Source organism: Flavobacterium sp. S87F.05.LMB.W.Kidney.N, assembly GCF_004366435.1.
Classification (GTDB): domain Bacteria; phylum Bacteroidota; class Bacteroidia; order Flavobacteriales; family Flavobacteriaceae; genus Flavobacterium.
The window spans coordinates 230,685-333,217 of the sequence record NZ_SODX01000001.1 but is presented as its reverse complement, the minus strand read 5'-3'; the positions used below and the strand labels follow the sequence as shown (position 1 = coordinate 333,217).

Annotated in this window: 97 protein-coding genes and 1 tRNA gene (1 of these 98 only partly in view); 58 read left to right on the top strand and 40 right to left on the bottom strand. The window is 33.6% G+C overall.

The annotated features are described in order from the left end of the window. Positions 1 to 2,453, top strand: a 2,453-nt coding sequence (locus EDB96_RS01485; protein WP_134138888.1) for a tail fiber domain-containing protein, incomplete at its 5' end; no start/stop codon positions are given. Between the two features lie 510 nt (positions 2,454 to 2,963). Here the strand turns inward: EDB96_RS01485 and EDB96_RS01480 are convergent. Beyond that, the gene (locus EDB96_RS01480) at positions 2,964 to 3,575 is read right to left on the bottom strand and encodes a 50S ribosomal protein L25/general stress protein Ctc (protein ID WP_057115570.1); all 612 of its coding nucleotides are present in this window, start codon (positions 3,573 to 3,575) and stop codon (positions 2,964 to 2,966) included. A 107-nt stretch (positions 3,576 to 3,682) separates the two neighbouring features. Continuing rightward, the gene (locus EDB96_RS01475) at positions 3,683 to 4,624 is read right to left on the bottom strand and encodes a ribose-phosphate pyrophosphokinase (protein WP_057115983.1); all 942 of its coding nucleotides are present in this window, start codon (positions 4,622 to 4,624) and stop codon (positions 3,683 to 3,685) included. Positions 4,625 to 4,912: 288 nt separating this feature from the next. Here EDB96_RS01475 and EDB96_RS01470 point away from each other — a divergent pair. Then, a tRNA-Leu gene (locus tag EDB96_RS01470) sits at positions 4,913 to 4,992 on the top strand. Positions 4,993 to 5,140: 148 nt separating this feature from the next. On the opposite strand, the gene EDB96_RS01465 is transcribed toward EDB96_RS01470, so the two are convergent. The 6 genes from EDB96_RS01465 to EDB96_RS01440 all read right to left on the bottom strand — a co-directional run bounded on the left by EDB96_RS01465 (position 5,141) and on the right by EDB96_RS01440 (position 13,067). Continuing rightward, complete coding sequence (locus tag EDB96_RS01465) at positions 5,141 to 5,602, bottom strand: OsmC family protein (RefSeq protein WP_134138887.1); 462 nt, start codon at positions 5,600 to 5,602, stop codon at positions 5,141 to 5,143. Positions 5,603 to 5,822: 220 nt separating this feature from the next. Next, positions 5,823 to 7,007 (bottom strand): aldose epimerase family protein, encoded by a 1,185-nt coding sequence (locus tag EDB96_RS01460; RefSeq protein ID WP_134138885.1) that lies wholly within the window; start codon positions 7,005 to 7,007, stop codon positions 5,823 to 5,825. A 280-nt stretch (positions 7,008 to 7,287) separates the two neighbouring features. Next, the gene (araA, locus tag EDB96_RS01455; protein WP_134138884.1) at positions 7,288 to 8,796 is read right to left on the bottom strand and encodes an L-arabinose isomerase; all 1,509 of its coding nucleotides are present in this window, start codon (positions 8,794 to 8,796) and stop codon (positions 7,288 to 7,290) included. A gap of 118 nt (positions 8,797 to 8,914) precedes the next feature. Further along, entirely contained in the window at positions 8,915 to 9,616 is a 702-nt protein-coding gene (locus EDB96_RS01450; protein WP_057115566.1) for an L-ribulose-5-phosphate 4-epimerase, read from the bottom strand. Next, positions 9,600 to 11,291 (bottom strand): ribulokinase, encoded by a 1,692-nt coding sequence (locus tag EDB96_RS01445; RefSeq protein ID WP_134138883.1) that lies wholly within the window; start codon positions 11,289 to 11,291, stop codon positions 9,600 to 9,602. Before EDB96_RS01445 ends, EDB96_RS01450 begins: the two co-directional genes overlap by 17 nt. A 231-nt stretch (positions 11,292 to 11,522) precedes the next feature. Continuing rightward, positions 11,523 to 13,067, bottom strand: a complete 1,545-nt coding sequence (locus EDB96_RS01440; RefSeq protein ID WP_134138882.1) for an alpha-N-arabinofuranosidase — start codon at positions 13,065 to 13,067, stop codon at positions 11,523 to 11,525. Between the two features lie 550 nt (positions 13,068 to 13,617). On the opposite strand from EDB96_RS01440, the gene EDB96_RS01435 reads away from it, so the two are divergent. Then, positions 13,618 to 14,307, top strand: coding sequence for an NUDIX hydrolase (locus EDB96_RS01435; RefSeq protein WP_057115563.1), 690 nt, complete (start codon positions 13,618 to 13,620; stop codon positions 14,305 to 14,307). 11 nt (positions 14,308 to 14,318) lie between these two features. Here the strand turns inward: EDB96_RS01435 and EDB96_RS01430 are convergent, their stop codons facing one another. After that, positions 14,319 to 15,317, bottom strand: coding sequence for a GntR family transcriptional regulator (locus EDB96_RS01430; RefSeq protein WP_134138880.1), 999 nt, complete (start codon positions 15,315 to 15,317; stop codon positions 14,319 to 14,321). Positions 15,318 to 15,418: 101 nt separating this feature from the next. Here EDB96_RS01430 and EDB96_RS01425 point away from each other — a divergent pair, with 101 nt between their 5' ends. The 5 genes from EDB96_RS01425 (at position 15,419) to EDB96_RS01405 (ending at position 21,671) form a co-directional block, all read left to right on the top strand. Beyond that, positions 15,419 to 16,471 carry an aldose epimerase family protein gene (locus EDB96_RS01425; RefSeq protein ID WP_134138879.1) on the top strand — a complete coding sequence of 351 codons (1,053 nt, stop codon included), beginning with the start codon at positions 15,419 to 15,421 and terminating at the stop codon, positions 16,469 to 16,471. A gap of 35 nt (positions 16,472 to 16,506) precedes the next feature. Further along, positions 16,507 to 17,667, top strand: a complete 1,161-nt coding sequence (galK, locus tag EDB96_RS01420) for a galactokinase (RefSeq protein WP_134138878.1) — start codon at positions 16,507 to 16,509, stop codon at positions 17,665 to 17,667. Positions 17,668 to 17,684: 17 nt separating this feature from the next. Next, positions 17,685 to 18,743 (top strand): UDP-glucose--hexose-1-phosphate uridylyltransferase, encoded by a 1,059-nt coding sequence (locus EDB96_RS01415; protein ID WP_134138877.1) that lies wholly within the window; start codon positions 17,685 to 17,687, stop codon positions 18,741 to 18,743. Positions 18,744 to 18,997: 254 nt separating this feature from the next. Next, positions 18,998 to 20,683 (top strand): sodium/sugar symporter, encoded by a 1,686-nt coding sequence (locus EDB96_RS01410; protein ID WP_057115558.1) that lies wholly within the window; start codon positions 18,998 to 19,000, stop codon positions 20,681 to 20,683. 208 nt (positions 20,684 to 20,891) lie between these two features. Then, complete coding sequence (locus EDB96_RS01405) at positions 20,892 to 21,671, top strand: SDR family oxidoreductase (protein ID WP_134138875.1); 780 nt, start codon at positions 20,892 to 20,894, stop codon at positions 21,669 to 21,671. A 149-nt stretch (positions 21,672 to 21,820) separates the two neighbouring features. Here EDB96_RS01405 and EDB96_RS01400 read toward each other — a convergent pair whose 3' ends face one another. Beyond that, a complete protein-coding gene (locus EDB96_RS01400) occupies positions 21,821 to 22,711 on the bottom strand; it encodes an AraC family transcriptional regulator (protein ID WP_134138874.1) in 891 nt (296 codons plus the stop codon). Between the two features lie 173 nt (positions 22,712 to 22,884). On the opposite strand from EDB96_RS01400, the gene EDB96_RS01395 reads away from it, so the two are divergent. The 5 genes from EDB96_RS01395 (at position 22,885) to EDB96_RS01375 (ending at position 27,775) form a co-directional block, all read left to right on the top strand. Then, positions 22,885 to 24,537, top strand: a complete 1,653-nt coding sequence (locus EDB96_RS01395) for a UxaA family hydrolase (RefSeq protein ID WP_134138872.1) — start codon at positions 22,885 to 22,887, stop codon at positions 24,535 to 24,537. 37 nt (positions 24,538 to 24,574) lie between these two features. Then, on the top strand, positions 24,575 to 25,339 hold the full coding sequence (locus tag EDB96_RS01390; RefSeq protein ID WP_134138871.1) for an SDR family NAD(P)-dependent oxidoreductase: 765 nt from the start codon (positions 24,575 to 24,577) through the stop codon (positions 25,337 to 25,339). A 98-nt stretch (positions 25,340 to 25,437) separates the two neighbouring features. Beyond that, positions 25,438 to 26,298, top strand: a complete 861-nt coding sequence (locus EDB96_RS01385) for a fumarylacetoacetate hydrolase family protein (RefSeq protein ID WP_134138869.1) — start codon at positions 25,438 to 25,440, stop codon at positions 26,296 to 26,298. Positions 26,299 to 26,302: 4 nt separating this feature from the next. Continuing rightward, positions 26,303 to 26,638, top strand: coding sequence for an L-rhamnose mutarotase (locus EDB96_RS01380; protein ID WP_134138868.1), 336 nt, complete (start codon positions 26,303 to 26,305; stop codon positions 26,636 to 26,638). Positions 26,639 to 27,169: 531 nt separating this feature from the next. Then, positions 27,170 to 27,775 carry a hypothetical protein gene (locus EDB96_RS01375; RefSeq protein WP_134138867.1) on the top strand — a complete coding sequence of 202 codons (606 nt, stop codon included), beginning with the start codon at positions 27,170 to 27,172 and terminating at the stop codon, positions 27,773 to 27,775. Between the two features lie 227 nt (positions 27,776 to 28,002). On the opposite strand, the gene EDB96_RS01370 is transcribed toward EDB96_RS01375, so the two are convergent. Then, the gene (locus tag EDB96_RS01370) at positions 28,003 to 29,253 is read right to left on the bottom strand and encodes an NAD(P)/FAD-dependent oxidoreductase (RefSeq protein WP_134138865.1); all 1,251 of its coding nucleotides are present in this window, start codon (positions 29,251 to 29,253) and stop codon (positions 28,003 to 28,005) included. 101 nt (positions 29,254 to 29,354) lie between these two features. Between EDB96_RS01370 and hutH the strand changes: the two genes are divergently transcribed. The 35 genes from hutH to dusB all read left to right on the top strand — a co-directional run bounded on the left by hutH (position 29,355) and on the right by dusB (position 63,619). Next, positions 29,355 to 30,875, top strand: a complete 1,521-nt coding sequence (gene hutH / locus EDB96_RS01365) for a histidine ammonia-lyase (protein ID WP_134138864.1) — start codon at positions 29,355 to 29,357, stop codon at positions 30,873 to 30,875. A gap of 38 nt (positions 30,876 to 30,913) precedes the next feature. Next, positions 30,914 to 32,143 carry a WG repeat-containing protein gene (locus tag EDB96_RS01360; protein ID WP_134138862.1) on the top strand — a complete coding sequence of 410 codons (1,230 nt, stop codon included), beginning with the start codon at positions 30,914 to 30,916 and terminating at the stop codon, positions 32,141 to 32,143. A 9-nt stretch (positions 32,144 to 32,152) separates the two neighbouring features. After that, positions 32,153 to 32,884: a 3-oxoacyl-ACP reductase FabG gene (fabG, locus tag EDB96_RS01355; protein ID WP_057115547.1), complete on the top strand. Its 732-nt coding sequence runs from the start codon at positions 32,153 to 32,155 to the stop codon at positions 32,882 to 32,884. Between the two features lie 83 nt (positions 32,885 to 32,967). Beyond that, on the top strand, positions 32,968 to 34,203 hold the full coding sequence (locus tag EDB96_RS01350; RefSeq protein WP_057115546.1) for a beta-ketoacyl-[acyl-carrier-protein] synthase family protein: 1,236 nt from the start codon (positions 32,968 to 32,970) through the stop codon (positions 34,201 to 34,203). Continuing rightward, positions 34,196 to 34,450 carry an acyl carrier protein gene (locus tag EDB96_RS01345; protein WP_057115545.1) on the top strand — a complete coding sequence of 85 codons (255 nt, stop codon included), beginning with the start codon at positions 34,196 to 34,198 and terminating at the stop codon, positions 34,448 to 34,450. Before EDB96_RS01350 ends, EDB96_RS01345 begins: the two co-directional genes overlap by 8 nt. Next, positions 34,450 to 35,334: a lipid A biosynthesis acyltransferase gene (locus tag EDB96_RS01340; protein WP_134138861.1), complete on the top strand. Its 885-nt coding sequence runs from the start codon at positions 34,450 to 34,452 to the stop codon at positions 35,332 to 35,334. Before EDB96_RS01345 ends, EDB96_RS01340 begins: the two co-directional genes overlap by 1 nt. Positions 35,335 to 35,559: 225 nt before the next feature. Then, a complete protein-coding gene (locus tag EDB96_RS01335; protein WP_134138859.1) occupies positions 35,560 to 36,462 on the top strand; it encodes a dialkylrecorsinol condensing enzyme DarA in 903 nt (300 codons plus the stop codon). A 17-nt stretch (positions 36,463 to 36,479) separates the two neighbouring features. Further along, positions 36,480 to 37,613 carry a beta-ketoacyl-ACP synthase III gene (locus EDB96_RS01330; RefSeq protein WP_134138858.1) on the top strand — a complete coding sequence of 378 codons (1,134 nt, stop codon included), beginning with the start codon at positions 36,480 to 36,482 and terminating at the stop codon, positions 37,611 to 37,613. Beyond that, positions 37,614 to 38,045, top strand: coding sequence for a hypothetical protein (locus EDB96_RS01325; protein WP_134138857.1), 432 nt, complete (start codon positions 37,614 to 37,616; stop codon positions 38,043 to 38,045). It begins immediately after the preceding gene. A gap of 4 nt (positions 38,046 to 38,049) precedes the next feature. Next, a complete protein-coding gene (locus EDB96_RS01320) occupies positions 38,050 to 38,520 on the top strand; it encodes an ABC transporter permease (RefSeq protein WP_166669258.1) in 471 nt (156 codons plus the stop codon). A 295-nt stretch (positions 38,521 to 38,815) separates the two neighbouring features. Continuing rightward, positions 38,816 to 39,220 carry a hypothetical protein gene (locus tag EDB96_RS01315; protein ID WP_113677047.1) on the top strand — a complete coding sequence of 135 codons (405 nt, stop codon included), beginning with the start codon at positions 38,816 to 38,818 and terminating at the stop codon, positions 39,218 to 39,220. Next, positions 39,220 to 40,218, top strand: a complete 999-nt coding sequence (locus EDB96_RS01310) for a BtrH N-terminal domain-containing protein (RefSeq protein WP_134138855.1) — start codon at positions 39,220 to 39,222, stop codon at positions 40,216 to 40,218. Before EDB96_RS01315 ends, EDB96_RS01310 begins: the two co-directional genes overlap by 1 nt. A 6-nt stretch (positions 40,219 to 40,224) precedes the next feature. Beyond that, positions 40,225 to 40,977 carry an ABC transporter ATP-binding protein gene (locus EDB96_RS01305; protein WP_134138854.1) on the top strand — a complete coding sequence of 251 codons (753 nt, stop codon included), beginning with the start codon at positions 40,225 to 40,227 and terminating at the stop codon, positions 40,975 to 40,977. Then, positions 40,967 to 42,250: an ABC transporter permease gene (locus EDB96_RS01300; protein ID WP_166669257.1), complete on the top strand. Its 1,284-nt coding sequence runs from the start codon at positions 40,967 to 40,969 to the stop codon at positions 42,248 to 42,250. The genes EDB96_RS01305 and EDB96_RS01300 overlap by 11 nt, the downstream gene beginning before the upstream one ends. Next, positions 42,225 to 42,674 carry an acyl-CoA thioesterase gene (locus EDB96_RS01295; RefSeq protein WP_057115534.1) on the top strand — a complete coding sequence of 150 codons (450 nt, stop codon included), beginning with the start codon at positions 42,225 to 42,227 and terminating at the stop codon, positions 42,672 to 42,674. The genes EDB96_RS01300 and EDB96_RS01295 overlap by 26 nt, the downstream gene beginning before the upstream one ends. 298 nt (positions 42,675 to 42,972) lie before the next feature. Beyond that, the gene (locus EDB96_RS01290; protein ID WP_134138853.1) at positions 42,973 to 44,112 is read left to right on the top strand and encodes a beta-ketoacyl synthase N-terminal-like domain-containing protein; all 1,140 of its coding nucleotides are present in this window, start codon (positions 42,973 to 42,975) and stop codon (positions 44,110 to 44,112) included. A gap of 1 nt (position 44,113) precedes the next feature. Next, positions 44,114 to 44,725: a hypothetical protein gene (locus EDB96_RS01285; RefSeq protein WP_134138851.1), complete on the top strand. Its 612-nt coding sequence runs from the start codon at positions 44,114 to 44,116 to the stop codon at positions 44,723 to 44,725. A gap of 18 nt (positions 44,726 to 44,743) precedes the next feature. Next, positions 44,744 to 45,361, top strand: coding sequence for a 3-oxoacyl-ACP synthase (locus EDB96_RS01280; RefSeq protein ID WP_134138848.1), 618 nt, complete (start codon positions 44,744 to 44,746; stop codon positions 45,359 to 45,361). Between the two features lie 2 nt (positions 45,362 to 45,363). Then, complete coding sequence (locus EDB96_RS01275) at positions 45,364 to 45,621, top strand: phosphopantetheine-binding protein (protein ID WP_012023174.1); 258 nt, start codon at positions 45,364 to 45,366, stop codon at positions 45,619 to 45,621. 129 nt (positions 45,622 to 45,750) lie between these two features. Next, on the top strand, positions 45,751 to 46,947 hold the full coding sequence (locus EDB96_RS01270; RefSeq protein WP_134138847.1) for a beta-ketoacyl-[acyl-carrier-protein] synthase family protein: 1,197 nt from the start codon (positions 45,751 to 45,753) through the stop codon (positions 46,945 to 46,947). After that, positions 46,947 to 48,008, top strand: coding sequence for a beta-ketoacyl synthase N-terminal-like domain-containing protein (locus EDB96_RS01265; protein WP_134138846.1), 1,062 nt, complete (start codon positions 46,947 to 46,949; stop codon positions 48,006 to 48,008). The genes EDB96_RS01270 and EDB96_RS01265 overlap by 1 nt, the downstream gene beginning before the upstream one ends. 68 nt (positions 48,009 to 48,076) lie before the next feature. Continuing rightward, positions 48,077 to 48,781, top strand: a complete 705-nt coding sequence (locus EDB96_RS01260; RefSeq protein WP_243839295.1) for a polysaccharide deacetylase family protein — start codon at positions 48,077 to 48,079, stop codon at positions 48,779 to 48,781. Positions 48,782 to 48,826: 45 nt separating this feature from the next. Beyond that, a complete protein-coding gene (locus EDB96_RS01255) occupies positions 48,827 to 49,498 on the top strand; it encodes a hypothetical protein (RefSeq protein WP_134138844.1) in 672 nt (223 codons plus the stop codon). Between the two features lie 198 nt (positions 49,499 to 49,696). Next, positions 49,697 to 50,323, top strand: coding sequence for an outer membrane lipoprotein carrier protein LolA (locus tag EDB96_RS01250; RefSeq protein ID WP_134138842.1), 627 nt, complete (start codon positions 49,697 to 49,699; stop codon positions 50,321 to 50,323). Beyond that, on the top strand, positions 50,289 to 50,924 hold the full coding sequence (locus tag EDB96_RS01245; RefSeq protein ID WP_134138841.1) for a hypothetical protein: 636 nt from the start codon (positions 50,289 to 50,291) through the stop codon (positions 50,922 to 50,924). Before EDB96_RS01250 ends, EDB96_RS01245 begins: the two co-directional genes overlap by 35 nt. Before the next feature lie 37 nt (positions 50,925 to 50,961). Continuing rightward, positions 50,962 to 51,564, top strand: coding sequence for a porin family protein (locus tag EDB96_RS01240; RefSeq protein ID WP_057115525.1), 603 nt, complete (start codon positions 50,962 to 50,964; stop codon positions 51,562 to 51,564). 5 nt (positions 51,565 to 51,569) lie between these two features. Further along, complete coding sequence (locus tag EDB96_RS01235; protein ID WP_057115524.1) at positions 51,570 to 52,178, top strand: porin family protein; 609 nt, start codon at positions 51,570 to 51,572, stop codon at positions 52,176 to 52,178. A 5-nt stretch (positions 52,179 to 52,183) separates the two neighbouring features. Beyond that, on the top strand, positions 52,184 to 52,555 hold the full coding sequence (locus EDB96_RS01230) for a 3-hydroxyacyl-ACP dehydratase (RefSeq protein ID WP_134138840.1): 372 nt from the start codon (positions 52,184 to 52,186) through the stop codon (positions 52,553 to 52,555). Between the two features lie 2 nt (positions 52,556 to 52,557). Next, positions 52,558 to 53,043, top strand: a complete 486-nt coding sequence (locus EDB96_RS01225; RefSeq protein WP_057115522.1) for a hypothetical protein — start codon at positions 52,558 to 52,560, stop codon at positions 53,041 to 53,043. A 15-nt stretch (positions 53,044 to 53,058) separates the two neighbouring features. After that, on the top strand, positions 53,059 to 54,228 hold the full coding sequence (locus EDB96_RS01220) for a DUF2062 domain-containing protein (protein ID WP_134138839.1): 1,170 nt from the start codon (positions 53,059 to 53,061) through the stop codon (positions 54,226 to 54,228). A 95-nt stretch (positions 54,229 to 54,323) separates the two neighbouring features. Beyond that, entirely contained in the window at positions 54,324 to 58,007 is a 3,684-nt protein-coding gene (locus EDB96_RS01215; protein ID WP_134138837.1) for a 1-acyl-sn-glycerol-3-phosphate acyltransferase, read from the top strand. Next, the gene (locus tag EDB96_RS01210; protein WP_134138836.1) at positions 58,004 to 59,521 is read left to right on the top strand and encodes a phytoene desaturase family protein; all 1,518 of its coding nucleotides are present in this window, start codon (positions 58,004 to 58,006) and stop codon (positions 59,519 to 59,521) included. The genes EDB96_RS01215 and EDB96_RS01210 overlap by 4 nt, the downstream gene beginning before the upstream one ends. 7 nt (positions 59,522 to 59,528) lie before the next feature. Continuing rightward, complete coding sequence (locus EDB96_RS01205; RefSeq protein WP_134138835.1) at positions 59,529 to 61,193, top strand: C45 family autoproteolytic acyltransferase/hydolase; 1,665 nt, start codon at positions 59,529 to 59,531, stop codon at positions 61,191 to 61,193. Continuing rightward, the gene (locus EDB96_RS01200; RefSeq protein WP_134138833.1) at positions 61,190 to 62,476 is read left to right on the top strand and encodes a phenylacetate--CoA ligase family protein; all 1,287 of its coding nucleotides are present in this window, start codon (positions 61,190 to 61,192) and stop codon (positions 62,474 to 62,476) included. Before EDB96_RS01205 ends, EDB96_RS01200 begins: the two co-directional genes overlap by 4 nt. A 150-nt stretch (positions 62,477 to 62,626) precedes the next feature. Then, the gene (gene dusB / locus EDB96_RS01195; protein WP_134138832.1) at positions 62,627 to 63,619 is read left to right on the top strand and encodes a tRNA dihydrouridine synthase DusB; all 993 of its coding nucleotides are present in this window, start codon (positions 62,627 to 62,629) and stop codon (positions 63,617 to 63,619) included. Positions 63,620 to 63,702: 83 nt separating this feature from the next. Here the strand turns inward: dusB and EDB96_RS01190 are convergent, their stop codons facing one another. The 22 genes from EDB96_RS01190 to EDB96_RS01085 form a co-directional block, all read right to left on the bottom strand. After that, complete coding sequence (locus EDB96_RS01190; protein WP_134138831.1) at positions 63,703 to 65,130, bottom strand: MATE family efflux transporter; 1,428 nt, start codon at positions 65,128 to 65,130, stop codon at positions 63,703 to 63,705. 172 nt (positions 65,131 to 65,302) lie between these two features. Next, positions 65,303 to 66,502 (bottom strand): ABC transporter permease, encoded by a 1,200-nt coding sequence (locus EDB96_RS01185; RefSeq protein WP_134138829.1) that lies wholly within the window; start codon positions 66,500 to 66,502, stop codon positions 65,303 to 65,305. A 1-nt stretch (position 66,503) separates the two neighbouring features. Beyond that, positions 66,504 to 66,896: a 30S ribosome-binding factor RbfA gene (gene rbfA, locus EDB96_RS01180; RefSeq protein WP_134138828.1), complete on the bottom strand. Its 393-nt coding sequence runs from the start codon at positions 66,894 to 66,896 to the stop codon at positions 66,504 to 66,506. Positions 66,897 to 67,034: 138 nt separating this feature from the next. Then, positions 67,035 to 68,315 (bottom strand): murein hydrolase activator EnvC family protein, encoded by a 1,281-nt coding sequence (locus EDB96_RS01175; protein WP_134138827.1) that lies wholly within the window; start codon positions 68,313 to 68,315, stop codon positions 67,035 to 67,037. A gap of 24 nt (positions 68,316 to 68,339) precedes the next feature. After that, the gene (locus tag EDB96_RS01170; RefSeq protein ID WP_134138825.1) at positions 68,340 to 69,119 is read right to left on the bottom strand and encodes a DUF4292 domain-containing protein; all 780 of its coding nucleotides are present in this window, start codon (positions 69,117 to 69,119) and stop codon (positions 68,340 to 68,342) included. A gap of 12 nt (positions 69,120 to 69,131) precedes the next feature. Further along, positions 69,132 to 70,484 (bottom strand): tetratricopeptide repeat protein, encoded by a 1,353-nt coding sequence (locus EDB96_RS01165; RefSeq protein WP_134138824.1) that lies wholly within the window; start codon positions 70,482 to 70,484, stop codon positions 69,132 to 69,134. Between the two features lie 43 nt (positions 70,485 to 70,527). Further along, on the bottom strand, positions 70,528 to 71,544 hold the full coding sequence (locus tag EDB96_RS01160) for a sugar phosphate nucleotidyltransferase (RefSeq protein WP_134138823.1): 1,017 nt from the start codon (positions 71,542 to 71,544) through the stop codon (positions 70,528 to 70,530). An 84-nt stretch (positions 71,545 to 71,628) separates the two neighbouring features. After that, on the bottom strand, positions 71,629 to 72,063 hold the full coding sequence (dut, locus tag EDB96_RS01155) for a dUTP diphosphatase (RefSeq protein WP_057115509.1): 435 nt from the start codon (positions 72,061 to 72,063) through the stop codon (positions 71,629 to 71,631). 28 nt (positions 72,064 to 72,091) lie between these two features. Further along, positions 72,092 to 73,552, bottom strand: a complete 1,461-nt coding sequence (locus EDB96_RS01150; RefSeq protein WP_057115508.1) for a lipopolysaccharide biosynthesis protein — start codon at positions 73,550 to 73,552, stop codon at positions 72,092 to 72,094. A 95-nt stretch (positions 73,553 to 73,647) separates the two neighbouring features. Continuing rightward, complete coding sequence (locus EDB96_RS01145; RefSeq protein WP_057115507.1) at positions 73,648 to 74,094, bottom strand: GNAT family N-acetyltransferase; 447 nt, start codon at positions 74,092 to 74,094, stop codon at positions 73,648 to 73,650. Between the two features lie 568 nt (positions 74,095 to 74,662). Then, on the bottom strand, positions 74,663 to 75,526 hold the full coding sequence (gene atpG, locus EDB96_RS01140) for an ATP synthase F1 subunit gamma (RefSeq protein ID WP_134138822.1): 864 nt from the start codon (positions 75,524 to 75,526) through the stop codon (positions 74,663 to 74,665). A 79-nt stretch (positions 75,527 to 75,605) separates the two neighbouring features. Then, complete coding sequence (gene atpA, locus EDB96_RS01135) at positions 75,606 to 77,183, bottom strand: F0F1 ATP synthase subunit alpha (RefSeq protein WP_057115505.1); 1,578 nt, start codon at positions 77,181 to 77,183, stop codon at positions 75,606 to 75,608. A 38-nt stretch (positions 77,184 to 77,221) separates the two neighbouring features. Next, on the bottom strand, positions 77,222 to 77,755 hold the full coding sequence (gene atpH, locus EDB96_RS01130; RefSeq protein ID WP_057115504.1) for an ATP synthase F1 subunit delta: 534 nt from the start codon (positions 77,753 to 77,755) through the stop codon (positions 77,222 to 77,224). A gap of 4 nt (positions 77,756 to 77,759) precedes the next feature. Beyond that, complete coding sequence (locus EDB96_RS01125) at positions 77,760 to 78,260, bottom strand: F0F1 ATP synthase subunit B (protein WP_057115503.1); 501 nt, start codon at positions 78,258 to 78,260, stop codon at positions 77,760 to 77,762. An 88-nt stretch (positions 78,261 to 78,348) separates the two neighbouring features. Beyond that, complete coding sequence (gene atpE / locus EDB96_RS01120; RefSeq protein WP_008465835.1) at positions 78,349 to 78,546, bottom strand: ATP synthase F0 subunit C; 198 nt, start codon at positions 78,544 to 78,546, stop codon at positions 78,349 to 78,351. Between the two features lie 33 nt (positions 78,547 to 78,579). After that, positions 78,580 to 79,755, bottom strand: a complete 1,176-nt coding sequence (gene atpB, locus EDB96_RS01115) for a F0F1 ATP synthase subunit A (RefSeq protein ID WP_057115502.1) — start codon at positions 79,753 to 79,755, stop codon at positions 78,580 to 78,582. Positions 79,756 to 79,873: 118 nt separating this feature from the next. Next, positions 79,874 to 80,266 (bottom strand): hypothetical protein, encoded by a 393-nt coding sequence (locus EDB96_RS01110; RefSeq protein WP_134138820.1) that lies wholly within the window; start codon positions 80,264 to 80,266, stop codon positions 79,874 to 79,876. 57 nt (positions 80,267 to 80,323) lie between these two features. After that, the gene (locus EDB96_RS01105; protein WP_057115500.1) at positions 80,324 to 80,551 is read right to left on the bottom strand and encodes an AtpZ/AtpI family protein; all 228 of its coding nucleotides are present in this window, start codon (positions 80,549 to 80,551) and stop codon (positions 80,324 to 80,326) included. Next, positions 80,532 to 80,927 (bottom strand): polymer-forming cytoskeletal protein, encoded by a 396-nt coding sequence (locus EDB96_RS01100; protein ID WP_057115499.1) that lies wholly within the window; start codon positions 80,925 to 80,927, stop codon positions 80,532 to 80,534. Before EDB96_RS01100 ends, EDB96_RS01105 begins: the two co-directional genes overlap by 20 nt. 2 nt (positions 80,928 to 80,929) lie before the next feature. Next, positions 80,930 to 83,542, bottom strand: coding sequence for a tetratricopeptide repeat protein (locus tag EDB96_RS01095; RefSeq protein ID WP_134138819.1), 2,613 nt, complete (start codon positions 83,540 to 83,542; stop codon positions 80,930 to 80,932). Positions 83,543 to 83,630: 88 nt separating this feature from the next. Next, complete coding sequence (locus EDB96_RS01090) at positions 83,631 to 84,326, bottom strand: ABC transporter ATP-binding protein (protein ID WP_057115497.1); 696 nt, start codon at positions 84,324 to 84,326, stop codon at positions 83,631 to 83,633. Positions 84,327 to 84,429: 103 nt separating this feature from the next. Continuing rightward, entirely contained in the window at positions 84,430 to 85,890 is a 1,461-nt protein-coding gene (locus tag EDB96_RS01085) for a DUF5687 family protein (RefSeq protein WP_134138818.1), read from the bottom strand. Positions 85,891 to 86,018: 128 nt separating this feature from the next. Between EDB96_RS01085 and EDB96_RS01080 the strand changes: the two genes are divergently transcribed. After that, positions 86,019 to 87,071, top strand: a complete 1,053-nt coding sequence (locus EDB96_RS01080; RefSeq protein ID WP_057115495.1) for a 2Fe-2S iron-sulfur cluster-binding protein — start codon at positions 86,019 to 86,021, stop codon at positions 87,069 to 87,071. A 264-nt stretch (positions 87,072 to 87,335) separates the two neighbouring features. Continuing rightward, complete coding sequence (locus EDB96_RS01075) at positions 87,336 to 87,749, top strand: hypothetical protein (protein ID WP_057115494.1); 414 nt, start codon at positions 87,336 to 87,338, stop codon at positions 87,747 to 87,749. On the opposite strand, the gene EDB96_RS01070 is transcribed toward EDB96_RS01075, so the two are convergent. Both EDB96_RS01070 and EDB96_RS01065 read right to left on the bottom strand, forming a co-directional pair. Further along, the gene (locus EDB96_RS01070; protein WP_134138817.1) at positions 87,738 to 88,745 is read right to left on the bottom strand and encodes a glycosyltransferase family 9 protein; all 1,008 of its coding nucleotides are present in this window, start codon (positions 88,743 to 88,745) and stop codon (positions 87,738 to 87,740) included. The genes EDB96_RS01075 and EDB96_RS01070 overlap by 12 nt on opposite strands. Before the next feature lie 40 nt (positions 88,746 to 88,785). Continuing rightward, on the bottom strand, positions 88,786 to 89,391 hold the full coding sequence (locus EDB96_RS01065) for a DUF4254 domain-containing protein (RefSeq protein ID WP_057115492.1): 606 nt from the start codon (positions 89,389 to 89,391) through the stop codon (positions 88,786 to 88,788). Between the two features lie 110 nt (positions 89,392 to 89,501). On the opposite strand from EDB96_RS01065, the gene upp reads away from it, so the two are divergent. Continuing rightward, a complete protein-coding gene (gene upp / locus EDB96_RS01060) occupies positions 89,502 to 90,155 on the top strand; it encodes a uracil phosphoribosyltransferase (RefSeq protein ID WP_057115491.1) in 654 nt (217 codons plus the stop codon). On the opposite strand, the gene EDB96_RS01055 is transcribed toward upp, so the two are convergent. Then, positions 90,150 to 91,079 carry a DUF6427 family protein gene (locus tag EDB96_RS01055; RefSeq protein WP_134138815.1) on the bottom strand — a complete coding sequence of 310 codons (930 nt, stop codon included), beginning with the start codon at positions 91,077 to 91,079 and terminating at the stop codon, positions 90,150 to 90,152. The genes upp and EDB96_RS01055 overlap by 6 nt on opposite strands. Positions 91,080 to 91,220: 141 nt before the next feature. Here EDB96_RS01055 and EDB96_RS01050 point away from each other — a divergent pair, with 141 nt between their 5' ends. Then, the gene (locus EDB96_RS01050) at positions 91,221 to 91,451 is read left to right on the top strand and encodes a DUF6341 family protein (protein ID WP_029271378.1); all 231 of its coding nucleotides are present in this window, start codon (positions 91,221 to 91,223) and stop codon (positions 91,449 to 91,451) included. Positions 91,452 to 91,495: 44 nt separating this feature from the next. Here EDB96_RS01050 and purD read toward each other — a convergent pair whose 3' ends face one another. After that, complete coding sequence (gene purD, locus EDB96_RS01045) at positions 91,496 to 92,770, bottom strand: phosphoribosylamine--glycine ligase (protein WP_134138814.1); 1,275 nt, start codon at positions 92,768 to 92,770, stop codon at positions 91,496 to 91,498. A 133-nt stretch (positions 92,771 to 92,903) separates the two neighbouring features. On the opposite strand from purD, the gene EDB96_RS01040 reads away from it, so the two are divergent. The 4 genes from EDB96_RS01040 (at position 92,904) to EDB96_RS01025 (ending at position 97,290) form a co-directional block, all read left to right on the top strand. Beyond that, positions 92,904 to 94,214 (top strand): phenylacetate--CoA ligase family protein, encoded by a 1,311-nt coding sequence (locus EDB96_RS01040; RefSeq protein ID WP_134139642.1) that lies wholly within the window; start codon positions 92,904 to 92,906, stop codon positions 94,212 to 94,214. 41 nt (positions 94,215 to 94,255) lie between these two features. Continuing rightward, complete coding sequence (locus tag EDB96_RS01035) at positions 94,256 to 94,798, top strand: ORF6N domain-containing protein (RefSeq protein ID WP_134138813.1); 543 nt, start codon at positions 94,256 to 94,258, stop codon at positions 94,796 to 94,798. A gap of 216 nt (positions 94,799 to 95,014) precedes the next feature. Next, positions 95,015 to 96,103, top strand: a complete 1,089-nt coding sequence (wecB, locus tag EDB96_RS01030; protein WP_134138812.1) for a non-hydrolyzing UDP-N-acetylglucosamine 2-epimerase — start codon at positions 95,015 to 95,017, stop codon at positions 96,101 to 96,103. Further along, the gene (locus EDB96_RS01025; protein WP_134138811.1) at positions 96,103 to 97,290 is read left to right on the top strand and encodes a glycosyltransferase family 4 protein; all 1,188 of its coding nucleotides are present in this window, start codon (positions 96,103 to 96,105) and stop codon (positions 97,288 to 97,290) included. Before wecB ends, EDB96_RS01025 begins: the two co-directional genes overlap by 1 nt. Positions 97,291 to 97,343: 53 nt before the next feature. On the opposite strand, the gene EDB96_RS01020 is transcribed toward EDB96_RS01025, so the two are convergent. Genes EDB96_RS01020 through EDB96_RS01010 form a run of 3 tightly spaced genes read right to left on the bottom strand, consistent with a single transcriptional unit; the run spans position 97,344 to position 100,571 of the window. After that, a complete protein-coding gene (locus EDB96_RS01020) occupies positions 97,344 to 98,327 on the bottom strand; it encodes a UDP-glucuronic acid decarboxylase family protein (protein ID WP_057115485.1) in 984 nt (327 codons plus the stop codon). 51 nt (positions 98,328 to 98,378) lie between these two features. Continuing rightward, positions 98,379 to 99,515 (bottom strand): glycosyltransferase, encoded by a 1,137-nt coding sequence (locus EDB96_RS01015; protein ID WP_057115484.1) that lies wholly within the window; start codon positions 99,513 to 99,515, stop codon positions 98,379 to 98,381. Positions 99,516 to 99,521: 6 nt separating this feature from the next. Beyond that, the gene (locus EDB96_RS01010) at positions 99,522 to 100,571 is read right to left on the bottom strand and encodes a glycosyltransferase family 2 protein (protein ID WP_128414928.1); all 1,050 of its coding nucleotides are present in this window, start codon (positions 100,569 to 100,571) and stop codon (positions 99,522 to 99,524) included. A 90-nt stretch (positions 100,572 to 100,661) separates the two neighbouring features. On the opposite strand from EDB96_RS01010, the gene EDB96_RS01005 reads away from it, so the two are divergent. Together EDB96_RS01005 and EDB96_RS01000 are read left to right on the top strand one after the other, a co-directional pair. Continuing rightward, positions 100,662 to 101,912 (top strand): oligosaccharide flippase family protein, encoded by a 1,251-nt coding sequence (locus EDB96_RS01005; RefSeq protein ID WP_262712400.1) that lies wholly within the window; start codon positions 100,662 to 100,664, stop codon positions 101,910 to 101,912. Continuing rightward, a protein-coding gene (locus EDB96_RS01000) for an O-antigen ligase family protein (protein ID WP_134138808.1) crosses the window boundary here: on the top strand, positions 101,902 to 102,533 show its 5' portion. The gene runs 586 nt beyond the window's last position; the window shows 632 of its 1,218 coding nt (coding positions 1–632); its start codon is at positions 101,902 to 101,904; the stop codon falls past the right edge of the window. The genes EDB96_RS01005 and EDB96_RS01000 overlap by 11 nt, the downstream gene beginning before the upstream one ends.

Sequence of the window (102,533 nt, the reverse complement as noted above, 5' to 3'; positions counted from 1 at the left end):
GTGCAACTGGTGCGACTGGAGCAACGGGTGCAACTGGAGCAGATGGAGCAACGGGTGCGACTGGAGCTACGGGTGCGACTGGAGCAACGGGTGCAACTGGAGCAGATGGAGCGACTGGAGCGACTGGAGCGACTGGAGCAACGGGTGCAACTGGAGCAGATGGAGCGACTGGTGCAACTGGTGCAACTGGTGCAACTGGTGCGACTGGAGCAACGGGAGCAACTGGAGCAGATGGAGCAACTGGTGCGACTGGTGCAACTGGAGCAGATGGAGCAGATGGAGCAACTGGTGCAACTGGTGCGACGGGAGCGACTGGTGCAACTGGAGCAACTGGAGCGACTGGTGCGACGGGAGCGACTGGTGCAACTGGAGCAACTGGAGCGACTGGTGCGACTGGTGCAACTGGAGCAGATGGAGCGACTGGTGCAACTGGAGCAGATGGAGCAACTGGTGCAACTGGTGCGACGGGAGCGACTGGTGCAACTGGAGCAGATGGAGCGACTGGTGCGACGGGAGCGACTGGTGCAACTGGAGCAACTGGAGCGACTGGTGCAACTGGTGCAACGGGAGCGACTGGTGCAACTGGTGCAACGGGAGCGACTGGTGCAACTGGTGCAACGGGAGCGACTGGTGCAACTGGTGCGAGTGGAGCAACTGGAGCGACTGGTGCAACTGGTGCAACTGGATCAACTGGAGCAACTGGTGCAATGGGTGCGACTGGTGCAACTGGAGCGACTGGTGCGACTGGAGCAACTGGAGCGACTGGTGCGACTGGAGCGACTGGAGCAACTGGAGCGACTGGTGCGACTGGAGCAACTGGAGCGACTGGTGCGACTGGAGCAACTGGAGCGACTGGAGCGACTGGAGCAACTGGAGCGACTGGTGCGACTGGAGCAACTGGAGCGACTGGAGCGACTGGAGCAACTGGAGCGACTGGTGCGACTGGTGCGACTGGTGCGACTGGAGCAACTGGAGCAACTGGAGCGACTGGTGCAACTGGTGCAACGGGAGCGACTGGTGCAACTGGTGCAACTGGATCAACTGGAGCAACTGGTGCAATGGGTGCGACTGGTGCAACTGGAGCGACTGGTGCGACTGGAGCAACTGGAGCGACTGGTGCGACTGGAGCGACTGGAGCAACTGGAGCGACTGGTGCGACTGGAGCAACTGGAGCAACGGGTGCGACTGGAGCAACTGGGGCTACGGGTGCGACTGGAGCAACTGGGGCTACGGGTGCGACTGGAGCAACGGGTGCGACTGGAGCGACTGGGGCAACTGGGGCTACGGGTGCGACTGGGGCTACGGGAGCGACTGGGCCATCAGTTCCACAAACAATAACTAAAGGAAATTTGTTAGCAGGAAGCTCTGTAGTTACAGTAACAGGAAGCGGTAAAGTATTAGACGCAGATATTACAGTTGATGTTGTAAAGAAAGATCTTACTACTACAACACCTACAGTTCTTAAAATTACAAATGGCGTAGGTGCAACACTTACTAATGCGGAAATCAATATGATACCTGGTGCTTTCAATACAACTTTAAATACTGATAAAACAGGGAATATTGTTTGGGCACCTATTCAAAATTGGTTATTAGATGGCAACAGCAATGGCGCTATTAAAACACTTGGTACAAATGACAACATTGATTTACCTTTTGTAACTAATAATACTGAAAGAATGAGAATAGCAGGAGGTAGTGGCTATATTGGTATAGGCACGCCTTCACCAGTTGCAGGTATACATATGGTACAAGATGCTCCTGATATTAGCAATAGAAGTATTTTTAGAATATCAACTTATACATCATCTCCAACATCATATTCACCTACTATAATTTTTGACAGACAGCGTGGTTCTGCCGCATCTCCTGCTCCTTTAATAACTGGAGACGCCTTAGGATCAATAAGTATGAGAGGAAATACGAGCAGTAGCGTATTAACTGTTTTATCAACAATTGCAAGTTATTATAAAGGTTCTACAGCAACACCTAAATTGAGTGATTTAAAATTTGGAACATCGGATGTAGCCGATCAAATGACAATAGATGAAAACGGGAATGTTTATCCTAGAATGGGTGGTACACAAAATTTAGGTACAGCTACAAATAGATGGGCAGCTGTTTTCGCAGTTAACGGTACAATTCAAACGTCAGATATTCGTTTGAAGAAAAATATTACACCTCTTAAATATGGCTTAGCTGATATTCTGAAAATTGATCCTATTTCATACAACTGGAAAGAAGACAATACCGGAAAAGTAAAAATTGGAGTATCTGCACAGCAAGTTCAAACTATTTTACCTGAAGTTGTAAATGTCGCTGATGACGCTAATAAAACACTTGGAGTTAACTATGCTGAAATGGTTCCAGTTTTAATTAATGCTATAAAAGAGCAACAAACTCAAATCGAAGAGTTAAAAGCTTTGGTAAAACAATTAGCTGATAAAAAATAACAAAGATTAGATTCTTAAATAAGAATAAAACTAAAAATCCGATTACGTAATGTAATCGGATTTTTTTATACTTTGTTTCCTTATATTTTTAAATGGTAATTAAACCGTACTATATCTTATTGACAGTCTTATTATGTTGCTTTTCTTGGTAACAAACTTTTCATATTAAATCTTAACGATTCAATATCTGATAAAAACGATCAGTTCTTACTAGCCCTGACAGAAGCGACATCCTTTTTCTGGCTTCTTTAGCAAGGAAAAGATATAGCGGATGGCAGGTTTGTTAGATCTTAAAATAAATAAAAGTTTCTGCTTCTAAGAAATAATTAGATTGCTAGTGGAATATGGGAACTAGATAATTGCTTTTAAAGCCTTCGACTCCGCTCAGCCTGACATCAATAAACAAACGCAAACAGACAAACTTAGCCCCTCAGAACCTAAGCCTCTCAGAACCTCAAAAAAAAAGCACCAACCTTTCGATTGATGCTTTTTGTATTGATTTGAAAAAAATTATTTTTTCTTTCCTTTTGCAGGAGCTTTTGCAGCTTTTGCAGCTTCTTGAGCAGCTTTCATAGCAGCACGAGAGATTCTTACTTGAGCAACAACTGTGTTGTCTGGGTGCATAATTTTGTATTCTGGAGCACCAACTTTAGTAACGTATAATTTGTTACCCATTTCAAGTGGAGTGATGTCAGCTTCAACAAAATCAGGAAGATTTTTAGGTAAAGCTTTAACTTTTAATTTACGAGTGTTTAAACGTAAAACACCACCCGCAAGAACACCTTTAGATGTACCAACGATTTTTACAGGAACTTCCATTGTGATTTCTTTATCATCAAATAATTGGAAGAAGTCAATGTGTAAAATTCTGTCAGATACTGGGTGAACTTGGATATCTTGCAAAATTGCATTGAATGATTTTCCTTTTCCAAGCTCAATCACAACTGTGTGTGCATTTGGAGTGTAAACCAAGTTTTTAAACGCTGCAGCGTCTGCTGAGAAGTGTACTGCTTGATTTCCTCCGTATAACACGCAAGGAACCGCTCCAGCATTACGTAAGGCTTTAGTTGACACTTTGCCCACGCTTTCTCTTTCTGATCCTTTAATTGTAATCGATTTCATTGTAAAAAAATATAGTTATTAAATAAATATTCTATTTTGCTGTAAGCTTTAGGCTTTTTCAGAATGTGTAACAATGCTTACAGCCTAAGGCTTAAAGCTTACTGCTTTTACATAATGAATTTTCCACTAATGGAATTATTGTGGTGAACCATTTGCATAACCTCAGCAAATAAAGGCGCGCAGCTTACCACTTTTATTTTGTTAGATTCTTTCTTTAACGGAATAGAATCTGTTACGATTAACTCGGTTAATTTCGAGTTTTCGATTTTCTCATACGCACCGCCAGATAAAATAGCGTGTGTACAAATTGCTCTTACACTTAGTGCTCCTTTTTCGATCATCAGGTCGGCAGCTTTTGCTAAAGTACCACCTGTATCGATCATATCATCTACTAAGATTACGTTACGTCCTTTTACTTCACCAATCAGCTCCATAGTGTCGATAACGTTGGCTGCTTTTCTTTGTTTATAACAGATTACTACATCTGATTCTAAAAACTTAGAGTAAGCATATGCTCTTTTTGAACCTCCCATATCTGGAGATGCAATTGTTAGATTTTCTAATTTTAAACTTTCTACGTATGGTAAAAAGATTGTAGATGCAAATAAATGATCTACTGGTTTTTCAAAGAATCCTTGAATTTGGTCTGCGTGCAGATCCATTGTCATGATTCTTGTTGCTCCTGCAGCTGTTAGTAAGTTTGCTACTAATTTAGCTCCAATTGGAACCCTTGGTTTGTCTTTTCTATCCTGTCTTGCCCAACCAAAATAAGGCATTACAGCTGTAATATGTCTTGCAGATGCGCGTTTTGCGGCATCAATCATTAACAACAATTCCATCAGATTATCTGCACTTGGAAAAGTTGAACATACGATGAATACTCGTAAACCTCTGATTGATTCTTCGTAAGATGGCTGAAATTCTCCATCACTATACGTTGACATCGTTACTTTTCCTAACGGAATTCCGTACTCTTTTGCAATTTTTTCTGCAAGATAAACACTTTGTGAACAAGCAAAAATTTTAGCTTCTGGTTCTAGGTGCGACATTATAATTTGTTGTTTTTGCTCCGCTGCGCTTGTATTATTTGGCCTTCCCATTTTTAGTAAAGCAAAATGCATATAAATGCCTCGGGTGTAGTTAGTTGTGTGTGCTTCGTTTTAACGAGCTGCAAATTTAGAAAATTTATTGGACACTGAAAGGAAAAATTTAAGTATTTTTAGTAGTTGATTTAATTTTATTTTTTACATTTGCACCGTGTTAAAGGAATGACGCCATTTATGACTTCATTCTATTGCGTTAAATAAGTCATTTATGATTTATTTTTCGTCTGCTAAGCCCGGATGGCGGAATTGGTAGACGCGCTGGTCTCAAACACCTGTGGGAAACCGTGCCGGTTCGACTCCGGCTCCGGGTACAAAAACCTCTTCTTAACGGAAGAGGTTTTTTTGATTTTATGCTATACCTGATTTAACCGCAAAGAGCGCAAGGAAAAATGCGTAAAGGTTCGCAAAGATTTAATAAAACTTTGCGAACCTTTGCGTAAAACCCAGCGTTCTTTGCGTTTAAGCTACTTCACAACTCGCCTCATGCAGAACAGGAAAGTTGCAGGAATTAGCAATAAAGCACAATTGATTTGCTTTTTTATGAAGTTCTAATGCCAACTCTATTTTGTCTGAATTAGCAATAATAATTTTTGGTTTTAATTTTACCTCAACAAAACGCCCGCTTCCATCGGGATTTACTTCGAGTGCTGCTTCGGCATTATCTGAATATTCGAGAACTTCTATTCCGTTCTGAGAACAGACATATAAATACGACATCATATGGCACGAGACCAAACTGCTCAATAATAAATCTTCAGGATTGTATAATTCTGGATCGCCTTTGAATGCTTTCGCTGCCGAGACATTTAAAATGGGCTTTCCTTCAATTTTTATTTGATGGTTTTTAGTAGATCTTGAAACTGGTTCTTGTTGATTTTTGTTTGAAGTCCAATTTAGTGCTGCTTTGAATAAATGTTTCATTTTACTTTTGTTTTCACTTGCTAAGTTAAGATTTATAAGTTGTAATTATTTAATCTCACAAAGTCGCAGAGTCGCAGAGTTTGACACAATATTGTCAGAAATGACAAAAATTCGTGCTAATCCATGTAATTCGTGGCGAAACTTTCAATCATAAAAAAACCTCGAAAGCATAACTTTCGAGGTTTTCTAGAGAATTGAACTAATTAACAAATTCTAAAAATTATTTTTTTACTGAAAACTTAAAAGTTGTTTTCGTTTTATAATTTTCTCCCGGGTTTAAAACCGTTGTTGGGAAATTTTTCTGGTTTGGAGAATCTGGATAATGTTCTGTTTCTAGACATAATCCAGTTCTGTGTGCAAAAGTTCCTCCGTTTGGCATTGGTAAAGTTCCGTCAAGGAAATTCCCTGAGTAAAACTGAATTCCAGGTTCGTCTGTTGTCATTTCCAAAACCCTTCCGCTGGCAGCGTGATACACTTTTGCGATTATTGTTTTTCCTTTTTCAGGATTGTTCAACACCCAGCAGTGATCGTAACCTTTACCTCTTTCTAATTGTTCGTTTTTCGCTTCAATGTCTTTTCCAATTAATTTTGGTTTTCTGAAATCGAAAGGCGTATTGGCAACATCTTCTAATTTTCCTGTCGGAATTAAAGTTGCATCTACCGGAACTAATTTATCTGCATTCAAAGTCAATTCATGATCTAAGATTGTTTTGGTAAAATCTCCAGATAAATTAAAGTAAGAATGCTGAGTCAGATTCACAACTGTTTTCTTATCAGTCGTTGCTTCGTAAAGAACATCTAACTGATTATCATTTGTCAATGTATACGTTACAAAAACTTTTAGATTTCCAGGATAACCTTCTTCCATATCTTTGCTTAAGTAGGATAATTTCAAAGAAGCTGTGTTTCCTGATTTCACCTCATCGGCTTTCCAAACCACATTAAAATATCCTTGCGGTCCACCGTGCAAAGCATTTGGTGCGTTATTGATTGCTAATGAATATTCTTTTTCATCTAAAGTAAATTTCCCTTTAGCAATTCGGTTTCCATATCTTCCGATTAAAGCTCCAAAAAACGGATTTTCTTTTTCATATTGTGCTAAAGAATTAAATCCAATTACAACATTTTCAGAAACGCCGTCTTTATTAGGCACTTTTAAATCTGTAATTCTACCGCCAAAAGTGATGATGTCTACTTCCATCCCATTTTGGTTTTTCAATTTATAACTATCTACTTTTTCTCCTTTAGCAGTTGTACCATAAGAAGATTTTTCAATCGTAACTGTAGCTTTTTCATCAGAAGAAACTGTTGTAGTATCCATTTTTTTATCGCTTTTACATTGAACTGAAACTGCAGCCAGACTTAACAGGCTTAAACCGAAAACGCAACGTTTTAATACATTCATATTTGATAATTTTGTGGTTATTGTGAAATGTTAGATGTTAAAGATAATCCGTTAGACGTAATAAAAAATGCTATATTTTGACGCGGATTAGACAGATTCGTTTCACGAAGACGCGGATTTACACCGATTTTTTAATATTTAAAATCCGTTTTGATCCGCGATTTTGCATTTGCAAATCCGTTTTATCAGCGTTTTATTTTCACAAAGTGATTTATTACCCAGCAAGCTAAAAGTAACAAAAACTTAGAACCTTAGCAACTTAGTATCTTAGTATCTCAGACTACAATCCATGTTGAAACAAATGATAGTATGCCTCGTTTGCATTGATTTTATCTTTAAACTCTCTTACCGTTGTTTTTTCATCAATTACCAATAATTCGATTCCGGCAATGTCTGCAAAATCTTCCATATATTCTGTTGTTAATGACTGGCTGTAAACTGTATGATGCGCCCCGCCTGCTAAAATCCAAGCTGTTGCTGCAATGTCAAGGTTTGGTTTACAATCCCATAAAACTCTTGCAACTGGTAATTTTGGTAATTCTGCCATTGGTTTAATTGCTTCTACTTCATTTACAATTAAACGGAAACGAGTTCCCATGTCTACAAGCGAAACGTTGATTGCATCTCCAGCAGGCGAATTAAATACCAAACGAGCTGGATCTTCTTTGCCACCAATTCCTAACGGATGTACTTCGCAAGAAGGTTTCCCGTCAGCAATAGATGGGCAGATTTCCAACATGTGAGAACCTAATACATACGATTTTTGCGGAGTGAAGTGGTACGTATAATCTTCCATAAAAGAAGTTCCGCCTTCTAAACCAATATTCATTACTTTTAAAGCTCTTACCATTGCAGCTGTTTTCCAGTCGCCTTCGCCACCAAAACCATAACCATCGGCCATCAATCTTTGTGTTGCGATTCCTGGTAATTGTTTCCAGGCTCCAAGGTTTTCAAATGTATCTGTAAAAGCGCCGAAACCTCCTTCTTCAAGGAAAGCTCTTAATCCTAATTCGATTTTTGCAGCTTCAACTAGTGAACTTCTTTGCGCACCTCCTTCTTTTAAAGAATCGGTTAAAGTGTATGATTGTTCGTAAACGGCTAATAAATCATTTAGTTCTTTTTCTGTTACTTTCTCGATATGTTTGGTAACATCTGAAGAATCGTATCCGTTTACCGAAACTCCGAAACGAATTTGAGCTTCTACTTTATCGCCTTCCGTAACGGCAACTTCACGCATATTGTCTCCAATACGGGCTACTTTTAGGTTTTGAAGTTCGTCCCATCCAAGAACCACTCTTGACCAGATTCCTAATTTTTTCTGAACTCTTTCGTCTTCCCAATGTCCTACAACAACTTTACGTTTTTTGCGCATTCTTGACATGATGAAACCAAATTCACGATCTCCGTGAGCAGATTGGTTCAAGTTCATAAAATCCATGTCGATAGATCCCCACGGAATTTCAGCATTGTATTGTGTATGCAAATGACATAATGGTTTTTTCAAAATACTCAAACCGCCAATCCACATTTTTGCTGGAGAGAAAGTGTGCATCCAAGCAATAATTCCGATACAGTTTTTAGCTGAATTTGCCGCTAAACATACATCTAATATTTGAGATGGAGATTTTACTACATCTTTGTACACCACTTTTACAGGAATTGAAGACGAAGCGTCTAATCCTTTTGCAATAATCTGAGAATGTTCTGCTACTTTTCTAAGTGTTTCTTCACCGTATAATTCTTGGCTTCCTACTACAAACCATACTTCTTTTTGAGAAATGTCTATCATTTTTTTATTTTGTTTCAGGTTTTCTTTGTTTCAAGTTTGAAATCGCAGAAAATCTATGTTCTATATTCTATGTTCTTTTTTCTAAATCTAAAATCTGAATTCAAAAATCTAAAATCATTTACTGTCCGTAATACGAATCTTTTCCATGTTTGCGGTTGTAATGTTTCTTTATTAATGAATCTTTTAATCTTGGTGCGTTTGGATTTATTTGTAAAGTTAAGTACGCCATTTCGGCAACTACTTCCAGAACTTTACTGTTGTAAACGGCTTTTGCAGCATTTTTTCCCCAGGCAAACGGACCGTGATTTCCAATTAAAACCATTTCTACTTCTTCGTAAGAAAGATTTTTTTCTTTGAAGCAATCCAAAATCTGAATTCCGGTATTATGCTCGTAGTTTCCTTCAATTAAGTGATCTGCCATTGGCGGTGCGCACGGAATATCGGCTGTTAAATGATCGGCATGAGTGGTTCCGAAAATCGGAATATCTTGCTGCGATTGTGCCCAGGCAACTGAATAAGTTGCGTGTGTATGTGCAACGCCTCCAATATTTGGCCAGTTTTTATATAAGTACGCATGCGTTTTGGTGTCTGATGACGGACGCATTGTTCCTTCAATAATGTTATTATCAAAATCTACAATTACAATATCTTCCGGTTTTAAATCTTCGTAAGGAACGCCGCTTGGTTTAATGGCAAAAACACCATTTTCTCTGTCGACAGCGCTTACGTTTCCGAATGTGTAGACCACCAAATTCAATGCATTTAACTGCATATTGGCTTCATAACATTCCTGTTTTAAATCTTTATAAAGAGAACTCATTTTGAGAAATTTTAATGTTTGGATCTGCAAAAGCGCTTAATTGTTCATACGCTAAAAGCAGTTTATGATACGCTTCTACTTTATCTGTTTGAGGGAAATATTCTCCGTCAAAATCACTTCCTATTTTCTGACTTGCTTCGATTACATTTGGATAAATTCCTGCTGCTACCGCTGCGTAGATTGCCGCTCCTAAAGCTGGTGTCTGATCTGAAGCTGCAATTTTAATTGGCTTGTTTAAAACATTGGCCAAAGTCTGCATGATAAAAGGAGATTTTCTTGCAACTCCTCCGATTCCAATTACGCTGTCAATTTTTACTCCTTCTTCTTCAAAACGGTCTACAATTTTCTTCGCTCCGAAACAGATTGCGTTTACCAAAGCTTTAAAAATATGAGGTGCTTTTGTTCCTAAAGAAAGGTTCGAAATGGCGCTTTTTAATTCTTGGTTTGCATCTGGAGTTCTTCTTCCGTTAATCCAATCTAAAGCAATTGGAAGACTTTCTGAAACTGGAATTTTCTCTGCTTCTTTCGTTAATTCAACAATTAATTTATCGCTGAATTCATCTCTTAATTGTTCTTTTTGAGTATCATTTAAAAGAGACGAAGAACCTAATAAATGTTCTGTCGGCCACATTAATAATTCTTTGTACCAAGCCAATAAATCTCCAAAAGCAGATTGTCCTGCTTCTAGACCAATAAAGCCTGGAATTACAGAACCATCAACTTGTCCGCAAATTCCGCGAACGGTTTTTGTTCCCACTTCATCATAAGAACCAACCAGAATATCGCAGGTTGAAGTTCCCATAACACGAACCAAAGTATTCTCTTCGATTTTAGCTCCAACTGCACCAGAATGCGCGTCGAAAGTTCCAACAGCCACAACTGTTTCTGTTGAAAGCCCTAAACGTTCTGCCCATTCTTTGCTTAAATTTCCGGCAACTAAATCTGATGTATAGGTTTCATCATATAAATTACCGCGAAGCTGTGCTAAATACGGATGTAATTTTTCTAAAAATTCAACTGGCGGTAATCCGTTCCAGTCTGCATGCCACATTGCTTTGTGTCCTGCGGCGCAACGGCTTCTTTTAAATGTTTTTAAATCTTTATCTTCAATCAATAAATACGTCATTAAATCGCAATGCTCCATCCAAGTGTGTGCTGCATTACGAACCGCTTCGTCTTGTCTTGCAATGTGAAGAATTTTTGCCCAAAACCATTCTGATGAATAAATTCCTCCAACGTATTTGGTTACATCTTCTCCGCCCCAGCTTACTGCCAGTTCGTTAATTTCGTTTGCTTCATTTATAGAAGTATGATCTTTCCATAAAACCATCATCGCATTTGGGTTTTCTTCAAAACCTTTTGTTAATGCTAGTGGAGTTCCATCTTTTGTAACTGGAACAGGAGAAGATCCCGTTGTATCGATACAGATTCCGCGAACCAATGACGGATCAACTTTGCTTTCTTTTACAACATTTTGAATTGTAATTTCTAATCCTTCGATATGATCCAAAGGATGCTGGCGAAATTGATTGATGGAAGCATCACAATATTGCTTGTTTTTCCATCTTTTGTAATGAGAAACATTCGATGCCAGCTCCTGTCCATTCTCAGTGTCAATTAGCACCGCGCGAACAGAATCTGTTCCGTAGTCCAATCCTATTACATAATTTTTCATTCTCATTTTATTTTTAAAATATTGACAAATATAGAGATAAATACTTTATAAGTGTACAAAAAACACTTAATTGAAATTGCATAATTAATTTTTGCTATAAATGCATTAAAACAGCATTTTAGCCTTTAATCAAAAAATAAATGTTAACAATACATTTATAATATTGTGATTATTTCACTTCTAAAATAAAAACCTTCACTTTTAAGAAGATATTTTTACATTTATTAAAGATTATTTTCCTTCTAAAACTAATACTGAGAAAGGCGGAATTGTGATTTCAAGCTTTCCTTTTTTATTCTCAAAACCTTTAAAAGCAACTGGAATAATTTTATTCGGATTTTCGAAAGAATTATAATCCTGTAGTTTTGAAGCTGTAATTATAGTCCCTGTAAAATTTTTAACGCCAAGATCTTTTACATCAATTTCGATTTTATTCTTATTTACAGCATCAATATTTACCAGTGAAATATGAACTAATCCTTTTTGATCTTTTGAAACAGATGCAGATACAGCCGGAATTGATTCTCCATTAAAATTATAAGATGGCGATTTAAAATTTATCGGAAGTAATTTCGCGTCTTGATGAACGCTATACATTTTCATTACATGATAGGTTGGCGTTGTAATCATCTTGGCTTTGTCGGTTAAGATTACAGCTTGAAGCACATTAACGCATTGTGCCAAGTTGGCCATGCGAACTCTATCTGCATGATTATTGAAAATATTTAAAGTTGCTCCCGCCAAAACAGCATCTCGCATTGTATTCTGCTGATATAAAAACCCTGGATTTGTCCCTTTTTGAACTTCATACCAGCCTCCCCATTCATCGACTATCATCGCCACTTTTTTCTCTGGATCGTATTTGTCCATTATGGCAGCATGTTTGGTTACTAATTCTTCCATTTTTAAGGCAGACTGCATGGTCTGGAAATATTCTTTCTCTGTAAAATCAACATCTGCCCCTTTTTTACCCCAGTCAATTACTGCGTAATGATGAACACCGACTCCGCCCAGCATATTCAGCGGAATGTTTTTCATCAAAACCTCTGTCCAATTGTAGTCAGAACTATTAGATCCCGAAGCAATTCTTGTAATGCCTCCAGTATTGTTCCAATCTGATATAAACGTGGCAAACTTGCGATATTCATTAGCATAATAATCTGCAGTCATATTACCGCCACAACCCCAGGCCTCATTTCCAATTCCCCAGTATTTTACTTTCCAAGGTTCTGCTCTTCCGTTTTTCTTTCGAAGATCACTCATTGGACTTTTTCCTCCAAAATTGGTATACTGAACCCAGTCTGCTAATTCCTGAACTGTGCCGCTTCCGACATTTCCAGATAAATACGGTTCTGCTCCCAATAATTCACACATATTTAAAAAATCATGTGTTCCAAAACTATTGTCTTCTGTTACGCCCCCCCACCATTGATTTACAATTGTCGGACGCTGTTCTTTTGGACCAATCCCATCTTTCCAATGGTAGGTATCTGCAAAACAGCCGCCGGGCCATCTTAAATTTGGAATTTTCAAATCTTTTAATGCCTTGATAATATCATTTCGAACTCCGTTTGTATTGGGAATTTTTGAAGTATCTCCCACAAAAAATCCGCCATAGATACAGCGTCCTAAGTGCTCAGCAAAATGACCATAAATGTTTCTATTTATAATCGGTGCTGCTGCATCATTTTTAACTGAAATAATAACCGATTCTTTTTGAGCTGTAATTGTTTGAATAAAAAATATAGCAAACAAGATTAGTAGTGGTTTTTTCATAATCTGTTGTTGGTTTTGGTTTTCAGAAAATTGCGTGGCTGCAGAATTTCTAAAGATGTTGGTTTTTTAGTTTTATAAGTGTTCGTTTAACATTTGTAAATTTAAACAAAAATAAGTCTCATAAAAAAATAAAATTATCAGAACAACTGGTTGCAAAAAACATATTTCATAATTTTGCCTTGGAAACAAGCATTCTTAAAGGGATTGAACCAAAATATCTTTAAACAAATAAAAAGTTAAGAATCTGAAAAATTGACAAAAAAAAGCAAAAACCATTTGTTTTATAACAACAATCTCAATTTTTGAATTGTGAATATGAAATAATAATCCTAGTGTATATCTCTTTTAAAAATGTTTCTACCTTTGACTCGTTATTTTGATTTGAAATTGAGAAGATTAATAAGTAAAAAACAGCTTTACCTTAGCAATTAATATCGAATATACATAAATATTCTTATTCGCTGCTATTTAACATAAGTGTAAAATCAACATTAATAAATTATGAAAGGTTTTAAGAAGTTTATATATTTACGGTCCAAATTAATTACATATGCTAAATAGTTATAGTTCTGCCGATAAAGTTTTACTGGCGGTTGACTGCATCATTTTCGGATTCGATCATGAGGGTCTGAAAATACTTTTAATCAAGAGAGATTTCGAACCCGAGAAAGGAAAATGGTCTTTGATTGGAGGGTTTTTAAAACGTGACGAAGTTTTAGATGCAGCAGCTATCCGAATACTAAATACCTATACTGGTCTTAACGATATTTATATGGAGCAGTTGTATGCTTACAGCGAAATCGATCGTGACCCCGTAGAAAGAACTATTTCGGTTTCTTATTTTGCTTTGATTAATATTGAAAATCACAACGCAGAATTAATTAAAAATTATCACGCGGAATGGTTTCCAATTAATGATGCACCAAACTTAATTTTTGACCATAATGAAATGGTACAAAATGCCATTAAGAGACTTCGTTACAAAACTTCTGTAAAGCCAATTGGTTTTGAATTACTTCCTGAGAAATTTACCATGCGCCAGCTTTTAGAATTGTATGAAGCGATTTTGAGCAAAGAACTGGACAAAAGAAACTTCATCAGTAAAATTAATTCTTTAGAAATCTTAAATAAATTAGACGAAAAAGATATGCAGTCTTCTCGAAAAGGTTCTTATTTATACACCTTTAATAAAGAGAAATACGAAGAAAAATTACTCAACGATTTTGTTCTAAATTTATAATTGACACGTCGCTATAAAGAATTCCTTACTATAAGAGCAGATTTATTTTCGATCTGCTCTTTTGTTCCTTTCAAAACCATATCGGCCAGAATTTTTCCCATCAATTCAAAATTGGTTGAAATGGTTGTAATTCCGTTGGCAGCAATTTTCTTTAAAGCGGTTTCATTATAAGATATAATTCCAAAATCTTCGCCTAATTTTAGTTTTCGATTTATGGCATTTTCTATAACCAAAAGCAGATCGCGGTCATGAGGAATAATATATAAATCTCCTAAAGCAATAGATTGATTGCTGAAATCCGAAATAATTTCGTAATCATAATTGTATTCCTGACAGAAAGATTCAAAACCAAGTTTCATTCCCGGCGGCTCTCTAAAACCTGAAAAAATCAAAATCAGTTTTTTATATTTTTCCAATCTTTTTTTGGCTTTCAGTAATCCTTCAAAAATATCTTTTTGATGATTTTGATAAATAGCTGGAAACATTTTTAACTCTGGATTAGTCTGATCCAAAATAATTACATCGGTTACTGGTAGGGTTTTTATAGAATCGACGATATCGTTTAAGTTCGTCGGCATGATTATATATTTTGTGTAATTTCCGTTGCTGTCATTTATCAGTTTTTTGAAAACTTGAACATTAAAATGATGAAAGAAAATATCAACCTGAACATTTTTACCAATATTTTTTAGGAACGAATTATAAATATCTTCTTTAAAAATATTAAGCTCGTCAAAAAGAAGAAAAACCTTCTGAGTAATAGTGATTTCAACACTTTTTACATAATAACCTTTTCCTGGAATAGCGTAAATAATTCCTCTTTTTTTCAATTCGTCATACGCCAGAAGCACTGTGTCGCGCGATAAAGAAAAGCCTAAACAGACTTTATTGACCGATGGAAGACGATCTCCTTTTTTTAAATTGCCCTCTTCAATCGCTTTTTCTATTGAAAGAATAATCTGCTTATATTTTGGAAGCCCAATATTATTTTGAATTGAAATGATGTTCACAATAAAGTCATTTTGACTATTAATACTAAAAACTGGTAGGTACTGGTATGCAAAGATAGAGAATGTTTCTATTTTTGGATTTCATTTTTGGTAAAAATAATATGGAAATAAAACACATATCGCATTTAAAGGAGACTCATAATTGCAAATTGTTTGGTTTAATGCCCAATAAAGAAGAAATTTATTCTTTTGAATTGTGTAACAAAAACGGAATGAAAGTTCAGGTCATCAATTATGGTGCAACAGTAACTTCCATCCAAATTCCTTTGAATGAAAAATCGATAGATGTTGTTTTAGGATTTGATAATCTAGAAGCTTACTTAGAATCTTATAATTTACCAAGCGCTCCTTATTTTGGAACTACTGTTGGCCGTTATGCCGGTCGTATTCATAATGGAGCTTTTAGCATAGATGATAAAAAATTTCAGCTTGACGGAAATAATAATGGCAATACGCTTCACGGAGGCAATATGGGATTTGGGAGAAAAGTCTGGAGCGTAACTAATGCTTCAACCGGCGAAAATCCTTCTATTACTTTTGGTCTTTTGAGTGAGCATTTAGATGAAAATTTTCCTGGTGAAATGACCGTTTATTTGACCTATACTTTAAATGAAGAAAACGAACTGCAATTAGAATACAAAGCTGTTTCTACAGAAGATACCGTTATCAATTTGACACATCATAGTTATTTTAACCTTGACGGACATGATGGAAATGTTTTAGAGCAACAAATGTTTATCAAATCGGATAAAATGTTGGAGACCAATCCAGATAATATCCCGACTGGAAATTATACCGATTTAACCAATCATGATTTTGATTTTAGAAATACTAAAAACTGCCCGTTTCCAATTGACAATTCTTTTGTGGTGAATTCTAAAACAGAAATCGTAGCACAGCTAATCAGCTTAAAAAACAAACTGAGAATGAATGTCTACACCGATCAGCCTAGTGTACATATATATGTAGGAGGAAATTGTTTTGGAAAATTAAAAGGAAAAGAAAATGTCGATTACAATGCGCAAAGCGGTATTTGTTTTGAAACTCAAAATTTTCCAGACGCACCTAATCATAGTCATTTCCCAAATGCTGTTTTGAAAAAAGGCGAAGAGTATACTCAAAAAACGCTTTACAAATTTGAAAATTTAAACTAACCAAATTCCAAAACCACCATTACACTCACTTTATAATGAATGATATTTTAATACAAAACACTGTTGCTTTTTTTGAGAAATCTTTTGGATCTTCTCCTCAAAAAAAGGTACTTTCTCCAGGAAGAATTAATATTATTGGAGAACATATTGATTACAATGATGGTTATGTTTTACCAGCTGCAATTGACAAAGTAATTTGCTTTGCTTTTGAAAAAAACAATACTAAAACTTCTAAGGTAATTGCAATCGATTTAAATGAAGAATTTGAAATTGACCTGACTGAAGAAGTAAAATTGAGTGATGTGGTTTGGACTAATTACATTCGAGGTGTAATTAAACAATTGCAGGATAACGGATTTTCTTTTGAAGGTTTCAATTGTGTTTTCAGCAGTAATATTCCGGTTGGCTCTGGACTATCTTCTTCTGCGGCTTTAGAATGCGGAATGATTTTCGGAATCAAATCGCTTTTCGATTTAAAAATTGAGAAAGTTGACATTTCATTATTAGGACAAAAAGCAGAACACTGGGTGGGTATTAACTGCGGTATTATGGATCAGTTTTCAAGTGTTCATGGTCTTGAAAATAAAGTGATAAAATTGGACTGCAACACTTTAGATTTCGAATATCACAATGCCGATTTTAAAGATTATTCATTGATTTTATTAGATTCTAATGTGAAACATTCGCTTTTTACATCAGAATACAATACCAGAAGAATCGAATGCGAAGAAGGTTTATCAATCATAAAAAGTCATTTTCCAGAAGTAAAAAGTTTTAGAGATGCTTCAGAAGCACAGGTTTTGAGTCTTAAGGATAAAATGACTGAAAAAGTTTTCAGCCGAGTTCATTTTGTGGTTAAAGAAATTAATCGTGTCATAAAAGCGTGCGAAGCTTTAGACAAGGGAAACATCGAACATCTGGGAGAATTACTTTTTGAAACTCATTATGGTTTATCACAGGAATATGAGGTAAGCTGCGAAGAGTTAGATTTCCTTGTAGATACTGCAAAAAATGACGAATCTATCATAGGTTCTAGACTTATGGGAGGCGGTTTTGGAGGTTGTACAATTAATTTAGTTAAAAAAGGTCAAGAAAATGAGGTAAAACATAAGTTTTCAAATCTTTATTTAGATAAATTTGGAATTGAATTAAAATTCTATGATGTAAAAATCTCAAACGGAACAACACTACTTTAATACCACAACACACTACAATGAAAAATTTTGACATTAACGAAGATCCTCACAGACGCTTCAATCCTCTAATCAACGAATGGGTCTTAGTTTCACCTCATCGTGCAAAACGCCCTTGGCAGGGACAAAATGAAACTATTTCTACGGAAGAACTTCCAAAATACGATCCCACTTGTTATTTATGTCCGGGAAATGTTCGTGCCAATGGAGAAACTAATCCAGTATACGAAAACAGTTTTGTTTTTGAAAATGATTTTGCTGCGATGAAGCAAGAGGAAATTATTTTTGAAGACGATATTAAACATACTTTCTTTAAAGTAAAACCAGAACAAGGAATTTCGAGAGTGGTTTGCTTTTCGCCAAGACACGATTTGACTCTCCCAGAAATGGAAATTGCAGATATTGAAAATATTATTAAAACCTGGCAGAAAGAATATACTGATTTAGGAAACATCAAGTACATTAACCACGTCCAGATTTTTGAAAATAAGGGAAGTGTAATGGGCTGCAGCAACCCGCATCCGCATGGGCAAATCTGGGCACAGTCTTCTTTACCAACTCAGGTTGAAAAAACGCATAACAGTTTAAAATCATATTACGATAAAAATAGAAAAACATTACTGGAAGATTACGTGCAGGCCGAATTGAAAACTGGGGAGCGTATTGTAATTGAGAACGATCACTTTGTAGCGTTAGTGCCTTTTTGGGCTATTTGGCCATACGAAACTATGATTGTGAGCAAAAGAGCTGCCAACAAAATCACCGATTTTTCTGCTGAAGAAAGCAACGCTTTTGCTAAAATTTTAAAACAATTAACAACGAAGTACGACAATTTATTTAATACTTCTTTCCCTTATTCTTCAGGAATTCATCAATCGCCAACAGATGGATTTGATCATCCGGAATGGCATTTTCACATGCATTTTTATCCGCCGTTGTTAAGATCGGCAACGGTAAAGAAATTTATGGTAGGATATGAAATGTTAGGCGAATCGCAGCGTGATATTACACCAGAAAAAAGTGCTGAAATTTTAAGAAAGCTTTCAGATGTGCATTATAAAAGTCTGGTAAAAGCCTAATGGTTTGCTGGTGCAATAAAGCTAAATACTAAAAATTTAACACAATTTCGATTGAATAAATGTAAAAAACACATTTACCAGTAGCTGATTTCTAAATTTTTATTTTACATTTGGCTTCCGCTTTTATTTTCGTAAAAAAATAACAGAAATAAAACACATCTTGCATTTTTAACAAGATTACACAACATAAAAAACAATTTAAAACCAAACAAACAAATTTAACCCTATAATAATTATTTAAAATACTACTAACAATGAACCAAAACCTCGCTTTCGCAGATTATGCGGTTTTTATTATCTATTTTATCGTAGTCTCGGTCTACGGTTATACCGTTTATCGCAAACGTAAACAAGACGAACAAGATGCTAAAGCTTACTTTTTGGCTGAAGGAAATTTAACTTGGTGGGCAATTGGAGCTTCTTTAATTGCTTCTAACATTTCTGCAGAACAATTCATCGGAATGAGCGGTGAAGGTTTCTTTTTAGGAATCGCTGTTGCTGCTTACGAATGGCTTGCTGCCGTTGCACTTATTATTGTAGCTGTGTGGTTTATTCCTGTATATCTTAAAAACAAGATTTACACAATGCCACAATTCTTAAAAACACGTTACAACGAATCTACTGCTTTGATTATGGCAGTTTTCTGGTTGTTTTTGTACGTTTTTGTAAACTTAACTTCTATTCTTTATTTGGGAGCTGTTGCTATTAACGGTCTTGCTGGTGGAGAATATCTTCATGCTATTATGATCGGTTTGGCTGTATTTGCTTTATTTATTTCTCTTGGAGGAATGAAAGTTGTGGCTTATACAGACGTTATTCAGGTTGCTGTATTAATTATTGGAGGTTTGGTAACTTCTTATATTGCATTAGTAACTGTTGGAGAAAAGCTAGGAATAAGCAGTAGTGCAATCGAAGGATTCAAAGTATTAATGACTGAGGCGCCTGAGCATTTCAAAATGATTATTCCAAAACCAACTGCAGCTTCTTCTCAATTAGAAATTGACAAATATTTGACTTTCCCAGGTTTGATGTCTTACCTTGCTGGTATCTGGATTATCAACTTAAACTATTGGGGTTGTAACCAATACATTACGCAAAGAGCACTTGGAGCAGATTTACAAACAGCTCGTACAGGAATCTTATTTGCTGGTATGTTAAAATTATTAATGCCGCTTATCGTAATGCTTCCTGGTATTGCTGCTTACGTTTTATACACAAACGGACATTTACCTCAATTAGTTGGAGGAAAAGACGGAGCTTATTCTGCTGTATTAACTTTCCTTCCAACAGGATTAAAAGGTCTTTCTGTTGCGGCTTTAACGGCTGCGATCGTAGCTTCTTTGGCTGGAAAAGTAAACAGTATTTCTACAATTTATACATTAGATATTCATAAAAAATATATTCAAAAAGAAGCTGGAGAAAAACAACAGGTAAACATTGGTAGAATTGCCGTTTTTGCTGCAATGCTTTTAGCCGTTCTATTTACTTGGAATGACGTTTTAGGAATCGGTGGTGTCGGCGGATTTACATACATCCAAAAGTACACTGGATTCATCAGCCCTGGAGTTTTTGCTATGTTCTTCCTTGGTATGTTCTGGAAAAGAACTACTGGTGCAGCAGCAATCGTGGGTGTAATTTTAGGATTCGCATTGTCAGTTTTATTCAACGAATACGCTCCTGCATTATTTGGAAACGATACACTTTTATACACAGCTTATCCTAACGGAAAAGGAGCTTTCGAAATTCCGTTCCACATTTGTATGGGATTATCATTCTTCTTTACTATGTTAGTGATGATCTTGATGAGTTTCGCTGGTCCAAAAGTAAACCCTAAAGCATTCGAAACAGAACCAGGAATGTTTAAAGTTAAACCGCAGACAACAGTCTTAATCGTAATTACATTATTGATTATTGTGGCGCTTTATGTTAAGTTCTGGTAATAAATTATCAGTTCTATTCTCTCTATTTTTACAGCTGTTGTTTGTCATGAACAACAGCTGTAAATTTTTAAAAAAAGTTCTAACACATAGAAATAAAAGCCACGAATTACAATAATTTCCACGAATTAATTTTCTAAATAAAAAATTCTAGTTAATTCGTGTAATTCGTGGCAAAAAAAATCGCAATAAATTATAATACATAAAAATCATGCAGTTATCATTAACCCAAAAAATCATTATCGTTACTGGAGGCGCAAAAGGAATTGGTTTAGGAATCGTTAAAGTTCTAGCCGAAGAAAATGCAATTCCGTTTATCGTTGGACGTAACGAAAATGATAACATCAAAGCCGTAGAAGAATTAAAAGCCACTGGAAAAGAAGCGCATCAAGTTGCTGCCGATCTTACCAAACCTGAAGACTGTAAAAAAGCCGTTGAAGCCGTAATCGCAAAATTCGGCAGAATTGACGGACTTGTAAATAACGCCGGCGTTAATGACGGTGTAGGATTAGAGAACGGAAATTATGAAGATTTCGCTGCTTCGCTTCATAAAAATTTAGTGCATTATTATCTAATGGCACAGCATGCGCTTCCATATTTGAAAGAATCAAAAGGAGCAATTGTAAACATTGGTTCTAAAACTGCCGAAACAGGACAAGGCGGAACCTCAGCTTACGCTGCTTCAAACGGAGGACGAAATGCTTTAACGAGAGAATGGGCAGTTGAATTATTAAAATACAGTATTCGTGTAAACGCTGTAATTGTAGCCGAATGTTACACACCGCTTTACGAAACGTGGATTAATACTTTTGAAAATAAAGAAGAAAAACTAGCCGCAATTACAAAAAATATTCCGCTAGAAAACAGAATGACAACAGCAGAAGAAATTGCTAATATGGTGGTTTTCTTATTGTCTGAAAAATCAAGTCATACTACTGGACAGATTATTTATGTTGATGGAGGTTATACCCATTTAGATCGATCTATTTAAAATATTTTTTTTGCCACGAATTACACGAATTAACTACAATTTTTTATTTAGAAAATTAATTCGTGGAAATTGGTGTAATTCGTGGCTATATTTTTTATTTCACGCAGATCTAGCAGATTGGGCAGATTGGGCAGATTTAAAAAATCCCTTTAATCTTTATAATCTGTGGCAAAACTCATCTTCGCATTATTTTTAAAATCAGATGGCGTTATTCCTTTAACTTTTTTGAAAAGTTTATTAAAATTTGAAGCCGTTTTATAACCGCATTCGTATGCAATCTCAGACATACTTTTATCCGTTTCAAGCAGTAATTTACAGGCATTCGAGATTCTGATTTCGTGTAGGTAATCAACAAAATTTTTCTTCGTTTTAACTCTGAACATTCTACAAAAAGAAGTCCGAGTCATATTCGCGACAGCGGCAATTTCTTCCAAGGAAATATTCTTCTTGTAATTTTTATTCACATATTGAAAAACTTCTGAAAGACGATCTACTTTCGAATCCTTCTGCATCAAAGAATAAATTTCGTCGTTGATATAAATTGTATCTTGACTTTCTGAAAGAATAGACAAAATCTCAAAAAGTCCGACAATTACCTCAAAGTCTTTTTTTGAAACTAACTTCTCCAGTTTTTTAGCAATCTGCTTATTAGTTTTTCCGATAATCGAAATCCCTTTTCCAGCCTGAAAAAAGAGTTCGTTGATTTTTTGGGTTTCTTTTAATTCGTAAAAAGTCGGTCCGAAAATATCTTTATGAAAATATACGACAATCGAATTCGCTTTTAAGTCCTCAATTCCCTGATAATATTTTTCATCATTCAGCCAAACGTGCGGAATATCAGAACCTAAAAAAACCATATCGCCGGGTTCAAATGGCATTACCGAATTTCCGATAATTCGCTTGCCAAAACTCTCTTTTACATACACCAATTCTAATTCGGGATGCGAATGAAAGGGCGCCTGAAAAAAAGGCTCAACACGATTTAATACCGAAACTTTTGTATTGAGATAAGACGCTATTTTGGTTTGTTCCAATTTCATTCTGCAAAGATAATTAAAGATTATACACGGATAATATTAGACTAATAATAAAAGGCTAAAAAAACTAATTTTATTTTTCGTTTACTGCCCAAATTTTAGTGAAATCAAAGTGCTTAACTCCTTCCCTAACTACAGCAAACGACAACACAAAAAAGAAAAAAAACAACAAGACAATGCTTGATACAACTAAAAAATTAGTCGTAAAACTGCATCCAGAAGATAATGTTCTGGTAGCTTTAACCGACTTAACAAAAGGAGAATCTATTCTTTTTGAAAACGAAACTTACGTTTTACAAGATCTCATCAAAGCCAAACATAAATTCTACATGCAGGACATGAAGCAGGGAGAAGAAGTAAACATGTACGGTGTTTTGGTCGGAAAAGTACAATGCGATGTGGCAAAAGGTAGTTTAATGACGACTGAAAACCTTAAACACGCCGCAGATCCTTACGCTTACAGAAACGCTTCTTACGAATGGAATGCGCCTGATGTTTCTAAATTTGAAAACAGAACTTTTAAAGGTTATAAAAGAAAAGACGGACGTGTTGGAACGGCCAATTACTGGCTTTTTGTTCCGACAGTTTTTTGTGAAAACAGAAATCTTGACGTCATCAAAGAGGCGTTGCACAAGCAATTAGGTTATGCTGTAACAGACAAATACAATCAATTTACGCACGAATTACTGGAAGGTTATTTGAACGGAAATGACATTAACGATATTAATATTGAATTAAATCCGACTCCAAAAAACAAACGTGTTTTTGAAAATGTAGACGGAATTAAATTCTTAAATCACCAAGGAGGCTGTGGTGGAACGCGTCAGGATGCTTCTACTTTGAGCGCTTTATTGGCTTCTTATGCCAATCATCCAAACGTTGGCGGAATCACGCTTTTGAGTTTAGGATGTCAGCATTTACAAGTTCAGGATTTTGTAAATGATGTAAAAAGACAAAACCCAGAATTTGACAAACCGTTGTTTATTTTTGAACAGCAGCAGACAGAAAGCGAAGAAGTTTTGATTACTAATGCCATCAAAAAAACATTTGAAGGTTTAATCGAAATCAACCAATATGAAAGAACCGATGCGCCTTTGAGCGATTTATGCATTGGTGTAAAATGCGGTGGAAGCGATGGTTTCAGCGGTGTTTCTGCAAATCCTGCTGTGGGTTATACTTCTGATTTAGTGGTAGCTTTAGGCGGAAAAATTCTTTTGGCTGAATTCCCAGAATTATGTGGAGCTGAACAGAATTTAATTGACAGATGTATTACGGAAGATAAAGCCAAAAAATTCATAGATTTAATGGAATCTTATGATGAACTGGCGCATAAAGTGGGTTCTGGTTTCCACATGAATCCGTCACCAGGAAACATCAAAGACGGATTAATTACAGATGCTATCAAAAGTGCTGGAGCGGCCAAAAAAGGCGGCACTTCTCCTGTTGTTGATGTTTTAGATTACACCGAATTGGTTACAAAACCAGGTTTAAGTTTGGTTTGTACACCAGGAAATGATGTAGAAGCAACAACTGGAAAAGCGGCTTCTGGAGCGACTTTAATTTTATTTACTACTGGATTGGGAACTCCGACAGGAAACCCAGTTTGTCCTGTAATTAAGGTGGCGACAAACTCTGTTCTAGCAACCAGAATGAAAGATATTATCGATATTGACTGCGGACCAATCATTAGTGGTGAAAAATCTATTGAAGAAATGGGCGAGGAAATTTTAGAATACTGCATTAAAGCGGCAAGCGGCGAAATTATTCCGAAAGCAGTTCAATTAAACCAAGACGATTTTATTCCGTGGAAACGCGGCGTATCTTTGTAAAAGACTATTAAAAACAACTCATAAAAATTTATATCAAATGTTTTCATTACAAAATAAAAAAGCAATTATCACGGGCGGGGGAAGCGGAATCGGAAGAGCGATTTCGGTTTTATTTGCTAAACAAGGAGCTGAAGTTCACATTTTAGAATTGACTGAAGAAAGTGCAAAAGAAACCGTTGAAGAAATAAAATCAAACGGCGGAAATGTTTTCGCGCATGCCTGCGACGTTTCGAACCACGAACAAGTAAATTCAACTTTCCAAAAAATCGGAAATATCAATATTTTGGTAAACAACGCTGGAATTGCTCACGTTGGAAAAGTAGACACAACTTCAGAATCTGATTTTGACAGAATTATGAATGTAAACGTAAAAGGGGTTTACAACTGTCTTCACGCTTCGATTCCTGCTTTAAGAAGTTCTGGTGGAGGTGTTATTTTGAACTTAGCTTCTATTGCTTGCTGGGTTGGAATTCCTGATCGTTTTGCTTATTCTACTGCAAAAGGCGCGGTTATGGCGATGACTTTATCAGTAGCAAAAGATTATTTAAATGATAAAATCAGATGTAATTCTATTTCTCCTGCACGAGTTCATACGCCTTTCGTAGACGGATTTATTGCTAAAAATTATCCTGGAAAAGAAGAAGAAATTTTCGAAAAATTATCTCAGTCACAACCAATCGGACGTATGGGGAAACCAGAAGAAATCGCAACTTTAGCATTATTCTTATGCAGCGACGAATCTTCTTTCATCACAGGTTCAGACTACCCAATTGATGGCGGATTCATCAAATTGAACAACTAAAATATTAAAAAAAACATAGCCACGAATTACACAAATTTCCACAAATTTTAATTCGAGAAAATTCGTGTAATTCGTGGCAAGAAACTAAAAATTAAAATATGAAACTTATAAGATTTGGAGAAGAAGGAAAGGAAAAACCAGGTGTTTTACTTAATGATAAAAGATATGATGTTTCGTCTATCGTAACAACAGATTATAACGAAGCTTTTTTTGAAAATGACGGATTAGCAAAATTAGAAGAAGCTTTAAAAAACAATCCATCTTTACCAGAAGTAAGCGATTCAGTACGTTTAGGTTCGCCGGTTGCGCGTCCTTCAAAAATTATCTGCATCGGATTAAATTATGTAGATCACTGTGAAGAAACTGGCGCTGCAATTCCAGAAGAACCAATTATTTTCTTCAAATCAACCACTTCTTTATGCGGGCCAAATGATAATTTGATTATCCCAAAAAACAGCGAAAAAACAGACTGGGAAGTAGAATTGGCATTTGTTGTAGGCAAAAAAGCGAGCTATGTTTCTGAAGAAGATGCTCCAAACTATATCGCAGGATACTGTCTTTTAAACGATTACAGCGAGAGAGCTTTCCAGATCGAGCGTGGCGGACAATGGGCAAAAGGAAAAGGTTCTGACACCTTTGCTCCTCTTGGACCAACAATGGTTACACCAGACGAAGCTGGAGATGTAAATAACCTAAAAATGTGGCTGACTGTAAACGGAAAAACATTTCAAAACAGTAATACTTCAAACTTGATTTTTAAAATTCCATTCTTGGTTCATTATCTAAGTCAGTTTATGACCTTGCTTCCTGGCGATGTTATCAGTACAGGAACGCCTCCAGGAGTTGGTTTAGGAATTAAACCAGATCCAATTTACATTAAAGCAGGCGACGTAATCGAATTAGGAATTGAAGGTTTAGGCACAAGTAAACAAACTGCTGTAGCTTATCAACAAAAATAAAATTATGGTAGCTCAAAAATTTTGTCTTGCACTAGACTTAAAAGACGACGCAAATTTAATTGCAGAATACAAACACTTACATGAAAATGTGTGGCCGGAGATAAAAAAAAGCATTCAAGATGCTGGAATTTTAGTTTTGGATATTTATTGCACAGGAAATAGATTGTTTATGATCATCGAAGGCGACGAAAATTTCTCTTTTGAGAAAAAAGACAAAGCCGACGCTGAAAATGAAAAAGTTCAGGAATGGGAAACTTTAATGTGGAAATTCCAGCAAGCTTTACCTTGGGCAAAACCAGGACAAAAATGGATTTTGATGGATAAGATATTTGAATTGTAATTGATTAAAAATATTCCGTTAGGAATATCTGATCGGTAGAAAAAAATATTGTCGTTTTGCATTAATGTCCTGTAGGGACATCTGATTTATAAAAATGTACCCGTCAATTAATCAAACGTTCCTACGGAACGTTCAACCGTAACTCAAATTTAATTTCTACCGACGAGACATTCCTACGGAATGAATCTAGAAACGTTTTTTTTTGATAAACAAAGCCCTGATTATTCAGGGCTTTTTTTCTTTTTGAATATTTAGTAAATACTCTATGTTGGCTATCAAATGATCGTGTATTTTGACAGACGGATTTTTTTCATTCCAGACATAAACTACCGAACAAAACTAATTTTTCTTTTTAAATCTGCATTTTCTCAGCTGATAGAAAAACAAATTTTGAAATAAAGCAGATTCCAAAATTGGAATCCGTTTTTTGTTTTTGAAAAAAATAACAATAATATTTTAACATGAAATAAATTATTATTCATCCTTTTGATTACTTTTAGCAGCTAAAAATAAACCTCAATTAACCAAAAAATGAAAAAATTAATTATTGCATGCTTACTTATTTCTGGAGCCGCATTTGCTCAAGATATGAATGTAGTGAAGGGAAACTTTGACTTTTTAAAAGATCAAAAAGAAATCAACACAGAATTTGATTATAGTAATTTTACTATGATGAAAGAAAACAAACCGGAATCACAATATGTTGAAGAGCATATAGCCGATTTAGACAAAAAAGCAAAAGGAAATGGAAATCTTTGGCACAAAAGATGGGTTGTAGCAAAAGATCAAATCTGGACTCCTAAATTTTTAGAAATCGGAAATATTGTAATGACAAAAGCTGGTAAAGAGGTCAATTTTCAGGAAGGATTAAACACACCTTACACTTTAATTGTGCAAACGGTTTGGATTTATCCAGGATGGGATGCAGGAATTATGAAACAGCCGGCAAAAGTTACTACCAATTTAAAGTTTGTTGAAACAGCAAATAAATCAAATGTCTTATTAGAAATTTCAAGTGTTGATGCACCCGGAGATCAATGGGGAAGCAATTTTAATAACGAAACTAGAATTGGAGAAGGATACGCAAAAACAGCAAAATCATTATCCAAACTTTTATTAAAAAAAGCTTTTAAATAAAAACCACAAATATTCCGCAGGAATATCTCATCGGTATAAAAAAATATTGTCGTTTTGCATTAATATCCTGTAGGGACATCTGATTTACGGAAATAATATACCTGAATCGATTAATCACACGTTCCTACGGAACGTATTATCGCAATTCAAATTTCATATTCTACCGACGAGACATTCCTACGGAATGAATCTAGAAAATGAATTATCTTTCTATAAAAAAGCCCTGATTATTCAGGGCTTTGTTCTTTTTGCATATTTAGTAAATACGCCATATTGGCTATGACATGATCATGTTTTTTCACAAACGGATTTTCTTCATTCCATACATAACCCGCCAGAACAGAACAAATTTTTTCTTTTACATCTGGATTTTCTGGCTGATGGAAGAATAAAGTCTGAAGATTTCCAGTATACCACTCTTTCACGTAAGTGGTAAAAACTGCAATTCCGTTTTTCATGTATTGGGTAAATTCAACTTCCCAGTCAACAGGAATTCCCTGCGATTCTTTCAAATATAATTTTGCCGCCAGCATTCCAGATTCGGTTGCAAAGGCAACTCCAGAAGAAAAAACTGGATCTAAAAATTCAGAACTATTTCCAGTCAACGCAAAACCATCGCCGTACATTCTTTTTACCGCTCTTGAATAGTTTTCTAATTTAACAGGTTCGAACAAAAATTCAGTTCCTTTAAATCTTTTAATATAATAATCAGACTTCTGAATAGCATTTTTCAAAGCGTCAGCATTATCTTTATTTTCAGAAAGCGAATTGATAAAATCTGTCGGACCAACAACTCCCAAACTTGTATTTCCATTCGAAAACGGGATTACCCAAAGCCATACTTCTGTTTCCAAAATATCAAAAGAAATCTGAGTCCCTTCCTCTCCTTCTGGTCTGTTAATATCTTTTACATGCGTAAAAATAGAAGAATGCGGATCTAATTTCGAAGGCGTATCCAAATCTAAAAGCCTTGGAAGAACACGACCATATCCGCTAGAATCAATTATGAATTTAGCGTGAATCTCTTTTAAGTTCCCGGCTGCATCTTTTACAATTGTTTTTGAATTCTTTCCTTCAAAAGAAACTTCCAAAACCTCTGTTTCAAACTCCAAATCAATTCCTTTACGCACAATTTCCTGTGCCATTGTATTGTCAAAATCAGCACGAGGAACCTGCCAGGTCCAATCCCACCCTTCACCAAATTTTTTACTAAAATCAAAAACACAAATTTCTTCTCCTCTAATAAAACGAGCTCCTAGTTTTTTCTCGAAGTTCATCGCATCCAGTGCCTCAAACAATTCTGCCTCAGCAAAATGGTCCATAACACGAGGAATAAGACTTTCGCCTACTACCAGTCTCGGAAACTTCGTTTTTTCTACAACTTTAACCTTAACATTGTTTTTAAAAAGATAGGATGCCGAAACACAACCAGATGGTCCTGCACCAATCACTAAAACATCAACAAACTCCTTTGTCATATTAGAATTATTATCATTAATTAACCTACATTTGCCTACATCAAAATAACTACATTTATTTTGATAAATAAAATTAAATTAGCACAACCAAAATCGATTTAATGAATACAATTAATGAATATTTAAGTTTAACGGAATTTGAAGCCATAATATTTGGAAATCAAAAAGTTAAAATTAGTGATGTCGTTCTAAACCGCGTAAACGAGAGTTTTAACTTCTTAAAAGAATTCTCAGGAAACAAAGTTATATACGGAGTAAATACTGGCTTTGGTCCAATGGCTCAATATAGAATTAAAGAGTCTGATCAAATTCAATTACAATATAATTTAATTAGAAGCCACTCTTCTGGGACAGGAAAACCATTAAGTCCTGAGTGTGCAAAAGCTGCAATTTTAGCAAGATTAAATACTTTGTCTTTAGGAAATTCAGGAGTTCATTCTTCTGTAATTCATTTAATGGCAGAATTAATCAATAGAGATATTACGCCCTTAATTTTTGAACACGGCGGCGTGGGTGCCAGCGGTGACTTGGTACAATTATCACATTTAGCTTTAGTGTTAATTGGTGAAGGCGAGGTTTTTTATAAAGGAGAAAGAAGACCAACACCAGAAGTTTTCGAAATTGAAGGTTTGAAACCAATTCAAGTAGAAATTAGAGAAGGTCTGGCATTAATCAACGGAACTTCTGTAATGACAGGAATTGGAGTTGTAAATGTTCATTATGCTCAAAAATTATTAGATTGGTCGCTAAAAGCTTCTTGTGCAATTAACGAATTGGTTCAAGCTTATGATGATCATTTCTCAGCAGAATTAAACCAAACCAAACGTCATAAAGGACAGCAGGAAGTGGCAGAAAGAATGAGACAAAATCTTTCTGACAGTACTTTGATCCGCAAAAGAGAAGACCATTTATATTCTGGTGAAAATACCGAAGAAATCTTCAAAGAAAAGGTTCAGGAATATTATTCACTAAGATGTGTGCCTCAAATTTTGGGACCAGTTTTAGAAACTATCAATAATGTTGCTTCTATTTTAGAAGACGAATTTAACTCTGCAAACGACAATCCAATTATAGACGTAAAAAACAAACACGTTTATCACGGAGGAAATTTCCACGGAGATTATATTTCGCTTGAAATGGATAAACTGAAAATCGTTATTACCAAATTAACGATGCTGGCAGAACGTCAATTGAATTATTTATTGAATTCAAAAATCAATGAAATCCTTCCTCCATTTGTAAACTTAGGAACATTAGGATTTAATTTCGGAATGCAGGGAGTACAATTCGTTGCAACTTCAACAACTGCCGAAAACCAAATGCTGTCAAACCCAATGTACGTTCATAGTATTCCAAATAACAATGACAATCAAGACATTGTAAGTATGGGAACAAATGCTGCAGTAATCACGTCAAAAGTTATTGAGAATTCTTTTGAGGTTTTAGCTATCGAATTAATTACAATCGTTCAGGCAATTGATTATTTAGCACAAAAAGATAAAATTTCGTCTGTTACTAAAAAATGGTACGACGATGTTCGCACTATAATTCCAGAGTTTAAAGAAGATCAGGTAATGTATCCTTTTGTGCAAAAAGTAAAAGATTATTTGATAAACAGTTAATTCTGTACTTCACATTATTAATATTGAATCTTAAAATCATGAAAAAAACATTTATTTTTTTGTTGCTGTGCTGCATTCAATTTGTTAATAGTCAAGAATTGGCATTAGTTAAAAAGAATTCAAAAATTGGATATATTACCAAAGATGGTTCTTTTAAAATCGAGCCTCAATACAAATCTGCCAGAAGTTTTTCTGAAGGATTAGCTGCTGTTGAAAATGGCGGAAAATGGGGTTTTATTGATACAAAAGGAAGCTGGATAATTCCTGCCTCTTTTGATGATGCAAAAGATTTTAACAGCGGAATTGCCATTGTAAAAACAGGAAAAGAATGGGTTTATATTGATAAAAAAGGAGAAATTCAAAAAGCTCCTGCTTCTGAAAAATTATTTGATTTTAGTAATGGAGTTGCTTTCATCAGACAAAATAATAAAGTTGGTTTGATTAACAATAAAATGACGGTTGTATTAGAACCAAAATACGATCAGATTAAACCTTTTGAAAATGGTTTTGCAAGAGTTGAACTCAACAAAAACTGGGGAATCATAAATACCGATGGAAAGGAAGTAGTTGAACCTGCTTACGCCGAAATCGGAAATTATTTCAAGAACACAACTTGGGCGAGAAAAGATAAAACTTTCGGATTAGTAAGTTCTGGAAAATTTATTCCAGTTGATGGAGCTGAAAAAATCTGGGATTTTGAAACCCAAGATTTGACGTATGCCAAAAAGAATGGAAAAATTGGTTATATCGATTTAAAAGGAAATTGGGCAATTCTTCCTATTTATGATAAAGGAAAAGCTTTCTCTAAAAATCTAGCGCCAGTTTTGGTTGGAAAAAAATGGGGATTCATTAATCCGAAAGGAGAATTTGTTATTGAACCAACTTACAGCGATGCAGAAGTTTTTAGTTCAAACGGCTTAGCTCCAGTAAAAGAAAGCAATTGGGGATTTATCAACGAATCTGGAAAACTGGTAATTCCAACACAATACGGCATCACTACAAATGCTATTATTGCGATGTTTGTACAGCAGGATAAAGGATTTATTGATGGTGTTGCGAGAGTAAAAAACGAAGGAAAATGGGGATTCCTTAAACCAGACGGAACTGTATTAAGCAACCAATGGTTTGAAAATGCTGAATTGTTTTCAAAATCGGCAGAAAGACCTCAGCAAGCATCTGCTCCAGCTGAAGCCCCAAAACAAGAAACAAAAACAACGAAAACTGCTGCCAAATCGACAACGAAACCAGCAGCTAAGAAAAAGAAATAAATTTCACTTATGAAGTGTGTATTAGTAACAGGCGGTTCGCGAGGAATCGGAAGTGCTATTTGTAAAAAACTAGCCGTAGAATCTGATTATCATATTCTGATTAACTATCATTCAAATCAAACAGCTGCCGAAGAAACATTACAAGAAATACAAAAATTAGGCGCAACAGGAGAAATTTTAGGTTTCGATGTTTCTAATTTTGAACAAGTACAAAACGTTTTAACGCAATGGCAGGAAGCAAATCCTGAAAAGTTGGTTGAAGCAATTGTAAACAATGCCGGAATTACAAAAGATGGGCTTTTTATGTGGATGACTCCAGAAGACTGGAACGGCGTTTTGAATACAAGTGTAAACGGTTTCTTTAATGTGACACAATTTTTTATTCAAAAAATGCTGCGCAATAAATATGGCCGAATTGTAAATATGGTTTCGGTTTCTGGAGTAAAAGGAACTGCGGGACAAACCAATTATTCGGCAGCAAAAGGCGCAATTGTAGCAGCAACAAAAGCTTTGGCTCAAGAAGTGGCAAAAAGAAATATTACAGTAAATGCTGTTGCCCCTGGTTTTATCAGAACTGATATGACAAGTGAGCTGGATGAAAAAGAATTATTAAAGCTGATTCCGGTAAATCGTTTTGGAGAAGCCGAAGAAGTTGCAGATTTGGTAAGCTTTTTGATTTCTAAAAAAGCAAGCTATATTACTGGAGAAATTATCAATATAAACGGCGGAATATATTCTTAAAGAATAGTATGTTTGCGAGATTATTTTAAGATTTTAAACATAGAAAATTACACTTTAAGGATAAAAAATTACTTTGAAAGACGATGAATAGAAGAGTTGTAATTACTGGAATGGGAATTTATTCTTGTATCGGAACTTCTTTAGACGAAGTAAAAGATTCACTATACCAAGGAAAATCTGGTATTCAGTTTGATTCTGAACGTAAAGAATTTGGTTTCCAATCAGCTTTAACAGGAATGGTTCCGAAAGCCGATTTAAAAAATTTACTGACTCGCAGACAGCGTATGAGCATTGGTGAAGAGACCGAGTATGCTTATATGGCAACTATAGAAGCATTGAAAAATGCAAATATTGATGATGCTTTTTTTGATGAGCATGAAGTGGGTATTATGTACGGAAATGACAGCGTTTCTAAAGCAATCATTGATGCAACAGATATTGTACGAGAAAAAAAAGACACAGCCTTAATTGGTTCTGGAGCAATTTTTAAATCGATGAATTCTACCGTAACAATGAATCTTTCGACGATTTTCAAACTTCGCGGTATCAATCTTACTGTGAGTGCAGCCTGCGCAAGCGGTTCGCATTCCATCGGATTAGCCTATTTTTTAATAAAAAGCGGATTTCAAGATATTATAATTACCGGCGGTGCACAGGAAATTAATAAATATGCCATGAGCAGTTTTGACGGACTTGGCGTTTTTTCTAACCGAGAAAGCGATCCTGAAAAAGCCTCAAGACCTTTTGATAAAGATCGTGACGGATTAATTCCGAGTGGCGGCGGCGCAACTTTGATTCTTGAAAGTTATGAGTCTGCAATCGCAAGAGGTGCCAATATTATTGCAGAAATCGGCGGTTACGGATTTTCTTCAAACGGCGGGCATATTTCAACTCCAAACGTTGAAGGGCCTGCAACAGCAATGAAACGTGCACTTGATGATGCAAAATTAAATGCTTCGGACATTGAATACATAAACGCTCATGCAACCTCAACACCTGTTGGAGATGCAAACGAAGCAAAAGCTATCTTTGAAGTTTTTGGAGAAAAAAATCCTCCTGTAAGTTCTACAAAATCAATGACAGGCCATGAATGCTGGATGGCAGGAGCCAGCGAAATAATCTATTCTACCTTAATGATGCAGCATGATTTTATTGCTCCAAACATCAATTTGGAAAATCCAGATGAAGATGCTTCAAAATTAAATTTAGTTAAAACTACGTTAAACAAAAAATTTGACATATTTTTGTCCAATTCTTTCGGTTTCGGAGGAACCAACTCTGCGTTGGTGGTTAAAAAGTTTAAATTGAACGATGAATAAAGAAGAGATTATAGCAAGAATTAATGGTTTTTTGGTTGATGAATTTGAAGTAGACAATGACGATATTGAACCAGATGCTAATTTAAAAGACACACTTGGATTAGACAGTTTAGATTATGTTGATCTAGTCGTTTCTATCGAATCTAATTTTGGTGTAAAACTGGTTGAAGCTGATTTTGTCGGAATTGCTACTTTTCAGAATTTCTATGACCTAATCGAAACTAAACTAAAAGCCAAAGCTGTTTAATGAGTCAATGGGATGGCAAATCAAAAGGAACAGTTTTAGGTTATAAAATATTCGTTTTTTTGATTCAAAAAGCGGGTGTCAAAGCCGCTTATGTCTTACTTTATTTTGTCGCTTCCTATTATTTTTTATTTCTAAGAAAAAGCAACAGAGCCATTTTTTATTATTTTAAAGAAAGGCTGCAATATTCCAGTTTCAAATCCAAGAAAATGGTTTTCAAAAGTTACTACACTTTTGGACAGACTATTATTGATAAAATTTCGATTTCTGCTGGTCTCAGAAATAAATTCACTTACGAATTTGACGGAATCGAAACGCTTAAAAAGCTCCTTGCCGAGAAAAAAGGCGGCGTTTTGATTAGCGCGCATGTCGGAAATTTTGAAATTGCAGAACATTTTTTTGGAGAAATAGATCTTGATTTCCAGATCAATCTAGTCACTACAGATTTAGAACATTCTGCGATTAAGAATTATTTAGAAACCGTTACCCAAAAACCAACCGTTAAATTTATCATCATTAAAGAAGATTTGTCTCATATTTTTGAGATCAATGCTGCTTTGGCCAATAACGAATTGGTTTGTTTTACTGGTGATCGTTATTTTGAAGGCACCAAATCTTTATCTGAAAACTTTCTTGGAAAAGAAGCAAATTTCCCAGCTGGTCCTTTTCTAATTGCTTCAAGACTTAAAGTTCCTGTAGTTTTTGTTTATGTAATGAAAGAGCCCAATCTGCATTATCATTTATATGCAAGAGAAGCAGAAGTAAAACACCGCGACGAAAAAGCACTTTTAAAAGAATACGTAAAAAGCGTTGAAAGTATTCTAAAAAAATATCCCCTTCAATGGTTTAATTATTTCGATTTTTGGAATGCTTTTAAAGGTTCATAGCTGCAAAGGCTAAAAGTTGCAAAGGTTTTTTTGAAAAAATAATTTTTACAAATCTTTTAATCTGTGGTAAAAACTAAAAATCATTTTTTGGAAGTTAAACCCAATTAACTACAAATGGTAAAAAATTCAGGAATTAGCGACAAACAAAACTTTGCGCATCAAATAAGAAAATTCGTTTAAATAAATTTACCTATTTTTGCTAACCACCAAAGCGAAAAAACCCAAATGAAAAATGTTCTCATAATTTATTATTCTCAGTCGGGGCAACTGGAATCTATTGCAAGAAACATTGCAAAACCATTTCTAAACTCAGAGAATATAAATCTCACTTTTCACGAAATACAATTAGAAAAACCATTTCCTTTTCCGTGGAATAAAGATTCTTTTTTTGATGCTTTTCCAGAATCGTTTTTACAGATTCCGACAGCATTAAAACCCGTTCCAGAAGAAATTTTAAACACAAAATTTGATTTGGTGCTTTTTCATTATCAGGTTTGGTATTTATCGCCTTCAATTCCGATTAATTCTTTTTTGAAAAGTGATGATGCGAAGAAAATTTTAAATAATACGCCTGTTGTTACCATCAGCGGTTCCAGAAACATGTGGATTATGGCGCAGGAAAAAATTAAAGTTCTGCTGAAACAAGCAAATGCAGATTTAGTTGGAAACGCCGCTTTGGTTGACCGCGTTGGAAATTTAATCAGCGTGATAACAATTGTAGAATGGATGTTTTCTGGTGTTAAGAAAAAGTATCTCGGTATTTTTCCGCTTCCAGGAGTTTCAGAAAAAGACATACAAGAGTCCAGTCAGTTTGGAGAAATCATATTAGATTCTTTAAACAATAACAATTTTGCTAATTTACAGGCAAAATTAGTCGAAGCTGGAGCTGTAAAAATAAGTTCGTATTTAGTGACTGTCGACAAAACAGCCAATAAAATTTTCAATAAATGGTCAAATATCATTTATAAAAATCAAAAAAACCGAAAACAGCTTCTTAAAGTATTTAATGTTTATTTATTCCTTGCGATATGGTTAATTTCACCAATAGTGTATATATTGCACCTTATTACCTATCCGCTTAAGTTAAAAACTATAAAAAAGGAAACTCAATATTATCAAGGAGTTTAGAAGACGAAATTTAGATTATGTTTGAAGTATATATTACAAAAGCTGCAAAATATTTGCCAAATGACGCTGTTTCTAACGATGAAATGGAAGCTTATTTAGGACTTATCAACGATACTGCCTCAAAAGCAAGACGGATTATTTTGCGCAACAATAAAATTACAAGCCGATATTACGCTGTTGATAAAGATGGAAAAAGCACTCACAGCAATGCCGAATTAACGAAAAATGCAATTTTGCCGTTATTCGACGAAAATTTTACGCCTCAGGATTTAGAAGTACTTTCATGCGGAACCTCAACTCCGGATATTTTCCTGCCTTCGCACGCTGCGATGGTTCATGGTTTATTAAAAAACAAATCGGTAGAATTAAACTCTTCAACAGGGGTTTGTTGCGCCGGAATGAACTCTCTTAAATTTGGTTTTCTTTCTATAAAATCTGGAAATTCTAAAAATGCAATCTGCACAGGATCAGAAAAAGTTTCAACCTGGCTGAATGCCCAAAAATACAATCACGAAGCAGACAATTTAAAAAGTCTGGAAGAACAGCCAATTATTGCTTTCAAAAAAGATTTTTTACGCTGGATGTTATCTGACGGAGCTGGTGCTTTTCTTTTAGAAAATAAACCAAGAGGCCCAATTTCACTAAAAATAGAATGGATGGAAGCTTTTTCGTATGCTTACGAATTAGAAACCTGCATGTACGCCGGAGGTGATAAATTAGAAAACGGAGAAATCAAATCATGGAGCGATTACGCACCAGAACAATGGTTGAACGAATCTGTTTTTTCTATCAAACAAGACGTTAAATTATTAGACGAATTTATCTTGTCAAAAGGTGCCGAAAGCATGAAAGATGCGATGGACAAAAACAATATCAAGGCTGACGACGTTACTTATTTTATTCCTCACGTTTCTTCTAACTTTTTTGTGGAAGGATTGAAAAAAGGATTAACAGAGAAAGGAATTGGAATGAGTGATGATAAATGGTTTATGAATCTTTCGAGAGTTGGTAATGTGGGTTCTGCGTCTATTTATTTGGCTTTAGAAGAATTAATGAATTCAGGGAATTTGAAAAAAGGAGATCACATTCTTTTATCAGTTCCAGAAAGCGGAAGATTTTCTTTCGCATATGCGTATTTAACAGTTTGCTAAATGGAAACAATGGCACTTTTAGAAAAAGAAATGGTAGAAAATTTATTGCCGCAAAAGTTCCCTTTTGTGATGGTTGATGCTATGCATTCTTATACTGAAACTTCTTTGGTTTCGGGTTTGAAAATTCAGCAGGATAATATTTTCGTAAACAACAATACTTTTCTAGAAGCTGGTTTAATAGAACATATGGCACAATCTGTGGCACTGCATACTGGTTATCAGTTTTTTTTAAGAAATGAAACTGCACCAACTGGATATATTGGTTCTATTAAAGAAATTGAAATAAAAAGACTTCCTGAACTTAACGATATCATTCAATCTGAAGTAACGATTTTGCAGGAATTTGCAGGGATTACTTTGGTGAATATCGTGACAACTTTAAATAATGAAGAAATTGCAAACGGACAGATGAAAACCGTTTTAGCGAAATAATATTATGATTGTGAATACTGGAGTTGACATACAAAATTATTTACCGCACCGAGCACCAATGCTTATGGTAGATTTGATTTTGGATATTGATGCCAACTTCGTAGAAACCATTTTTTTGATAAAAGAAGACAATATTTTTGTTGAAAATAATGTTTTTATCGAAGCCGGTTTAATCGAAAATACGGCGCAGACCTGTTCTGCTATTGTTGGAAAAAAATACTTTTTTGACGAAGACGGAACAGAAAATGATAACGTAAATGTAATTGGATTTATCAGTGCCTTAAAAAATGTAAAAATTTATGCGCTGCCAAAAGTCGGCGATACCATAATTACCAAGGCAGATTTAGTTTCAAAATTCGCTGGCGACGATTACACTTTATGCACAATGAACTGTAAAAGTTCTGTCGAAGACCAGTTACTTTTAGAATGCGAAATTAACTTGTTTATTCAAAAAACAGTTTCGGTTCCAGAATAATCAATTAGTAAAAATGGGCCAAAAAAAAGTGCTTTATCATTTAGCAATTCGAATAGGAATTTTAATGTTGCTATTGATTGGTCTTTTTATATATGAAAAAGCAGACTCGATAGATCAAGTAGCTTTCTTTTTGAGCCAAACTTATTGTCTGTTTCTTCTATTAGAAATGATTTACTTTTTTGTCAAAAAAAACAAGAAATTAGGTTTGATAAATCTTGCTATTATAATTATAATCGAAATAATTCCAATATTGGTTTTATATCTATTATTAGTGTAATATTAAAATAATACCGTCATGGAAAAAGATAAAGTACCTCAAGATAAAAGTAACTTAACAAAAAACAACGTTAAAGAGCTTTTATACGCAACTGATGAAAATGGCAATTACACCACAACCTTAAGCACTGGCTGGGAGCCTAAAACAATTGCATTATCGAATTCTATCGATGAAATAAACGAGCGTATTTCTGAGGCTAAACAACAAGTTTTAAATGGCGAAGCAAGTCCGATTGTTTATTTTATGGAAGTCAACAAAATGGATCTTACAATTTTAGCCAGTTATGTCGGAATGTGGAAATGGCGCGTAAAAAGACATTTTAAACCTGAAGTTTTTGCCAAACTAAACGACAAAATCTTGAAAAAATATGCGGATACCTTTGAAGTATCAATTGAAGAATTAAAAAACAGTATCACCAAATAATGGAATTATCTTTCACACATCATCAGTCTGCTCATTGTGAGAATGGAGTAGCGTCGAATCTGCTAAAAAACAGCGGACTAAACATCAGCGAACCGATGGTTTTTGGTATAGGATCCGGATTATTTTTTGTATATCTGCCTTTTATAAAAGTCAATTATGCACCTGCGATAAGTTATAGAACTTTGCCCGGACAGATTTTCAATAAAGTTGCGAATCGATTAAATCTAAAAATAAAAAGACAAAAATTTTCTTCTGTTGCAAATGCAAATAAAGCTTTAGACGAAAATTTAAAAAATAATATTCCAACCGGTTTACAAGTTGGCGTTTACAATTTAAGTTATTTTCCTGACGAATATCGTTTTCATTTCAACGCACACAACTTAGTCGTATACGGAAAAACCGAAACCAATTATTTAGTGAGCGATCCTGTTATGGAAACTGTAACCACTTTAACACACGAAGAATTAGATAAAGTTCGTTTTGCAAAAGGAGCTTTTGCACCTCGCGGTCAAATGTATTATCCAATTCAGGTTCCAAAAGACGTTGATTTAAAAAGCGCGATCATTAAAGGAATCAAAAATACCTGTCGTGATATGCTTGCGCCAATGCCAATTGTTGGTGTTCGCGGTATCAAATTTGTTTCAAAGCAAATTAGAAAATGGCCAATCAAACATGGAACCAAAAAAGCCAATCATTATCTGGCACAAATGGTTCGTATGCAGGAAGAAATTGGAACTGGAGGCGGTGGTTTCCGTTTTATTTATGCCGCATTTTTACAGGAAGCTTCGGTTATTTTAAATAATGAAGAATTAAAAACACTTTCTCAAGAAATGACAAAAATTGGAGATTCATGGCGAGATTTTGCGGTTGAAGCATCCAGAATTTACAAAAATAGAAGTGCCAAAGAAGACGCTTACAACACCATTGCCGATGAACTTTTGGACATTGCCAATAGAGAAGAAATCTTTTTCAAAAAACTAAAAAAAGCCATCAGCTAAGATATTTTGCAATCCATAATTAAAATAGAATCACTTTCGAAAAAGTACAAAGATGCCGACCAGTATTCTTTGAACAATGTTTCGCTAAATATAAATGAAGGAGAGATTTTTGGTCTTCTGGGTCCAAACGGCGCCGGAAAAACAACCTTAATTTCGATGCTCTGCGGATTGGTTAAACCAACTTCGGGACATTTTACAATTGATGGTTTAGATTATCAGCATCATTCTTCAAAAATTAAAAAAATCATAGGCGTTGTTCCTCAGGAATATGCCTTATACCCTACTCTTACAGCAAGAGAAAACCTGCATTATTTTGGAAGTATGTACGGTTTAAAAGGTTCAGATTTAAAAGATAAAGTAATCGAAACTTTAGATCTTTTGGGTTTACTAAAATTTGCCGATAAAAGGGTAGAAACCTTTTCGGGCGGAATGAAACGCCGTGTCAATTTAATTGCGGGAATTCTGCACAAACCAAAAGTTTTATTTTTAGATGAACCAACCGTTGGTGTTGATGTTCAGTCTAAAAATGCTATTATCGATTATCTAAAAGTGTTGAACGAAAACGGAACCACAATTATTTATACTTCGCATCATTTGGCTGAAGCCGAAGATTTTTGCACCAATCTTGCCATTTTAGACCGAGGCCGAATTTACGCAAAAGGAACACCTTCAACTTTAATCAATTCTGTTGAAGAAGCCCGAAATCTCGAAGACGTTTTTATTTCATTAACCGGTAAAGACCTGAGAGATGATATATAAAATTTGGATGTCTATCGTAAAAGAATTTTTACTGCTTAAACGCGATTTAGGCGGTTTGATTATTCTGTTTATCATGCCTTTGGTTTTGGTTATTACCGTTACTTTAATTCAGGACAGTACTTTTAAAAAAGTCAGCGATTCTAAAATCCCGATTTTATTGGTTGACAACGACAAGGGTTCTGTTTCTAAAACTGTTTTTGATAATTTAGAAAAAAGCGATTTGTTTAGCGTTGTTACAAAACTCGACGATAAAACGATTACGGAAGATGTTGCCAGAGAAAATGTTTACAAAGGCAAATTTCAATTGGCAATTGTAATCCCAGAAAATTTAAGCTCTGATTTACAGGCAAAAGTTGATCAGAATGTCGAAAAAATTGTAAGCAGTTTAGGCATGACCGATAGTACTGCTGCCAGCGAACCTCAGCGAATTATAAAAGAAAAAGAAGTAAAACTGTATTTTGATCCGGCGGTTCAAATGAGTTTTAAAAATGCGGTCATGAGTTCAATCGACAAAATGATTTCGCAGATTGAAACCAAATCAATTTACACTACTTTTCAAAATCAATTAGGAGAAGGAACTACTGATTTTGAACAAAAAAGTTTCATTTCATTTAAAGAAATAATTCCGAAAATAAACAACAAAGAAGTTCGTCCAAACTCAGTACAGCATAATGTTCCGGCGTGGACACTTTTTGCGATATTCTTTATCGTGATTCCGTTATCGATCAATATTGTAAAAGAAAAATCACAGGGAACTTTTGTTCGACTAAGAACCAATCCGGTTTCTAATTTAGTGGTGATTATTGGCAAAACCATTACCTACTCGATCATTTGTATGATTCAGTTTTATATGATGGTTGCCGTTGCAGTGTTTTTATTTCCATCAATCGGACTTCCATCTTTAAATATTGAGGGCCATTTAGCTTTAATGAGCGTTGTGGCGCTATTTTCAGGATTTGCCGCAATTGGATTCGGAATTTTATTGGGAACCGTTGCGAGCACTCAGGAACAATCAGCTCCGTTTGGTGCAACGAGTGTGATCATTTTAGCCGCAATTGGCGGAGTTTGGGTTCCGGTTTTTGCCATGCCGAAAATCATGCAGATTATTGCCAAATCCTCTCCGATGAACTGGGGATTAGACGCTTTTTATGACGTTTTACTTCGTAACGTTTCTTTCCTCGAAATCATTCCAAAAATAAGTTTGTTATTTTTGTTTTTCATTCTTACAACATCCATCGCATTATTTTATGACAAAAAGAAAAGAACAGTATAACGAAGCCACAGACTTAACCGTTTCTCACGAAATCAGAATTCGTTTTAACGAAACTGATCCGTTGGGAATTGTTTGGCACGGCAATTATATTACCTATTTTGAAGATGGACGAGAAGCGTTTGGACGTAAACACGGACTTACTTATCTGGATATTGGAAATACAGGTTACACAACACCAATAGTAAAATCAAAATGCGAACATAAATTGTCTTTGCGCTACGGTGATGTCGTGACAATTGAAACAACTGTTGTTGATACGCCCGCAGCTAAAATGATTTATCGTTTTAAAATTATTGATGAAAAAGGTGAAGTAGCGTGTACGGGAGAAACCGTTCAGGTTTTTTTAGATAAAGAAGGAAATTTAATGCTGACGAATCCGCCTTTTTATGAGGAATGGAAACGAAAAGTGGGATTATTGAAGTAGAACACGGATTTCACGAATTAGCACGAATTTATTTTCGTTTTCCGTTTCCTGCAAGGTTTTCAAAACCTTGTAGGTATAAATTGAAAATCATAAAAATCTGCAAAATCTTAGTGTAAGCTTTTTTAGATGACGCTTTAAATAAAAATACCTACAAGGTTTTGGAAACCTTGCAGGAATAAAAAACAACATAAAATCTGCTTAATCTGCAAAATCTGCGTGAAACTTTTTTCAGATAGAGCTTTAAAACATAATACCTACAAGGTTTTGAAAACCTTGCAGGAGAAATTGAGATCATAAAATGTTAAGAGAAATATACATTAACGAAACAAATTGTATCACGCCTTTAGGTTTTGATGTTGCGTCCAATATCGAAGCGATTCTTCGAGGTGATTCTGGTATCCAGCTTCACAATGACATTTCTTTAATGCCCAATCCGTTTTATGCTTCAATCATTTCTGATGAAAAAATAAACAGTGCTTTTGCAAAAATCAGCACTGACGACAAATATTCCCGTTTAGAGAAAATGATGATTTTGGCTTTAGAACCGATTATCAAAAATGCTGGAGTTGAACTCAATTCAAAAACGGCTTTTATTCTTTCTACTACAAAAGGAAATGTTACGGCTTTAAAAGACAATTCTGAGGAAAGTTTTAATAACGCACATTTAGATGTTTTAGCAAAAAACATTGCCGATTTCTTCCAATTTCAAACACATCCAATTGTAGTTTCAAATGCCTGCGTTTCTGGAATTTTGGCCGTTTCAATTGCCAAAAGAATGATTCAGTCTGAATTGTACGACCATGTTTTTGTTGTGGCCGGCGACGAAGTTTCAGAATTTGTTTTGTCTGGATTTAATGCTTTTCAGGCCATGAGTGATCTGCCTTGCAAACCGTATTCTAAAAATAGAACCGGAGTAAGTTTAGGCGAAGCAACCGCTGCGATTTTAATTTCGGCGGAAGCCAAAAACGCCAAAATAAAAGTAATTGGCGACAGTTCGATAAATGATGCGAACCATATTTCGGGGCCTTCAAGAACGGGTGAAGGTTTGTTCAGAAGTATTCAAAATGCTTTGAAAGAAGCTCAAATCGAAGCTAATAAATTAGATTATATTTCAGCACACGGAACTGCAACTCCATTTAACGACGAGATGGAAGCCATTGCATTCAGCCGTTTGGGTTTACAAGATGTTCCAGTAAATAGTTTAAAAGGATTTTACGGTCATACATTGGGCGCTTCGGGATTATTGGAAACGGTAATTGCGATTGAATCTGCGAATCAAAATAGGCTTTTTGAATCAAAAGGTTTTGATGAAATCGGCGTAAGCGAAAATATTAGAGTAATAGAGAAAAATGGAGAAGCCACTATTAATTATTTTTTGAAAACGGCTTCTGGATTTGGAGGTTGTAATACGGCTGTGGTTTTTGAAAAGATGAAGTAAAATGAAACTATCAAAATTCATATTTATAACATTAGTTCTTCTCTCATCTTTCGGATGTAAGAAGAAAGAAGGGACTAAATCTGAATTTGAAAAAGAGGTTTTAAATAGTATTTTTATCGAAATTGTAGATTCTATTTATATGGATAGGAGAACTATGTCCCCACCACCAATGCCAAAAATAGACTTCAAAACGAATAAAGAAGATACTATTGGCTATCATGGCAAATTGAAACGATATCAAATCGAACAAGACAGCATTAAAAAGGATAAAAATAGAATTCTAATTGGTGTTCATGATTTTATAGTCAACAATGGGATCAATGATGAAAAATTTGATCTGGCACCATTCAAAAAAAATAAAAAATTTGATTTTCAATATACCTCTAAATTTCCTGAGGAAATATATTGGGATATAAATGATAAAAAAAGTAAAATGCCAGTTGGCACTATTACAATTCATAAAATTCATTTTAATAAAAATAAAACATCAGGAATTTTAGAAGCAGGTGCTTCATGCGGTGGAGGAAAATGTGGGCAAGGATTTCAAATTACAATTGAAAATAAATCTGGAAAATGGCATATTACCAAAATTGTTGACACTTGGGTTTCTTAATAGAATTTTATAATAAAAATGACTCCAAATAAAACCAACATACAATCCTACATCACCATCCAAAACAACGAAATTGTTTTGAACGGAGCTTCTGTATTCAAAACTGAACCAACCGATTTTGCTGATTTCTCTAAACAGGCCTACCGTAATTTTGAAATGCAATATCCAAAGTTTTTCAAAATGGATGCTTTGAGCAAACTGGCTTTCTTAGGATCAGAATTGCTTTTGAGTCCGATCACTTCAAATGAGGAAGAAAATAATATTGCTTTGGTTTTGGCCAATAAATCTTCTAGTTTAGATACCGATGTAAAATATCAGGAATCGATTTCAGACAAAGAAAACTATTTTCCGAGTCCGGCGGTTTTTGTGTATACACTGCCAAATATTTGTCTGGGCGAAATAAGTATCCGTCATCAGCTTAAAAGTGAAAATTCTTTCTTTATATTTGATGCTTTCAATTCTGAGTTTTTGTGGAACTATTCGGAGATTTTGTTAAACACAAATAAAGCTGATACAGTTCTTTGTGGCTGGGTTGAATTTTTTAATGATAATTATAAGGCTTTTCTTTGCACGATCAGCAAAGAAGAAAACGAAAAATATACAAACGAAACTATCAATACATTATACAATAAATAATCATGGAAGCATTAAAAGAAGAATTAAAAAATAAAATCATTACGACTTTAAACCTTGAAGATATCACAATCGAAGACATTGCTGATAACGATCCTTTGTTTGGAGACGGTTTAGGTTTAGACTCGATTGATGCGCTTGAATTGATCGTGATTTTAGATAAAGATTACGGAATTAAATTAGTAGATCCGAAAGAAGGAAAAACAATTTTCCAATCTATCGAAACTATGGCGGCTTACATTAGCGCGAACAGAACGAAGTAAGACTTACTTAGACTTGCTTAGATTTTAGACTTCTTAGACAAAAATAAAAAGCCAATAATCTAAGAAGTCTGATATCTAAAAATCTAAGCAAGTCTAAAAATAAAAATCTAACAATCTAAGCAAGTCTAAATGAAAGGTGTTGCAATAACGGGAATGGGAATTATTTCTTCGATCGGAAATTCGGTTGAAGAGAATTATCAATCGTTAATCGAAAATAAAATCGGGATTTCCCGTATCTCCAATATTTCGACAGTTCATGCAGATGTTATTAAAGTTGGTGAAATCAAAAAAACCAACGAAGATCTCATCGCTGAACTGGAATTAAACAGCGATAATAATTTTTCGAGAACCGCTATGATTGGTACTTTGGCAGCCAAACAAGCTGTTGCAAATGCCGGCATAACCTCAATCAACGAATTTAGAACCGGACTTATTTCGGCTACAAGCGTAGGCGGAATGGACATGACAGAGAAACATTATTACGATTATTTCGAAAAACCGGAACTCGTAAAATATATTGCGTGTCACGACGGCGGCGATGTTGCAGATAAAATTGCAGAAGAACTTGGCTTAAAAGGAATGGTTTCAACGATCAGCACCGCTTGTTCTTCTGCAGCAAATGCGATTATGCTGGGCGCGCGATTGATTAAAACCGGAAAATTAGACCGCGTCATTGTGGGCGGAGCCGATGGTTTGGCAAAATTCACCATCAACGGATTTAAGACTTTGATGATTTTATCTGACGACTACAACAAACCTTTCGACAATAACAGAAAAGGATTAAACCTTGGAGAAGCTGCTGCTTTTTTGGTTTTAGAATCGGATGAGATTGTGGAAAAACAAAATAAAAAAGTGCTGGCAAGAGTTTCTGGTTACGGAAATGCAAACGATGCTTTTCACCAAACTGCTTCTTCTGAAAATGGAGACGGCGCTTATCTGGCCATGAAAAAAGCGTTTGAAGTTTCGGGTTTGAAACCTTCTGAAATTGATTACATCAACGTTCACGGGACCGCAACGCCAAATAACGATTTATCTGAAGGAAGGGCTTTACGCCGAATTTACGGAGATGAAACAGTTCCTGATTTCAGTTCTACAAAACCATTTACGGGACATACTTTAGCGGCTGCGGCTGCTATCGAAGCGGTTTATAGTGTTTTGGCAATCCAAAATAATGTCGTTTATCCCAATTTAAATTTTGAAACTCAAATGGAAGAATTCGATTTAAGACCGCAGACTTCCTTAAAAAACAAAAACATCGAACACGTTTTATCTAACTCTTTTGGATTTGGAGGAAATTGTTCAACCCTTATATTTTCAAAAAGCTAATGAAAAAAACATATATAAATGGAGTAGGCTGTATTTCGACTCAAAAAACATTTGATACTGTTTTTTTAGAAGAAGCCATTGTCAATCATGATGAAAATGTACTGGCAATTGTTCCGCCGGCATACAAAGAATACATTTCGCCTGCTGCAAGCCGACGCATGGCAAAAGGCGTAAAAAACGGAATCGTAGCTTCGGCCTTGGCCATGAAAGATGCGAATGTTGAAAACGTTGACGCTATTATTACTGGAACTGGTTTAGGATGTATTGAAGATTCTGAAAAATTCTTGAAAAGCATTCTGGATAATAAGGAAGAGTTTTTAACGCCAACTTCTTTTATTCAATCAACCCATAACACTGTTGGTGCGCAAATCGCTCTTTTACAGCAATGTAAAGGTTATAATTTTACGTATGTAAATGGAGCAGTTTCTTTTGAATCGGCTCTTCTGGATGCTAAAATGCAGATTGAAGAAGATGAAGCCAATTCAATTTTAGTGGGCGGTGTCGATGAAAATGGTGAATATACAACTGCTCTTTTCAAATTAAACGGCCGCATTAAAGCAGACAATACCGCTCCGTATGATGTTTTAACTTCGACAACAAGTGGTGCAGTTTATGGAGAAGGCGCTAGTTTTTTTGTGTTGGAAAACGAAAGAAAAGAAAGTACATACGCTGAGCTTCTGGATATTGCGATTGTAAATACGCTGGCAGAAAATGAAATTGAAGCGGAAATTACATCTTTCTTAAAGTCAAATAATCTGGAAATTTCAGATGTTGATGCGTTGATTTTAGGTTTTGATGGAAATGCAACTTTCGAAAATTATTATAAAAACCTGGCTGAAAATGCTTTTACACAAACGCCTGTTTTGTATTACAAACATTTGAGCGGCGAATATGATACCGCATCTGCTTTTGCATTTTGGATGGCGTCTAAAATTTTAAAAACACAGGAAATTCCTGAAATCATAAAAGTAAATTCGGTTACAAAACCAGCTTACAAAACCATTTTATTGTACAATCAATTGAACGGAAAAAATCATAGTTTTACGTTACTGTCAAAATGATAACGCATAAAAACATCTCGATATTTTTTATCTTTTTATTGCTTTTAATGTTTCTTCTAAACTTTTATATGGCAATAAATATATGGTGTTTTTTTGCTGTAATTTTAATTTGGCTGGGAATAAATGCTTTTGGTTCTGCCAGAATTTCATCCCATTATCATGTAAAAGCTTTTTGTAATAATCCATACGAAACTCAAAAAAAAATAGCTTTAACTTTCGATGACGGTCCGAGTGAATATACTTTGGAAGTTCTAGCACTTCTGAAAAAATATAATGCCAAAGCTACTTTTTTCTGTATTGGGAAAAATATCGAAAAACATCCAGAAATCGTAAAACAAATTATTGAAGAAGGTCACTTGGTTGGCAATCATTCTTACAGTCATTCTAAGTTTTTTGATTTTTATAATGCAAAACAAATCCAAGAGGAAATCGAAATAACAGATGCTCTCTTGGAAAAATATACTTTCAAAAAAATAAACTTTTTTCGTCCACCTTATGGAGTTACAACTCCTTCGATAAGAAGAGCTTTAAATGTAACCGGACATAAAACGATCGGGTGGAATATTCGTTCGCTTGACGGAGGAACAAAAAATAAGGAATTGATTTTCAACCGAATTATACAACGGGTTTCTCCTGGCGGAATCGTACTTTTGCACGACACGGCTTCACACTCGGTTTTGGTATTGGAACAGTTTTTGCAATTTTTAGAGCAAAACAATTATGAAGTGATTTCGATTGAAGAACTTTTGAATCTTAAAGCTTATGGAAATTGAACACGGATGAACCTATTTTATTAGATTAATAATAGTTATATAAAAATGGCTGAAGAATTATATTTTTTAAAATTAAATACTGATGTTGCTAAAACTAAATTAGTTCACTTTCTGAATATGGAAGATGAATTTTCCTATCGAGAATACATTAATAAACATTCAGACAAATCATTGATTTTTGATGATATATTAAAAAAAATTGAAGTCAATATTGAATCATTATCAAGTGATGAATTTATGAGTATCTTTTATTGGCTTTATAGAAGGATTGAATCTCTAGATTCTAATTTAAATTATACAGATCAGGAAGAAAAGTTTCATAATGAATTGAGTAATTACGGAATGGAATTATTTTTTGAAATCCCTTCTAAAACACCAGTCAGAAAATTTCATAGTGTTTTAAATGATTACGAATCTCACAAAACAGATTTAAATTTTATATGTAAATCCGAAGAATTTAATGATTTCCTAAGATATGGGATTTGTTTTGCAGGAGAGTTATTTCTTTTTCTTAATAAACATTATTATAAAGATGAAAGTGATACAGAAATTCAAAAAGAAATTGAAACGATAAATTTACATTATGGAAAATCTTGTCACGAATTAGCTTTAAAAGAATTTATGACAACCTATGAATTTAACTTAGAAACAATAAACCAATTACCATCATTATTAGAATTTAGACGAAATACTATGCATTTACCTTCCGTTTCTTAACCAGATGAACTTAGTGATTTATTAGATAGAGAAAATGATTTAATTAATTTAGCAGGCAGTTATTATTATTTCTTAGATCTAAAAGAAAAATTAGGTAATTATTGTGGTACAATTTTAAGGTTGCACTCTTTTTAATAATTACTACTTAAGTCAAGTAGATTTTAAAACCAAATATCTGTTAAAAATTTGTAACAAAATATGAAAACTAAAATAGCACTACTAATTCTATTTATTTCAGGCAATATATTTGCTCAGGAACAAAAAATGACGTCTGCAGAAATAGCACAATTTAAAGAAGATGTAAATGTAGTTTCTAAAAAAATCAAAACCTTGAGTACTGATTTTGTTCAGTACAAACATTTGGATTTTCTTTCGAAAGACATTGAAACATCTGGAAAAATGGTTTTTAAAGAACCGGCACTTTTGCAATGGCAATATAAAAAACCATACAATTACAGTATTGTTTTCAAAAACGGAAAAATCCTGATTAACGACGAAGGAAAGAAAAGTGCCGTTGATATTGGGAATAGCAAGATTTTTGCCCGAATCAATAAATTAATTATTGGAAGCGTGAGCGGAAATATGTTTGACGACAAAGAATTTTCAATTTCATATTTTAAATTAAAAGGTCAGAATCTGGCGAAATTTATTCCGAAAGATGCGACATTGAAAAAATACATCAAACAAATAGAACTGACTTTTGATAAAGAAGAAGCAACAGTGGTTCAGGTAAAATTATTAGAATCATCTGAAGATTATACCCGAATTGTACTTAAAAATAAAGTGATCAATGCGAAAATCGACGATTCAGTTTTTACTAATTAATTGCCTTTTGGCTCTGGTTTTACTTTCTTGTGGCTCGGTCACCAAAAATTATACGCCTAAAAAATTAGACAAAACCTCTTATACGGTTCCGTATTTTTCAGATTCCAAAACTGATTATGTTTATAAAACCAACATATCTGTTTACGGAAATGAATTGTCGGGAATCTTTATTGCCAAGAAAATCAATGATACTACACACCGAATTGTTTTTACAACTGAATTCGGAAATAAATTAATGGATTTCGAAATTTCTGAAACCGATTTTAAAGTCAACTCGATTGTATCAGAATTAGATCGAAAGATTTTAATCAATACTTTAAAAGATGATTTTCGACTACTTTTAAAAAAACAATATTTGATTCAGGAACAATTTGAAAACGATTCTAGTAACATTTATAAATCGGCAGATGGAAAACGGGACAACTATATTTTCATTTCCAAAAAAGATCAAAAACTAGAAAAGATCGTTCATTCTTCCAAAACAAAAGAAAAATTTACACTGCTTTTCAATTCAGAAAACAATATTTTTGCTGAGAAGATTCAAATTATTCATCAAAATATTAAGCTTAAAATTGAGCTGAATTACTTTAAATCAGAATAGAAAATTAAACTAACCATAAAACTAAACTAATCCAAAGATGAAAAAAATAGCCTTAATTGCATTCGTATTATTTATCGGAGTTCAATCATCTCAAGCACAGGTAAAAGTTAATCCAGGGCTTAGAGGCGGTTTAAATATATCGACATTAACTAATATTGATGATAATAATTCTAAAACAGATTTTTATGTTGGTGGATTGGTTAATATTAAATTCAACAAATATTTTTCGCTGCAGCCAGAGATAACTTATTCCAGACAAGGAGACGAAGGAAGGGAATATTTTGGAAATGGGAATGATTACCGTTATGTAAATTATGAATTAAATTATATAACGCTGGGAGCTGTTGCAAAATTTAACTTTAATGGTGGTGGTTTTCACGTGTTGGCAGGACCGTCTTTAGATCTAAAAATTGATGATAACTATATAAATTCGAATCCAGAAGGTTTTGATCTTGCTATTGTGGGAGGTGTTGGTTACACATTGCCAAACGGTTTGACTTTTGAAGCTAGAATCAAACAAGGATTAGTTGATATTTACGGTTATGATGGTATTGATTATGACGATGATTACTATTATAATGATGTGATTTTGAATCAGGTTTTTCAAATTGGAATCAGCTATACGTTTAAGACAAAATAAAAAACATGAATAAAAGAATATTTTTTGTTGCTGTTTTTTTTGCAGTTTTAAACATCCAAGCCCAGGTAAGTGTTAAGCCAGGTTTAAGAGCTGGATTTAATTTTTCAACAATTTCTGAAATGCATGCCAATTATAAAACTGATTTTTATGCTGGTGGTTTTACAGAGATTAACATAACGAAACATTATGCGCTTCAACCTGAGATCAATTACAGCAGACAAGGTTCTAATGATGTTGAACGAAAATATTTTGATGAAAATACGCAGACAAACAAAACTGAATATTTAGATCTGGAAATAAATTATTTGTCGCTTTCTGTAATAAATAAATTTACTTTAGCACAAGGAATACAATTTCAGGCAGGACCAACTCTAGATATTTTATTGAATGATAATCTTGCAGTTAGAAAAGCGCAAAATGATCTTGGTGTGGTTTTAGGTGTTGCTTATGCCCTGCCGTCTGGTTTGACTTTTGAAGCTCGATTTAAGAAGGGTCTTCTAGATGTTTTGAGCAGTGATTATTATCAAAATGACTCCAATAATTATTATTTATTTGGGGATTATAATACAAATATTAATTTTCAATTAGGAGTTTCCTATTCGTTTGGAAAATAGAAAATATGGTTTTAAAAGATTTTTATAAAGTACTATCAGAAGAAAAAGCTTCTGATTCAAAATATAATATTACGATTTTAATCAATGAAAAACATGAGGTTTTTAAAGGACATTTCCCTGGAAATCCTATTATGCCTGGTGTTTGCATGATTCAGATTATCAAGGAACTGACAGAATCTATTACAAAAAGTTCATTGATGATTCAGTCTTTGGCAAATGTAAAATTCATGGCGCTTATTAATCCTGAGGTAACTCCAGAATTACGTTTAGAGCTTGATGTTACCATTACTGAAGACGATTTGGTAAAAGTGAAAAACACGACTTACTTTAACGACACTACTGCTCTTAAACTGAGTACGGTGTACAAAAAAATATAATTATGAAACTATTATTGACATTACTTTTATGGGTAAATTTTGCTGGAACGCCAGATTTGGCTTCGATCCGCAAAATGTATACAGATGTAGCTAAATCTGAAAATAATGCTAAAGATTTTGTAGAAAAACTTTCTGGAGTTTCAAATAATGATGATAAAATTTTGGTGGCTTACAAGGCAGCTTCAATTTTATTAGATTCTAAGTTTGAAAATATTTTGGGAAATAAAATTTCTCGTTTTAAAGAAGGTGCAAAACTTCTTGAATCTGTTATTGCCAGCGATCCTAATAACATCGAAATCAGAATGATTCGTCTTAGTATTCAGGAAAATGTTCCAGGAATAACAGGTTATAAGAAAAACATTAAAGAGGATAAAAAATACATTGCTGCACACTACGCAGAACAAAATGCTTCTTTAAAAGAATACTTAAAAGATTTTGTTTTGCAATCTAAAAGTTTTTCTGCGAAAGAAAAACAATTCGTGAAGTAAGTCAATAATAACCTCATGAAATCAACGCACGAATTGCTGAATTCGACTAACTTTTGTGTTATTGTACCAACTTATAATAACCAAAAAACACTAAAAAAAGTACTGGATTCTATTTTAGATTTCACCGCAAGTGTTATTATTGTCAATGACGGTTCAACCGATTCGACAAACGAAATTCTGAAACAATATTCGCAGCTGACGCAAATTCATCATCCTAAAAATTTAGGAAAAGGACGTGCGCTGCGAAATGGATTTAGAAAAGCTATCGAATTGGATTTTGAATATGCCATCACGATAGATTCTGACGGACAGCATTTTGCTGCAGACATTCCGATTTTTATTGAAGCAATTCAAAACGAACCAAATGCGCTTTTGATTGGAAGCCGTAACATGACGCAGGAGAATGTTCCAAAGAAAAGCAGTTTTGGAAATAAGTTTTCTAATTTCTGGTTTAAGTTTGAAACAGGAATCAAGCTCGAAGATACACAATCTGGATTTCGATTATATCCTTTGCGATTGCTTCCGAAACGTTTTTACACCAATAAATTTGAGTTTGAAATCGAAGTAATTGTGCGCGCTGCTTGGAAAGGAATTGTGGTTAAAAATATTCCGATTCAGGTTTTGTACGATCCAGCCGAAAGAGTTTCTCACTTTCGTCCGTTTCAAGATTTTACCCGAATTAGTATTCTGAATACTGTTTTGGTAACCAATGCTTTGTTGTATATTAAGCCTCGAGATTTCTTTAGAAGAGCAAAAAAAAAAGGCTTTAAAAAGTTCTTTCTAGAAGATATTTTAGAAAGCAACGATTCTAATTTTAAAAAATCGGCCGCCATTGCTTTGGGAATTTTTATTGGACTTTCTCCTTTTTGGGGATTCCAGACTATTTTGCTTTTTACTTTTGCCGCGATTTTTCGGCTGAACAAAGTAATTGCCTATTTAACTTCTAATGTGAGTTTTCCACCTTTTATCCCTTTTATTATTTACGGTTCTTTGAAAGTAGGAAGCTTTTTCGTTTCCAGCGATGCACCGCTAATTTTAGATAGTTCGATGACATTTGATGATATTCAAAAAAATGCTGCTCAATATATCGTCGGAAGTCTTATTTTAGCAACCGTTTCGGCACTATCAGTTGGTCTTATTAGTTATTTACTTTTAACGGCTTTTAGTAAAAAACGCATCAAATAAAATTTATTTATTTTCGCCACGAATTTCACGAATTAGCACAAATTAATTCGTGGAAATTAGTGAAATTCGTTGCAAAAAAATTTTAAACCTAAACCATGCATCAATACTTTTATGCCATTCATTTATTTGTAAATCGAAGAAAGTCTCTTTCGGTTTTTTTGGCTGTTTTGATGCTTTTAGTTTTCGGATTTTTTGCTTCACGATTAAAGTTTGAAGAAGATATTACCAAACTTATTCCAACAAACGACAAAACCGATGTTACGGCAAAAGTGCTCAAACAATTAAACTTTGCCGACAAAACTACCGTAATTTTCAAACTCGAAAAAAACGGTTCGGCAGATGATTTAAAAGAAATGGCTACTGCTTTTTCAGACAGCGTTTCTAAATCCTGCAAACCATTTATAACTGGAATTCAAGGAAAAATCGACGAAGAAAATATTCAGGAAACCATTGATTTTGTTTACAATAATCTGCCTCTTTTTCTAGATGATAAAGATTATCAAAACATTCAGCAGAAGTTAGAAAAAGACAGCATTGCAGCAACTGTTCAGGGAAATTATAAATCTATTATTTCTCCTTCAGGATTTGTTACCAAAGACTTTATTTTGCAGGATCCGCTTGGGATTTCTTTTATTGCTTTAAAAAAGTTACAGCAATTAAATATTGGTGATGATTTTACTTTGGAAAATGGTTTTGTAATAACGAAAGACAAAAGGAAATTATTGCTTTTCATCACTTCGAATATTCCTTCGAGCGAAACGGAAAAAAACACCATTTTTGCCGAAAAGCTCAAATCGATTCAGGAAAATCTAAATCAGAAATTTAAAGGGAAAACTTCAATCAGTTATTTTGGTTCTGCTTTAATTGCCGTTGCAAACGCCAATCAAATTAAGAGCGACATTATTTTAACAACATCTATTGCGATGTTTACTTTAATGTTGATTCTGATTTTATTTTATCGTAAGATTTTAATTCCGCTTATTATTTTTCTTCCAACTCTTTTTGGAGGTTTGTTTGCAGTTGCTTTTTTATATTTCGTCAGAGAACAAATTTCTGCAATTTCATTAGGAATTGGTTCTATTTTGCTCGGAATTACAATCGATTATTCTATTCATATTCTCACACATTACAAACATAATAGCGATGTAAAAACTCTTTACAAAGACATTACAATGCCTGTTATCATGAGCAGTTCTACAACTGCTGTTGCATTTTTATGTCTGCTTTTTGTAAAATCTGATGCGCTGAATGATCTCGGAATTTTCGCTGCCGTCATTGTTATGGCGACTGGCGTTTTTTCACTTTTAATTGTTCCGCATTTGTATAAACCAAAAGAAAATCCGGCAGAACATAAAAAGAATGTGATCGATAAAATGGCTCATTTTTCTTTTCATAATAATAAAATCTTAATCGGACTTTGTGTTATTATTACCATTATCTGTTGTTTTACCTATAATGATGTGGGCTTCAATAATGATTTATCGCAGCTGAATTTTATTCCAAAAGAAATCAAAGTTGCAGAAAAACAATTGGAAGAAAGCACAAGTTTAACTTCTAAAACTATTTATGTCGCTTCGTACGGAAAAAGTATGGAAGAAGCTTTGCAACATAACAGTAAGCTTTTTGAAGATTTATCTAAAGAAAAACAGCAGGATAAAATTTTAAATTTCAGTTCAGTTGGCGGTATTGTACTTTCACAACAAGCGCAAATTGAAAAAATTAATAAATGGAATTCATTTTGGACTTCACAGAAAAAGCAATTCATAAAATCAGAATTAATTGCTGAAGGCGCTAAACTTGGTTTTAAACCTACCACTTATAATTTATTTTTTGATCATTTAGATTTTGATTTCAAACCTGTTGCTGCAACTGAATTTTTAAAAATCAAAGCGCTTCAATTACAAGAATTTATAACCGAAAAAAATGGTTTTTATACGATTTCGACTTTAGTAAAAGTAGCGCCCGAGCAGCGCGATGCTTTTGTAAAATCAGCTTCAGCTAAAGAAAATGTAATTGCCATCGATCGCCAGCAGATGAACGAAACGTTTTTCAGCACTTTAAAAACTGATTTTAATTCTCTTGTCAATTATTCTTTTGTTGCCGTAATTCTAATTCTATTTTTCTTTTTCCGTAGAATCGAATTGGTTATCATCAGCTGTATTCCAATTGCTTTAACTGGAATTGTAACCGCAGGAATTATGGGCATTTTCGGCATTCAAATGAATATTTTCAGTATGATTGTCTGTACTTTGATTTTTGGTCACGGAGTCGATTTCAGTATTTTTATGACGAGCGCATTACAAAAAGAATATTCGACTGGCGTTAACGAAATCGCAGTTTACAGAACGTCAATTATTTTGGCGGTCATTACAACGATTTTAGGAATCGGTGCGATGATATTTGCCAAACATCCTGCATTGACTTCAATTTCAGCGGTTTCTTTAATTGGGGTTTTTGCGGCTCTGATTATTACTTTCATTTTTTATCCGATTTTATTCAAACTGTTTTTATCAAATCGCCCAAAAAAGGGAAATCCTCCTTTTCAATTGAGAACTTTTGTTCATGGCGTAATTTCGTTTGCTTATTATGGTTTAGGCGGAATCTTAATGTCGATTTTTAGCTTTACCATTATGCCAATTTTGCCTTTCAGCAAAAAATCAAAAATGAAAGCGTTCCGATACGTGATTTCAAAATTCATGAAATCGGTATTGTATTCCAATCCGTTTATACGCAAAAAAGTCATTAATAATTTTAATGAAACTTTTGAAAAACCAGCTGTAATTATTGCCAATCATTCATCGTTTATAGACATTTTGACAATTGGAATGCTGAGTCCAAAAATTATTTTCTTGGTTAGCGACTGGGTTTACAACTCCCCTATTTTTGGCGGTGTCGTTAGAAAAGCAGGATTTTATCCCGTTTCTGAAGGTCTGGAAGGAGGCGTTGAACACTTACGAAAAAAAATAAACGAAGGATATTCATTAATGGTTTTTCCAGAAGGAACACGATCCGAAAATAATGTGATTAAACGCTTTCACAAAGGTGCTTTTTTCCTTGCAGAAGAATTTAATTTAGATATTATTCCGATTGTCATTCACGGTGCTTCAGAACTGATTCCGAAAGGTGATTTTGTCATTCATCATGGAAATTTGACGGTTAATATCTTAAAGAGAATTAGTCCTGATGATTCCTCATTTGGAACAAATTATACCGAAAGAACCAAACAAATTAGTTCATTCTTTAAAGCAGAATATCGTAAAATTCGCCAAGAACTTGAAGGTCCAGATTATTTCAAAAAAATGCTGATCGCCAGTTATGATTATAAAGAAATTGAAATTGGCAACAGCGTAAAAGAAGATTTAAAGCAAAATCTGGAAACCTATTATAACTTAAATAAGCACATTCAGCCAAAAGCCAAAATCCTACATTTAGGAAATGATTACGGACAACTGGATGTTTTACTAGCTTTGCAGGAACCGCAGCGAAAAATATTTTCTTTTATTACTGAGGAAGAAAAATTGCTTGTCGCAAAAACGAATTATATCGTTACAAAAAGAAAAATATCATATTTGGATCAATTGGAACCTGCATTTGAAAATCAATATGATGTGCTTTTAATTTCTGACGAAAGTTACAAAAACGACCTTGAAAAAGGATTTCGAAACGTTTCTTTTATAATTTTAGTAAATTGTCCGAATTTAAAAAATCAGATTACAAATTCAAATTTTGAAATAGTTTCAGAAGAAAAGGGTTTACTTGTTTTAAAGAAAAAAGAATGAAAAAGCAGTACGATGTAGTAATCGTTGGCAGCGGTTTAGGCGGATTGGTTTCTGCTGTTATTCTGGCAAAAGAAGGCTACAGCGTTTGTGTGCTCGAAAAAAACAATCAGTACGGGGGAAATCTTCAGACTTTCGTAAGAGATAAAACCATTTTTGATACTGGAATTCATTACATCGGAGGTTTGGGCGAAGGCCAGAATCTTTATCAATATTTCAAATATATTGGAATAATGGATCATTTGAATCTGAAAAAATTAGACGAAAATGGTTTTGATATTATTTCTTTTGAAGATGATAAAACCGAATATCCGCATGCACAAGGTTTCGAAAATTTCATTCAACAATTAACAAATTACTTTCCCGAAGAAAAAGAAAATCTCTTCAATTACTGCCAAAAGATAAAGGAAGTCTGCAAGGCATTTCCACTTTACAATTTAGAATCGGAAGGAAAATATGATGATGAAATTTTAGCGCTTAACGCAAAAGAGACTATTGATTCTTTTACGCAAAATGAAAAGTTGAAAGCAGTTTTGGCTGGATCCAATTTTCTTTATGCTGGAATTGCCGATAAATCTCCATTTTATGTTCATGCGCTTGTAGTCAATTCTTATATAGAAAGTTCATGCCGCTGTGTAAATGGCGGAAGCCAAATAACGAAACAATTGCTCAAACAACTCAAAAAGCACGGCGGCGAATTTTTTAAACATAAAGAAGTAATCCAATTTGAAGTTGAAAACCAAAAAGTAAATTCGGTTAAAATGAAAGACGGAACTGAAGTTTCTGGAACGTATTTCATTTCTAACATCGAACCTAAGACGACTTTGAAAATGGCGGGTCAGGAAAATTTCAGAAAACCGTTTTTCAATAGAATTCAAAATCTGGAAAATGTCTTTTCAGCTTTTAGTCTTTATATTGTTTTTAAACCCAAAACTTTCAAATACATCAATCATAATTATTATCATTTTAAAAGTCAAGATGACGTTTGGACCGCTCATGATTACGACGAAAATTCATGGCCTAAAACTTTTATGGCTTCTATGAATCCGTCACAAAAAGACGAAGAATGGGCAGACGGAATGACCTTTTTAACTTATATGAAATATGAGGACGTTAAAACTTGGGAAAACACTTTTAATACCACTTTCGAAGAAAATGAACGAGGCGAAAGTTACGAGGAATTCAAAGCTAAAAAAGCGGCAAAATTTTTAGAAGAAGTTGAAAAGAAATTTCCTGGAATTAAAGACTGTATTAAATCGGTTCATACTTCGACCCCGCTTTCGTACCGCGATTATATTGGCGGCGACGGCGGAAATATGTATGGTTATATTAAAGATTCTAATAATCCAATGAAAACTTTAATTCCCACAAAAACTAAGCTAGAAAATCTGTATCTTACGGGCCAAAGTATCAACATGCATGGTGTCTTGGGCGTTACGGTTGGAGCTGTTTTAACCTGCTCTGAAGTTGTAGGAAAAGAATATCTGCTGGAAAAAATTAAAAAAGCATCTGAATAATTGAATCATGAAAAGCCGAATTATATATTTCTTCTCTCTCGGTTTTTTAAGCTTGCTGACTTCTTGCGGTACATCAAAATCAAAACATCATAAACCAGATATTACGGCTTACAATTCAGCAAAACCCGTTGTTGAAAAAGTAACAGACAGCACATTTATTTCTGGAACAAATTCTTTTTTAAAAAATAAACAAGGTTTTTGGGAATTGTATGTAGAAGGCGATCCGCTGGAAATTGGTTTGACAACCGGTGCTTTAACCGACTCCCTTTTACAAAAACAGCAGCGTATTTTTTTTTCGAAAATCACCGATTTTATCCCGTCTAAATTTCAGCAGAAAATGCTTCGCCAGTTTTTAAAATGGTACAATCGCAAATTGTATTTGAATGTTCCAAATGAATATCAAACTGAAATTTACGGCGTTTCGCAATATACTTCGAATGAGTTTGATAATATCGCACCGCAATACCAGCGCAGTTTATATTTACACGCGGCGCACGATATTGGGCACGTGCTTCAAGATCTGGCTTTAGTAGGCTGTTCTTCTTTTGCGGCTTGGAACGAAAAATCGGAAGACGGAAATTTAATTCTGGCGCGTAATTTTGATTTTTATGTGAATGACGCTTTCGCGGAAAATAAAATCGCAGCCTTTATCAAACCAAAAGAAGGATTTCCGTTTATGATGGTTACCTGGCCGGGAATGATTGGAGCCGTTTCTGGAATGAATTACGAAGGATTGACTGTAACGATAAATGCTTCTAAATCTAAAATTCCGCTGAGCGCGAAAACTCCAATTTCGATTTTGACCCGCGAAATTTTACAGCACGCCAAAACTTTAGATGAAGCCATCGCCATTGCAAAAAAGAGAAAAGTATTTGTTTCTGAATCGATTATGGTTGGAAGCGCCAATGATAACAAAGCCATTTTAATTGAAGTTTCACCCAATAAAATGGATGTTTACGATGTTCCTAACAGTGATCAATTAATTTGTTCGAATCATTTTCAAGGCGATGCTTTTGCAGCTGATAAAAGAAATCTGGAACAAATTGCAAACAGCCATTCTGAATACCGTTACGAAAGAATGCATGAATTACTATCTGAAAATCCGAAAGTAAATCCAAAAATTGCTTCAGAAATTCTTCGAAATAAAGACGGTTTACAAAACATTTCTTTAGGATATGGAAATGAAAAAGCGCTAAATCAGCTCTTAGCACATCACGGAATTATTTTTAAACCAAAAGAAAAATTAGTCTGGGTTTCGGCAAATCCGTATCAATTGGGAGAATTTGTCTGTTATGATTTGAATGCTGTTTTTGGTGAAAATAAAAATAAGACACAATCACTTCAAAGAGAAAATCTGAATATTGCCAAAGATCCTTTTTTAGAAACAACTGCTTATCAGAATTTTAAAAAATTTAAAGTTGAAGATCATAAAATAGATTCGCTTCTTGAAAAGAAAGAAGTGATTTCTCCAGAGTTCATTCAAAATTATCAATCGTTAAACCCCGATTATTGGGTTGTATATTATAAGGCAGGATTGTATTTTTACCAAAAAAAGGAATATCTGCAGGCTAAGCTTAATTTTGAAAAAGCTTTAACCCTTGAAATTACTACATTTCCTGATAAAGAAAAGATTGAAAAATATTTAAAAAAAGTCAAAAGAAAATTACAATGATTCCAGCAATAGAAAAAGATTCTTTAGAAGAGATTAAAATTTTTCAAGAAAAAAAATTAATTGAACTTCTAGAATACATCAGTCAAAATTCTCCTTTTTACAAAAGACTTTTTGCTGGACAAAATATTGATATTTCTAAAGTAAAAACATTAAAAGATTTACAATTTCTTCCTGTTACGACTAAAGAAGATCTACAGCAATATAACGATGATTTTTTGTGTGTTCCGCAGCAAAAAATTATCGATTATGCCTCAACTTCAGGAACTTTAGGCGATCCTGTAACTTTTGGTTTAACCGATTCAGATTTGGATCGACTAGCTTATAACGAAGCGATTTCGTTCGCCTGCGCTGGAATTGCAGAAGGAGATGTCGTACAGTTAATGACCACAATTGATCGAAAATTTATGGCCGGTTTGGCTTATTTTTTAGGTCTTAGAAAGTTGAAAGTCGGCGTTATCCGCGTTGGTGCTGGAATTCCAGAAATGCAGTGGGATTCTATTTTAAAATACAATCCGAGTTATTTAATTACAGTTCCGTCTTTCCTTTTAAAATTAATTGAATACGCTGAAGCCCACGGAATCGATTATAATAATTCGAGTATAAAAGGCGCCGTTTGTATTGGAGAATCTTTGAGAGAACAAGATTTTTCTATGAATATTCTATCCAAAAAAATTACAGATAAATGGAATATTAAGTTATTCTCGACTTATGCTTCTACAGAAATGAGCACCGCTTTTACAGAATGTGAACATGGAAAAGGCGGACATCATCACCCAGAATTGATTATTGTTGAAGTTTTGGATGAGCATAATCAGCCTGTAAAAAATGGGGAAACTGGCGAACTTACTTTTACTACTTTAGGAATTGAAGCTATGCCGTTGCTGCGTTTTAAAACTGGCGATATAGTACAGCTTCATGACGAACCTTGCGCCTGCGGTAGAAATACTTTGCGGGTTGGTCCAGTTGTCGGCCGTAAAAAACAGATGATAAAATACAAAGGAACAACACTTTATCCACCAGCGATGAACGATGTTTTGAGCAGTTTTGATAATATCGAAAATCATCTTATCGAAATTTCAACCAACGATTTAGGCACAGACGAAATCCTGATTAAAATTGCTGCCAAAAATCAAACTCCCGAGTTTCTTCAGGAAATAAAAGACCATTTTAGAGCCAAACTAAGAGTAACTCCAAAAATAGAATTTGCTTCAAAAGAAGTTTTAAACCCGCTAGTTTTCAATCCGATGAGTCGAAAACCAATTCGATTTTTTGATTATAGATAATTTTTTAGGGACAAAGTTGCAAAGGGACAAAGGGACAAAGGTTTCCTAAAAGACTGATAAGAACCTTTGTCCCTTTGCAACTCTGAACCTTTGAACCTCAATTTGGTACAAATTGAACTAAATGTTGTAATTTTGCAAAAAATTACAAAGATGGTCAAGATTGGCAACATAGAATTACCTGAATTTCCTTTATTACTCGCACCGATGGAAGACGTCAGCGATCCGCCGTTTCGCAGATTATGCAAAGCGCACGGGGCAGACATGATGTATTCTGAATTTATTTCGTCGGAAGGATTAATTCGTGATGCTATAAAAAGCCGCATGAAGCTGGATATTTTTGATTACGAGCGTCCAGTTGGAATTCAGATTTTTGGCGGTGATGAAGAAGCAATGGAAATGTCGTCTAAAATTGTTTCGACAGTAAAACCAGATTTAGTGGATATCAATTTTGGATGTCCAGTAAAAAAAGTAGTTTGCAAAGGTGCTGGAGCGGGAGTTTTAAAAGATGTTGATTTGATGGTACGTTTGACACAAGCGGTTATTAAAGGAACTGATTTGCCTGTTACAGTAAAAACACGTTTAGGCTGGGATGAAAATTCAATTAACATTGATGAAGTTGCTGAAAGACTTCAGGATATTGGCGTTCAAGCTTTAACGATTCACGCCAGAACCCGGGCGCAAATGTATAAAGGTCATTCTGACTGGTCACATATTGCACGTGTAAAGAACAACCCAAGAATTACAATGCCTATTTTTGGAAATGGCGATATTGACAGCCCAGAAAAAGCATTACAATATAAAAACGAATACGGAATCGACGGAATTATGATTGGCCGTGCGGCGATTGGATATCCTTGGATTTTTAACGAAATCAAGCATTTCTTTAAAACTGGCGAGCACTTACCTGCTCCAACGGTTATTGATCGTGTTGAAGCTGCTAGAAATCATTTAATGTGGTCAATGGAATGGAAAGGTGAACGTTTGGGAATTGTAGAAATGCGTCGTCATTATACGAACTATTTCAAAGGAATTCATTCATTCAAAGAATTCAAACAAAAGTTAGTTACAACTGATGCTCCTGAAGATTTATTTGCTATTATGAAAGAAATTGAACAGGTTTATGCGGGATATGAATTTGTTTAGTAATATAATCTTTGTCAAAGTTTGAAGCTTTGACAAAATTTCAAAATAAAAAAATGCCTTCACATTTGAAGGCATTTTTTTATTTAAACTTGAGTTCTCTTCCACTTCCCTCTCTTATAAAAGAAAATACCCGCAAGTGTTATAGCCGTTTCAGCAACAGGAATTGCAATAAAAACTCCCGTTGGTCCCAGATTAAAATGTTTGGCTAATACGTAAGCCAGTGGAATTTGGAACAGCCAAAACCCAAAGAAATTAATTCCAGTTGGTGTCCATGTATCTCCCGCTCCATTGAATGTGTTTATTAAAACCATTCCTATTCCGTAGAAGATAAAACCGATGCTCATAATTTGAAGTGCTTCGACGGCAATCGTCTTTACCATTTCATCATTGGTGAAAAAGGATATGATATATTTCCCAAAAGCAAGCGTAATAACCATAATTGTCGCCATGAAAATCACATTATAACGCGCAGTTGTATAAACCGATTTTTCGGCACGTTCAATTTGTTTGGCGCCTAAATTCTGCCCAACCAAAGTCGCAGCAGCATTACTTAATCCCCAAGCTGGGAGAATAAAAAACATCATAATTCTTAGTGCCGTTTGATAACCTGCAGAACCATGATCGCCGCCAGTTGTTGCGACTAATTGTGCTAAGAAAATCCAGCTGCAAGAAGCAATTACAAATTGCAGAATTCCAGGAGCCGCGATTTTTACTAATGCCTGAATTTGTTTAAAATCTGGAGCAAAATATGGAATCTTAATTTTTAAAATTCCATTTCCAAAAAACAAATGATAAACCTGATATAAAACGCCGATGCTTCTTCCGAAAGTTGTTGCCAAAGCAGCGCCAACCAATCCGAAAGCAGGAATTGGACCTAAACCGTTAATTAAAATTGGACATAAAATAATATTGCAGATATTGGCAATCCAAAGACTTTTCATGGCGATTGCCGCATTTCCTGCACCGCGAAAAATTCCGTTAATCAGGAACAAAAGCATAATGCATAAACTAGATCCAATCATAATCTGCGTGAAGTGGAAACCATGTTCGGCTGCTTCAGGAGATGCTCCCATTAATAGCAGAATATCTTTGGCATAAACAATTCCCAAGATGCTCATAACGCTGTTTACAGCAATTGCGACAATGATCGCCTGCATTCCTGCTTTTGCAGCCGCGACTGGATCTTTTTCTCCAATTCGTCGTGCTACAACTGCGGTTGCCGCCATACTCATCCCAATCGCAAGAGAATATATAACTGTTAGTACAGACTCAGTTAATCCAACGGTTTGAATAGCAAAACTGCTATGCTCTAAATGTCCGACAAAATATAAATCGACCAGAGCAAAAACCGATTCCATCATCATTTCTAAAACCATCGGAATGGCCAATAGAATAACGGCTTTTTTTATACTTCCAGAAGTATAGTCAAATGATTCGTCGCCATTTAAGGCTTGTTTTAATGTGGTAAAAATTTTAGAAAATAAACTTTTCTTTATAGATGTTTCTGTCATGATATTTTAGGATAAATGATAAAATTGGTCCAGATGCTCTATGATCTGAACTAAAAAAATAAAAACGTAAGTATCCTAATTATTGTAAAAAATAAAGTAGGATTAGGCAGAAACAATCATATGCTTTAGATTTTCAAGGCGGTAAATATAAGTAATATTTTTAAAGAAGAAATTAATCCAGCAATTTTTTGCTTACTCGGCTGCTTGCAATTAATGAGGCTACAAATCCAAGTATCACAATAGTTGTCATTACAATTAGAACATTTTCTAGTGAAAAAACAACGGGATAAGCTAATGTTGGCGTAATCATTATCAGTTCATATTGCTGCTGTAATATCACTAGGATTATACCCAAAATAAGTCCGATTAAGCCACCAAAAAAGCTTAGCAAAGTTCCTTGAAGCAGAAATATTTTTCTAAGATTATTGATTTCTGTTCCGAGATTAAAAAGTGTTTTAAGATTTCCTTTCTTCTCTAAAATCATCATAATCAATGCTCCTACTAAATTAAAAAGAGCCACGATTATCACCAAAGTAAAAATCAAATACACTACTATATTTTCGGTATTCAGCATTTTATATAAAGACTCGTTTAATTGCGCTCTATTTTTTAAAGTAATTTTATTTTTAAAAATAGCATTGAGCTGAGTCTTTACTGCATTTTCATCTGCATTTTCTTTGAGTTTAAATTCAATGCCAGAGATTTGATTGATTTTATACATTAATAATTCTTGTACTAAACCTAAATCTGCAAACACGTACTTTGAATCTAAATCTTCGCTTATAGAATAAATCCCAACAGGCAGGACATCGGTTTTATTGAAAGCTTCTTCTGGATTTTCGATTGCCCCTTTTCCAGGTTTTGGGGCAAAAATCTGCAACGGATTCTCAAAATCGAGAATTCCCATAGAAAAATTCTGAGCTAAACCGTATCCAATCACAACTTGATAGCTGTCTGGTTTGAGCCATTGACCGTTGTACAATTTTTTCTTAATATCATTGACAACTGCATAATTGCTATCAACTCCTTTTAGATAAGTAACTTGCTGTTTATCTTTAAACAAAAATAAAACACGCTCTTCTATAATTTTGGTGTAAGAAGCAACGCCGTTAATTTTCTTAATCTGACTTTCCTGATCTGGTGTGATTAAAAATGATTTTCCGTAAGTGCTCACCAGTTTTAAATCGGGATCAATTTCGTTTGTAAACGAAAGGCTAAAAACTTTTAATCCGCTGAAAACAGATAAAACCACAAACAAAGCCATCGTGCCAACAATGATTCCCATGCTGGCAATGCGGTTAATAATATTGATAGCATTGTTTTTGCTGCTGCTAAAAATATAACGTTTGGCTATGTAAAGGGGGAAATTCAATTTATGATTTTCTTCTTTTTTCTAAAAGATCACGATTCTCTATTGGGTTTTCTTGTCCAGCTAAAGCATTGTCGATTTTTTCGATATAATCTAAAGAGTCATCGATAAAGAATACCAAGTTTGGTACACGACGTAATTGCAGACGTACACGTTGTGATAAATCGTGTTTAATCAATGTTGTATTTGATTTGATCCCTTCTAAAGTTTCTTGTGCTTTTTCTTGAGGAAAGATGCTTAAATATACTGTTGCCACAGATAAGTCTGAAGTTACACTAACTTTGGATACCGAAATTACCAGATTAGTAATTCCGTTTTTTCGCACTTCACCTTGCAAAATGTCAACCAGATCTTTCTGAATAACACCGCCTATTTTTTTCTGTCTATTTGTTTCCATACTGCAAAAATACTATTTTTAAATTCAATCGTATAATTTCAGCTTAACGAAAGCAGTAATTTCTATTTAGGATAAGTTCAATTTCAGATTAATTTTTCTATTTCATAAAAAAAGGAGCAAAAAAGCTCCTTTTAAATTTTATCTGTTTTGTAACCATCCTTCTGGATTATTATTTGATGTATTTTGAAGAATTAAGAATTTAATAATTGTTTTTCCAGTGTCTCCACTTGTTCTTACTTTTCCAATACTTTGTTTCACTTTTACTTTATCACCTTGCTCAACAGACACCGAACTTAGGTTTTGGTATACCGTAAAATAATCTCCATGTTGAATAAAAACGGCTCTGTTTACAGGAGACAATGCAATAACTTTTGATACCACTCCCTCAAATACTGCTCGAGCTGTTGCTCCTTGTTCTGTAGTAATCTCTACTCCTGAATTATGAACAGTTAAAGAAGGATAAAGTGGATGCGGCTGATCTCCATAACCAAGCGATATAAATCCTTTTTCCACTGGCCAAGGCAGTTTCCCTCGGTTTGCTTTAAAATCTGCTGCTAAAATTTTACCTTCTGGCGTTAATGTAATTTTATCTGATGAATAACTTTTAGTTGTTGACGCCTCTGCTTTTTCTGCTTCGGTAGCTTTTCCCTCGGCTATTTTTCTACGTCTTTCTTCTTCAGCTCTTTGATTCGCTAATCTAATTTGTTCACGAATAAGATCTTTGATTTTTGCATCAATTCTTCTAGATTCCTGCTGTTTGGCTTTTGTATCAGCAATAATTTTATTTTTGTCTTTTTTAATCGTGTTAACAAGCTTTTGCTGTTCTTTCTTTTCTTCTTCTAAGCTTTTCTTTTCTTTTTCATTCTCAGCAATAATTTTTTTCTTAACTTGTCTTTGTCCGTCAAGTTTTGAATTGTAATCTACTAATTCAGCGGTTTTAGACTGAATTTCTAAACCTTGATTTTTTCTGTAATTCGTATATTGTTTTAAGTATTGCGCTCTCTTGTAAGCCTGCAAAAAACTTTCTGAAGATAAAATAAACATTGCTCTACTCTGTTCAGAACGGCTTTTGTAGGATTTCAAAATCATTTTTGCATAATCCTCTTTTAATACTGCCAATTCTTTTTTGAGCTTATTTACCTTAACCTGATTAATATACATATCGTTACTCAGAATTTTTTCCTGTTTAGCGGTTGTATTAATTAATTTCTCTTTTAATTTGATTTTGTTTGCCTGAATTAAATATTCATTCACAGCAGATTTCTCTTTTTTTCGAACAGACTGAAGCATCTTTTCATTGTCTCGGATTTCCTGTTGAATTTGAGCTTTACGCTGCTCCAGTTTTTCTTGCTGTGAATCCTGTGCCCATATAAATGTAGTGGCACAAATTAAAACTAGGCTTAGGAGAAATTTTGGCATGTTTCTATTTTTATTTTTGCAAATTTATTTAATTGTAACTTTTTTATACCCACTTGGAACACTATATGGGAAAGAAAGTTCTTCGTTAAATGAAATATTATTGTAATTCAAATTAATACTTGTTTTTCCTTTTGGCTGTACCGCATTTATTTCGATACTTGTTGGAAGCGTTCCTTGATCAAAAGTTTTACTATCTGAATACGCTATCTGTAAATTTCTATTTTCAGATGGTTGTGAAATCTCTTCTTTCTGAATTAAATATTTTTCGCCATCTAAGAAGAATGTTTTTTTCAAATTAGCGTCTTTTTCTTCATCCAGTCTAAAAAGGTTTTCTACAATTGTCTGCGTATATTTTCCTTTTCTTAAATCGTCAAAAGCTTCTCCAACCAATAAGTTTTGAACTTTACTGTAATCTAGATCTGTTCCAAGCCATTTACTTAAGCTTGTAAAATCTCCTTCATAATAAGTGCTGTTTATTTTTTCATAATAACTTACTGCAGAAGGTGTTATTAATGCTTTCGCCATTGTAATTCCTAAAAAGCGAACACTTATCAAAATCTGTTTGTCTTTTTCGATTCTAATTTCGGCAGTTACATTTTGACTTTGCTTTTCATCAACATATTTTGCGCTTGCCTTAATATACAAAGTAGAAAAATCTAGTTTATTATCGTAATGTTTTTCGATTATTTTCTTGTCTTCTTTTGGCGCAATTGTCTGGCTTGTATTACCTTGTACTGCAACGGCTTTCGATTTACACGAAATTACAGCAGTAGAAAGTATTAATAGTATTATATATCTTTTCATCTCAATTCTCTTTTACTTTTTTTTCTTTAATAATTCATTTGCCTTCAAAAAGTATTCCTCTTTTTTCTTTGCATCTCCCAATCCATTATATGCCTCTCCTAATTGAATATTAAAATTTGCTTCTAGTTTTACATCATCAACAACATAATCCAAACCCATTTCTAAAACGGTTTTTGCATTTTTAAATTGCTTTTGCTGATTGCTTCCTAAACCTGCATAGTAATAAAACTGTGCCTGACTCGGATACACTTCAATCAACATCATCGCTCTTTTTGTCATTGGATCAAACTGTTTGGTCTGCGAATAAGCTTCCAGCAATAACATATTGGTTTCAAGATCTGTATCTGAATGCGCGCTTAAATCTTTTTCATAATATTTAATCGCATTTTCAAATTGACCTTTGCTATGGTAAAACTTTCCTATTTCTTTTGCAACATCAACTTCTTTATCGTTGTCAAAATAAGCGATTGCTTTTTCTAAATCTGGAGCATACTGCGCATTTTTGTTTACATAAATCAAAAATTCGTTCAAAGTTCTATGTTTGATTTTTGAATCAATTTTTGAACTTGCTAAAATCACATTCATTGATTTTATGGCTTTATCCGCTTGATTGGCATCCAAATATGTTTTGAATAAACTCACTTGAGCCCATTCTGAATTCGGAATTTCTTTTGCTAATTGTTTCGCAACTTCCAGTGATTTATCATTTTCATTATTTTTTGAATATAAGAAAATAAGATTCACATAATTGGATTCTTCTTTTGGATCTTTTTTAATCTGCTGAACCAAATTGTCAATTTCAGCATTTTGATATTTTCCCTGCGATAAAATTTGAGCTTTGTAAATTTCACGATCGGCAGACTTTCCGAACTTATCATTCATTTCGTTAATCGCAGTCAAAGCTTTGTCGTACTGATTTGTTATCATATATAATGAAATCAAATCGTCCTTGTACTCTTCGTCAAAAGCAATTATTTTTTGAATGATTTCTATCGCTAGCGGGTAGTTTTTGGTCTCATAACTTACATCATAAATTCCGAGCCAAAACCATTTATTTTTAGGATCCAGCTGTGTAGCTTTTTCAAAAGCATCTTGTGCATTTCGATATTCTTTGAGTGCCAGATAATTTTTTCCTAATTCAAAATAAGCCACTGCGTCATTGGGTTTTAGTTTGATACATTTCTCCAATGACACAATAGCTTTATCATAATTTTCAATTCCTTTTTGTTTTAATGATTCATAAAATGAGTCTTGATATTCATCTGTTGCCATAGCAATATCTTCGGGTTCTGTCTGTGCAAAAACCGAAACCGATGTGCTGAATAAAGCAAAAAACAAAACTGTAAAAACTCTTTTTTTGATCATTATAAAAATTACATTTTAAACAAAAACGAAATTTTATTCCTATTTATTCTAAAACTGAGTAATCTCCAATACTTACACTAGTAAATTTACCATCATAACTTACATGATTACCAATCATTGCGTTATCTAAGTTAGCATTTTTAATTTGAGAATACGTTTGAATTAAGCTATTTTTAATAGTACTGTCTGTTACATGACATCCTTTTCCAACTGAAACATTTGGACCAATTGTTGTATTTTTCAAGACAACATTTTCTCCAATATAACACGGCGGAATAATTGTAGCGTTTTCTAGTTTCACGTCATAATCAACTAAATGTTCACCGTCGTTATGTAAAAAACCTAACATTCTAGTATTGGTTTCGACAGTAACATCTTTGTTTCCACAGTCCATCCATTCGTCAACACTTCCAGTTTTAAAAACTTTACCGTTTGCCATCATGGCTTTGATTCCATCATTAATCTGATATTCTCCTCCATTTTGAATATTATTATCCAAAACATTTTGAAGTTCATTTCTTAAAACTCCAACCTCTTTAAAATAATAAATCCCGATAACTGCTAAATCACTTACAAACTCTTTTGGCTTTTCAACCAATTCTATAATTTCATTATTTTGGTTTAGTTTCACCACACCAAAAGCTTCCGGCTGTTCTACTTGTTTTACCCAGATTACAGCATCTGCTTCAGGATCTAATTCAAAATCAGCTCTAATCAAAGTATCTGCATAAGCAATTACAGCTGGACCAGACAGAGAATCTTTTGCACACATAATTGCATGACCTGTTCCAAGGGGCTGATCTTGACGATAAATTGAAGCTTTTGCTCCTAAACCTTTGGCTAAATCTTCTAAACTTTTTACGACATCATCTCCAAAAAAAGCTTCGTCGCCTAAAATAAATGCAACTTCTTCAATAGGGTCTTTTAATATTTTAGCAATATCTTCAACTAAACGATGTACAATAGATTTTCCAGCAACAGGAATTAATGGTTTCGGAACTGTTAGTGTATGAGGCCTCAATCTCGATCCGCGGCCTGCCATTGGCACAATTATTTTCATTCTTTATTTGATTTTTATAGGAAGATTAAAAAATCTTCATTGGGTTTGGTCTTTCTTTTTTTAATTTTTCCGAATTACAGAAAACTATTTAACTCCAGTACTTCCAAAGCCTCCTTCACCTCTTGATGTTTCAGAAAGTGTTTCAACTTCAATCCATTCTGCTCTTTCGTGTTTTGCGATAATCAACTGCGCAATTCTTTCGCCATTTTCAATTACAAAATCATCATTAGATAAATTTACTAAAATTACTCCTATTTCTCCTCTGTAATCTGCATCAACAGTTCCTGGCGAATTTAAAACTGTTACTCCTTTTTTAGCAGCTAAACCGCTTCTTGGTCTAACCTGGGCTTCATAACCAATTGGTAATTCAATAAAAAGTCCTGTTTTTACAATCGCTCTTTCTAAAGGTTTTAACGTAATTGGTTCTAAAATATTGGCACGTAAATCCATTCCTGCAGAAGCAATGGTTTCGTAATTTGGTAAATCGTGCTGCGATTTATTGATAATTTGTATTTTCATTTTTAAATATAAAATTTTTAATCCCGGCTTACTTTCTCTTCAATATTCCTTTTATAGTATCTTTTTCAAAGTGGTAAACTAAATACATAAAAGCTAAAAGAAGTGGAATTCCAACATAATATTTTTCTCTAAATCCATAAAATGAAATTATCGAAAATAATATCGAAACGCCTAAATAAGCACCAATCTTGTTCATGTCGTAAGGAATAGGATAATACTTATTTCCTAATATATAAGAAATAAGCATCATGCTGCCATAAGCCGAAATAGTCGCAATTGCTGAACCATAATAGCTGTATTTTGGAATTAAAAAATAATTTAAAACCAAAGTAACAATAGCACCTACAATAGAAATGTAGGCACCAATTTTTGTTTTATCTGTAAGTTTGTACCAAACCGATAAGTTGTTATAGATACCCAAAAAGAAATTCGCCAAAATAATAAGCGGTACAACTTTCATTGCTTCCCAATAGGATTTATTATCTAGTAATAAGTATTTTAAAACATCTGCAAAAACTATAACTCCTAATAGAATCAGCGAACCCAATATCACAAAATATTTGGTAATTACGGCGTAAGTCTGTGGAGCATTTGCATTTTTTGCGTGGCTAAAAAAGAATGGTTCGATTCCTAATCTAAATGCTGTTGCAAAAAGAACCATAAATAAACCTAACTTGTAACAAGCAGAATAAGCTCCAACTTCAGATTTTGCCAAATTTTCTGGAAGCAAATACCCTAATAAGATTTTATCAAAATGTTCGTTGACAGCAAAAGCCAATCCTGCAACCAAAATAGGAAGTCCGTATTTCATCATTCTTCTCCAAAGTTCTGGATCAAATTTTCGTCCAAGCGAAAGATAATTAGGAGAAAGAACTATAAAAGTTGCTAAACTCGCCAAAAGATTTGCAATAAAAATATAAGCGATCTGGAAATTTTCGACATATAAATTATCCCAAACTGAATTAGGGTTTGAGGCTGCTAATTTTGGCAGGTACATTAAAAAGAAAATATTCAGTAATAAATTGATTACCACATTTCCAATTTTAATTGCTGCATAAACCATTGGCCTTTGGTTCGCTCGTAATTTAGAAAATGGAATTAAAACCAATGCATCCAAAACCAAAATCCAAACCGTATAGGTAACATACTGAACATCTACTTCGGCTAAACTTGCTAAAGTGTTTCTAAAGATTAAAGCAACAAATAGAAAAATAATTGATGTCCAAAAAATCGAAATTGTAGAAGTCGCTATTACATTTTTCTTATCTTCTTCAGCACTATAAAATCTAAAAAAAGCGGTTTCCATTCCGTAAGAAAGAACTACGTTAAAGAAAACCATCCAAGACAATACTATCGACACCTCGCCATATTCGGCAGTAGGTAAAATTCCTGTATATAATCTCACTAATAAAAAACTCAGCATTCTCGGTAAAACTGTTGCCAGTCCGTAAATTGCTGTTTGCTTGAATAGATTTTTATATAATCCCAAAATATAATTGTAATAATGTTTGTAAGACAAAAATAACCATTTCTTTTGTTTAATGGTGCTTTTGTTTGATGCAATAAAGAAAAGTTCTAACTCTTTTACACCGTCATTTTCTTTTCATCCAAAATTTTCACGAAATGAAATCCTCTTGGGGCGTAACCTTGATTGTAATAAAATCTGTGTGCTCCAAAATTTCCAGTAAATGCATCTAATACAATACTGCTGCAATTTAATTCTATTGCTTTTTTCTCGATATAATCAGTGAGTAGTTTTCCAATTCCTTGAGATCGATATTCTGGATTAACAACAAAATTATCAATTTCGAGATATTTGCCTGTCCACAATTTTGTTGCCGACCAGCATCCTGTAATTCCTAAACATTTATTATTTTCAAAAACGCCAATTTGAGTATAATTATGCGGAATCATCTCCAAAAGAAAAGATTTATATTTTTCTAAAGTGATATTGGGATATAGAAATCTGATGGTTTCAATTTGAGCCAGCATTTCTTCAATCGTAGTAATTTCCAGTATTTGTAAAGTCATTTTAATAGAATAGAATTCAAAATTAATTATTTTTTCTGAGTCATTTATATAATAACCAGAACACTAACATGTGAAATATATAAATTTAAGTTAAAAATTATGTAACTTTTTTTAAACAGTGTTTTCTTAAATTTGCTTCATAGGGATTGAGAAAGCTAAATACAACCCTTATAAAAAAGGAAGCACTGGGACTAATAAAGCTTGTTTGTTCCCATAAAAGACAAAGCACAAGGGATTGATTCTGCTGTATTGTAACCCTTTAAAAAACAGAGCACTGGGACTAATAAAGCTAGTTTGTTCCCATAAAAGACAAAGCACAGGGATTGATTCTGCTGAAATGTAACCCTTAAAAAAACAGAGCACTGGGACTAATAAAGCTAGTTTGTTCCCATAAAAGACAAAGCACAGCAGAGTTATCTGTCAATTTTTTATAAAATGGTAGTGATTCTCAAATTTTGAATAATCTGAGAATCACCATTTTATAAAATTATTATTAAAAAAGAAAAAAACTTCCATAAAAGAAAAAGCCAGCTTTCGCTGGCTTTTTCTTTATATAATATGAATTGATTTATCCATTTAAAGCTTCTGCTCCACCAACAATTTCTAAAATCTCACTAGTAATAGCAGCCTGACGCGCTTTATTGTAAGTTAATTTCAATTGGTTTCTCAACTCAGTTGCATTATCTGTAGCTTTATGCATAGCAGTCATACGTGCTCCATGCTCAGAAGCAAACGAATCACGAATACCTTTATACAATTGCGTTTTTAAAGACTTTGGAATTAAAGTTAAAACAATTTCTTCTTTTGAAGGTTCAAAAATATAATCTCCAGAAGAAGCTGCTGTACCAGTAGTATTAATAGGAGCTAACGGTAAAAACTGTTCTACTTGAACGATTTGAGTTGCTGCATTTTTAAACTGATTGTAAACTAATTCAATTCTATCGTATTCTCCAGATAAAAATTTCTCAGTCAAATTATCTGCAATTCCTGCAACATTTTCAAAAGTTAAATGATCAAAAATTGCATTATGATGACCGTGAACTTTATGAGTTTTGTTTAAAGCATCATTTCCCTTTTTACCAATAGCAAAAACATCAACTTGCTTTCCAGCGTAAAACTCTGTACGGTTTTTAATCTCTTTAATAATATTTGAATTGAATGCACCACATAAACCTCTGTTAGAAGTTATAGCTACAAGCAATACTTTTTTTACTTCACGTTGTGTTGTGTAATCTCCTCCAACTTCACCTTCAAGTGTAGCAGAAAGATCTTGCAATAACTCCGTTAATTTCTCGGCATAAGGACGCATTGCAGTGATTGCATCTTGTGCTTTCTTAAGCTTTGCAGCAGAAACCATTTTCATAGCCGATGTAATCTGCATCGTCGATGAAACGGAAGTAATTCTATTACGGATTTCCTTTAAATTTGCCATCTATTAATTAGAAAATGTGACAATTTGAAAATTAGATAATTAGAACTAAGTCTAATTATCTAATTTACTTATTATCTTATTAGTTATATTTTGCTGAGATTTCTTTTGCTGCTTTTTCGATAACATCTGTAATGCTGTCATCTAATTTACCAGCTTTCAACGCATTAAGCGTATCTTTATGTTTACTGTTTAAGTAAGCTAAGAAATCAGCTTCAAATTCTTTTACTTTTTCTACAGGAACGTTTCTTAACAAGTTTTTAGAACCAGCGTAGATAATAGCTACTTGGTTTTCAACTGTATAAGGATCATTTAAACCTTGTTTCAAGATCTCAACGTTTCTTTTTCCTTTTTCAATTACGTTTAAAGTAACAGAATCTAAGTCAGAACCAAATTTAGCGAAAGCTTCTAATTCACGGAATTGAGCTTGGTCTAATTTTAAAGTTCCAGAAACTTTCTTCATAGATTTAATTTGAGCATTACCTCCAACACGAGATACAGAGATACCTACGTTAATTGCAGGACGAACCCCAGAGTTGAACAAATCTCCATCAAGGAAAATCTGACCATCTGTAATCGAAATTACGTTTGTTGGGATATATGCAGAAACGTCACCAGCTTGAGTTTCGATAATTGGTAAAGCAGTTAATGAACCACCACCTTTTACGATAGATTTGATAGAATCTGGTAAATCGTTCATGTTTTTAGCGATACCATCATCAGCAATTACTTTACAAGCACGCTCTAATAAACGAGAGTGTAAGTAGAAAACGTCTCCAGGATAAGCCTCACGTCCCGGTGGTCTTCTTAATAAAAGAGAAACCTCACGGTAAGCAACAGCTTGTTTAGATAAATCATCATACACGATAAGTGCTGGACGACCAGAATCTCTAAAGTACTCTCCAATTGCAGCACCAGCGAATGGAGCATAAACTTGCATTGGAGCTGGGTCAGAAGCATTTGCAGCAACGATAACTGTATAAGCCATTGCTCCTTTTTCTTCTAACATTTTAGCGATTCCTGCTACAGTTGAAGCTTTTTGTCCAATTGCAACATATATACAGAATACAGGTTTTCCTGCATCGTAGAATTCTTTTTGATTTAAGATTGTATCGATACAAACAGTTGATTTACCTGTTTGACGGTCACCAATAACAAGCTCACGTTGTCCACGACCAACTGGGATCATAGCATCAACAGCTTTTACACCTGTTTGTAATGGCTCAGTTACTGGCTGACGGAAGATAACACCAGGTGCTTTTCTTTCTAAAGGCATTTCGTATAAGTCACCACCGATCGGTCCTTTTCCATCAATTGGAAAACCAAGAGTGTTAACAACACGTCCTACCATTTGCTCACCTACTTTAAGAGAAGCAATACGTTGAGTTCTTTTTGCAGTAGATCCTTCTTTAAGTCCAGTTGATGGTCCTAATAATACAACCCCAACATTATCCTCTTCAAGATTCAATACGATACCTTCCATACCGTTATCAAATTCTACTAACTCTCCATATTGTACATTAGACAGCCCGTAAACACGAGCAATACCGTCTCCAACTTGAAGTACTGTTCCTACTTCCTCTAGCGTAGCACCAGATTCAAAACCTTCTACTTGCTTTCTTAATATTGCTGAAATTTCAGCAGGTTTGATTTCCGCCATCTTAATTTATAATTTAGACACTTTTTGTGTTATAAAAACTAATTACTTAACTCTCTTTTTAATACTTGTAATCTGTTTGCAACAGAAGCGTTGTATTGATTATCGCCTATTCTTAAAATAAATCCACCAATAATTGAAGGATCTACTATATTTTCAATTGTAATTTTTTTGTCTGATAAAGTTGCAACTTTGGCTAAAACTTTAGCTTCTAAAGCAGCATCCATTGGAATGGCAGTTGTAACTTTCGCTACTTCAACACCATTACTTTCATCAAACAATTTATTGTATTCTAATGCGATTGCATTAAGAATTTCAAATCTTTTGTTTTCAAATAATAAATGAAATAATCCTTTTGTTACTCCATTTACATCTGCGAAAACTTCTAGAAGAGCACTTTCTTTAACTTCAACTTTTGTTGTTGGGTTTTGGATAAAGGTACTCAATTCTGTATTAGTATCGATTGCTGATGCAATTGATTTCATATCGTTATTGACAGCTTCGGCAACACCTTTAGAGTTTGCTAAGTCTAGAATTGCTTTTGCATAACGAATTGCTGCTCTTGTACTTGCCATAATCTTAGTTTAACTTTACGTCACCTAACATTTTCTCAACTAATTTAGTTTGAGATTCTTTGTTAGATAATTCTTCTTTCAATAATTTCTCAGCAATACTTAATGATAGACTTGAAACTTGAGATTTCAGTTCTGCCATTGCAGCATTTTTTTCGCTTTCGATAGCAGCTTTAGCTTGTTCGATCATTTTTTGACCAGCTTCTTGTGCTTCGTTTTTAGAATCAGCAATCATTTTCTCTTTCATTTCACGAGCTTCTTTTAGCATCGCGTCACGTTCTGCACGAGCTTCATTCAAAATTCTTTGATTGTCAGCTTGTAAATTTTCCATTTCTCTCTTTGCGTTTTCAGCAGAAAGCAATGCATTTTTAATACCTTCTTCTCTTGCAGTAATAGACTCCATAATTGGTTTCCATGCAAATTTCACCAAAAGTAAAATTAATACTAACAAGATTAAAGCTTGCCAAAAGAATAGACCGAATGAAAAATCGTTAATTAACTTATCCATTTTATAACTATATTAAATATTTAATTTCTTTTTTAAAAGTAACAACATCTTTAACCAACCGTTAAAGATGCTGTTATTTCTCTCTTTATTATTTTCCTAAGATTAAAGCAGCGAATGCTAAACCTTCTAATAAAGCCGCGATAATAATCATCGCAGTTTGAATTTTACCAGCAGCTTCTGGCTGACGAGCAATAGCGTCCATAGCAGATCCACCGATTTTACCTAAACCTAAACCTGCACCGATTACTACTAAACCAGCACCTACTAAAGTTGGAATTGTTCCCATAACTATTTATATATATAAAATTAAACTTCTAAATTAAATAATTGCTGTTTCATCTTCGTGGTGGTGAGCATGATCATGATCTTGAACAGCCATACCAATAAATAGTGATGATAACATCGTGAAGATAAACGCTTGTAAAAATGCAACTAAAACTTCAATAACAGAGATAAACAATGTTAAACCTAATGAGATTGGCAAATCTGCTGCTAAATTTTTACCTACGAAAATCATAGCGATCAAACTCATAATTACTACGTGACCTGCAGTAATGTTTGCATACAAACGAATTAATAATGCAAATGGTTTTGTTAATGTTCCTAAAACTTCAATTGGTGCTAAAATAATTTTCATTGGAACTGGTACTCCTGGCATCCAGAAAATGTGTCCCCAATAATCTTTGTTTGCACTAAATTGTGTAATGATGAAAGTAAATGCTGCTAAACAAACTGTAATAGCGATGTTACCTGTAACGTTAATTCCTAGTGGAGTCATTCCTAATAAGTTTAACAACCAAACAAAGAAAAATACAGTTAATAGGTAACCCATATATTTACGGTATTTTTTCTCACCAATATTAGGAACAGCGATTTCGTCTCTAATAAAAATAATAAGTGGCTCTAAAACTCTACCAAATCCAGTTGGGATTGGTCCTTTTTTATATGATCTTGCTAATCCAGTAAACATTAAAAATAATACTACTGCAACGAAAAGCATTGATACTACATTTTTTGTAATAGAAAAATCTAACGGCTTTTCATTTTCTGGATGTCCGTGCTCGTTAAAGTTAATTGTACCGGCAGCATCTGTTTTGTAAATTTTACCGTGAACTAATTTGTAAAAGTTTCCGTCAACTTCTGCAACTGCTTCACCGTGGTGTAATTTTGAAGAAGAGAAAATTTTCAATCCTCCGTCAATAAGTATAACTGGTAATGAAAAACCATAATGTTTGTTTTCTTTCTCATCTGAGAAGAAAACAAAATCGTGAGAATCTTGTAAGTGATGATCAATAAAAGCGTCCACTTTTGCTTTTGGATCAAGAGCAGCATGCTCTCCTTCCTCAGGGGCATTGTGTGAAACTACTTTCTCTTCATGAGCTGTTTCAGTTTGAACATGCGTTGAGTCATTCTCTGGATTTGCAAAACCCATAATTGGTAGAGAAGCTACAAAAGCGGCAAGAATAAAGCTGAGCGGTTTGTTTGAAATCACCATATCGTGGAAAATCTTATTTTTTTACGTTTCTAAAATTTGGTGCAAAGGTACATTTTTTATTAATATTCAAAAGGATATGAAAAATTATTTTTAAACCTTGTTTTAAAGAATTGTTATTTTAACGCTTTTCATTTAATAATCGGACAGTTAAAAGCGTCTGAAATAACAAAAACAGCACAAATGTTATAAAAAAACTAATCTTTTCAACATCGGTTTCTCCAGTTTTAATTTTTAAAATTGGCTGCAGAATTAAATATCCCAATAACATTTGTGCAAAAGTTCCAAATAAGAACGTCATCCCGACGATTTCAAAATTCTTCTTTTTTACTATTAATAATATAAGGTATAATAAAGCCGAAATTCCGAAGAAGAATAAATACTGTAATTCTAAACTGTAATGAAAGTTTTGAATATTAATTTCACAAAAAAAGAAAATTGCTTTGTGTAGAATATAAGCTGTTAAAGCAAGACAAAATAAATAAAATACCGGTTTGTAATTTTTTAAAAGCATTTGAGATAATTTTTGCGCAAAGATGCAACTTTTATCTTAAGCTGTTTTTACTAAAAACTACTTTGTCTTATTAATATCGTTTACCTGGCGAATTACATTATATAATGCGACTCCAACTCCAAGCATAACAAAAATGGTATTGTAATATACTTTGGGACTTGGATGCTTTTCGTCAAGCCAAGTTCCAAAGTAAGAGAATACAAAAATAATAACTCCCATTTGAAAAGGAATATTAATAAATGCAAGCCATTTATTTCTTCTATTATTATTCGGTTCCTTTTCCATCTTTTAGGGTTACTTCTTTATTATGAGTAAGCATGGTGCAGGTTGCTGTAAAATCGGCTCCTGGTTCTATAGAAAGTTTTCCTACTGCTACTTCTCCATGTATTTGAGCAGTCGATTTAATATTAAGGATTTCAAGAACTTTTATTTTTCCATGAAATTCTCCTTCAATATCCGCATTATTACAAATAATTTCTCCTTTGACAGCTCCTTTTGCGCCTATTACAATTTTTCCTTGTGAAGTAAAATTTCCAATCAATTCGCCGTCTAATCTAAAATCGGCTTTTGATACTATGTCTCCTACTATCGATGTTCCTTCTACAATACGATTTGTTTTTCCTAATTGCTCTGTTCCGCTTTTTTTTACTTTTTCAAACATTATTATGGGGTTTTTGGGGTCAAGTAGGCTTCGAGGTTCTTTTTAATTTGAACCACTTTGTAATTATCTGTTGATATAATAACAGCAGGATGTGCAATTTTATATTTCTTGTCATCTCTCAAAACTCCCGCAACATCTTTAGCATAAGCTTCAGATTTTAAACCATGAATAATTACAAAACTTTCAGATTGATTGTATTTATCAAAAGAAGTTGTTAAGCGTTCAAAATTTTCAACTAATAAAAATACTCTAATCGCTTCTTCAATTTGTTTAAGCGTTTTAGTATCACTATTAGGCACTGCATATAAAATTTTCCAGCTTTTGTTGTCTACTGTTGTAAAATTTAATCTTTCTAAAGCCGGCACTTGTTTCTCTAGAATTTCTCTTGCATTTTTACCCTCTTCACTATTCGGATAATTATCGGCTACATTTTCAAGTCCTTTTTTATAAGCTTCTAAACCATTTACTTTTCCTAAAGTATTGGCTTTCAATAATTCATATTTCGAAACGATATCATCTCCAGAATATTGATTAATCAAATTATCAATATTGGCTAAGACTTCATCAAATTTTTCTTCTTCAAAAAGTTTATACCATTTTTGGTATTCTTTGTCTGGACTTGAGTTAGGATCTTCTGCTCTATTATTTAAAATCTGAGCATATCTCGAAGTTGGATATTTAGTTGAAATTTCCGCTTTTATCTCTTCTGCTCTTTGTGGATTTGTAATTTGGTAAATTTTATACAAATTATACATCGTAGGCAATACCAGTTTTTCTTCTGGATTGTTGCGCAGTAATTGTTCTAGTTTATCACTAGCCAAATTATATTCTTTAAACTTCTCCTTATATATAAGTCCTAATTGGTAGTATGCAAAATTACGTTCTATACCAATACTGTCCATTGCTGGCTGTGACGTAGGAAGTTGTTTTACATAATAGGCTACAGTATATTTTTCTGCAACCACTGTATCTTGTAAAGTATTTGCAACATCTTTAGTATTGATGGTATCGTTCATTGCATCGTTGTTAGCAGATTTTATTCCTGCCAATCTCCAGTTGCCGCCCAATGTTCTATTACCCCACATTTTTTTAAATTGCAATTTTCCATAAGCAACCGTTGTTGGATTATAGAAATAAAATGTGCTTCCGTTTTCATTTGCTCCAGGAGGCATTCCTACTCCTTCTGGTTCTACTGGTTTTCCTAAAGACTGCGGATTTACAGCTCCATTTCCTGAAATCTGTGCCTGCGAGTTTAAGTCGATATTTGCTAAACGCTCTTTTTCTTTTTCTTCTAAAAGTCGTTTGGCTTCATCTTTCTTTTTTAACTCTACAATATAATTTTCGAAATAAATCTTTTTCTCAGTTGCCGGCAGATTGTATACCTTAATAATACTATCATTGCGTTTTGCAATAGCTTCGTACTTAATTACATTATCAAGGTTTTTTCTGTTTTTTTCTATAAAAGCGTATTCTCTGGTTTTAGGATCTAATTTCACCAATGTACTGTCATAATATTTAGCAGCCATTGTATAATTTGTATTTTTAAAATACATGTTCCCAATGTTTCTGTATGCAGAAGCCACCAAATAAGGATCTTTTGATTTTCTTCCTAAAGACTTGTTATAAAACTTTAAGGCATTTTCTTGATCTTTCTTTTTATCATAAAAAACTCCCATTTCGTAAAACAACACATCATAATAAGGGCGATTCTCTCGGTCAGTAACAAGTTTATTAAACATTTTTAAAAAGATGGTATCATTATCTTTTTCATAATCATACAACTGTGCTTTTTTAGCGTACGCGTGCATCATATATTTACGATCTGCTTTTCGATTCAAATCGATTACACCATCATAAAAATAAATTGCACTGTCCCGTTTTCCTTGTTCCTGATACATTTGGCCAAGAATAAAACGGTATCTAGCTCGCTCTTCATTCTTTCTTGTAAATTCCTCAGCAATTCTTAGTTTAGCAACAGCACTATCTTTTTCTTCTAAATTTATAAAAGCTTCAGCCAGAAGAGCATTAGCATCAGCGTAAGTCTGTTTGTCTAAATCTATATTTTTAAGTAACAGCTTAATGTTTTTTAACGCAATGGCATCGTTACCTAAACGCATATTGGTTTTTTCGCGCCAGATTTTAGCAGTATAAATATTATTGCTGTTTGGATATTTGTATAAAATATAATTGAATGCTTCAACTGCAGGAATAAAACGCTGATCGTAATATCTTGCTTTTCCGAGCATTAAATACGCTTCGTCAATTTGTGAATTTCTTTCCCTGCCTCCAATATTCATGGAGTGTTTTTGAATGGCTTTGGTCGCTTTTGTTTCTGCGCGCTCAAAATCAGGATTTTTAGCTTTTTCTCCTTCAGAAAAATTTTCGTCAAACTGCATTTTTTCAATTGGCAGTAATTTCCAAAAATTATCTTGATCATTGGCCTGAATAGATTTTAAGCCTTTATCTAGACCGATTCCTCCATTGTACAAAATATTGTATTTCGTGCCAACAGAATGCGAAGTTCTAGACAAAAAGGTATTTTTTTTGGTAGAACAAGCTATCAAAAAGAATAAAAAAACGAAAGTAAAACTATATTTAAGAGTATTCTTTTTCAATAGAAAAGAGTTTAAAACAGATAACTACTAAAAATCGATTTTAGTATATAGACTTGTAAAAATACGCTTCTTTTTGTAATCTAAAAACTTATACCGCAAAAAACGATTCTAGTTCCTGTAAGGTCTCTTTTGAAGTTTTGATATCCTTTACAATTTCTCCTTTATTAAGTGCAACAATTCGGTCGCAAACCTCTACTGTGTGCTGTAAATCGTGGCTTGAAACTAACACAGTAACATTTGGATTATCTGCCAGATCTTTGATGATTTTTTTTAACCTGCTGACAGTTGTTGGATCTAAATTGGCAAAAGGCTCATCTAAAATAATAACTTCTGGATTACCTATAAGTGTAGCAATTATACCTACTTTTTTCTGATTTCCTTTAGACAAGTCTCTTAAATACTTTTTATTTTTTAAAATTTCTCCATTAAAAAATTCTTCATGCTGAGCCAATAAAGCATCAACATCAGCCTTATTTTGATTGCGAAGATCTCCAATAAAATAGAAATATTCTTCTGGTGTTAAATAGCCGATTAAGAAACTTTCGTCAAGAAATGAGCCGGTAAAAGATTTCCAATTTTCACTTGTATTTACCTGAATATTATTGTTATGAATACTTCCTTTTGAGGGTTGAATTAAATCTAGAAGAAGGCTGAAAAATGTTGTTTTTCCTGCGCCGTTGTTTCCTACTAATCCGAAACTTTGTCCTTTTGGGATTTCAAGATTTTCTATGTTTAAAACTGTTGTTCCGTTATAATTTTTTATAAGTTGATTTACTTGTATCATTTTAATTGTTGATTTTAGATTGTTGATTTTAGATTGTTGATTTTAGATTGTTGATTTTAGATTTCTAATTGATAATATTATCTGATTATCAAATTGGCACATTTTAACTTTTTTGTTTATAAGCATTTATTGTACTGTACTTTTCGATTTTGTATCTTTTTTCGATTAAAGAAAAAACCTTATCTCTAAAAATAAATCCTAAAACACCTGCACCAGCGACTAATCCTAATCCAAGATTTTTGTTGTTTAGATAAAGTCCGATTGAGTAAAGCGCTAAAGGCAGTAAAATTTTTGGCAGCGAAAGAAGCATAGCATTAACATTGAACGCTTTTTTATCTCCAAAGGCTCCGCCGGCGTTGCTTAAATCGATTGGCGTTTTGGTAAATGCACCGCCTAAAAGAACTAAATGCGAATTGACTCCTATATTATAAATTGCTCCAACGATAATAGTTAAATATACCTCCCAGCCGTAAAAAAGATAAAACGAAGCCAGAATTGTAGAAATGAAAGTTGCAATAACAATCAGCCACCACTTAGAGGTAATGTAACCACGATACGGAACATTTTGTGTCATCAATAATTGATAATAAGAACTATCCCAGCTTGGCACAAACTGACCAAATACAAACAAGAATCCGCCTGAAACAAATATGCCTGCAAAAATGTGCATTACTGCCGGCTGATGCGAGTTTGCAAAAAATATTAGTCCATAAAATAAAAAGAGAAAACTCATAAAAATAGTTGTTTTCGATCTCTTATTTCTTTTGATGAGTTTAATATCATTTTTAAGAAATGTCCCCAAGGTTCCAAATTGATTCAGCCAAGTAAGATTTTCTGTCGAAGCAATGTCTTGTTTTACAGATAATCCAGCATCTAGATATAAATTTTTCTTGAAGTATTTAAAAGTAAAAGCATGCAGCACTATTAATACTAAAATCGGAATTAAAAACACTCCTTCTATATCGTAAAAATTTTGAAAAAACGGAGTTGTAAAAGTCGTAATATCAAATAATTTATAATATTGTGCTCCTGCTAATGCCAGAATTATCACGACAAAAACAACGAATAATTTATCGATATTACTTAATATAATATTCAAAAAGTTATTAATGTAAATTATGGCCATAATTCCCAAATGCCAGAAAACAATTCCAACAACATCATATCCGTTCAAAATTAATACAACCGAAAACGGAATAAAAAATAAGGCATGTACCCAATTAAAAAAAGACAAAACTGTTTTGCCTAAAGAAAAATGCACAATCGTTGGTTTTTTAAAGGGTAAAACCAATAATGGTTTGATATTTAAAACTGGGATTGACTGCAGTAACAACCTAATTATCAAATCGAATAGAAAATAATAAATCAGAAATTTGTTAATGGTTACTAATGGTTCTAATTTCATGTCCTTTAAAACATAAAATGCTCCAACTCCCATTCCGATAAAAATTAAGGAAAAATAGATCATTAAAAATCCAATTATAATTTTCATTGTCAGGTTTTTACCAAAAGATGCCGATCTAATAAAGGCCTTCCATTCTAGGTAAATAAACTTCTTAATCATGGTTTATAGTTTTAGTTTCTGTGTAGTAAGAGATCAAATGTAGGAAAACGTTACAAAAAAAGTTAAAAAAAATAATTTCGTGCCAATCATTTAACACTGGTTTGCTACTTTTGCAGAAAAATTCTAACATGCCTTCATTCTTAAAACTTATAATTAAAGAGGTAAAACGCGAAACTGCAGATGCTGTTTCTATACTTTTTAATGTTCCCGAAGAACTAAAACCAGATTATAAATTTATAGCTGGTCAATATATAAACTTAAAATTAACTCTTGATAACCAAGAAATTAGACGTGCTTATTCCATTTGTTCTGCACCAGACAGCGGCGAATTAAGAATTGCTGTCAAAGCTGTAAAAAATGGTCTTTTTTCTCAGTTTGCCAATACAAAATTAAAATCAGGAGATGTTCTTGAAGTGGGTCAGCCAGAAGGAAAATTTACTTTTGAGCCTGATGCTGAAAGACAAAAAAATTACGCCGCATTTGTTGCAGGAAGTGGTATCACTCCAGTTCTTTCTATCATAAAAACGGTTTTAAAAAATGAGCCAAAAAGTTCGTTTGTATTGGTTTATGGAAATAGAACTCCAGAAAACACTATGTTTCATCAGGAACTTCATGATTTACAATTACAATATGTAGGCAGATTTTTTGTGCATTACGTATTTAGTCAGGCAAAAGCTGAAAATGCTTTGTTTGGAAGAATTGAAAAATCTGCTGTGAATTTTGTTTTAAATAACAAACATAAAGAACTTGAGTTTGATAAATTCTTCTTGTGCGGACCAGAAGAAATGATCAATACTGTTTCTAATGTTTTGAAAGAGAAAAACGTAAAAGAATCTGCTATTAAATTTGAGCTTTTTACTTCTTCTTCTGAAGAACACATAATTCAAGGTTCTCAAGAAGGGCATACAAAAATTACGGTTTTGGTAGACGATGAGGAAACTACTTTTGAGATGTCTAAAAAACAGACTATTCTAGATGCTGCTCTAAAACAAGGAGTTGATGCTCCGTATTCTTGCCAAGGCGGAATTTGCAGCAGCTGCTTAGGACGTGTTACAGCAGGATCTGCAGAAATGACTAAAAACTCTATTTTAACAGACAGCGAAATTGCCGAAGGATTAATTTTAACTTGTCAAGCGCATCCAACTTCTGAAACTATTTATGTTGATTACGACGATGTTTAGTATTTAGAAATTTCAATATTAAAAATCCAAATTCCAAATAAAACTGGAATTTGGATTTTTTTTTGACTTATTATAATTATTATAATTTTTACAAAATGAGAATGAAAGATTGGGGTAGTAATATCAATTTATTATAAAACCAATTTTTAATTGAAATATTGCTGAATTTTTATTATATTAGGGGTGAAATTATGGTAATCGCAATCAGAGTATATTGCTGTATTACTAAATAAAATTTGTCAACACATTTAAATATTAAATATTATGGCAACGCATCACTACCTTCGTTTATCTTTTATCGCGCTTTTTGTAATTACATCTCTTATTTGCGTTTACTTCATAATTAAAAAACAACGAAATAAAAAAGGACCCAAATTACTGTCTAAAGAGAAATATGACTCAACAATGAGTGGAAAAATGACAGAAGTAAAAGTTTCTGATCATAATTTTTTTAATATCTGGCCTTATGTAAGTAAGCTAAAAGCCGCTAACATACTATCCCGAAAAATTAAAGAATCTCAATTGGTACATAAAGTCTATAGAAATTCAACAGAAGATTTTGAACATATTTTGCTATCTACAGAAAAAGAAAATCATTTTGTTGTAATTGTTGCTAATAGAAACAAAAAGAAAACAATTGGATATTTTCTCTATGATTTTAATGGATTATATGCTTAACTGAATTTTCTCTATTATATCTTTTGGAGAAATACTTCTCATTGCATCTTCGTAACCATCAACAACTTTATTTCCGTAAACAGAAGTTGGCAGTTGAGGATATTTATTTCTGTCTGAAGTTAACGCATTTTCTAAACTTTGATTGAAGGGTAAAAATCCTGCGTACGGATGCGTAGCCCCCCAGAGTGTAATAACTTTAACGCCGAGCATTGCCGCAATATGTGCATTTCCAGAATCCATAGAAAGCATAACATCTAGATTGCCTATCAATTGTAATTCCTGCTGAAATTTAATTTTCCCAGCCATATTAATTACATTTTCATACGGTTGCGAAAGTGAATCTAAAATCTCGATTTCTTTTTTTCCGCCGCCAAAAAGCAAAATTTTATAAGCTGAATTTTCAGCCAATTTTGCTACAACTTCTTTCATTAAATCTATCGGATAAACCTTAGAATCATATTGTGCAAAAGGCGCAATTCCAATTAATTTTTGATTTTTTCCGCCGATGATTTCTAAAATTTCGGCACTTAAAACTGCTTTTTCAGGAAAACTCGGATTGGATAAATCTAAAGGAAAACCCAGTTCTTCAAACACTTTTGCATGTCTTTGGAACATCGTTGGCAATTGTTTAAAAATCTTATTCTCGGCTCTTGTTAATTCTTTTTTCCCTTCTCGGCCTTTATCTACAGTTGCTCTTTTTTTTCCGCTTAAAGCGAAAAGTAAGCTCACAACTTTAGATCTCAATACATTATGAAGATCTGCAAAAGCATCAATTTTTAGTTTTTTTACGTCGTTATATAAACGTACAAGTCCAAGAAATCCTTTGTGTCTTTCTTTTTCATCAAACGCAAAAAATTCCAAATTGGGAATTCCATCAAAAAAAGGTTTGAAAAAAGGACGGGAAATAACGGTCAATTTCACCGTTGGATATTGTTTTACGAAAGCGCGTAAAACAGGAACCGTCATGGCGACATCTCCCATTGCGGATAGTCTCATGACGGCTATATGCTTAATTTTGCTAGACAAGTCTGCCAAATTATTTTTTATTTTGATATAAAACTGGATTCAATTCATCATCATTGTACATTTTCATTTGTTTGTACACTTTCATGAATTTATCACCATTTTCAATATCTGTCAATAATTCTTCAATTGCTGTAGATAAATCTGTTCTTTGTTCTAAAAGAATATTTAATTTTTCCTGGCATTTATCTCTATGTTCTTGTGAAGCTTCTGCACGAGTTGCTTCTTCATTCATGTGATAAATTTTTAAAGCTAAAATAGACAATCTATCAAATGCCCAAGCAGGACTTTCAGAGTTGATTTTTGCTCCGTCTTTTACTTTTACATCACTGTATTTTTGTAAAAAATAGCTGTCGATATATTCCACCATATCAGTACGTTCCTGATTTGATGCATCAATTCTTCTTTTTAAAGTTAAGGCTGCAACAGGATCAATTTGCGGATCACGAATAATATCTTCAAAATGCCATTGAACAGTATCAATCCAATTTTTCAAATATAATAAATGTTCAAACTTATCTTTTGGATAAGGATTATTAATCGGCTGATCGACATTATCAAATTGATGATAATCTTTGATACTTTGCTCGAAAACAGAATATGCTAATTTTGAAAACATGTTTTTATTTTTTTATAAAACAAAGATACTTTTTATACTTTTATAGTTTGAAAAAAACTACTAATTTTTCAATTCTTCTTAAAAATCTATTGATCTACTAAAAAAATATTATGAAAATTCATTATATCTCTGAGAATAACAGTGTATTAAATCATTTTCTAGGACAAATTAGAAATGTAAATGTACAGAACGACAGTATGCGTTTTCGTAGAAATATTGAACGCATTGGAGAAATCATGGCCTATGAATTGAGTAAAATTTTGCCATACAAAAATGTTGATATTCAAACGCCTCTCGGAATTAAAAAAACAACAGAAATTGAAACAGATTTAGTTTTATGTCCAATTCTAAGAGCTGGATTACCGCTTCATAACGGTTTTCTAAATTATTTTGACCACGCAGAAAACAGCTTTGTTTCGGCTTGCAGATATCACCCAAATAATGATGATAAGTTCGAAATTTTGGTTGAATATCAGGCTATTTCAAACTTAAACAATAAAACGGTTTTACTTCTTGATCCAATGCTTGCAACGGGTCAGTCTATTGTAGCAGTTCACAAAAAATTAGTCGAAAATGCCGCTCCAACAGAAATTCATATTGTAGTGGTTATTGCTGCGCCAGAAGGTGTCGCTTATCTAGAAAAAAATCTTCCGGATAATTGTCATTTATGGGTCGCTTCTTTAGACGAAAAACTAAATGAGAAAAACTACATTGTTCCTGGTCTTGGCGATGCGGGAGATCTTGCTTACGGAAGTAAATTATAATTGTGAAAAGAATGTAAATAAACTGCAGACAATCAACACATAATATACAATTTCGTTGTTCAATTTTTGCTGCATATATTCAACATGACTTGTCGCCATAATTGCTAATGGTGCAATACTGAACAATAATAAATCATTGCTCTTGTTTGGTGAAATGATATACACCAAAGCTGCGATAAAAAAGCAGGCAACAATTTTCTTATATGAAGAATGCACAATCTGCGGTCTGTTTGATAATGTCATTAACATTGAAGTAACAAAAAATAAGGCAACGGCGGTATATATTGAAAGTGCTCCGTTTTCGTAATTATTTTTGAAATAATCAATTCTAAAATCGATTACAGCTCTTTCTTGAAAAAATGCAATGGCATCGATATGAAAAATTAAAGATGTCATATAAAACAATACTGCTACCGCTAAAAGTGCAATAAAAGGCAAAACCCAGTTTCTATAATCTCTAGAAACGTGAAAAACAATTGATATAAAAACCAATATTAAGAAAAGTACACTCCAAAATTGAAATAAAGAAGCTACAAAAATCCAAAATGATGCATCGAATATTTTTTCTTTTGATGCTTTGAGCGATTGAAGAGAAATCAACCTTCGAAGTGCCAATAAAATAAAGAAGTTCGCATAAATAACATTTGGATTGTTAAATATGGTTGGAAAAAACAAAAGAAATAATAAATAGAAAAGTATCGCGTAACCATTGTCTTTACTGAGTCCGTTCTTTTTTACAATAAAATTTATCATAAAAAAAGAAGCCAAAATAAAGCACAACAAACTCACTTTTTGGAAAGCCAAAAAATAAGAAGTAACCCAAGATGGGTCTTTAATTTGGAACATAAAAAAGAAAACCAGTATTAAAATTACGACCAATGAATAATTTAATGGCGTAGATTTTTTAAAAACACTTGTTATCATAAGGATATTTTATACTTTTGTGATTGTAAAGATAATACTTGTTTAAAATGAAAACCGAACAAGTTGAAAAAAGATTCTAATAACTGAATTTTATCTTCAAAGCATTACACAACAATAAATAACATATAATTTTAAAAAATTATGACAGCTTTTTTTGAAGGAATACAATACTTATTCGTTAACATTTTGTTTGCTCCTCTTGACTTTTTACGTCGTTTGGAATTAATTACATGGTTTGGTGCAAACACAATTAACTGGATTTTCATGATCATCTGTGCATGCGCAATCGTTTATTGGATTAAACAATTACGTATTTTTGATGACGCTGGAACAGAAAACCAAGATACAACGGCTCATTCATTTTTAAAATAAAAAAACCAAACCCTTTAATTAAAAAGGGCTTGTGAATTTATTTTTTAGATTAAATCAAAACCGATATCTTTTCTAAAATACATCTTATCAAAGCTTAGTTTATCTATGTTTTGGTAAGATTTTTTTATGGCCTCCTGGAAATTATTTCCGTAAGAGGTTACAGCAATTACACGTCCTCCATTAGTAACGACATTTTCGTTATCTAATTTTGTTCCTGCATGAAAAACTATAGAATCTGTAACATTTTCTAATCCAGAAATTACTTTTCCTTTTTCGAAATCTTCAGGATATCCGCCAGAAACGACCATAACTGTTGTAACACTTCTTGGATCAATTTCTAAATTAAAATCACCCAATTTTTGATCTGCAACAGATAAGAACAATTCTACTAAATCTGATTTTAATCTCGGTACAACTACTTCTGTTTCTGGATCTCCCATTCTTACATTGTACTCAATAACAATTGGTTCGTTTTTCACATTGATCAAACCAATAAATACAAAACCTTTATATTCGATTCCGTCTTTCTGGAAACCTTCTATTGTTGGTTTTACGATTCGAGTTTCGATTTTTTCCATCAAAACAGCATCTACATAAGGAACTGGAGAAACCGCTCCCATTCCACCTGTGTTTAAACCTGTATCTCCTTCTCCAATTCGTTTGTAATCTTTTGCCGTTGGAAGAATTTTGTAATTTTTTCCGTCTGTTAAAACGAAACAGCTTAATTCGATTCCGTCCAAAAATTCTTCGATTACCACTTTTGAACTTGCTGTACCAAATTTTGCATGAACAAGCATGTTGCGTAATTCTGTTTTTGCTTCTTCAAGATCCTGAATAATCAAAACACCTTTTCCGGCTGCTAATCCGTCTGCTTTTAAAACATAAGGAGGCTGTAAGGTTTCTAAAAACTCACATCCTTTTTCAACCGTTTCGGCAGTAAAACTATCATAAGCTGCAGTTGGAATATTATGTTTCATCAAGAATTCTTTTGCAAATTCTTTACTTCCTTCTAATTGTGCTCCAAGTTTTGATGGTCCAATAACTGGGATATGTTTTAAACTTTCGTCGTTTTTGAAAAAATCGTAAATACCTTTTACCAATGGATCTTCAGGTCCTACGACTACTAAACTTATATTTTCTTTAAGCACTAAAGCTTTTACAGCTTCAAAATCTGTCGCAGATATTGCCACGTTTTCAGCAATTGCAGCAGTTCCTGCATTTCCAGGTACTACAAAAAGTTTTTCGCATAGCGGACTCTGAGTCATTTTCCATGCAAATGCATGCTCTCTTCCGCCCGATCCCAATAGTAAAATTGTCATGGTGTTGTTGTATTTAGTTGTGGTGCAAAAATAATTGCTTTTGAACGTAAAAAATAATTAAATCTTAAAAAGTTCGTGATTCTTCTCTGTTAGTAATTGGTAAATATTATTTTTGATGAAAATTATCCTTAAAATGATTCGTCTTTTTGATTTTTCCCTTCGATTGAACGGCTTTCCGATAAAGAAAGCGAAAGTAGAATTGGATCGAATCGTGAATTTATCCGAAGAAGAATATGCTTTGTTCCTTGAAAATAAAAAAAAGGAAATTGTTGATTTTCATTTAAAAAATAATTCTTTTTACCAGATATTAGTCGGAAATACAGATATTCAAAACTGGGAAGATCTGCCAATTTTAAATAAACAAAATCTACAAAAACCTCTAGAAGAAAGACTTTCAAACGGTTATTCAAAGAAAAACATTTACCTCAACAAAACTTCCGGATCAAGCGGAACGCCTTTTGTTTTTGCCAAAGATAAATATTCGCACGCTTTAACCTGGGCTTCAATTATGATGCGTTTTGGATGGTTTGGAATTGATTTTAACCATTCTAATCAGGCACGCTTTTATGGCATTCCGATGGATTTTATTGGATATCAAAAAGAGCGTATTAAGGATTTCATGACGCATCGTTTCCGATTTCCGGTTTTTGATTTATCTGATGAAATTCTCGAAAAATTTCTAGAAAAATTCAAATCGAAAAAATTCGATTATATTAATGGTTATACAAGTTCTATTGTTTTATTTGCGAAATATCTGGAAAAGAAAGATATCATTTTAAACAAAGTCTGCCCAACTTTAAAAGCTTGTTTTGTCACTTCGGAAATGCTTTTTGAAACAGATAAAAAACTGTTAGAAAAACAATTTGGAATTCCGATTATCAGCGAATATGGAGCGTCCGAATTGGATTTAATTGCTTTTGAAAATCCTGAGGGAGAATGGCAGATAAATTCTGAAACACTTTTTGTCGAAATTTTAGATGAAAATGATAAAGTTCTCCCTTACGGGGAAGAAGGCCGACTTGTCATTACTTCACTATTCAACAAAGCAAATCCTTTTATCAGATATGAAATTGGCGACATCGGAATTCTTGATGAAAAAAGTACTGCTAAAAAACCAATTTTAAAAAAATTAATTGGACGAACCAATGACGTTGCGATTTTACCAAGCGGTAAAAAATCTCCAGGCTTAACCTTTTATTACGTTACCAAAAGCATTATTGAAGATGATGGAAACGTAAAGGAATTTATTATCAAACAAACTCATTTAGATACTTTTGAAATTGAATATGTTGCTGAAAAAGAATTGGATTCGGCACAAATTCAAAAAATAAAAGACGCGATTGATTTATATTTAGAACCCAATTTAAACTTCACTTTTACCCGAAAAACGGTTTTAGAAAGAACCAATCGCGGGAAGCTAAAACAATTTAAATCGCATTTATAATATAAATAAAATCTTACATTTGTTTTTTTATTTAAAAACTCATGAACGATCAATCTTTACTTTCTGAAGAAACAATTTCAAACAAAATATATTTTATACGCGGTCAAAAAGTGATGCTTGATAGCCATTTAGCTTCACTTTATGAAGTTGAAACTAAAAGATTAAATGAACAAGTTAAAAGAAATTTATCTAGATTTCCATCAGACTTTATGTTTCAACTAACTGAAATTGAGTATAATTCTTCAAGGTCGCAAATTGCGACCTTGAAGAATGGCAGAGGATCGAACTTAAAATATTTACCTTTTGCATTTACAGAGCATGGAATTTTGATGTTATCAAGCGTTTTAAAAAGCGATAAAGCAATTCAAACCAATATTCAAATCATGCGTATTTTCACGAAAGTGAGACAAATGCTTTTAGATACAACTGAAATTAAAGTTGATATTTTACATCCCGAAGCCTCGGGACAGAAGAAGTTAGAAAATCATGATAAGAATATTGAATTGGTTTTTTCTTATTTAGATGAACTAACTGAGAAAAAAGAAAATGAAAGTGAAAGAGTGAAAATTGGCTATAAAAAATAACTAATAACTCTAAATCTTTAAGGTCACAAATTGTGATCTTAAAGAATCTAAAAAATTAAATAAATGGAGGTCGCAAATTGCGGCCTCCATTTTTTATTAGATTAATTTACGAGATTCTCCAAAAAATCACATCTACACTTAGAAGAAAATCTTTCAAACTATCTAGAATCCAATTTAAACTTTACTTTTGCCAAAGAAAGTTTTTAGAAAGAATCTATGAAAATTACCATTATTGCAGGTGCACGGCCAAACTTCATAAAAATAGCCCCGATTATTAATGCTGTGAAAAGTAAGCAGAATGAGGGTTTTGATGTTTCATTTCGTTTGGTTCACACTGGTCAGCATTATGATAAAAACTTAAGTGATACTTTTTTTGAGGAATTAAATATTCCTCAGCCAGATGTTAATTTAGAAGTAAAAAGCGGTTCTCAGGCCGAACAGACTGCAGCAATTATGATTGCTTTCGAAAAAGAATTACTTCAAAATCCTTGTGATTTGGTTTTAGTTGTAGGCGATGTAAACTCAACAATGGCCTGCTCTATCGTGGCAAAAAAATGTAATACAAAAGTTGCACATGTCGAAGCCGGAATTCGTTCTGGAGATTTAACAATGCCCGAAGAAATCAATAGAATGCTGACGGACAGTATTACTGATTACTTTTTTACAACCTCAACATCAGCTTCAGAAAATTTATTAAAGTTAGGTTCAGATCCAGAAAATGTGCATTTTGTGGGGAATGTGATGATCGATACTTTATATCAAAATATCAACAGAATTACAGCGCCAGATTTTTGGAAGGAACATCAGTTAGAAGAGAAAAACTATATCATTTTAACGTTGCATCGTCCTGCAAATGTTGACGAAGTTTCATCACTTATTGATTTACTTTACGGAATTGATTTGTTAGTGAATGATAAAAAAATAATTTTTCCGATTCACCCAAGAACGCAGGCAATTTTGAGTGAAAGCAAAATCGAGTTTAAAAACATCATTTTTGTTTCGCCTCAAGGTTATTTAAATTTCATGTATTTAATCAAAAACACTTTTGCCGTTATTACAGACAGCGGTGGAATTTCTGAAGAAACAACTGTTCTTGGAATTCCATGTTTTACTATGCGTGATAATACTGAAAGACCTGAAACAGAAACTATTGGTTCTAATACCATTGTGGGAACATCTTTAAAAAATCTGCAAAAAGTTTTTGGTTCATTTTTACAAAACGGTTCCAGAAAAAGCGGTATTCCAGAATTATGGGATGGAAAAGCTTCTGAGAGAATTGTTTCAATTTTATTGGAGAAGAAATAATGAACGACATTTTAATTATATCCAATTATTATCCTCCGGAAAAAGGTGCCGCAGCCAACAGAATTGAACAATTGGCTTTGAAATTAAACCAAAACGGTTATGAAGTTTCGGTGATTTCTCCACTTCCAAATTACCCAAAAGGCGAACTTTTCCCAGAATATAAAGGCAAATTTTCGGTTACAGAAAAAATTCAGAATATTACTTTAAAACGTCTTTGGATTTATCCAAGCAACAGCTCTAACATTTTTAAAAGAATTGTTTCGACATTTTCGTTTTCTAGTGTTTTGTTTTTTTATTTATTATTTGCTAAAACACCTAAAAAAGTAATTGTACAATCGCCGCCGTTGCTGTTGTCTTTTGTTTCTGTTTTTGCTCTTTGGATCAAAAGGAAAAAAATAATTTTGAATGTTTCAGATCTTTGGCCAACTGCTGCCATTGAACTTCAGGTTTTGAAGAAAAACAGTATTTCACATAAAATGCTTCTTTTTATAGAACGTTTTATTTACAAAAAAGCAACGCATATTTTTGGTCAATCTAATGAAATTATTGATCATATTCATTCTATTTTTCCGGAAAAGAAATGCTTTTTATATCGCAATTATCCAGATCATTTTATAGAAAATGTTATTCCTGAAAACGATAATTCTAACGAATCAATAAAATTGTTTTATGCTGGATTGTTAGGCGTTGCTCAGGGCGTTTTTGAGCTTATTCAACAATTAAATCTAGAAAATCTGAATATCGAATTGCATATTTTTGGAGATGGTGCAGAGAAAGCCCAAATCGTAAATTATATGAATGAGAATCCGATGCAGAAAATTATCTTTCACGGAATGTTAGACCGAAATGTCCTGCACGAAAAACTGATGAGTTTAGACATTGCTCTTGTTCCTCTAAAAACAAGAATTTACGGTTCTGTTCCTTCAAAAATATTTGAATACAGCGCTTTAGGATTTCCTATTCTTTATTTTGGTGGTGGCGAAGGAGAATCAATTGTTGAGGAAAATAATTTAGGCTGGGTTGTTCCTGTGGAGGATTTTGAAGGTTTAAACGTCGCTTTGCAAAAGATTTCAGCAACTGGAAAAGATAAAATTCAAAGCATGAAAAAGACAATTTTTCTGCATGCAAAAAGCAATTTTAATCTTGATCAGCAGATGAAAAATCTCATTGAAAATGATGCTTTTTAAGAAAACTATTATAAATGAAAAGGGGAAATATTATTAGAATATTTCCCCTTTTTTTATTTTATATAACTAGAAAAATCTTTGTGTTCTTCTTTTGAAAGTTCTTCTTTTGAAAGTGACCTGAAATAATCGTAAGTGATTTTCATTCCTTCAGAACGGCTTACTTTTGCTTCCCATCCTAACAATTCTTTTGCTTTTGTCGTGTCTGGCTGACGCTGTAATGGATCATTTATTGGTAATGGATGATATACTACTTTCTGGTTTGTTCCGGTCAGTTTTATAATTTCTTCTGCAAAATCTTTAATCGTAATTTCATCTGGATTTCCAATATTTACTGGATATACATAATCTGAATGTAATAATCTAAAAATACCTTCAACTTGATCGTCTACATAACAGAAAGAACGCGTTTGTGAACCATCGCCAAAAATCGTTAAATCCTCACCACGTAAAGCCTGACCGATGAATGCCGGAATTACACGACCATCGTTTAATCGCATTCTTGGTCCATAAGTATTAAAAATACGCACGATTCTGGTTTCTACTCCGTGAAAAGTATGATATGCCATTGTTATAGATTCTTGGAAACGTTTTGCTTCATCATAAACACCGCGAGGTCCAATTGTATTTACGTTTCCGTAATATTCTTCGGTCTGCGGATGCACTAATGGATCTCCATAAACTTCAGATGTTGAAGCAATTAAAATTCGTGCTTTTTTTACTCTCGCCAATCCTAATAAATTATGCGTTCCAAGAGATCCTACTTTTAAAGTTTGAATTGGAATTTTTAAATAATCGATCGGACTTGCCGGCGAAGCAAAATGCAAAATATAATCTAAATCACCTGGAACATGAACAAATTTTGTAATATCATGATGATAAAACTCAAAGTTTTCTAGTTTAAACAAATGTTCGATATTTTTAAGATCTCCAGTAATTAAATTATCCATTCCAATAACAAAATATCCTTCTTTGATAAATCTGTCACATAAATGCGATCCTAGAAATCCTGCAGCTCCGGTGATAAGTATTCTTTTCATGATAATTCTTTATTCTGCGCAAATGTAACTGATTTGAAAATTATTTTTCAGTTATATTTCCGATTTATCTTGTTTTAAAGACTCTTGATGTGCTTTATATTTTGCTTCTACAAATTCTTTTATTTCTTTTTCAAATCGTTTTTTTGAAAATAAAACGGCATGCTCTCGTATTATTTTTGGATCGAATTTTTTGGATCCGAAATTAATTACTGCTTCCTTGATTTTTTCAGACGACTGTTCGTCAAAGAAAATTCCGGTTTCATTATCAACAACGGTTTCAAGAGTTCCCCCTTTTGACAAAGCAATGACTGGAGTTCCACAAGCTTGTGCTTCAACGGGAATTATTCCAAAATCTTCTTCTGCAGCAAAAACAAATGCTTTTGCTTTTTGCATTAAACTTCTAAGCTTTTTGTTTTCGACATAGCCAACAAATTCTATATTGCTTTTGGCTATTTTTTGAAGTTTTTCTAATTCTGGTCCTTCTCCTGCAACGATCAGTTTTAAATGAGGCAATTCATTGAAAGCTTCTACGATAAGCTGCGTTTTTTTATACGCTACCATTCGTGAAGCTGTTAAATAGTACTCTTCTTTTGTTTCTTCTAAACTAAAAAAATCAACATCAACAGGCGGATAAATTACAACAGAATCTTTATTGTAGGTGTTTTTTATTCTTTGCGCAATATGCTTAGAATTAGCTATAAAATAATCTACATTTTCTGAATTTGAAAGATCCCATTTTTGGATTTTATCTAAGACTGATTTCGCATAAAACCCTTTTAAGCCTTTGGTTAAGCCAGCGTCTTTTAAATATTGCTCTCTTAAATCCCAGGCGTAGCGCATTGGCGAGTGGCAATAACAAATATGCAGCTGGTTTTTATTGACTTTAATTCCTTTTGCCACTGCCGATGAAGAACTGATTATTAGATCGTAATCGCTTAAATCAAATTGCTCTATGGCTATTGGAAAAAGCTGTAAAAATTTGCGATGGTTTTTTTTTACAGTCGGAAGTTTTTGAATAAAGCTGGTTTTAGCTTTTTTTCCATTTAAAATAAACTTACGGTCTTCTTCATTCAAAAAATCAATTAGCGCAAAATGATCAAAATCATTCCAAATTGAATTGATAGAATGAATCACTTTTTCGGCTCCTCCATTTACATAATACCAATCGCTAATTAGGGCTTTTTTCATGTTTATTTATTGGGCAAATTTCCGCACAAGGTAATAAAAATAATAAGCATATTTCCCAAAAATCGTGTTTAAGATATACAAGGATTTTGGTACCCAATGATCAAATAAATTAAGTTTCTGGAGCTCCTTTTTTAGTTCCCTTAAAGTATCTTTGGACGCTCCTACATTCATTTCAAAAACATGAAAAGACTGCCTGATCATTAACTCTTTTCTTAATTCCTCAGCAATTTCTATTTTATATAAATCTTGAACATCTTTTGCAATATCCAAAACTCCTTTCCACATTTTAGCTCTTCCTTTTGTTGAATACATTCCCGAAACATGTATTTGTCCATCTTTCTGAGAATCTCCAAATAATGGCGGATTACCACCTCGGCCGCCCACAGATGGTTTTGATAAGTAGCCAATTCCTTTTGTACAAAAGGCGTTGGCAGACAAATAAATTTGATAAAAGAGTGTTCCGTCATATTTATCTGTTTTGAAGGGTTCTGCCCACTCTTTATTGACAACTAAACCTCCTACAAAACCACACATTCTAAAAATCAATTTCGGAGAATCCCCTTTTTGTATAATTGCTTCACCTGGTAAAATTCTGGAAATTCCGATTGGTTTATCAATGTCTTTTTCAAACCTAATAAAGGGCCGGGAAATCATTGCAACGTCTGGATTTTTTTTGCAGAAAAGGTCTATTTCTTTCAGTCCATCTTTTAAAAACAAATCATCATTTCCTATTAGAATGACCCATTTGCATAATGCGAGATCAATAAGTTTTCTAATATTGGCATCATAACCAAGATTGTTTTCGTTTTCGATGTAAGTCAATATGACATTTTTTCCTTCAAACTTATTACGATGATTTTCTGTAATTTTTCTAATCTCATTTCTTTGTTTCGAAAAATCTTCGCAGATAATAATTTCATTTGGCAAAAGACTCATGTCAAATATAGATGTCAGCAATTCATCATACTCATTTGGTCTGCCATATGCAGGAATCGCAATACTATATCCCTCAATAATTTTATTCATGAAAAAGCTGCAATTTTCTGATTTTTCCAAAAATATGATTTTAATTTGTAAAACTTTAAAATAAAAAATCAACTTTGTTTTAATATTACAAACTTATAGAAACACAATCCATTCAATATAGTGCTTAAAAATATCTCTTTGAGTTTTGGAATAAATTTCGTTAATCTTTTATTTCCTTTATTATTAATACCATTTTACATTAAAACTTTTGGTATCAATACTTACGGATTGATTGCGGTTTCTTTGTCTTTGGTAAATATAATTTCTGTTATTTATGACTATTCTTGGTATGCTTTTGCGCCTATAGAAATTAACAAAATAAAAAATGATGCCCTGTTGGTAAACCACTATATTTCTAAAGTCATCAATACAAAGATTCTTCTTTTCATTCCTTCAATTCTCTTTCTGGTTCTTTTTGTATTTCTTTTTAATAATCTTAAAAATGAGATAGTTTTTTCATTCTCTTTATTGATATTTTTATTTTCAAGGTCACAAAACAATCTTTGTTTTTTTATAGGCTTAGATGATGTTTCGCCATACTTTGTAATTAATACTATTGTTAAATTAGGTTGTATCATTCTTATCATTTTAACTTTAACCGAAAAAACTGATTATCAATTTGTTTTTTATTATTTGGGAATAACTGATATTGTAATATTTATAATTTCAACCTTATTTTTGATAAAAAAATATGGCTATAATTATTCTTTTTCTTCTTTAAAAGAAATCTTTGAAGAGCTTAAAAAAGGTTTCAAGTTATTTTTAACAAATTTGACTATTTGCGCGATGCTCAATTCTAATACTTTGATTTTGGGTATGTTTGCAGATATTAAAACAGTCGGGATTTATAATGTTGCAGAAAAAATAGTTATGCTTTGCAAACAATCTCTAAGTGTTTTATTTCAAGGTGTTTATCAAAAAGCATGTTCGATAGGAATTTTAAAAACTGCTGAGCTTAATGCCTTTTTCAAATCGGTTTTTATTTATTATATTCTTATGTATGGCTTGGGAACTGTTATCTTGCTGCTTTTTCCCAATCTCATCATTCATGTTCTAAGTAATGAAGCAACGAGTGAATCCAGCCATATTTTGCTTTTACTTTCGCCAATACCTCTAATTGCATCAGTAAGTCAATCTTCGTATATGTCACTTATTTTACATAATAAGAAAAGTGCCTATTTTTATGCACATCTTTTTGGATTGATCCTTAATCTGTCTTTAGGTATTATTCTTTGTTATTACTTAAATGTTTACGGAATTATAATGGCTTTAATTTTTACTGAAACTTTTATAACACTATATCTTAATTTCTCTATACTCGCTGACAAGAAACTTAACTTTTTCAAATCTAAATTGACTAATGAAATTTAAAGCTCTTTTAAAATTGGCTGTTATTCCGGTGCTTTATCTGCTCGCAATTTCTCCTATTATTTATTATTTAGAAGCAATTCAGTCTTTATTGATGATCTTGAGCGGTCTATTTTTACTTTTCTTGGTTAGGTTTCGTGATTTTAAAGTTATTCCCAAAAATGCTCCGTTTATTGCTTCATTTTTCATTCTTGCCTTTTACTACTTATTTTACTTCAGTAATCATACCTTCAAACTCATTGGAGAAAGCTTTTTACTTTTTATAGCTCCCTTATTTAGTTACTATCTGTACAGAATAGATTCGTTTACAAAAAACATAAAAAAAATTCAATTTGCATATAGCGCTGCAGTTAGTGCATTGTGTTTGTATTTTATTGTTTTTTATATAAATGATATCCCAAATCATCATTTCGATTGGTACTTAGCCCGTTATAATCTGGAATTTTACTGTAAGATTCACGGAACATATATTTGCTTGTGGATTGGGGTTGCAATTTTATTCTTATTCGACTATGTTTCAGATTTTAAAAAAAGCTCCAAAACGCTAAAAGGCTGCAGTATTTTAATGCTTATTTGTCTCTTTGCTGGTTTAATTATCTATAATTCCAGAAATATACTTTTAGG

Bases quoted from the DNA above. Each gene is read 5' to 3' on its own strand.
- EDB96_RS01480 (WP_057115570.1), bottom strand. From the start codon at position 3,575: ATGAAATCGATTACAATTAAAGGATCAGAAAGAGAAAGCGTGGGCAAA.
- EDB96_RS01475 (WP_057115983.1), bottom strand. From the start codon at position 4,624: ATGTCGCACCTAGAACCAGAAGCTAAAATTTTTGCTTGTTCACAAAGT.
- EDB96_RS01465 (WP_134138887.1), bottom strand. From the start codon at position 5,602: ATGAAACATTTATTCAAAGCAGCACTAAATTGGACTTCAAACAAAAAT.
- EDB96_RS01460 (WP_134138885.1), bottom strand. From the start codon at position 7,007: ATGAATGTATTAAAACGTTGCGTTTTCGGTTTAAGCCTGTTAAGTCTG.
- araA (WP_134138884.1), bottom strand. From the start codon at position 8,796: ATGATAGACATTTCTCAAAAAGAAGTATGGTTTGTAGTAGGAAGCCAA.
- EDB96_RS01450 (WP_057115566.1), bottom strand. From the start codon at position 9,616: ATGAGTTCTCTTTATAAAGATTTAAAACAGGAATGTTATGAAGCCAAT.
- EDB96_RS01445 (WP_134138883.1), bottom strand. From the start codon at position 11,291: ATGAAAAATTATGTAATAGGATTGGACTACGGAACAGATTCTGTTCGC.
- EDB96_RS01440 (WP_134138882.1), bottom strand. From the start codon at position 13,067: ATGAAAAAACCACTACTAATCTTGTTTGCTATATTTTTTATTCAAACA.
- EDB96_RS01435 (WP_057115563.1), top strand. From the start codon at position 13,618: ATGCTAAATAGTTATAGTTCTGCCGATAAAGTTTTACTGGCGGTTGAC.
- EDB96_RS01425 (WP_134138879.1), top strand. From the start codon at position 15,419: ATGGAAATAAAACACATATCGCATTTAAAGGAGACTCATAATTGCAAA.
- galK (WP_134138878.1), top strand. From the start codon at position 16,507: ATGAATGATATTTTAATACAAAACACTGTTGCTTTTTTTGAGAAATCT.
- EDB96_RS01415 (WP_134138877.1), top strand. From the start codon at position 17,685: ATGAAAAATTTTGACATTAACGAAGATCCTCACAGACGCTTCAATCCT.
- EDB96_RS01410 (WP_057115558.1), top strand. From the start codon at position 18,998: ATGAACCAAAACCTCGCTTTCGCAGATTATGCGGTTTTTATTATCTAT.
- EDB96_RS01405 (WP_134138875.1), top strand. From the start codon at position 20,892: ATGCAGTTATCATTAACCCAAAAAATCATTATCGTTACTGGAGGCGCA.
- EDB96_RS01400 (WP_134138874.1), bottom strand. From the start codon at position 22,711: ATGAAATTGGAACAAACCAAAATAGCGTCTTATCTCAATACAAAAGTT.
- EDB96_RS01395 (WP_134138872.1), top strand. From the start codon at position 22,885: ATGCTTGATACAACTAAAAAATTAGTCGTAAAACTGCATCCAGAAGAT.
- EDB96_RS01390 (WP_134138871.1), top strand. From the start codon at position 24,575: ATGTTTTCATTACAAAATAAAAAAGCAATTATCACGGGCGGGGGAAGC.
- EDB96_RS01385 (WP_134138869.1), top strand. From the start codon at position 25,438: ATGAAACTTATAAGATTTGGAGAAGAAGGAAAGGAAAAACCAGGTGTT.
- EDB96_RS01380 (WP_134138868.1), top strand. From the start codon at position 26,303: ATGGTAGCTCAAAAATTTTGTCTTGCACTAGACTTAAAAGACGACGCA.
- EDB96_RS01375 (WP_134138867.1), top strand. From the start codon at position 27,170: ATGAAAAAATTAATTATTGCATGCTTACTTATTTCTGGAGCCGCATTT.
- EDB96_RS01370 (WP_134138865.1), bottom strand. From the start codon at position 29,253: ATGACAAAGGAGTTTGTTGATGTTTTAGTGATTGGTGCAGGACCATCT.
- hutH (WP_134138864.1), top strand. From the start codon at position 29,355: ATGAATACAATTAATGAATATTTAAGTTTAACGGAATTTGAAGCCATA.
- EDB96_RS01360 (WP_134138862.1), top strand. From the start codon at position 30,914: ATGAAAAAAACATTTATTTTTTTGTTGCTGTGCTGCATTCAATTTGTT.
- fabG (WP_057115547.1), top strand. From the start codon at position 32,153: ATGAAGTGTGTATTAGTAACAGGCGGTTCGCGAGGAATCGGAAGTGCT.
- EDB96_RS01350 (WP_057115546.1), top strand. From the start codon at position 32,968: ATGAATAGAAGAGTTGTAATTACTGGAATGGGAATTTATTCTTGTATC.
- EDB96_RS01345 (WP_057115545.1), top strand. From the start codon at position 34,196: ATGAATAAAGAAGAGATTATAGCAAGAATTAATGGTTTTTTGGTTGAT.
- EDB96_RS01340 (WP_134138861.1), top strand. From the start codon at position 34,450: ATGAGTCAATGGGATGGCAAATCAAAAGGAACAGTTTTAGGTTATAAA.
- EDB96_RS01335 (WP_134138859.1), top strand. From the start codon at position 35,560: ATGAAAAATGTTCTCATAATTTATTATTCTCAGTCGGGGCAACTGGAA.
- EDB96_RS01330 (WP_134138858.1), top strand. From the start codon at position 36,480: ATGTTTGAAGTATATATTACAAAAGCTGCAAAATATTTGCCAAATGAC.
- EDB96_RS01325 (WP_134138857.1), top strand. From the start codon at position 37,614: ATGGAAACAATGGCACTTTTAGAAAAAGAAATGGTAGAAAATTTATTG.
- EDB96_RS01320 (WP_166669258.1), top strand. From the start codon at position 38,050: ATGATTGTGAATACTGGAGTTGACATACAAAATTATTTACCGCACCGA.
- EDB96_RS01315 (WP_113677047.1), top strand. From the start codon at position 38,816: ATGGAAAAAGATAAAGTACCTCAAGATAAAAGTAACTTAACAAAAAAC.
- EDB96_RS01310 (WP_134138855.1), top strand. From the start codon at position 39,220: ATGGAATTATCTTTCACACATCATCAGTCTGCTCATTGTGAGAATGGA.
- EDB96_RS01300 (WP_166669257.1), top strand. From the start codon at position 40,967: ATGATATATAAAATTTGGATGTCTATCGTAAAAGAATTTTTACTGCTT.
- EDB96_RS01295 (WP_057115534.1), top strand. From the start codon at position 42,225: ATGACAAAAAGAAAAGAACAGTATAACGAAGCCACAGACTTAACCGTT.
- EDB96_RS01290 (WP_134138853.1), top strand. From the start codon at position 42,973: ATGTTAAGAGAAATATACATTAACGAAACAAATTGTATCACGCCTTTA.
- EDB96_RS01285 (WP_134138851.1), top strand. From the start codon at position 44,114: ATGAAACTATCAAAATTCATATTTATAACATTAGTTCTTCTCTCATCT.
- EDB96_RS01280 (WP_134138848.1), top strand. From the start codon at position 44,744: ATGACTCCAAATAAAACCAACATACAATCCTACATCACCATCCAAAAC.
- EDB96_RS01275 (WP_012023174.1), top strand. From the start codon at position 45,364: ATGGAAGCATTAAAAGAAGAATTAAAAAATAAAATCATTACGACTTTA.
- EDB96_RS01270 (WP_134138847.1), top strand. From the start codon at position 45,751: ATGAAAGGTGTTGCAATAACGGGAATGGGAATTATTTCTTCGATCGGA.
- EDB96_RS01265 (WP_134138846.1), top strand. From the start codon at position 46,947: ATGAAAAAAACATATATAAATGGAGTAGGCTGTATTTCGACTCAAAAA.
- EDB96_RS01260 (WP_243839295.1), top strand. From the start codon at position 48,077: ATGGCAATAAATATATGGTGTTTTTTTGCTGTAATTTTAATTTGGCTG.
- EDB96_RS01255 (WP_134138844.1), top strand. From the start codon at position 48,827: ATGGCTGAAGAATTATATTTTTTAAAATTAAATACTGATGTTGCTAAA.
- EDB96_RS01250 (WP_134138842.1), top strand. From the start codon at position 49,697: ATGAAAACTAAAATAGCACTACTAATTCTATTTATTTCAGGCAATATA.
- EDB96_RS01245 (WP_134138841.1), top strand. From the start codon at position 50,289: ATGCGAAAATCGACGATTCAGTTTTTACTAATTAATTGCCTTTTGGCT.
- EDB96_RS01240 (WP_057115525.1), top strand. From the start codon at position 50,962: ATGAAAAAAATAGCCTTAATTGCATTCGTATTATTTATCGGAGTTCAA.
- EDB96_RS01235 (WP_057115524.1), top strand. From the start codon at position 51,570: ATGAATAAAAGAATATTTTTTGTTGCTGTTTTTTTTGCAGTTTTAAAC.
- EDB96_RS01230 (WP_134138840.1), top strand. From the start codon at position 52,184: ATGGTTTTAAAAGATTTTTATAAAGTACTATCAGAAGAAAAAGCTTCT.
- EDB96_RS01225 (WP_057115522.1), top strand. From the start codon at position 52,558: ATGAAACTATTATTGACATTACTTTTATGGGTAAATTTTGCTGGAACG.
- EDB96_RS01220 (WP_134138839.1), top strand. From the start codon at position 53,059: ATGAAATCAACGCACGAATTGCTGAATTCGACTAACTTTTGTGTTATT.
- EDB96_RS01215 (WP_134138837.1), top strand. From the start codon at position 54,324: ATGCATCAATACTTTTATGCCATTCATTTATTTGTAAATCGAAGAAAG.
- EDB96_RS01210 (WP_134138836.1), top strand. From the start codon at position 58,004: ATGAAAAAGCAGTACGATGTAGTAATCGTTGGCAGCGGTTTAGGCGGA.
- EDB96_RS01205 (WP_134138835.1), top strand. From the start codon at position 59,529: ATGAAAAGCCGAATTATATATTTCTTCTCTCTCGGTTTTTTAAGCTTG.
- EDB96_RS01200 (WP_134138833.1), top strand. From the start codon at position 61,190: ATGATTCCAGCAATAGAAAAAGATTCTTTAGAAGAGATTAAAATTTTT.
- dusB (WP_134138832.1), top strand. From the start codon at position 62,627: ATGGTCAAGATTGGCAACATAGAATTACCTGAATTTCCTTTATTACTC.
- EDB96_RS01190 (WP_134138831.1), bottom strand. From the start codon at position 65,130: ATGACAGAAACATCTATAAAGAAAAGTTTATTTTCTAAAATTTTTACC.
- rbfA (WP_134138828.1), bottom strand. From the start codon at position 66,896: ATGGAAACAAATAGACAGAAAAAAATAGGCGGTGTTATTCAGAAAGAT.
- EDB96_RS01175 (WP_134138827.1), bottom strand. From the start codon at position 68,315: ATGCCAAAATTTCTCCTAAGCCTAGTTTTAATTTGTGCCACTACATTT.
- EDB96_RS01170 (WP_134138825.1), bottom strand. From the start codon at position 69,119: ATGAAAAGATATATAATACTATTAATACTTTCTACTGCTGTAATTTCG.
- EDB96_RS01165 (WP_134138824.1), bottom strand. From the start codon at position 70,484: ATGATCAAAAAAAGAGTTTTTACAGTTTTGTTTTTTGCTTTATTCAGC.
- EDB96_RS01160 (WP_134138823.1), bottom strand. From the start codon at position 71,544: ATGAAAATAATTGTGCCAATGGCAGGCCGCGGATCGAGATTGAGGCCT.
- dut (WP_057115509.1), bottom strand. From the start codon at position 72,063: ATGAAAATACAAATTATCAATAAATCGCAGCACGATTTACCAAATTAC.
- EDB96_RS01145 (WP_057115507.1), bottom strand. From the start codon at position 74,094: ATGACTTTACAAATACTGGAAATTACTACGATTGAAGAAATGCTGGCT.
- atpG (WP_134138822.1), bottom strand. From the start codon at position 75,526: ATGGCAAATTTAAAGGAAATCCGTAATAGAATTACTTCCGTTTCATCG.
- atpA (WP_057115505.1), bottom strand. From the start codon at position 77,183: ATGGCGGAAATCAAACCTGCTGAAATTTCAGCAATATTAAGAAAGCAA.
- atpH (WP_057115504.1), bottom strand. From the start codon at position 77,755: ATGGCAAGTACAAGAGCAGCAATTCGTTATGCAAAAGCAATTCTAGAC.
- EDB96_RS01125 (WP_057115503.1), bottom strand. From the start codon at position 78,260: ATGGATAAGTTAATTAACGATTTTTCATTCGGTCTATTCTTTTGGCAA.
- atpE (WP_008465835.1), bottom strand. From the start codon at position 78,546: ATGGGAACAATTCCAACTTTAGTAGGTGCTGGTTTAGTAGTAATCGGT.
- atpB (WP_057115502.1), bottom strand. From the start codon at position 79,755: ATGGTGATTTCAAACAAACCGCTCAGCTTTATTCTTGCCGCTTTTGTA.
- EDB96_RS01110 (WP_134138820.1), bottom strand. From the start codon at position 80,266: ATGCTTTTAAAAAATTACAAACCGGTATTTTATTTATTTTGTCTTGCT.
- EDB96_RS01105 (WP_057115500.1), bottom strand. From the start codon at position 80,551: ATGGAAAAGGAACCGAATAATAATAGAAGAAATAAATGGCTTGCATTT.
- EDB96_RS01100 (WP_057115499.1), bottom strand. From the start codon at position 80,927: ATGTTTGAAAAAGTAAAAAAAAGCGGAACAGAGCAATTAGGAAAAACA.
- EDB96_RS01090 (WP_057115497.1), bottom strand. From the start codon at position 84,326: ATGATACAAGTAAATCAACTTATAAAAAATTATAACGGAACAACAGTT.
- EDB96_RS01085 (WP_134138818.1), bottom strand. From the start codon at position 85,890: ATGATTAAGAAGTTTATTTACCTAGAATGGAAGGCCTTTATTAGATCG.
- EDB96_RS01080 (WP_057115495.1), top strand. From the start codon at position 86,019: ATGCCTTCATTCTTAAAACTTATAATTAAAGAGGTAAAACGCGAAACT.
- EDB96_RS01075 (WP_057115494.1), top strand. From the start codon at position 87,336: ATGGCAACGCATCACTACCTTCGTTTATCTTTTATCGCGCTTTTTGTA.
- EDB96_RS01070 (WP_134138817.1), bottom strand. From the start codon at position 88,745: ATGAGACTATCCGCAATGGGAGATGTCGCCATGACGGTTCCTGTTTTA.
- EDB96_RS01065 (WP_057115492.1), bottom strand. From the start codon at position 89,391: ATGTTTTCAAAATTAGCATATTCTGTTTTCGAGCAAAGTATCAAAGAT.
- upp (WP_057115491.1), top strand. From the start codon at position 89,502: ATGAAAATTCATTATATCTCTGAGAATAACAGTGTATTAAATCATTTT.
- EDB96_RS01055 (WP_134138815.1), bottom strand. From the start codon at position 91,079: ATGATAACAAGTGTTTTTAAAAAATCTACGCCATTAAATTATTCATTG.
- EDB96_RS01050 (WP_029271378.1), top strand. From the start codon at position 91,221: ATGACAGCTTTTTTTGAAGGAATACAATACTTATTCGTTAACATTTTG.
- purD (WP_134138814.1), bottom strand. From the start codon at position 92,770: ATGACAATTTTACTATTGGGATCGGGCGGAAGAGAGCATGCATTTGCA.
- EDB96_RS01040 (WP_134139642.1), top strand. From the start codon at position 92,904: ATGATTCGTCTTTTTGATTTTTCCCTTCGATTGAACGGCTTTCCGATA.
- EDB96_RS01035 (WP_134138813.1), top strand. From the start codon at position 94,256: ATGAACGATCAATCTTTACTTTCTGAAGAAACAATTTCAAACAAAATA.
- wecB (WP_134138812.1), top strand. From the start codon at position 95,015: ATGAAAATTACCATTATTGCAGGTGCACGGCCAAACTTCATAAAAATA.
- EDB96_RS01025 (WP_134138811.1), top strand. From the start codon at position 96,103: ATGAACGACATTTTAATTATATCCAATTATTATCCTCCGGAAAAAGGT.
- EDB96_RS01020 (WP_057115485.1), bottom strand. From the start codon at position 98,327: ATGAAAAGAATACTTATCACCGGAGCTGCAGGATTTCTAGGATCGCAT.
- EDB96_RS01015 (WP_057115484.1), bottom strand. From the start codon at position 99,515: ATGAAAAAAGCCCTAATTAGCGATTGGTATTATGTAAATGGAGGAGCC.